Annotated in this window: 100 protein-coding genes and 2 pseudogenes (2 of these 102 only partly in view); 51 read left to right on the top strand and 51 right to left on the bottom strand. The window is 61.4% G+C overall.

Going from position 1 to position 115,343, the window contains the following annotated elements; translation table 11 throughout:
- Positions 1-884, bottom strand: partial view of a citrate synthase gene (gene gltA, locus FJ425_RS02260; RefSeq protein WP_140546402.1) — the 5' portion only. It extends 445 nt beyond the left edge of the window; only the first 884 of its 1,329 coding nucleotides appear in the window; the start codon lies at positions 882-884; its stop codon lies off the left edge, out of view.
- Between the two features lie 178 nt (positions 885-1,062).
- A complete protein-coding gene (gene gltX, locus FJ425_RS02255; protein WP_140721416.1) occupies positions 1,063-2,487 on the bottom strand; it encodes a glutamate--tRNA ligase in 1,425 nt (474 codons plus the stop codon).
- Positions 2,488-2,589: 102 nt separating this feature from the next.
- On the opposite strand from gltX, the gene FJ425_RS02250 reads away from it, so the two are divergent.
- Positions 2,590-5,055 carry a ComEC/Rec2 family competence protein gene (locus FJ425_RS02250; protein ID WP_140721413.1) on the top strand — a complete coding sequence of 822 codons (2,466 nt, stop codon included), beginning with the start codon at positions 2,590-2,592 and terminating at the stop codon, positions 5,053-5,055.
- A gap of 36 nt (positions 5,056-5,091) precedes the next feature.
- On the opposite strand, the gene lexA is transcribed toward FJ425_RS02250, so the two are convergent.
- Positions 5,092-5,826 carry a transcriptional repressor LexA gene (gene lexA, locus FJ425_RS02245; RefSeq protein ID WP_140721410.1) on the bottom strand — a complete coding sequence of 245 codons (735 nt, stop codon included), beginning with the start codon at positions 5,824-5,826 and terminating at the stop codon, positions 5,092-5,094.
- Between the two features lie 432 nt (positions 5,827-6,258).
- Here lexA and kynU point away from each other — a divergent pair, with 432 nt between their 5' ends.
- Both kynU and FJ425_RS02235 read left to right on the top strand, forming a co-directional pair.
- Entirely contained in the window at positions 6,259-7,506 is a 1,248-nt protein-coding gene (kynU, locus tag FJ425_RS02240) for a kynureninase (protein WP_140721408.1), read from the top strand.
- Positions 7,507-7,553: 47 nt separating this feature from the next.
- Entirely contained in the window at positions 7,554-8,384 is an 831-nt protein-coding gene (locus tag FJ425_RS02235; RefSeq protein ID WP_140628220.1) for an alpha/beta hydrolase, read from the top strand.
- A 48-nt stretch (positions 8,385-8,432) separates the two neighbouring features.
- Here the strand turns inward: FJ425_RS02235 and glp are convergent, their stop codons facing one another.
- From glp to FJ425_RS02210, 5 genes are read right to left on the bottom strand one after another with little or no spacing between them, the layout of a single operon-like run.
- Positions 8,433-9,638 (bottom strand): gephyrin-like molybdotransferase Glp, encoded by a 1,206-nt coding sequence (gene glp / locus FJ425_RS02230; protein WP_140627871.1) that lies wholly within the window; start codon positions 9,636-9,638, stop codon positions 8,433-8,435.
- Positions 9,638-10,117, bottom strand: a complete 480-nt coding sequence (gene moaC / locus FJ425_RS02225; RefSeq protein ID WP_140627874.1) for a cyclic pyranopterin monophosphate synthase MoaC — start codon at positions 10,115-10,117, stop codon at positions 9,638-9,640. Before moaC ends, glp begins: the two co-directional genes overlap by 1 nt.
- 2 nt (positions 10,118-10,119) lie before the next feature.
- The gene (trpC, locus tag FJ425_RS02220; protein WP_140627877.1) at positions 10,120-10,932 is read right to left on the bottom strand and encodes an indole-3-glycerol phosphate synthase TrpC; all 813 of its coding nucleotides are present in this window, start codon (positions 10,930-10,932) and stop codon (positions 10,120-10,122) included.
- A gap of 5 nt (positions 10,933-10,937) precedes the next feature.
- Entirely contained in the window at positions 10,938-11,948 is a 1,011-nt protein-coding gene (trpD, locus tag FJ425_RS02215) for an anthranilate phosphoribosyltransferase (protein ID WP_140627880.1), read from the bottom strand.
- On the bottom strand, positions 11,945-13,840 hold the full coding sequence (locus tag FJ425_RS02210) for a peptidylprolyl isomerase (protein WP_140627883.1): 1,896 nt from the start codon (positions 13,838-13,840) through the stop codon (positions 11,945-11,947). Before FJ425_RS02210 ends, trpD begins: the two co-directional genes overlap by 4 nt.
- 143 nt (positions 13,841-13,983) lie before the next feature.
- Between FJ425_RS02210 and tpiA the strand changes: the two genes are divergently transcribed.
- The 5 genes from tpiA to FJ425_RS02185 all read left to right on the top strand — a co-directional run bounded on the left by tpiA (position 13,984) and on the right by FJ425_RS02185 (position 19,277).
- On the top strand, positions 13,984-14,751 hold the full coding sequence (tpiA, locus tag FJ425_RS02205; RefSeq protein WP_140627886.1) for a triose-phosphate isomerase: 768 nt from the start codon (positions 13,984-13,986) through the stop codon (positions 14,749-14,751).
- A 336-nt stretch (positions 14,752-15,087) separates the two neighbouring features.
- On the top strand, positions 15,088-15,588 hold the full coding sequence (secG, locus tag FJ425_RS02200; RefSeq protein WP_140627890.1) for a preprotein translocase subunit SecG: 501 nt from the start codon (positions 15,088-15,090) through the stop codon (positions 15,586-15,588).
- Between the two features lie 210 nt (positions 15,589-15,798).
- Complete coding sequence (locus FJ425_RS02195) at positions 15,799-16,926, top strand: L,D-transpeptidase (RefSeq protein WP_140542387.1); 1,128 nt, start codon at positions 15,799-15,801, stop codon at positions 16,924-16,926.
- Positions 16,927-17,074: 148 nt separating this feature from the next.
- A complete protein-coding gene (locus FJ425_RS02190) occupies positions 17,075-18,712 on the top strand; it encodes a CTP synthase (RefSeq protein ID WP_140542386.1) in 1,638 nt (545 codons plus the stop codon).
- 19 nt (positions 18,713-18,731) lie between these two features.
- Positions 18,732-19,277: a DUF1697 domain-containing protein gene (locus tag FJ425_RS02185; RefSeq protein ID WP_140721405.1), complete on the top strand. Its 546-nt coding sequence runs from the start codon at positions 18,732-18,734 to the stop codon at positions 19,275-19,277.
- A gap of 141 nt (positions 19,278-19,418) precedes the next feature.
- Here FJ425_RS02185 and FJ425_RS31910 read toward each other — a convergent pair whose 3' ends face one another.
- From FJ425_RS31910 to FJ425_RS02140, 9 genes are all read right to left on the bottom strand, one after another.
- Positions 19,419-19,646: a GDCCVxC domain-containing (seleno)protein gene (locus FJ425_RS31910; RefSeq protein WP_140721402.1), complete on the bottom strand. Its 228-nt coding sequence runs from the start codon at positions 19,644-19,646 to the stop codon at positions 19,419-19,421.
- Entirely contained in the window at positions 19,643-19,924 is a 282-nt protein-coding gene (locus tag FJ425_RS02175; protein WP_140721400.1) for a cation transporter, read from the bottom strand. The genes FJ425_RS31910 and FJ425_RS02175 overlap by 4 nt, the downstream gene beginning before the upstream one ends.
- A gap of 11 nt (positions 19,925-19,935) precedes the next feature.
- On the bottom strand, positions 19,936-20,313 hold the full coding sequence (locus FJ425_RS02170) for a mercuric transporter MerT family protein (protein WP_140627902.1): 378 nt from the start codon (positions 20,311-20,313) through the stop codon (positions 19,936-19,938).
- A complete protein-coding gene (locus FJ425_RS02165; RefSeq protein ID WP_140721397.1) occupies positions 20,310-20,963 on the bottom strand; it encodes an NrsF family protein in 654 nt (217 codons plus the stop codon). The genes FJ425_RS02170 and FJ425_RS02165 overlap by 4 nt, the downstream gene beginning before the upstream one ends.
- Positions 20,960-21,565, bottom strand: coding sequence for a sigma-70 family RNA polymerase sigma factor (locus FJ425_RS02160; protein WP_140721394.1), 606 nt, complete (start codon positions 21,563-21,565; stop codon positions 20,960-20,962). Before FJ425_RS02160 ends, FJ425_RS02165 begins: the two co-directional genes overlap by 4 nt.
- A complete protein-coding gene (locus FJ425_RS02155) occupies positions 21,562-22,044 on the bottom strand; it encodes a DoxX family protein (RefSeq protein WP_140695992.1) in 483 nt (160 codons plus the stop codon). Before FJ425_RS02155 ends, FJ425_RS02160 begins: the two co-directional genes overlap by 4 nt.
- Positions 22,041-22,835, bottom strand: coding sequence for a DNA-binding domain-containing protein (locus FJ425_RS02150; protein ID WP_140721391.1), 795 nt, complete (start codon positions 22,833-22,835; stop codon positions 22,041-22,043). Before FJ425_RS02150 ends, FJ425_RS02155 begins: the two co-directional genes overlap by 4 nt.
- Positions 22,819-23,682, bottom strand: a complete 864-nt coding sequence (locus FJ425_RS02145) for a DUF692 domain-containing protein (RefSeq protein WP_140721388.1) — start codon at positions 23,680-23,682, stop codon at positions 22,819-22,821. Before FJ425_RS02145 ends, FJ425_RS02150 begins: the two co-directional genes overlap by 17 nt.
- Before the next feature lie 66 nt (positions 23,683-23,748).
- Entirely contained in the window at positions 23,749-24,081 is a 333-nt protein-coding gene (locus FJ425_RS02140) for a DUF2282 domain-containing protein (RefSeq protein WP_140542394.1), read from the bottom strand.
- A 186-nt stretch (positions 24,082-24,267) separates the two neighbouring features.
- On the opposite strand from FJ425_RS02140, the pseudogene FJ425_RS31905 reads away from it, so the two are divergent.
- Positions 24,268-24,448 (top strand): annotated as a pseudogene (locus tag FJ425_RS31905) (hypothetical protein); the annotation flags it as partial.
- A 110-nt stretch (positions 24,449-24,558) separates the two neighbouring features.
- Here the strand turns inward: FJ425_RS31905 and FJ425_RS02130 are convergent.
- On the bottom strand, positions 24,559-26,016 hold the full coding sequence (locus tag FJ425_RS02130) for an NCS1 family nucleobase:cation symporter-1 (RefSeq protein WP_140695978.1): 1,458 nt from the start codon (positions 26,014-26,016) through the stop codon (positions 24,559-24,561).
- A gap of 302 nt (positions 26,017-26,318) precedes the next feature.
- Between FJ425_RS02130 and FJ425_RS02125 the strand changes: the two genes are divergently transcribed.
- The gene (locus FJ425_RS02125; RefSeq protein ID WP_095765383.1) at positions 26,319-26,621 is read left to right on the top strand and encodes a DUF982 domain-containing protein; all 303 of its coding nucleotides are present in this window, start codon (positions 26,319-26,321) and stop codon (positions 26,619-26,621) included.
- Positions 26,622-26,704: 83 nt separating this feature from the next.
- Here FJ425_RS02125 and FJ425_RS02120 read toward each other — a convergent pair whose 3' ends face one another.
- From FJ425_RS02120 to FJ425_RS02100, 5 genes are all read right to left on the bottom strand, one after another.
- The gene (locus tag FJ425_RS02120) at positions 26,705-27,007 is read right to left on the bottom strand and encodes an HlyD family secretion protein (RefSeq protein ID WP_246677857.1); all 303 of its coding nucleotides are present in this window, start codon (positions 27,005-27,007) and stop codon (positions 26,705-26,707) included.
- Positions 27,008-27,657: 650 nt separating this feature from the next.
- Positions 27,658-28,695, bottom strand: a complete 1,038-nt coding sequence (locus FJ425_RS02115; protein ID WP_140542374.1) for a hypothetical protein — start codon at positions 28,693-28,695, stop codon at positions 27,658-27,660.
- 285 nt (positions 28,696-28,980) lie between these two features.
- Entirely contained in the window at positions 28,981-29,640 is a 660-nt protein-coding gene (locus FJ425_RS02110) for a PIG-L deacetylase family protein (protein ID WP_140627932.1), read from the bottom strand.
- On the bottom strand, positions 29,637-30,452 hold the full coding sequence (locus FJ425_RS02105) for a sugar phosphate nucleotidyltransferase (protein ID WP_140627935.1): 816 nt from the start codon (positions 30,450-30,452) through the stop codon (positions 29,637-29,639). Before FJ425_RS02105 ends, FJ425_RS02110 begins: the two co-directional genes overlap by 4 nt.
- The gene (locus FJ425_RS02100; RefSeq protein ID WP_140542371.1) at positions 30,449-31,744 is read right to left on the bottom strand and encodes a class I SAM-dependent methyltransferase; all 1,296 of its coding nucleotides are present in this window, start codon (positions 31,742-31,744) and stop codon (positions 30,449-30,451) included. Before FJ425_RS02100 ends, FJ425_RS02105 begins: the two co-directional genes overlap by 4 nt.
- Positions 31,745-31,998: 254 nt before the next feature.
- On the opposite strand from FJ425_RS02100, the gene rfbC reads away from it, so the two are divergent.
- On the top strand, positions 31,999-32,556 hold the full coding sequence (gene rfbC / locus FJ425_RS02095; RefSeq protein WP_140627938.1) for a dTDP-4-dehydrorhamnose 3,5-epimerase: 558 nt from the start codon (positions 31,999-32,001) through the stop codon (positions 32,554-32,556).
- Here the strand turns inward: rfbC and FJ425_RS02090 are convergent.
- Both FJ425_RS02090 and FJ425_RS02085 read right to left on the bottom strand, forming a co-directional pair.
- Entirely contained in the window at positions 32,545-33,858 is a 1,314-nt protein-coding gene (locus FJ425_RS02090) for a DUF4910 domain-containing protein (protein WP_140627941.1), read from the bottom strand. The genes rfbC and FJ425_RS02090 overlap by 12 nt on opposite strands.
- Before the next feature lie 10 nt (positions 33,859-33,868).
- Positions 33,869-34,936, bottom strand: a complete 1,068-nt coding sequence (locus FJ425_RS02085; protein ID WP_140627944.1) for an SDR family oxidoreductase — start codon at positions 34,934-34,936, stop codon at positions 33,869-33,871.
- Positions 34,937-35,370: 434 nt separating this feature from the next.
- Between FJ425_RS02085 and FJ425_RS02080 the strand changes: the two genes are divergently transcribed.
- From FJ425_RS02080 to FJ425_RS02065, 4 genes are all read left to right on the top strand, one after another.
- On the top strand, positions 35,371-36,891 hold the full coding sequence (locus FJ425_RS02080; RefSeq protein ID WP_348643148.1) for a lipopolysaccharide biosynthesis protein: 1,521 nt from the start codon (positions 35,371-35,373) through the stop codon (positions 36,889-36,891).
- A complete protein-coding gene (locus FJ425_RS02075; RefSeq protein ID WP_140627950.1) occupies positions 36,888-37,832 on the top strand; it encodes a glycosyltransferase family A protein in 945 nt (314 codons plus the stop codon). The genes FJ425_RS02080 and FJ425_RS02075 overlap by 4 nt, the downstream gene beginning before the upstream one ends.
- Before the next feature lie 43 nt (positions 37,833-37,875).
- Positions 37,876-38,841: an NAD-dependent epimerase/dehydratase family protein gene (locus FJ425_RS02070; RefSeq protein ID WP_140542365.1), complete on the top strand. Its 966-nt coding sequence runs from the start codon at positions 37,876-37,878 to the stop codon at positions 38,839-38,841.
- A 121-nt stretch (positions 38,842-38,962) separates the two neighbouring features.
- Entirely contained in the window at positions 38,963-40,396 is a 1,434-nt protein-coding gene (locus FJ425_RS02065) for an exopolysaccharide biosynthesis polyprenyl glycosylphosphotransferase (protein WP_140627953.1), read from the top strand.
- Between the two features lie 25 nt (positions 40,397-40,421).
- On the opposite strand, the gene FJ425_RS02060 is transcribed toward FJ425_RS02065, so the two are convergent.
- Positions 40,422-41,099 (bottom strand): polysaccharide deacetylase family protein, encoded by a 678-nt coding sequence (locus tag FJ425_RS02060; RefSeq protein WP_140542363.1) that lies wholly within the window; start codon positions 41,097-41,099, stop codon positions 40,422-40,424.
- 387 nt (positions 41,100-41,486) lie between these two features.
- Here FJ425_RS02060 and FJ425_RS02055 point away from each other — a divergent pair, with 387 nt between their 5' ends.
- Together FJ425_RS02055 and FJ425_RS02050 are read left to right on the top strand one after the other, a co-directional pair.
- Positions 41,487-42,851, top strand: a complete 1,365-nt coding sequence (locus FJ425_RS02055; RefSeq protein ID WP_140627956.1) for a nucleotide sugar dehydrogenase — start codon at positions 41,487-41,489, stop codon at positions 42,849-42,851.
- 9 nt (positions 42,852-42,860) lie between these two features.
- On the top strand, positions 42,861-44,111 hold the full coding sequence (locus FJ425_RS02050) for a glycosyltransferase family 4 protein (protein ID WP_246673188.1): 1,251 nt from the start codon (positions 42,861-42,863) through the stop codon (positions 44,109-44,111).
- Positions 44,112-44,129: 18 nt separating this feature from the next.
- Here the strand turns inward: FJ425_RS02050 and FJ425_RS02045 are convergent, their stop codons facing one another.
- Positions 44,130-45,032, bottom strand: a complete 903-nt coding sequence (locus FJ425_RS02045; RefSeq protein ID WP_140627959.1) for a glycosyltransferase family A protein — start codon at positions 45,030-45,032, stop codon at positions 44,130-44,132.
- A gap of 379 nt (positions 45,033-45,411) precedes the next feature.
- On the opposite strand from FJ425_RS02045, the gene FJ425_RS02040 reads away from it, so the two are divergent.
- Positions 45,412-46,572: a GNAT family N-acetyltransferase gene (locus FJ425_RS02040; RefSeq protein ID WP_140627962.1), complete on the top strand. Its 1,161-nt coding sequence runs from the start codon at positions 45,412-45,414 to the stop codon at positions 46,570-46,572.
- Between the two features lie 211 nt (positions 46,573-46,783).
- Here the strand turns inward: FJ425_RS02040 and FJ425_RS02035 are convergent, their stop codons facing one another.
- The gene (locus FJ425_RS02035) at positions 46,784-47,437 is read right to left on the bottom strand and encodes a class I SAM-dependent methyltransferase (protein WP_210239085.1); all 654 of its coding nucleotides are present in this window, start codon (positions 47,435-47,437) and stop codon (positions 46,784-46,786) included.
- 574 nt (positions 47,438-48,011) lie between these two features.
- On the opposite strand from FJ425_RS02035, the gene FJ425_RS02030 reads away from it, so the two are divergent.
- From FJ425_RS02030 to FJ425_RS02015, 4 genes are all read left to right on the top strand, one after another.
- A complete protein-coding gene (locus tag FJ425_RS02030) occupies positions 48,012-49,028 on the top strand; it encodes a hypothetical protein (RefSeq protein ID WP_140627965.1) in 1,017 nt (338 codons plus the stop codon).
- A gap of 272 nt (positions 49,029-49,300) precedes the next feature.
- Positions 49,301-50,446, top strand: a complete 1,146-nt coding sequence (locus tag FJ425_RS02025) for an acyltransferase (protein WP_140627968.1) — start codon at positions 49,301-49,303, stop codon at positions 50,444-50,446.
- Positions 50,447-50,457: 11 nt separating this feature from the next.
- Positions 50,458-51,954 (top strand): hypothetical protein, encoded by a 1,497-nt coding sequence (locus FJ425_RS02020; RefSeq protein ID WP_140627971.1) that lies wholly within the window; start codon positions 50,458-50,460, stop codon positions 51,952-51,954.
- The gene (locus tag FJ425_RS02015; protein WP_348639801.1) at positions 51,951-52,889 is read left to right on the top strand and encodes a glycosyltransferase family 2 protein; all 939 of its coding nucleotides are present in this window, start codon (positions 51,951-51,953) and stop codon (positions 52,887-52,889) included. Before FJ425_RS02020 ends, FJ425_RS02015 begins: the two co-directional genes overlap by 4 nt.
- Positions 52,890-52,918: 29 nt before the next feature.
- Here FJ425_RS02015 and FJ425_RS02010 read toward each other — a convergent pair whose 3' ends face one another.
- Positions 52,919-54,232, bottom strand: a complete 1,314-nt coding sequence (locus FJ425_RS02010) for a polysaccharide biosynthesis/export family protein (RefSeq protein ID WP_181164835.1) — start codon at positions 54,230-54,232, stop codon at positions 52,919-52,921.
- A 289-nt stretch (positions 54,233-54,521) separates the two neighbouring features.
- Here FJ425_RS02010 and FJ425_RS02005 point away from each other — a divergent pair, with 289 nt between their 5' ends.
- The 4 genes from FJ425_RS02005 to FJ425_RS01990 all read left to right on the top strand — a co-directional run bounded on the left by FJ425_RS02005 (position 54,522) and on the right by FJ425_RS01990 (position 58,591).
- Complete coding sequence (locus FJ425_RS02005) at positions 54,522-56,045, top strand: hypothetical protein (protein ID WP_140627979.1); 1,524 nt, start codon at positions 54,522-54,524, stop codon at positions 56,043-56,045.
- Between the two features lie 49 nt (positions 56,046-56,094).
- Positions 56,095-56,874, top strand: a complete 780-nt coding sequence (locus FJ425_RS02000; RefSeq protein WP_140627982.1) for a CpsD/CapB family tyrosine-protein kinase — start codon at positions 56,095-56,097, stop codon at positions 56,872-56,874.
- Between the two features lie 453 nt (positions 56,875-57,327).
- Entirely contained in the window at positions 57,328-58,131 is an 804-nt protein-coding gene (locus FJ425_RS01995; RefSeq protein ID WP_140627985.1) for a hypothetical protein, read from the top strand.
- On the top strand, positions 58,112-58,591 hold the full coding sequence (locus FJ425_RS01990) for a hypothetical protein (protein ID WP_140627988.1): 480 nt from the start codon (positions 58,112-58,114) through the stop codon (positions 58,589-58,591). The genes FJ425_RS01995 and FJ425_RS01990 overlap by 20 nt, the downstream gene beginning before the upstream one ends.
- Positions 58,592-59,124: 533 nt before the next feature.
- Here the strand turns inward: FJ425_RS01990 and FJ425_RS01985 are convergent.
- The 4 genes from FJ425_RS01985 to FJ425_RS01970 all read right to left on the bottom strand — a co-directional run bounded on the left by FJ425_RS01985 (position 59,125) and on the right by FJ425_RS01970 (position 65,229).
- Positions 59,125-59,874: a response regulator transcription factor gene (locus FJ425_RS01985; protein WP_140542350.1), complete on the bottom strand. Its 750-nt coding sequence runs from the start codon at positions 59,872-59,874 to the stop codon at positions 59,125-59,127.
- Positions 59,875-60,658: 784 nt separating this feature from the next.
- Entirely contained in the window at positions 60,659-61,594 is a 936-nt protein-coding gene (locus tag FJ425_RS01980) for a division plane positioning ATPase MipZ (protein WP_140542349.1), read from the bottom strand.
- Between the two features lie 108 nt (positions 61,595-61,702).
- A complete protein-coding gene (locus FJ425_RS01975) occupies positions 61,703-63,997 on the bottom strand; it encodes an AGE family epimerase/isomerase (protein WP_140627991.1) in 2,295 nt (764 codons plus the stop codon).
- A 554-nt stretch (positions 63,998-64,551) separates the two neighbouring features.
- Entirely contained in the window at positions 64,552-65,229 is a 678-nt protein-coding gene (locus FJ425_RS01970; protein WP_181164836.1) for a right-handed parallel beta-helix repeat-containing protein, read from the bottom strand.
- Between the two features lie 565 nt (positions 65,230-65,794).
- Between FJ425_RS01970 and FJ425_RS31465 the strand changes: the two genes are divergently transcribed.
- A complete protein-coding gene (locus FJ425_RS31465) occupies positions 65,795-66,136 on the top strand; it encodes a hypothetical protein (RefSeq protein WP_181164837.1) in 342 nt (113 codons plus the stop codon).
- Positions 66,137-67,291: 1,155 nt separating this feature from the next.
- Here the strand turns inward: FJ425_RS31465 and FJ425_RS01960 are convergent.
- From FJ425_RS01960 to FJ425_RS01940, 5 genes are read right to left on the bottom strand one after another with little or no spacing between them, the layout of a single operon-like run.
- Positions 67,292-68,596: an FAD-dependent oxidoreductase gene (locus FJ425_RS01960; RefSeq protein WP_140721385.1), complete on the bottom strand. Its 1,305-nt coding sequence runs from the start codon at positions 68,594-68,596 to the stop codon at positions 67,292-67,294.
- Complete coding sequence (locus tag FJ425_RS01955; RefSeq protein ID WP_181175765.1) at positions 68,593-69,576, bottom strand: branched-chain amino acid ABC transporter permease; 984 nt, start codon at positions 69,574-69,576, stop codon at positions 68,593-68,595. Before FJ425_RS01955 ends, FJ425_RS01960 begins: the two co-directional genes overlap by 4 nt.
- Complete coding sequence (locus FJ425_RS01950; RefSeq protein ID WP_140721382.1) at positions 69,573-70,481, bottom strand: branched-chain amino acid ABC transporter permease; 909 nt, start codon at positions 70,479-70,481, stop codon at positions 69,573-69,575. The genes FJ425_RS01955 and FJ425_RS01950 overlap by 4 nt, the downstream gene beginning before the upstream one ends.
- A complete protein-coding gene (locus FJ425_RS01945) occupies positions 70,478-71,224 on the bottom strand; it encodes an ABC transporter ATP-binding protein (protein WP_140721379.1) in 747 nt (248 codons plus the stop codon). The genes FJ425_RS01950 and FJ425_RS01945 overlap by 4 nt, the downstream gene beginning before the upstream one ends.
- Positions 71,221-72,021 (bottom strand): ABC transporter ATP-binding protein, encoded by an 801-nt coding sequence (locus FJ425_RS01940; RefSeq protein WP_140721376.1) that lies wholly within the window; start codon positions 72,019-72,021, stop codon positions 71,221-71,223. The genes FJ425_RS01945 and FJ425_RS01940 overlap by 4 nt, the downstream gene beginning before the upstream one ends.
- 126 nt (positions 72,022-72,147) lie before the next feature.
- Between FJ425_RS01940 and FJ425_RS01935 the strand changes: the two genes are divergently transcribed.
- Genes FJ425_RS01935 through FJ425_RS01910 form a run of 6 tightly spaced genes read left to right on the top strand, consistent with a single transcriptional unit; the run spans position 72,148 to position 76,503 of the window.
- Positions 72,148-72,882, top strand: a complete 735-nt coding sequence (locus FJ425_RS01935; RefSeq protein ID WP_140721373.1) for a GntR family transcriptional regulator — start codon at positions 72,148-72,150, stop codon at positions 72,880-72,882.
- Positions 72,879-73,361: a DUF3830 family protein gene (locus tag FJ425_RS01930; protein WP_140721371.1), complete on the top strand. Its 483-nt coding sequence runs from the start codon at positions 72,879-72,881 to the stop codon at positions 73,359-73,361. The genes FJ425_RS01935 and FJ425_RS01930 overlap by 4 nt, the downstream gene beginning before the upstream one ends.
- A gap of 1 nt (position 73,362) precedes the next feature.
- Positions 73,363-73,716 (top strand): TIGR04076 family protein, encoded by a 354-nt coding sequence (locus FJ425_RS01925; protein WP_140542327.1) that lies wholly within the window; start codon positions 73,363-73,365, stop codon positions 73,714-73,716.
- Positions 73,713-74,768, top strand: coding sequence for an aldo/keto reductase (locus tag FJ425_RS01920; RefSeq protein WP_140721368.1), 1,056 nt, complete (start codon positions 73,713-73,715; stop codon positions 74,766-74,768). Before FJ425_RS01925 ends, FJ425_RS01920 begins: the two co-directional genes overlap by 4 nt.
- A gap of 5 nt (positions 74,769-74,773) precedes the next feature.
- Entirely contained in the window at positions 74,774-75,196 is a 423-nt protein-coding gene (locus tag FJ425_RS01915) for a hypothetical protein (RefSeq protein ID WP_140721365.1), read from the top strand.
- A gap of 47 nt (positions 75,197-75,243) precedes the next feature.
- A complete protein-coding gene (locus FJ425_RS01910; RefSeq protein WP_140721362.1) occupies positions 75,244-76,503 on the top strand; it encodes an ABC transporter substrate-binding protein in 1,260 nt (419 codons plus the stop codon).
- Between the two features lie 1,237 nt (positions 76,504-77,740).
- Here FJ425_RS01910 and FJ425_RS01895 read toward each other — a convergent pair.
- Genes FJ425_RS01895 through FJ425_RS01880 form a run of 4 tightly spaced genes read right to left on the bottom strand, consistent with a single transcriptional unit; the run spans position 77,741 to position 81,377 of the window.
- On the bottom strand, positions 77,741-78,679 hold the full coding sequence (locus FJ425_RS01895; protein ID WP_140721359.1) for a dihydrodipicolinate synthase family protein: 939 nt from the start codon (positions 78,677-78,679) through the stop codon (positions 77,741-77,743).
- 7 nt (positions 78,680-78,686) lie between these two features.
- Positions 78,687-79,436: a hypothetical protein gene (locus tag FJ425_RS01890; RefSeq protein ID WP_140721356.1), complete on the bottom strand. Its 750-nt coding sequence runs from the start codon at positions 79,434-79,436 to the stop codon at positions 78,687-78,689.
- On the bottom strand, positions 79,426-80,421 hold the full coding sequence (locus tag FJ425_RS01885) for a Gfo/Idh/MocA family oxidoreductase (protein WP_140721353.1): 996 nt from the start codon (positions 80,419-80,421) through the stop codon (positions 79,426-79,428). Before FJ425_RS01885 ends, FJ425_RS01890 begins: the two co-directional genes overlap by 11 nt.
- Complete coding sequence (locus FJ425_RS01880) at positions 80,418-81,377, bottom strand: Gfo/Idh/MocA family oxidoreductase (protein WP_246677856.1); 960 nt, start codon at positions 81,375-81,377, stop codon at positions 80,418-80,420. Before FJ425_RS01880 ends, FJ425_RS01885 begins: the two co-directional genes overlap by 4 nt.
- Before the next feature lie 129 nt (positions 81,378-81,506).
- Here FJ425_RS01880 and FJ425_RS01875 point away from each other — a divergent pair, with 129 nt between their 5' ends.
- The 8 genes and pseudogenes from FJ425_RS01875 to FJ425_RS01840 form a co-directional block, all read left to right on the top strand.
- Positions 81,507-82,220 (top strand): FadR/GntR family transcriptional regulator, encoded by a 714-nt coding sequence (locus FJ425_RS01875; RefSeq protein WP_140542389.1) that lies wholly within the window; start codon positions 81,507-81,509, stop codon positions 82,218-82,220.
- Between the two features lie 21 nt (positions 82,221-82,241).
- Positions 82,242-83,816, top strand: a complete 1,575-nt coding sequence (locus tag FJ425_RS01870; RefSeq protein ID WP_140721350.1) for an ABC transporter substrate-binding protein — start codon at positions 82,242-82,244, stop codon at positions 83,814-83,816.
- Between the two features lie 78 nt (positions 83,817-83,894).
- A complete protein-coding gene (locus FJ425_RS01865; RefSeq protein WP_140721347.1) occupies positions 83,895-84,854 on the top strand; it encodes an ABC transporter permease in 960 nt (319 codons plus the stop codon).
- Complete coding sequence (locus tag FJ425_RS01860; RefSeq protein WP_246677855.1) at positions 84,854-85,741, top strand: ABC transporter permease; 888 nt, start codon at positions 84,854-84,856, stop codon at positions 85,739-85,741. The genes FJ425_RS01865 and FJ425_RS01860 overlap by 1 nt, the downstream gene beginning before the upstream one ends.
- 10 nt (positions 85,742-85,751) lie before the next feature.
- Positions 85,752-86,669, top strand: coding sequence for a dihydrodipicolinate synthase family protein (locus FJ425_RS01855; protein WP_140721344.1), 918 nt, complete (start codon positions 85,752-85,754; stop codon positions 86,667-86,669).
- Complete coding sequence (locus tag FJ425_RS01850) at positions 86,669-87,679, top strand: ABC transporter ATP-binding protein (protein ID WP_181175773.1); 1,011 nt, start codon at positions 86,669-86,671, stop codon at positions 87,677-87,679. The genes FJ425_RS01855 and FJ425_RS01850 overlap by 1 nt, the downstream gene beginning before the upstream one ends.
- Complete coding sequence (locus FJ425_RS01845) at positions 87,676-88,647, top strand: ABC transporter ATP-binding protein (RefSeq protein WP_140541223.1); 972 nt, start codon at positions 87,676-87,678, stop codon at positions 88,645-88,647. Before FJ425_RS01850 ends, FJ425_RS01845 begins: the two co-directional genes overlap by 4 nt.
- Before the next feature lie 234 nt (positions 88,648-88,881).
- Positions 88,882-89,043, top strand: a pseudogene (locus FJ425_RS01840) (transposase); the annotation flags it as partial.
- 419 nt (positions 89,044-89,462) lie between these two features.
- On the opposite strand, the gene FJ425_RS01835 reads toward FJ425_RS01840, so the two are convergent.
- Positions 89,463-90,503 carry an EscU/YscU/HrcU family type III secretion system export apparatus switch protein gene (locus tag FJ425_RS01835; RefSeq protein ID WP_140721338.1) on the bottom strand — a complete coding sequence of 347 codons (1,041 nt, stop codon included), beginning with the start codon at positions 90,501-90,503 and terminating at the stop codon, positions 89,463-89,465.
- A gap of 85 nt (positions 90,504-90,588) precedes the next feature.
- On the opposite strand from FJ425_RS01835, the gene FJ425_RS01830 reads away from it, so the two are divergent.
- On the top strand, positions 90,589-91,392 hold the full coding sequence (locus FJ425_RS01830) for a tetratricopeptide repeat protein (protein ID WP_140721335.1): 804 nt from the start codon (positions 90,589-90,591) through the stop codon (positions 91,390-91,392).
- 185 nt (positions 91,393-91,577) lie between these two features.
- On the opposite strand, the gene FJ425_RS01825 is transcribed toward FJ425_RS01830, so the two are convergent.
- The 6 genes from FJ425_RS01825 to FJ425_RS01795 form a co-directional block, all read right to left on the bottom strand.
- A complete protein-coding gene (locus tag FJ425_RS01825) occupies positions 91,578-92,030 on the bottom strand; it encodes a hypothetical protein (protein WP_140721333.1) in 453 nt (150 codons plus the stop codon).
- 12 nt (positions 92,031-92,042) lie between these two features.
- On the bottom strand, positions 92,043-93,398 hold the full coding sequence (locus FJ425_RS01820; protein WP_140721330.1) for a type II and III secretion system protein family protein: 1,356 nt from the start codon (positions 93,396-93,398) through the stop codon (positions 92,043-92,045).
- Positions 93,399-93,446: 48 nt separating this feature from the next.
- Positions 93,447-95,609 (bottom strand): type III secretion system export apparatus subunit SctV, encoded by a 2,163-nt coding sequence (gene sctV / locus FJ425_RS01815; RefSeq protein ID WP_140721327.1) that lies wholly within the window; start codon positions 95,607-95,609, stop codon positions 93,447-93,449.
- A gap of 325 nt (positions 95,610-95,934) precedes the next feature.
- Positions 95,935-96,375 (bottom strand): hypothetical protein, encoded by a 441-nt coding sequence (locus tag FJ425_RS01805; protein WP_246676275.1) that lies wholly within the window; start codon positions 96,373-96,375, stop codon positions 95,935-95,937.
- Positions 96,372-97,388 carry an EscD/YscD/HrpQ family type III secretion system periplasmic domain-containing protein gene (locus tag FJ425_RS01800; protein WP_140541217.1) on the bottom strand — a complete coding sequence of 339 codons (1,017 nt, stop codon included), beginning with the start codon at positions 97,386-97,388 and terminating at the stop codon, positions 96,372-96,374. Before FJ425_RS01800 ends, FJ425_RS01805 begins: the two co-directional genes overlap by 4 nt.
- Positions 97,389-97,495: 107 nt before the next feature.
- Positions 97,496-97,681, bottom strand: a complete 186-nt coding sequence (locus FJ425_RS01795; RefSeq protein WP_140541216.1) for a hypothetical protein — start codon at positions 97,679-97,681, stop codon at positions 97,496-97,498.
- Between the two features lie 221 nt (positions 97,682-97,902).
- On the opposite strand from FJ425_RS01795, the gene FJ425_RS01790 reads away from it, so the two are divergent.
- Together FJ425_RS01790 and FJ425_RS01785 are read left to right on the top strand one after the other, a co-directional pair.
- Complete coding sequence (locus FJ425_RS01790) at positions 97,903-98,751, top strand: MurR/RpiR family transcriptional regulator (RefSeq protein WP_246677854.1); 849 nt, start codon at positions 97,903-97,905, stop codon at positions 98,749-98,751.
- A 211-nt stretch (positions 98,752-98,962) separates the two neighbouring features.
- Complete coding sequence (locus tag FJ425_RS01785) at positions 98,963-108,451, top strand: LysM peptidoglycan-binding domain-containing protein (RefSeq protein ID WP_181175762.1); 9,489 nt, start codon at positions 98,963-98,965, stop codon at positions 108,449-108,451.
- Between the two features lie 12 nt (positions 108,452-108,463).
- On the opposite strand, the gene FJ425_RS01780 is transcribed toward FJ425_RS01785, so the two are convergent.
- Together FJ425_RS01780 and FJ425_RS01775 are read right to left on the bottom strand one after the other, a co-directional pair.
- The gene (locus FJ425_RS01780; RefSeq protein ID WP_140721318.1) at positions 108,464-109,390 is read right to left on the bottom strand and encodes a LysR family transcriptional regulator; all 927 of its coding nucleotides are present in this window, start codon (positions 109,388-109,390) and stop codon (positions 108,464-108,466) included.
- A 3-nt stretch (positions 109,391-109,393) separates the two neighbouring features.
- Entirely contained in the window at positions 109,394-110,116 is a 723-nt protein-coding gene (locus FJ425_RS01775; protein ID WP_246677853.1) for a L,D-transpeptidase, read from the bottom strand.
- A 292-nt stretch (positions 110,117-110,408) separates the two neighbouring features.
- Here FJ425_RS01775 and FJ425_RS01770 point away from each other — a divergent pair, with 292 nt between their 5' ends.
- The 7 genes in view from FJ425_RS01770 to FJ425_RS01740 are tightly spaced (at most 16 nt apart) and all read left to right on the top strand, a layout consistent with a single transcriptional unit that may run on beyond the window.
- Positions 110,409-110,996 (top strand): type III secretion protein, encoded by a 588-nt coding sequence (locus FJ425_RS01770; RefSeq protein WP_246677852.1) that lies wholly within the window; start codon positions 110,409-110,411, stop codon positions 110,994-110,996.
- Positions 110,997-111,007: 11 nt separating this feature from the next.
- Positions 111,008-111,628, top strand: a complete 621-nt coding sequence (locus FJ425_RS01765) for a hypothetical protein (RefSeq protein WP_140721315.1) — start codon at positions 111,008-111,010, stop codon at positions 111,626-111,628.
- 16 nt (positions 111,629-111,644) lie between these two features.
- The gene (gene sctJ / locus FJ425_RS01760) at positions 111,645-112,475 is read left to right on the top strand and encodes a type III secretion inner membrane ring lipoprotein SctJ (protein WP_246677851.1); all 831 of its coding nucleotides are present in this window, start codon (positions 111,645-111,647) and stop codon (positions 112,473-112,475) included.
- Positions 112,472-113,089, top strand: coding sequence for a SctK family type III secretion system sorting platform protein (locus FJ425_RS01755; RefSeq protein ID WP_140721312.1), 618 nt, complete (start codon positions 112,472-112,474; stop codon positions 113,087-113,089). The genes sctJ and FJ425_RS01755 overlap by 4 nt, the downstream gene beginning before the upstream one ends.
- A 4-nt stretch (positions 113,090-113,093) precedes the next feature.
- On the top strand, positions 113,094-113,714 hold the full coding sequence (gene sctL / locus FJ425_RS01750; RefSeq protein WP_140721309.1) for a type III secretion system stator protein SctL: 621 nt from the start codon (positions 113,094-113,096) through the stop codon (positions 113,712-113,714).
- A complete protein-coding gene (locus FJ425_RS01745) occupies positions 113,711-115,069 on the top strand; it encodes a FliI/YscN family ATPase (RefSeq protein WP_140721306.1) in 1,359 nt (452 codons plus the stop codon). Before sctL ends, FJ425_RS01745 begins: the two co-directional genes overlap by 4 nt.
- Positions 115,056-115,343, top strand: partial view of a hypothetical protein gene (locus tag FJ425_RS01740; RefSeq protein WP_140721303.1) — the 5' portion only. It continues 201 nt past the right edge of the window; the window shows 288 of its 489 coding nt (coding positions 1-288); its start codon is at positions 115,056-115,058; its stop codon lies off the right edge, out of view. The genes FJ425_RS01745 and FJ425_RS01740 overlap by 14 nt, the downstream gene beginning before the upstream one ends.

Below are 115,343 nucleotides of genomic sequence, written 5' to 3'. Positions count from 1 at the left end.
ACATGGCCGATCTCGCCCAGCATGTTGAGGGCCGCTTCGTTGGCGCCGCCATGCGCCGGACCCCACAGACAGGCTATGCCGGCGGCGATGCAGGCGAACGGGTTGGCGCCCGACGAGCCGGCCAGGCGCACGGTCGAGGTCGAAGCGTTCTGCTCGTGGTCGGCGTGCAGGATGAAGATGCGGTCCATGGCGCGCGCCAGCACCGGATTGATCTTGTATTCCTCGCACGGCACGGCAAAGCACATGTGCAGGAAGTTGGCCGCGAAGCCGAGATCGTTCTTTGGGTAAATGAAGGGCTGGCCGATATGGTACTTATAGGCCATCGCCGCGATCGTCGGCATCTTGGCAATCAGGCGCATCGAGGCGACCATGCGCTGATACGGGTCCGAGATGTCGGTCGAGTCGTGATAGAAGGCCGACAGCGCGCCGACCACGCCGCACATCACCGCCATCGGATGCGCGTCGCGGCGGAAGCCGGTGAAGAAGCGCGACATCTGCTCATGCACCATCGTGTGGCGCGTCACGCGATAATCGAAGTCGTCCTTCTGCGCCTTGGTCGGCAACTCGCCGTAGAGCAGCAGATAGCAGACCTCGAGGAAGTCGCCATGCTCGGCGAGCTGATCGATCGGGAAGCCGCGATGCAGCAGGATACCGGCATCGCCGTCGATGAAGGTGATCCCCGATTCGCAGCTCGCTGTGGAGGTGAAGCCGGGGTCGTAGGTGAAGGCGCCAGTGGTGCTGTAGAGCGAACCGATGTCGATGACGTCCGGCCCGACCGTCCCGCTTCGCACCTTCAATTCGTGCGTCTTGCCGGCGAGCTCGAGCCTGGCGGCCGACTCGCGCGTTTTGCTGCCCGGTTCCGGTTTTGTCGCAGCTTCGCTCATTCTCAACTCCTTTTGTTCCTCATGCCGGCAAGGCAATTCCTGCAAACGACACGTCGAAGTCACCGGAATGCGCGAACTCGCCACCGCATTTTAGGAGGTGCGTGCCAGATTGGGCCAAGCCCAATGTTGCACTGCGAAACGCACCTTTCAATGCCAATCTTCTTGGGCCAGCTCGCTCCTAATCGATTTGATCTCCAATGCGCGCCAGGCTTTCCTGACGGCCCAGCACGGCAAGCACGTCGAACACTCCGGGCGAGGTGCTGCGGCCAGTCAGCGCGGCTCTCAGGGGCTGCGCCACGGCGCCCAGCTTGTGCCCGCCGGCCTGCGCGAAGTCGCGGATCGAAGCCTCCGCCGAGGTCGCGTTCCAGTCGCCCTGCACAGAAGCCAATGCGCTATGCGCGCCGCGCAGAATCGCGCGCGCATCCGCGTTGAGCAAGCCCGCCGCCTTCTCGTCCAGCGGCAACGGCCGCTCGACGAACAGAAACGCCGCGCCGTCGACCAGTTCCACAAGAGTTTTCGCCCGCTCCTTTAGGCCGGGCATGGCGGCAAGCAGTTGCGCCTTGCGCCTGTCATCGAGCTTTGCCGCGAGCGCCGGGCCGCCTTCGAGATAAGGCAAGGTGGCGACGAAGATGTCGAACAGCGCCCGGTCGTCCATCTTGCGCATATGGACGCCGTTCAGTGCCTCGAGCTTGGCGAAGTCGAAGCGGGCCGCACCCTTGTTGACGTCGCCGATGTCGAACCAGGCGATCATGTCCTTAATCGACATCACCTCGTCGTCGCCATGGCTCCAGCCGAGCCTGGCCAGATAGTTGAGCAGAGCCTCGGGCAGGTAGCCCATGGCGCGATATGCCTCGACGCCGAGCGCGCCATGCCGCTTCGACAGCTTGGCGCCGTCGGCGCCGTGGATCAGCGGGATGTGCGACATCGACGGCACGTCCCAGCCCATGGCGTTGTAGATCACCGTCTGGCGCGCGGCATTGGTCAGGTGATCGTCGCCGCGGATGATGTGGGTGACGCCCATGTCGTGATCGTCGACGACGACGGCATGCATGTAGGTCGGGACGCCATCGGAGCGCAGGATGATGAAGTCGTCGAGATCCTTGTTGGGGAAGCGCACCTCGCCCTGCACGCGGTCGTTGACGATCGTCACGCCCTCGGTCGGCGCCTTGATGCGGATCGCGCCCTTGACGCCTGCCGGCGCCTCGGAGGGGCCGCGGTCGCGCCAATGGCCGTTGTAACGCGGCGGCAGGCCCTTGGCACGTGCGGCTTCGCGCATCGCCTCGAGCTCCGCCGGCGTCTCGTAGCTGTAATAGGCCTTGCCCATGCGCACGAGCTCCTCCGCCACCTCGCGATGACGCGGCACGCGCTCGAACTGCGAGACGGCGTCGCCATCCCAGGAGAGGCCAAGCCAGGTCAGCCCGTCGAGAATGGCAGCCGTGGCAGCTTCGGTGGAGCGCTCGCGATCGGTATCCTCGATGCGCAGCAGCATCGTGCCGCCAGTGTGCCTGGCATAGAGCCAGTTGAACAGCGCCGTGCGCGCCCCGCCGATATGCAGGTAGCCTGTAGGCGAGGGGGCAAAACGGGTGACGACCTTGTCGGACATGGAACTCTCGAGGAAGCGCTGAAAAATGCATGTTTCGCGCAGACTTCCACGCGACCGGCGTTCATGTAGCATAGGCGGTCTGGGGCGCAAGGGGCAGACCCGATGGCTGGACGTGGCCGGGGCGCGGAGGAGGGCGGGGGAACGACAGCAGGCGTCAGCGAACGCCTGATGTTTGCTCATGCCGTGCCCGCTGAGGAAGCGCCGCTTTCGCTTCGGGCGCCGCGTCCGCCAGCTGAGCTTCTGCCGCCTGGCGGCGGCACGTTACCGCCAGCATCGCCGACAGCCAATGTCGGCCGGATCCGCAGACAGCTTGGCCGCGTTTCGCTTCCTGCTCTGCGCCGAAGCGTTGCGGTCGCCGCCACCACCGAGCTCGACCGTGGCGTCGGCTTTCTGCTGGTGCCGGTGTTCCTGGCAGCCGGCGTGATCTGTTACTTCTCGCTGAGCGCCGAGCCGGATCTCTACAGGCCGCTTGCGGCGGTAGCCCTGATGGCGGTCTGCGCGGCGGTGTCGCGCTCCTGGCAGAGAACGCATCTTCTCTTCATGGTGACGCTTTTCTGCGCCTTGGGCTTTCTCGCAGCCAAGGTGGAGACCTGGCGGATGGCGACCCCGATGCTGGGTTCCGAAATCCAGACGCGGCTGACGGGCCGCCTCGTCACCGCCGAGGCGATGGCCAACGGCCGTGTCCGGCTCACCATAGATCTCATATCCACGGAGCGTCCGAAGCTGCGCTACGCGCCGGACCGCATCAGGCTGTCGGCGCGCAGGATCCCGTCCGGCATGACGGCCGGGTCGATGCTGACCGGCTATGCCAAGCTGCTGCCGCCGACAGGTCCGGTTCGGCCTGACAGCTACGACTTTTCCTTCGACAGCTATTTTGCCGGTATCGGCGCCAGTGGCTTTTTCCTGGGCGATCCGAAACTTGTCGCGTCGACCCCGAGCGCGCCAACGGAGGTGCCCTTCGGCGCGCGCATGGCATCGGCCATAGAAAATGCTCGCGAGGGGATTGCCGACCACATCAGGAGCAGCATCGGCGGTTCCGAGGGCGAGATCGCGGCGGCGCTGATCGTCGGCGTTCGTGCCGGCATTCCGGAAGCCATCAACGAGTCGATGCGGCGCACCGGCATCTACCACATCATTTCGATCTCCGGCCTGCATATGGCGCTGGTCGCCGGCACGATCATGGTCCTGCTGCGCGGCGCCTTCGCGCTGTTTCCGGATTTCTCGTCGCGCCGGCCGGTGAAGAAATATGCCGCTGGCATCGCGCTGGCGTCGATCGCCGCCTACCTCGTGATCTCCGGCATCGTGGTGGCGGCCGAGCGAAGCTTCATCATGCTTGGCGTTATGCTGGTCGCAGTGCTTTTCGACCGCGCGGCGCTGACCATGCGCAACCTGGCGATCTCTGCCATCGCCGTCATCCTGGTCTCGCCGCACGAAGTGGTCGGCCCGAGCTTCCAGATGTCCTTCGCTGCCACCGCCGCCCTGGTCGGCGCCTATGCCGGCTTTGCCGACTATCGTGCCGGCAAAACGACCGCGCCGCCGGCAAAGCGTTCGTTTCTCGAGTTCGTATCGCGAAAACTGGCGATTGGAGCGGGTGGCGCCGCTGTGACGTCGCTCATCGCGGGCAGCGCGACATTGCTGTTTGCCATCTGGCACTTCCAGCGGGTGTCGCCGCTCAGCCTGCTGGCCAATCTGGCGGTCATGCCGATCGTCTCACTGGTCGTCATGCCGTTCGCCGTGCTGAGTGCGCTGGCCATGCCCTTCGGCGTCGACGGTCCGCTCCTCTACGTGATGGGCAAGGGCCTGACGGCGATGATCGCCATCTCGGCATGGATTTCCGAGCGCTCGCCTGTCGATGCCGTGGGGCTGATCTCGATCCAGTCGGTGCTGCTGGCGACGGTCGCGCTGGTCGTCGCGACAATGGCCACCACCTGGCTGAGGCTTGCCGCCGTTCCCTTCGCGCTCGCCGCGCTGCTGGCCATTCCGCACGTCCGCACACCGGATGTGCTCATTTCCGAGGACGCGCATCTGGTGGCGATGCCGATCGGCGGCGACGAGCTTGCCGTCAATCGCGAACGCTCCAACGAGTTCACCACCGACAACTGGAAACGGGCGCTGAAATCCGAGGATATCGTGCCGCCGGAAAGGTTCGCCAAAGATACGCTGGACATTGCCGATCCCGTCGACCTGCCGCCCGGCTCGCCCTTCTACTGCAGCGGCGATCTCTGCATCGGCCGGCATCCTTCCGGCGCGATCGTCGCGCTCGCCGAGACCCGCGACGCCGCCCGGCCGGCCTGCGGTTTCGCCGACCTCATCGTCATCAACGACGCCACGGCCTATAACCCATGCCGCGATCCGCGTATGCTCGTCGTTACCAAGCGGCAGCTGGCGCGCGACGGCAGCGCCGCCGTTTTCTTCGATCCGCAATCGGCAACCGCGCGGCCCACCGTCCGCTACGCAGTCGTAGAACCATACCGGCCCTGGCACGAGCAGCGGAAATACACGCGCGAGGCGAGGGGACTGGCGCCCTATAAGCAGCCGGAAAAACCAGCCGCCGAACCGGCCCAATAGATTGTCGTCCGGGCGAAGAAGGCCGGGCAGTTCTGCTCAATAGCGGCGGATAAGTCCGACGAGCTTTCCCTGAACCTTGACCCGGTCCGGTCCGAATATCCGGGTCTCATAGGCCGGGTTTGCGGCCTCGAGCGCGATCGAGGCACCCTTGCGACGGAAACGCTTAAGCGTCGCCTCCTCATCGTCGACCAGCGCCACCACGATCTCGCCCGGGCTTGCCGTGTTGGCATTGCGGATGATGACGGTATCGCCGTCGAAGATGCCGGCCTCGATCATCGAGTCGCCCTTGACCTCCAACGCGTAATGCTCGCCGCCCATGATCATGTCCGGCGGCACCGAGATCGAATGCGTCTGGTGCTGGATGGCGTCAATCGGCACGCCGGCGGCGATGCGGCCCATCACCGGAATGGATACGGCCGCCGCGGCCTCGTCGTCATTGCTTGGCGTCGGGGTGCGCGATGGCGTCGTCGGCTTGACCTGGCGACTGAGATTGCCTTGGCCGCCCTGGATGACGCTCGGCGAAAACTTCTTCGCGGCATTCAAGCCAGGCGCGATCGAGTCGGGCAGGCGCAGCACTTCCAGCGCGCGCGCCCGGTTCGGCAGCCGGCGAATGAAGCCGCGTTCTTCCAGCGCCGTGATCAGCCGGTGGATGCCGGACTTGGAGGCAAGGTCGAGCGCCTCCTTCATCTCATCGAATGATGGAGGAATCCCGCTCTCCTTCAGGCGTTCATGGATGAACATCAGGAGTTCATGTTGTTTGCGCGTCAGCATCGGCGGCCCCCACGGGTTCTGAAACCAGAATCAGAAAAACAAACCCAGAACAAACACTATCTGTTCCAGTTGTGTTCCGCAACCGTTTAAAGTTTAGTGAATTTGTTAAGGCGGCCGAAACAATGTCGCATCCGGTGATGCCCTGGCCGCCCGGCTGGGGTAGCGGCGTTGATTCCGCTCGGATTTTGGAGCCTCCTTAAGCTGAATCAAGAGCCGACGCCATCACGAAGCCGCGCATGGGACCACGTCGGTTCCTGCGCAAGCGTGCCGCACCGTGAACGAAACGAACCCAAAATGCCAACCTTGGTGAAGTTCCGGTCCGCAGTCTTCGTCGTCTATGGACCAGCTAACATGGGACCAAAGGTTCTTGCCCTGCCGCCGACGGTGGTGAGACAACCCCCTTGGCCAGATCGAAATGGAGGCGGCAGCACAATGAGGGGAATTCCTGATTTCGCCGAAGTCGAGGCGATGGATGCCGCGGATCCGCTGCGCGCCACACGCGATCGCTTCGTCTTGCCGGAAGGCGTCCTATATCTCGACGGCAACTCGTTGGGCGCAGCTTCGATCGACGTCTTCAACGAGATCGAGACTGCCGCGAGGCAGGAATGGGCGCGGGATCTCATCCGCGCCTGGAACACCGCCGGCTGGTTCGATATGCCCATCGAGCTCGGCGACCAGCTGGGGCGCCTGATCGGCGCGAAACCCGGCCAGACGGTCGTTTGCGACACGACCTCGATCAACATCTACAAGGTCCTGCATGCGGCGCTCGCGATGCGACCCGAGCGTTCTGTGATCGTTGCCGAGGCCGACAGCTTTCCGACCGACCTCTACATGGCGGAAGGGGTCGCATCGACGCGGCCCGGCACGGTGCTGCGGCTCGAAGGCGCCGATGCCCCGACGATTGAGGAACTGGTCGACGATCGCGTCGCGGTCATCCTGGTCAACCACGTCAACTACAAATCCGGCCGGCTGCGCGACATGGCGGCGCTCACCCGCAAGGCCCACGATGCCGGGGCGCTGATCGTCTGGGACCTCTGCCACACGGCGGGTGCGCTGCCGGTGGATCTCGACGGCTCGAGTGCCGATTTCGCCATCGGCTGCACCTACAAGTATCTCAATGGCGGGCCGGGCTCGCCGGCCTTCATCTACGCCGCGAGCCGCCACCACGGCGACATTCGCCAGCCGCTCAGCGGCTGGTGGGGCCATGCCCGGCCTTTCGCGTTCGAGCAGGGCTATGCCGCGGGCACTGGCATCCGGCGGTTCCTGTGCGGAACGCAGCCGGTGCTGTCGATGCGCGCGCTGAAAGGCGCGCTGGATCTCTGGAACGACGTCGACATGAGGGCCGTGCGGAGAAAAAGCGTCGCGCTGACGGACCTGTTCATCCGGCTTGTCGAGGCCAGATGCGGCGGCATCGGTCTTGAGTTGGAGAGCCCGCGCTCAGGCGCAGAACGCGGCAGCCAGGTATCGTTCGCCCATCCAAATGGCTACCAGGTGATGCGCGCCCTGATCGAGCGCGGCGTGATCGGCGATTTCCGCGCGCCATCCACCATTCGTTTCGGCTTCACGCCGCTTTATGTCGGTTACCGCGATGTCTGGAATGCGGTCGAGGTGCTGGAGGACATCCTGCGCACTGGCATCTGGCAAGACGCGCGCTTTGCCGTCAAAACAACTGTTACCTGACTTTGAATCGGCGATGCCGAACAAATGACCTGATCGCGGAGACACCGTTGCTGGGACATCGTGTTGTCGACTGGGATGACGCCTACGCAAATGGCGCCAACATCGCGGGCGGCGACCGCTGGCCCGCGGCGTGGGATGGTCCGGCGCGGGCATTCCGCGAAAGGCTGCTGTCAGAGGGCAGGGCGCGGCTCGATATCGTGTATGGCGACGCGCCGCGCAATCGCTTCGACCTGTTTCTCCCGTCTGCGGCGCCAAAGGGGCTCGTCGTATTCATCCACGGCGGCTACTGGATGGAGTCGGACAAGGGCTCCTGGTCGCATCTGGCTGGAGGCGCGCTCGGGCGCGGCTTTGCCGTCGCCATGCCCTCCTACACGCTGTGCCCGCAGACCAGGATCAGCGGCATAGTCGGCGAGGTCGCTGCAGCGATCGAGAAGGCGGCAGCCATGGTCGATGGTCCGCTGATGCTGACCGGGCACTCGGCCGGCGGGCATCTGGCCAGCCGAATGGTGACCACGGCCTCACCGCTATCATCCGATGTGACATGGCGCATACGACAGGTGGTTTCGATTTCAGGCCTGCACGACCTTCGGCCGCTGATGTTCACCGCGCTGAACGAAACATTGAACATCGACGAGCCGGAAGCGCGGAGCGAAAGCCCGGCATTACTGCGGCCTCGACAGGGAGCCTGCATCACCTGCTGGGCCGGCGGCGGCGAGCGTGCGGAATTCCTGCGCCACAGCGCGTTGCTCGCCAACATCTGGACCGGGCTCGGCGCTGCCACCTGTTCAGTGGTCGAGCCGGACCGACATCATTTCAATATTGTCGATGGTCTCGCCGACCCGGATCATCCCCTGACCCGTACGTTGGTCGGCGAATAAGGGTTACGATCGACCTCGTCGACCTATCAGGATCGACTTCGTCGACGTCTAGCGCAGCATGAGCACGCTGCATTCAGCGCCGGCTTCCGCGGCCGGCGCAAAGGGCTCGCGCACGATCAGGCCGTTGGCGTCGGCGAGCATCCGCAGCATAGAGGAGTCCTGGATGCCGAAAGGCGTCGCGATCAAGGTGCCGGCGTCCTCGCGCACGACGGCGCGCACATAGTCCTGCCTGACGTCGTTGGCCCGCATCGCGGTGCCAAGCCGGGCCATTCGCATATCCTGCCGATGATCGCGGCCGCCGAGCCGGGCAAGCAGCGGCTTCAGGAAGAGTTGCGAGCAGACAATGCTTGCCACCGGATTGCCGGGCAGGCCGATGCAGCGGACATTGCCAAGCCGGCCAAACATCAGCGGTTTGCCGGGGCGCATGGCGATCTTCCAGAAATCGAGCTGCATGCCTTCGCCGGTCAGCACGCCATGGACGAGGTCGTGGTCGCCGACCGAGGCGCCGCCGAGCGTGACGATGATATCGGCGCCGGCCTCGACCGCTTTCCGGACCAGCGCGGCAATCGCCTCCTGGCGGTCGGCGGCGATGCCGAGATCGAGCGCGCGCGCGCCGACCGACTGGGCGGCGGCGGCAACGCCGTAAGCATTCGACGAAATGATCTGGTCGGGGCCGAGCGCGCTGCCTGGCGGCAGCAATTCGTCCCCGGTGGCGATGATCGCGACCAGCGGCCGGCGCACGACGCACAAGGCTGGGTGGTTGGCCGAGGCCGCCAGCGAAAGGGCCGCCGCATCGAGAACTCGGCCCTTTTCGAGCAGCACGTCGCCCTGACCGAAGTCGAGCCCGCGGCGGCGGACATTGCGTGCTTCTGCGGTTGGCTCCGTCAGCTCGATCCTGCCATTGCCGAGATCGCGGACGTTTTCCTGGATGACGACGGTGTCGGCGCCCTCCGGCAACGGCGCCCCGGTGAAGATGCGCACGGCCTGGCCTTCGCCGACGGTTCCGGAGAAACCGCGTCCGGCAGGCGCCATGCCGATGACCTCGAGTAGCGCCGGCGCCGAGGCGACATCGGAGAAGCGCGCGGCATAGCCGTCCATCGCGGAGGCATCGAAAGGTGGTTGCGTGCGCAACGCGACCACCGGCTCGGCCAGCACGCGGCCCGCCGCGTCAGCCAGCGGAACGCGCTCGCCCGGCAGAGCCGTCACGCCGTCCAGCAGGCGTTCGAGCGCCTCGGTGACCGGAAGCAAGGCCATTATGAACCCGCCTTGTAGTCGCCAGATTTGCCGCCGGTCTTCTCGACCAGCCGGACGCCGGAAATCACCATCCCGCGGTCCGCTGCCTTGGCCATGTCGTAGATGGTGAGGCAGGCGACTGAAGCGGCGGTCAGCGCCTCCATCTCCACACCCGTCTTGCCGGTGACGCGGGCGAGCGCGGTAACCTTGAGACCTGGCAAGGAACGGTCCGGCTCGATCTCGACGGCAACTTTGGTCAGAAGCAGCGGGTGGCAGAGCGGGATCAGCTCGTGCGTCTTCTTCGCGGCCATGATGCCGGCGATACGGGCAGTCCCCAATACGTCGCCTTTCTTGGCGTCGCCGGCCAAGATCATCTCCAGCGTTTGCGGCTGCATGGAGACAAACCCTTCGGCGACTGCCGTGCGCGTCGTCTCCGCCTTGTCGCCGACGTCGACCATGTTGGCTTCGCCCTTGGCACCAAGATGGGTAAGGGAGGCCATCCTCAAACGGCCTCGGCACGGGCCTTGCCGGTGAGCAGCCGTTGCGTGGCGGCGGCCACGTCGGCCTGCCGCATCAGGCTCTCGCCGACCAGGAACGTGCCGATCTTGCTCTTCTCCAGCCGGCGGCAATCCTGATGCGTGAAGATGCCGCTTTCGCTGACCAGCAGCCGATCCGCCGGCACCATGGCCGCCAGCCGCTCCGAAACGTCGAGGCTGGTTTCAAAGGTTCTGAGATCGCGGTTGTTGATGCCGATCAGCCGCGACGAGAGGCGGAGCGCGCGTTGCATTTCGTTTTCGTCGTGCACCTCGACCAGAGCGTCCATGCCGAGCTCGAAGGCGGTCGCCTCAAGGTCCTTGGCAAGCGCGTCGTCGACGCTTGCCATGATGATCAGGATGGCGTCGGCGCCCCAGGCGCGTGCTTCGTAGACCTGGTAGGGATCGAACAGAAAATCCTTGCGCAGAGCCGGCAGGCGCACCGCTGCCCGAGCGGCCGTCAGGAATTCGGGAGCGCCGTGGAAAGACGGGGCGTCCGTAAGCACCGAAAGGCAGGCGGCGCCGCCTTTCCGATAGGCGTCGGCGAGCGCCGGTGGATCGAAATCCGCGCGGATCAGGCCCCTGGAAGGGCTGGCCTTCTTGATTTCGGCGATCAAAGCGAAGCCGCCGTCTCGGCGCTTGGCCTCCAGCGCGGCAAGGAAGCCGCGCGGCGGCTCGGCGTCCCTGGCCTTCGTCCTGATCTCGGCGAACGACACGGCGAGCTTCGCCGCGGCGATCTCTTCACGCTTGTAGGCTTCGATCTTGCGCAGGATATCGGACAAGGGGTCTAACCGTTCGAAATCTCGATGAGCTTGTCGAGCACCGCAAGCGCGCGGCCGCTGTCGATCGCTTGCGCCGCCGCCGCGATGCCGTCGGCCAGCGTCGTCACCTTGCCGGCCACAACCAGCCCGGCGCCGGCATTCATCAGCACCGTATCGCGATATGCGCCGGCGGCTCCGCCAAGCATATCGCGCAATTCCTTGGCGTTGTAGGCCGCGTCGCCGCCGCGCAGCTCTTCCTTTGTGTGCCGCTTCAAGCCAACGGCTTCCGGCGTCAAGGTGAAGCTGCGAATCTCGCCGCCGGCGAGCTCCGCCACCTGGGTCTCGCCGGTGGTGGTGATCTCGTCATAGCCGTCGCCATGGACGACCCAGGCGTGATCAGCGCCCAGCGCCTTGAGCGTCTCGGCCACGGGCATGATCCACTCCGGCAGGAACACGCCAACCATCTGGCGGCTGACGCCGGCGGGGTTCGACAGCGGTCCGAGCAGGTTGAAGATGGTGCGCGTGCCGAGCTCGACGCGGGTCGGCCCGACATGCTTCATCGCCGGATGATGCGCCGGCGCGAACATGAAGCCGACACCCGCCTCATGGATGCAGCGGCCGATCGTCTCCGGCGGGATGTCTATTCTGACGCCCAGCGCCGTCAGCACATCGGCGGAGCCGGTCAGCGAGGACAGGCCGCGATTGCCATGCTTGGCCACCGGCACGCCGGCCGCGGCGATGACGAAGGCCGAAGCGGTCGAGATGTTGACCGAATGCGAATTGTCGCCGCCGGTGCCGACGATGTCGATGGCGCCTTGCGGCGCCTCGACGCGCAGCATCTTGGCGCGCATCGTAGCGACCGCGCCGGAAATCTCGCCCACCGTCTCGCCGCGCACGCGCAGCGCCATCAGGAAGCCGCCGATCTGGCCGGGTGTCGCGTCGCCCGACATGATGATGTCGAACGCCTCGCGCGCTTCCTCGAAGGAAAGCGCGGTGCCCGTGGCGACCTTGGCTATGTGTGTCTTGAGAGCGCTCATCGTGTCTGTGCTTGCGAAACCGCGTTCGGATCGATGCGAATGTCATATTGCGACTGCAACTGCGCCACCAGCTGGTCGAGCAGATCGTCGGACATGCCGGCGCCGAAGGATTTCTGCGCGTCGTCCGGCACCGCGCTGCCATCGGCGCCCGCCGGCTCGAAGACCTCGGCGACCTTGAACAGGATCTGGCCGTCGCCGGTGGGCGAGGGGATCAAACCAGTACCGCCTTCGCCGACGCCGAACATGGCCGCGGCGCCTTCCTTGCCGAAATCGGCATCGTCGGCTTCGCGCTTCAGGCCGCGTTTGGTCTGCTTGTCGAGCTTGAGCTCGCCGGCGATGACGTCGAGCGCGGTGCCTGCCTTGAGGCGCTTCTCCAGTTCCTGAGCCTTGGCGTCGAGACGCTTGTCGGTCTCGGCCTCTGTCCAGTCGGCGACGACCTTCTTGCGGACTTCATCCAACGTGCGGTCGCGCGCCGGCGTGACCGACTGCACTTCGTAGAAGACGAAACCGTTGCCGGCAGTCGTCAGGCCTTCGTTCTCGGTATTGGGCTCCGCCGCGAACACCGATTTGATCAGCTCGGCCGATTCCGGCAGGTCGTTGACGATCGTGCCGTCCGGCCGCTGGCCGGTACGGTCGATGGCGTCGATGGTGACGACCTTGAGCTTCAACTTCTCGGCGGCCTGGGCCAGCGAGGCGCCCGAGGCGCGGGTGTCCTCGTAGCTGTCATGCACATCGAGCAGGATGCGGCTTGCCTCGCCAAGCGCCAGGTCCTTGCGGATCTGGCCGGACACTTCCGACAGCGGCTTCACCACCTGCGGCTTGATCTCGGTGACGCGCAACAGCACGGGACCGAAGGCGCCCTGGACGACCTGGCTCACCTCGTTGGCATTGAGCGAGAAGGCGGCATCGGCCACCGCCTTGTCGGCGATCTTGTCCTTGGCAAGCGTGCCGAGCAGCGTGTCGGCCTGCGTCTTGCCTTCGGCGGTGACGAGCTTGTCGAAGGTAGCGCCAGCCTTCAGCGAATCCAAAGCGGCCTTGGCCGCATCCGGCGTCTTGAACACCAGCTGCTCGATGGTACGCATCTCGGGCGTCGTGTAGCGCGCGATGTTCTTGTTGTAGTCCTCGCTGATCTGCTGGTCTGTCACCGCGGACGGATCCATGATGTCCTGCGGCTCCAGCCGGACATAGGAGAACTTGCGGTATTCCGGCGCGGCATAGTTCTTCTTGTTGGCGTCGAAATAAGTTTTGAGGGCGCTGTCGGACGGCGCCTCGATCGGCTGCACCAGCGTCTTCGGCAGCACGACATAGTCGATCGTGCGATCCTCGCCGCGATAGAGAGAGACCGCTTTCAGGAAGGTCTGCGGAACCTTGAGGCCGTCGGAGATCGCCTCGACGATCTGCTGGCGCACGGCCACCTGCGAGCGGTTCCTGAGATAGTCCTCGGGCCGCATGCCGAGCTGGCGCAGCAGATACTCGAAGGTGCGGCGATCGAACTGGCCGCCGGGGCCCTTGAAGGCCGGATCCTCGCGCGTCAGTTCGGCCAGCCGATCCTTGGAGAGGCCGAGCCCGAGCTTGCGCGCCTGTTCGTCCAGCACGGCGCCCGAAACGAGCTGCGCCAGCACCTGATTGTCGACGCCCAGCAGCTTGGCCTGTTCGTGGGTGACGCGCTGGCCATATTGCTGCGACAGAAGGTTGAGCTGGCGGTCGTAAGCGAGGCGGTACTCGTTGATCGAGACCTCCGTGCCGCCGGCCGTGATCACCGCGTGATGGCCGCCCAGCACGCCACCCACCATGCGCGTGGTCGCGCCCCAGGCGAGGAAACTCACCACCAGCAAGGACAGCAACGCCTTCGCGACCCAGGTGCCTGCCGCGCTTCTCAATATACTAAGCATGCATACTTCCGATTTTTGCGCATTTTCGCGTGCGCCGAGTCTGAAACAAGCGCAATAGCGCCCTTCCGGCCCACTGTCGATTGCTTTGTGACCTGATTTTGGTAGTGAGGGCGCTGCTTAATGTCGCTCGGAGAACGCGCCCCATGACCCCTGGAATCCGCCCGCTTGTCGCCGGCAACTGGAAAATGAACGGCACCAGCGCCTCGCTCAACGAGCTGCGGTCGATAGGCAACGGGTTCATGAGCGGGCTCGACGCGGAGACCGAAGCGCTGGTGTGCGTGCCGGCGACCTTGCTGCAGCGCGCCGCCGAGATCCTGTCGCGCACGCCGGTGCGTGCCGGTGGAGAGGATTGCCATCCCAAGGAGAGCGGCGCCTTCACGGGCGAGATTTCGGCCGAGATGCTCAAGGATGCTGGCGCGAGCCACGTCATCGTCGGCCATTCCGAGCGCCGCGAGCTGTTCGGCGACGACGATGCAATAGTCCATGCCAAGGCGTCGGCGGCCTGGCGGGCGGGGCTGGTGGCCATCATCTGCATCGGCGAGACGCGCGCCGAGCGGGAGGCGGGCGCCACGCTTGATGTCCTGTCGCGCCAGCTTGACGGTTCCGTGCCGGCGAGCGCCACCGCCGCCAACACCATCATCGCCTACGAGCCGGTCTGGGCGATCGGCACCGGCCTGACGCCGACCGCGGCCGATGTCGCCGAGGCGCATGCGCATATCCGGGGCAAGCTGACCGCGCTGTTCGGCGATACCGCGGCCAGGACGCGCATTCTTTATGGCGGCTCGGTCAAGCCTTCCAACGCGGTGGAACTGCTCAGCGTCGACAATGTCGACGGCGCGCTGGTCGGCGGCGCCAGCCTGAAGGCAGCCGATTTCCTGGCCATAGCGGAAGCTTATATGAACATGGCTTAGCCTGCGTTGATATTCAGGTGATGCCGGCCTGCGAACGATGATTTCCTGCGCTTCCGGCCTCCGCCGGCCGAAGCCCTCATAGGTGTCTCAGCCCTATAAGGGCTACGGCCGGCGTAGGCCGGTTCTCGAAAACCAACGTTTCCGGCTCGGCCTGACCTGAATCTCAACACACCCCAGCCCGTCTCCCAGGCTCGCGCGGGCTAAATCGTTGTAAAGGCCGCATTGCTTCCCATATTCCCGGCCACGGGCTTGGAAATGCCGCCAAAGCATTGTAAGGAGCCGCCTCCAAATCATCGGTCGCATGCGCGCTCGCGCAAGGCCTCGCCAGGATAAATTATGGAAACCGTACTGATCGTCGTCCACCTCATGGTCGTGCTCGCCCTCGTCGGCGTGGTGCTGCTGCAGCGCTCCGAAGGCGGCGGCTTGGGCATCGGCGGCGGCTCCGGTTTCATGACCGCTCGTGGCGCCGCCAACGCGTTGACCCGCGCCACCGCGATCCTGGCGGCAGCCTTCTTCGTGACGTCGCTGGCGCTGTCGATCCTTGCCCGCTACGGCGAAAAGCCGATCGACATCCTCGACCGTCCGGCAACGTCCAGCCAGGGCAACGGCGTGCTCAACCAGCTGCCGGGTTCCAATGGGCCGGTGGGCACTTCCAAGCCCGCCGCTCCGGCTGGCGGCTCTGCTCCCGCGGCCCCGGCTGGCGGTGCGACGACCACCACGCCGCTTGCCAACGGCACCACCGCGCCGGCTCCGGCCACAACGCCCGCGAATCCGACCACCGCGCCGGCGACCAACGGCGTCACCTTGCCGGTCACCCCTCAGGTTCCGAACCAGTAGCCGGACAAGCACCGCCGCGATCTGTTGTTCTTTGAACACAGTCGCGGCAAATGCGCCCCCGATCACGAAGATTCAACCGGGCGTGTCGCCTGCCTCAGCTTGAGGCGATGACGGCTAATCGATTATAGATTGCGCGCGGCACTTTTGGCGTCCTTGGGGGACGCCGGGCGACGCCGTGGGCAACACGCATCGAACGATCGGATCTTCGCCATGCAGCTTCGCAGCTTCATCATTTTGGGAGTCTGTGCCGTCCTCGGCATGGGTTCCGCGGCCCTTGCCGGACCGGCAACCATGGTCTCCTCCCCGTCGGTAGAGAAAACCGACGCCATTCCCGCTGCCGCCGCCAAGAGCGACGCATCGCAGCTGAGGCTTCTCAAGAAGAAGAAAAATCCGACCTCGGACGATCTCGCGCAGATCGGCAGGCTCGAGGCCAAGATCGACGCCGACAAGCAGGCGGCAAAGGATAAGGCGCTCGAGGCTCGCAAGATGGCCATGCGCGAGGCCGCCAAGGCCAAGGCTGACGCGGCGCGCCAGGAATGGTTCGCCAAGAAGGGCACTGCCGCGCCGGCTGAGGTCGCCGACGCCAAGCCGGCCAAGAAGACCACCAAGATCATCGCGCCGCTGGATCCGGTCGCGCAGATCATTCCGGTCAAGGCCGAGGAGCCTATCCCGGCCGAGGCCATGAACATCACCGCTACCGGCAACAATGGCGAGTTGCGCAGTGAGCAGCCCGGCCAGAAGCAGACGAGCAGCGGCGGGCTATTTGCCGGCCTCTTCGGCGGCTCGTCGGTGAGCTCGATCAGTTACCTGCCCGAGACCCGCGCGCTTGATTCGGCGCTGGCCAAGAAGGCCGCCAAGCGGCCGTTCAAGGTGAAGCCGGAATTCGTGCCGCAGGACGTCACTTTCACCGGTTATGAGCCGGGCACCATCGTCATCGACACCAGTGCGCGCCGCCTCTATCTCGTCGAGTCGTTTTCCACGGCACGCCGCTATGCCATCGCGGTCGGCCGCGAAGGCCTGCAGTTCAAGGGCACGGTAGCCGTCGGCGACAAGCAGGAATGGCCGCGCTGGATACCGACGCTCGACATGCAGAAGCGCGAGCCGAAGCATTACGGCCAGTACAAGGACGGCATGCCCGGCGGCGGCGAGAACCCGCTCGGCGCGCGCGCCATCTATCTCTATGACGGCAAGAAGGACACGCATCTGCGCATCCACGGCACAATCGCGCCGCAGTCGATCGGAACCAGCGCCTCCAATGGCTGCTTCCGCATGATCAACGAGCACGTCATGGATCTCTACAGCCGCGTCAAGATCGGCACGAAGGTCGTTATTATCTAAGGCTTTCCATCAAACTGCCGAAAGGGCCGGCATCGCCGGCCCTTTTGTTTTGACTGAATCCAAGCCCGTGCGGGCCCCGGCGCCATTTTGGGAAAAAGCCTTCGCGGCGGTTTTTTCTCTGGCGGAATCAATCAGGCCGCGTTAAGCGATGACTCCCATGGCGCGATATGTATTCATCACAGGCGGCGTGGTTTCCTCACTCGGAAAAGGCATCGCCGCAGCAGCTCTTGGGGCTCTTCTGCAAGCGCGGGGCTATCGCGCGCGGATCAAAAAGCTCGATCCTTATCTCAATGTCGATCCCGGGACGATGTCGCCGTATCAGCACGGCGAAGTGTTCGTGACCGATGACGGCGCCGAGACCGACCTCGATCTCGGCCATTACGAGCGCTTCACCGGGCGCTCGGCGAACCAGCAGGACAACATCACCACCGGCCGTATCTACAAGAACATCATCGAGCGCGAGCGACGCGGCGACTATCTCGGCGCGACCGTGCAGGTGATCCCGCACGTCACCGACGAGATCAAGCATTTCGTGCTGGACGGCAATGACGACTACGACTTCGTGCTGTGCGAAATCGGCGGCACGGTCGGCGACATCGAGGCGATGCCGTTCCTGGAAGCGATCCGTCAGCTCGGCAACGACCTGCCGCGCAACAACGCCGTCTATGTGCATCTGACGCTGATGCCCTACATCCCGACGGCCGGCGAACTGAAGACCAAGCCGACGCAGCATTCGGTCAAGGAACTGCGCGGCATCGGCATCGCGCCCGACATTCTTTTGGTGCGCGCCGACCGGCCGATCCCGAAGGAGGAGCGCCGGAAACTTTCGCTGTTCTGCAACGTGCGCGAAAGCGCCGTCATCCAGGCGCTGGACGTGCCGCATATCTATGACGTGCCTCTGGCCTATCATCAGGAGGGCCTCGATTCGGAAGTGCTGGCGGCCTTCGGCATCGACCCGGCGCCGAAGCCGCGCATGGAGCCGTGGCAGAAGCTTTCCAACCACATCCACAATCCGGAAGGCGAGGTGACGATCGCCATCGTCGGCAAATACACCGGGCTCAAGGACGCCTATAAATCGCTGATCGAGGCGCTGTCGCATGGCGGCCTCGCCAATCGCGTCAAGGTCAAGCTCGACTGGATCGAAAGCGAGATCTTCGAGAAGGAAGACCCGGCGCCGTGGCTGGAGAAGGTGCACGGCATCCTCGTTCCCGGCGGCTTCGGCGAACGTGGCTCGGAAGGCAAGATCCTGGCGGCCAAGTTCGCCCGCGAGCGCAAGGTGCCTTACTTCGGCATCTGCTTCGGCATGCAGATGGCCTGCATCGAGGCGGCCCGCTCGCTGGCGGGTGTCGACCATGCGTCGTCGACCGAGTTCGGCCCGACCGACGAGCCCGTCGTCGGCCTTATGACCGAGTGGCTGAAGGGCAATATGCTTGAGAAGCGCAGGGCCGCAGGCGATCTCGGCGGCACGATGCGGCTTGGCGCCTACCAGGCCGAGCTCGCCAAGGGCTCGAAGATAGCGGATATCTACGGCGACACGCAGATTTCCGAGCGCCACCGGCATCGCTACGAAGTCAACATCGACTACAAGCAGCGTCTCGAGGATTGCGGCCTGGTGTTTGCCGGCATGTCGCCCGACGGCGTGCTGCCGGAGACGGTTGAATATCCCGACCACCCGTGGTTCATCGGCGTGCAGTATCACCCCGAACTGAAGAGCCGGCCGCTCGACCCGCATCCGCTGTTCGCGAGCTTTATCTCGGCCGCGGTGGATCAGTCGCGGCTGGTTTGAACCGACAGCGAACAAAGCCGTGCAGACCTATGTCGCGCTGCTCTACAGCATCATCCTGGGCGGGGGACGGCGGGTGGTCATGTCCGACCTGAAGGCCATGGCGGAAAGCCTCGGGCTGAAAAACGTCCGCACGCTGGTGGCGACGGGCAATCTGGTGTTCGAGGCGCGCACAGGCGAGCTTTCAAAGCTCGAGCGCCGGCTGGAAAAGGCGTTCGAGAAAAGCTTCGGCCGACATGTCGACATCATCGTGCGCGGTGCCGAGGACTGGCTGAAGCTTGCCGCCGCCAATCCGTTTCCGGACGAATCAGCGGACACGGCCGATCAGGTTGCGGTGCGCGTGATGCGCGAGCCGCTGCCCGCGGACACCGTCGAAGCACTCCAGGCCTATGCCGCCGCCGATGAGAAAGTATTCCTGGTGGACGGCGATATCTGGCTTGTCTTCTCGCGCGAGCGGCCGAGCTCGCGGCTGCTTGCCGCCGCTAATCACAAGCGCCTCGGCATCGGCACGTCGCGCAACTGGAACACGGTGCGCCGTCTGGCGGAGATGGTAGGCAGTAGGCAGTAGGCAGTAGGCAGTAGGCAGTAGGCAGTAGGCAGTAGGCAGTAGGCAGTAGGCAGTAGGGTGGCACCTTCTATTGCCTAATCCCTACTGCCTACTGCCCTTGTTTCAGACCTTGGCGATCCTTGCCCCGGCACCGCCGATGCCTCAGCAGCAATTATGGTGGCCGGCAGCACCGGACTGTCGCTCTTCCTGTTTCGGCGGACAGGGGTGATCGCCGTATGAGCAGAATACGCAGCAATCGCCCGGTAGGGGCTTGAGGATGATCTTGCAGCTTTCGCATTCGTAGAAATGCAGGCAGGCATTGGCAGGCATTGTCTCGCTTCTACGGTGGCCGCAGCCGGGACAGGTGATGGTGCTTGTAACCTCGATCATTGCTCGTTCACCAATGCTGCTGGATAGCCCGCATTGGCGGAAGCATCGGCGATCGACGCGGTGCTCGTCTTGCGGTCGTCGAAGACGACAGTTGCAGTCTTGGCGCCGACATCGGTCGAAACCGAGACAATGCCGTCGAGGTGCCTGATTGCGGTCGTAACGGTGATCGGGCAGAGCGGACAGGTCATGTCGGGCACCGAGAATGTGGCGGTGTGTTGTGCTGCGACGGCGGGCACCGTGGCCAGGAGCGGGACAACAATTGCAATGGCGACGCGCATGGCGGGATCTCCTACAAATTGAGCCGTCCGAAGACATCGACTGCCGCCGCCGCCACTGCAATGAGGCTCGCGGCCAACAGGACGAATTGGGTGGAACGGCGATAGACCGGACTGGCGCAAAGTGAACCGGCAAGGCAGGCCGCCTCATTGCGGCGATAGCGCCAGAATCCAACACCGATCGAGACGGCCGCGAGGGTGAGGAAGTATGGCTGGTAAGGCGCCAGCGCGGTGAGGCGCGCGATCCAGGCGCCACTGATTCCGACGAGAGCGAAGGCGAGAGGGAGCACGCAGCAGGCGGAGGCGAGGAGACCTGCCGAGAGGCCGCCAAGAGCGAGCGACAGGGCAGCCCGCGATTTCGCCAGGTTGCTGACGGGCAATGGTCCGCTCATTGTGGCTTCTCCGAGGCGTTCGATACAAACAGGCTGATGGCGCCGCCCGACAACACGATCAACGATCCGGTGCCGAGATTGAACATCAGAATCTCGATGCTGGCGTCGAGCGGATGGAAAAGGGTCAGCGCAGCCGCGGTGATCCCAGCAACGGAAAGACTTGCAGCCAAGATCACTGGCGCCGGGTCGAAAAGAGCGGCATGGCGAAGCATGAGCGCCAAGGCGAGCGATAAAGGCAGGCTGGTCAGCACCAACGTCGCAATGCAAGAAGCCATCTCACCGGGAGGTGCGCCGGGAACCAGCGGTGTCCAGAAGTTCAGACATTGATAGCCGATCGAGAAAAGCCACAGGGCAAGTGACGGAAGGGGCAGCCACAGCCAGTGACGTGAACGCCCAGGAAGGCTGACGACGAATGCCGCGAATGCGGCAAGGATGCCGGTGAAGACGGCCCCCGTGAGGCTTAAAGCGAAGCGGATCTCGGCCAGACGAACGAGCAGGCCTGGCCGCCAGCCGTGGGCTGTGGCGATCATGGTGAGGATCAATGCGGCGAGAAGCAAGAAACCGGTGGCCCGCAACAGCGGCGGACGGAGCCGCCTCACCGGCCTCAGATTGGCGGCAAGCGCGGAGATGAGATCATCCGTGGGAATCATGTTTCACTCCCGCCAGAGAAGAAGCTCCGAAGACGCCGGATGGCGCGGTGGGTGGCGACCTTGAGCGCTGCCACGCTCATACCGCTCGCCGCCGAGGCCTCCTTCAGCGACAGTCCCTCGATCTTGGTAAGCCGCAAGGCTTCACGCTGTCCGGGGGGAAGGCGGTCGAGGGCCGCGGCAATGTCATGGATATGTGTCATGTGCTCAAGGTTCGCGGACCGATCGGCAAAGGTTTCGTGGATGGGGTCCGATTCCGTTTCCAAGGCCCTGCGGCGACCCTGGCGGCGCAGACGGTCGATCAGCCTGCGTTTGGCAATGGCCGTGAGCCAGGGACCGAACGGCCGCGCCGGATCATAGGTCGCACGCACGGCGTGCAGCGTCAGCAGTATATCCTGCACCGCATCCTCGACATCGCTGGGATTGCGGTGACAGCGCACCGCGTGAGCGCGCAGGTATGGCGCAATGCTCTCGAGGAGCCGCCGATAGGCATTGGCATCGCCGTCCTGGGCCCTCGCCATGAGGATCGACCAATCCAGCTCCTGCACCTGCGGAGGAAGAGCGGCTTCGCCCCGCACAAGTTTCAGTGCAGGAGGGGTGGTCATTGCCGATACGCCTCCGAAGCAAATCGTCGCGCGACAAGCCGGTCAACGGAAATGGGCCCTGCGCCAAGGGCAATGATGGAGATCGCCATGGCGGCCCAGGGCAGATGGAAGTTGGCCCAACCGTCGGGCACGACAAGTTGGATGATACCGGTCATGACAAGCATCGCCAGCGCGGCAAAGCGGGTGGCGAGGCCCAGAACCAGCAGCACCGGCAAAGTGATTTCGGCGGTCGCGACCAGATAGGCAACGGCGTCGGGCATTGGGAAACCATACTCGGCACCGAAGATGTGCAACTTGAACTCCTCTTCGAACAGATAAATGGTGCTGTCCGAGAGCTGTAGGAAGCCGTCCCAGCGCGTGAGCCCGGAGCGGAAAAACGGCACCGCGAGTGCTGCTCGCAGAAATAGCGGCGCTACGGCCATGGCGACCGAGGAAAGCCACGCCGTCAGCGTACGGATCAGGTTCGGAGCTGACATCATGACGGCTCGTCTCCGGTATCCGGTTCAAGGCTCCAACCGATGAAAGCGCCGGCTTCAAGCAGTCCGGCCAACATCGTCCTGAGATCGAAGTGCTGGGTGGCTTCGAGTACGGCTATCGTCGCGGCCACCACTGACTTGCCGGCGCCTAAGGTCCTGATGAGGGCCGCAGCTCCCACCGGCAGCTGGCGCACGACGACTTCTGCGCCCGGGCGGATGATGAGAGCATCCTCACCACCTGCCTCGAGATCGACAGCAGCGGGCTCGCCGCCGGCAATGTTCATGCGCCAGATGGTGAGGGCGGGAAACTGCGATTGCGTCACCCGGAGCGAAGGATGGAGCGCCAGCCGGACCTCGCCCAGGCGGCCCTGATCGACGGCGAGGAGATCATTCGCCGAAAGCGGCTCCGCATCGGCCGCATGATAGGCCTCGATCCAGGCGCGCTCGATCCTCGCTACGTCAGCGAGGTAGGGAAGTGTCGCCGCGGGCTCGAACCCAGCGATGAATTCGGGGAGGCCTGCACCGTAGTCCAACATGACAGGGCGCCGCGGTGGATGGGCGGTTGCGAATTGCCCCGTCATGGCGCGGAAGAATTCATCCCCGACGATGCGATGAACGGCCGGGTAATTTTCCTTCAGTGTCTCGATGAGGCCGGCCACGACATTGTTGCGATAGACCGCGAAGCGACGCGGACTTGGCAAGCCGTCGGGTCCTACGAGGCCTTGCGGCGTGGCACGAGCGGCGTCAAGCAAGGCCAGCGCGAAATCCCGTTGCTGCTCAGCCAGCCCTTGCAAGGCGCACCTCCTGTCCTGGCGCGTGAGACTTCATATACGCTTCGGCCCGCATGGCTTCGGCATGCAGCTCACTCCATGATGGTAAATCGGCGTCCCATTCGATCAGCGTCGGCGTCGGACCGAGCTTGCCGATCGCGTAGGCGTAGAGTTCCCAAACCGACGGGTCGACCGGCCGGCTGTGGGTATCGATGAGCAGCGGCCTCTGTTTCTCGTCGGTTTCCGGCGTGAAGCCGGCAAGATGTATCTCCTGCACGGCGCCGAGCGGATAGGCGTCGATATAGGCGAAGGAGTCCCACTGCTGATTGGTCGAAGCGACGTAGACGTTGCTCACATCGAGCAGCAGTCCGCAGCCGGTGCGCCGCTGCACCTCGGCGATGAAATCAGGCTCGGCATAGGTGCTTTCTGCAAAGGCGACGTAGGTGGAAGTATTTTCCAGCAGCATCTGACGGCCAAGTGTTTCCTGCACTTCGTCGATGTGTGAGGCGATGCGCTGGAGCGTTTCCATCGTGTAGGGCATCGGCAGGAGATCGTTCAGAAACGCATCGCCGTGGCTCGACCATGCAAGGTGCTCGGAGAAAAGGCCCGGCTGATAGCGGGCGATCAGGTCTTTCAGGCGCCTCAAATGGTCTTGGTCGAGGGGCCCTGCCGCGCCGATCGACAGACCGACACCGTGCAACGAAAGAGGATATTGCTCGCGCACCGCAGCAAGGTACCGGTGCGGTGGTCCGCCCGCTCCCATGTAGTTTTCGGCATGGACCTCGAAAAAGCCGATGTCCGGCCCGGTTTCCAGGATCTCGCGGTAGTGCTGCGGCTTAAGTCCTACTCCGGCGCGCGGAGGAATGTTCATGGTCGACCTCCCGGAAGGCAGTGGAAGGGGCGGATGGCGATGCCACCCGCCGCGGTCTCCTCGGAATCAGCCGATCGGCTTTAGCGAGCCGTGGCCATTTGGCGTGGTCATGGCAGTACAGGTTCCCTTCGCCACCAGCTTGAAGGCATTGCCCTGGTAATCCTTGGTGGCCGTGCCCGCACATGTGGTTCCAGCACCCGCGTAGCAGTCGTTGTGGCCCTTCAGCGCTACGCCGAAACACTTCTCCATCTTGCCGGAAGCGACCTCTTTCTTGGTCTTCTCCTGCATCTTCATCATTTCCGCCTCGCTCATCGCGGCTGATGCGGAACCAATGGCGGCGGCGCCAATGGCTGCGGCGAAGGCACTGGCGACGGCGGCGGATATGAGGCGGTTTGACATGCTTTCCTCCAATGGGTGTTGTTGCGTGAACCCTTCTCCCCCGGCGATGCCGGAAGCCGCAGGTTCTACTGGAAGTTCGCGGCAGCGCTGGCGGAGGTTACGGCGGTTCACACCATCACCGTTCACGAATCTGTGTAGTGCCGCAGTCGGGCTCGTTATGTGGGATGGTTCGAGGTGGCGGCGGGGGTGATGCGCGAGCCAGTGCCGGGAGGCCGTTGCGGCGCTCCAGGCCTATGCAGTCGCCGACGAGTTGGTGCAGTTGGTAGACGGCGATATCTGGCTTGTCTTTTCGCGTGAGCGGCCGAGCTCGCGGCTGCTTGCCGCCGCTAATCACAAGCGCCTCGGCATCGGCACGTCGCGCAACTGAAACACGGAGATGGTAGGCAGTAGGCAGTAGGCAGTAGGCAGTAGGCAGTAGGCAGTAGGCAGTAGGGTGGCGTCTTCTATTGCCTAAGCCCTACTGCCTGCCGCCTTGTTTCAGGCCTTCGCCACCTTCGCGCCTGCACCGAGCGCCATTGTGCGCAGCACATAGTAGACGACGCCGGCGATCGCCACGCCGAAGAACCAGCCATAGACGCCCCACCAGGACGGCAGCCAGTTGGTGAAGTTGGGCAGGATCGAGGAGAAAATGGCGCCGATGCCGGCAGCGATGAAGGCGTTGACGTGCCACCCGCTCTGGAAACGGAACTCGCCATCTTCGCGATAGAGCGCTTCGACGTCGACCTCGCTTTTGCGGATCAGATAGTAGTCGACCATCATCACGCCGAAGATCGGTCCCATCGTCGCGCCGATGACGTTGACGAAGGAAGCCGCACTGCCTTCCCATGGCGCGAAGGGATAGAGCACCAGGGCGATCAGCGCCGCGATGTAGCCGCCCTTCTTGAAGTCGATCTGGCGCGGGAAGACGTTGGAGAAGTCGAAAGCCGGCGAGACGAAATTCGCCACGACGTTGATGCCCAGCGTCGCCACCGCGAAGGTCAGCGCGGCAAGCGCGGCAAGGAACCAGCTGTCGAACTTGGCCGAGATCTGGTCTGGATGCAGCAGCACCTCATGGTAGACGTCATAGGCGGCGATCGTCGTGACGCCGGCCACCAGCGAGAACAGGATGAGGTTGACCGGCAGGCCCCAGATGTTGCCCTTGCGCAGCGCCGCCTTGTCCGGCGCATAGCGGGCGAAATCGCAGAAGTTGAGGTAGAGCGCCGAGAAATAGGTCACCCAGATCGCCGCCACCGCGAACAGCGCGGTCCAGGATCCAGGCTCGCCCGGAACGCCTGCGTCCTTGGTCTTGTCCAGCAGCACATCCATCGGGATGTCGCTGGTGAAGGCGAAAGTGCCCGACTTCACACAGAGATAGATCGCCAGGATCAGCATCATGACCCACACGGCCGGGCCGGCCCAATCCTGGAAGCGACGGACGGTCTCCATACCCTTCTGGATGATCAGCAACTGCAGCGCCCAGATGATGACGAAGCAGATCACCTCGAGGGTCGAGTGTCCCAGAAGGTGCGAGCTCTTGTTGAACTCGTCGAACCATTGCAGGCGTGTCAGCAGCGCCACGATCGCGCCCGAAGCCGCGGCCGTCTGGGCGCCGTACCAGAAGCAGGCGACGATCGCCCGCACCAGCGCCGGGACGTTGGCGCCCCAGATGCCGAAGGAGGCGCGGGCAAGCACGGGGTAGGGCACGCCGGTCTTCACGCCGGCATAGCCGACCATATTCATCAGCGCATAGATGATCAGCGAGCCGATGCCGATGGCGATGATGAAGTTGACGAAGCCGCCGCAGAATAGAAACAGGCTTGCCGCCAGGTAGTAGCCCCAGAGGCTGTGGACGTCGGAGGTCCAGACGTTGAAGATCGAAAACGGTCCCCAGTTCCTGACCGTTGCGGGAGCCAGATCCTCATTGTAGAGGTCAGGCGATGCGCCTTGAATGGTCATTGCAAGTGTTCCCCTTTTTGCAAAACGCGCCCTCACGCGTTGACGCGGAGGTTAAGCCTGACGCAGGGTAACCGGCAAGCAACCCATTTGCCGGCTTTCGCCTTAAAGATATTCAATGAGAATCGCCGTTATCCGACGGCTCCAGGCCTGCATTGGCCGAGTCGCCAAGTGATTTCGCGCATGTCAGCGCGGGCCCGCGGTTTCGAACTTTTTCCATCGGCAACCAAATTTGTTTGGAACCAATTCGCGGGACGTGCGTTTAGTGCGGTTCGACTGCGCTGCGGTCGACCGGGAGGATAATTATGGATCGCTTGCATTTCTTTACCCCAGTGCGAATTGCGCGTGGGCAGGGATACCCTGTGGAGGAAGTCGATAGCGTCTCCGAGGCGATGGTATTCCTGCGGAAGTGGCCAACGGGACGACGCGGCCCGGTTTATCAATGCGCCCTGAATTGCTGCGCGGCGGCACTGTCGGGCAAGATGTCGGCCGAGGAAGCGCGCAAAGCCTTTGTCGGCTTTGCCCGCATCACCCGGCTGCTCGACGACGACATGGCGCTGCCGCTGGGCGGCGCATCGATGGACAATGTCCACGCCCTGAGGCGCTAGCGCCGTCACGCCCCTGCGGCTGCGCTGACAGATGCGACGATGAGGCGTCGGCTTATGGCCGGCGGCGGTGTGCTGTCGTCGGCTCAGTTTTCCTTGAAAGAGCGTGTGAGCGAAGCCTGCACCGGGGCCAGCATATAGTCGAGCAAAGTGTGCTCTCCCGTCAGGATCATGACCTCCGCCGGCATGCCGGGCGACAAATGCACGTCATGCAGCTCTGCGAGATCGGCTGTGCCGACTTTGACCTTGGCGAGGAAATAAGGCTCGCCGGTCTTTTCGTCCGTCAGCCGGTCGGCCGACACTGATGTGAGCAAGCCATGGATTTGCGGCAGATGCCGGCTCGGATAGACCGACAACACCACGCGGGCCGGCATGTCAGGATGTACCACATCGATATCCGCCGGCTTGATGCGTGAATCTATGACCAGATTGGCAGTTTGAGTCGGAAAGAGGCCGCGCGCTTCACCCGATCGGGTGAGGGACGCAATCACTGCGAGGTCGGCGTTCGGGTTAAGGCGATTTGCCTTCTCTATCGAGGCGGCTCGACATGTAAGGGCCGGTTTCGAGCCGGAAAGGATCGGGGTGGCGTGCCGGCTGGTCCGTCACTGCAAATTAAATATTCCGAATATTCAGCCCACCATCCGGTTCGCTACCGCGATCCTAGAAGTGCTTCCCGCGACGGATCTCGCCACGAAAAGCTCGGGATTCCCGGAATCGCTATTTCTCGCGAGAGTATTTTAGCTATCATTAATGTACGGTGGACTGAGTCCGCCGGGCGGCGTTCTGAAGCCACTTACCCCAAGAAGGACGCCGGCCGCTTTGCGTCTTTTGAAGCTAGACCCGTTGTCGCACTGGTGCGGCGGCGACAACGGGGCTGCTCTGTTACTTCGCTTGGCCAAGTTGGTGGCACATAGCCTTGCAGTGGAGCATTCTGCGACATTGGCTCCGATGGCGCCGCAACAAAAAGGTCCGTGTCTCAAGCGCATTGGTCTGAACGCGGGCCAGGAGCGCGAGAAGCGCGGCGCTTGCTGACCTCGAGTCAGTTGGGCGAGGGGCCGACTATTGAACCGATGCCGTCGCGACGGAGATCTGCTCCACGCCGCGCCATCTCGGCTGCCTTGAGACCGCCGACTAGCCTGCGGATCGTGGGATGCCAACCGAGAATCTCAGACGATACGCCGAGCTGGCCGCGCGCCGGCTTTCGCGGCGGCCAGACGCGAAGACCAAAGTACCGAGCAGCCAGGCGGTCGATCTCGCCGCTGAATTGAATGAGCAGGCTCCCATGAGCAGCTTCGAATACCCGGGCAAGGCCATTGATATCCATCGACGGTTTTTCCGCCGGCCGCAATGCCACCACGACAGCGTCCCACATTTCCGGCAGCAGCATCTGCGGGTGAGCAAACACTGTCACTCTCGCGCCTTGCTCGATCAGGGCATCTTCTATGTAGCGCCTGCAGGGGGTGTCGCACAGGAGAGCGATTCTCGTATCGCGGGGGTTTATGCCTGCATCGTGCAACAGTCGACAGCACAGCCGGGCTAAATCGGGATGCAGGTTTATGCTGGGATGCTCTAGATTTGGAGCGGCGACTTTGACCTGCATCTCGCTGCAGGCGTTTAGGTCCACCATCTCGGGAGAGAGTTCCCATGGCTCGGCCATTAGAGCTACGACTGAATTTGGTCGGAGGTACTCGACGGTCGACCGTGATATCGGCAGTGTCCGGGGACAACTCACAAGAATGTCGACGTCATTCCAGTGATGAGGATGCATTCGTCGCAATATCTCCAGCCTGGCCGAATGTCCGGCATCGGTGGCCAGGTCCAAGGCGTCCCAGGAGGTGGCTGGACTTCTGGCATGCTTTTTTCGCTCGGCTGTAAGCGCAAATACGCGTCGGGCGCCGGCGAGCGCTGCCGCGGTTGCCGTGATCGCCTCCGAGCCAAACCCAGCTCCAGTAACCACAACCTGTCCGTCGAGATCAAGTTGCAACGTTCCAATGCACTCGCGGATGGCATCGATGACCGACGCGACCTCGGTACCATGACCAGGATCTTCGCCCTCCGACTGCGAAGTGCTGTTCACAGAGTCCCCCCACGTGTCGTCATGGGGGTGGGTTCGCTCGCAGCGTGCATTCTCCATGCGGTTTGACCGATGATGTAGAGGCAACGTGCCGACTAGGGGTTGTTTGTAATTGTTTGCGCAACCGTCGTTCTATTGTAATCTTAGCAGTTGTTGCGACGGGTTTGCTGTAGGCAAAATCGCCTGATTTTGGCGAAAACGTGCACCACATTCTCGACCGACCTACCTCGTTTGGAGAGGGTCTGGCGCTCCTGCCTATCGCAATCCGTCGCATACGATCGTCCCGCTTCAGCCGAGGGACCAGGCGGCCTTTCGAACCACGAACCCCTCCGCAAATCCGTCCTTAGCGCGGCACTCCATGCCGCGCAGCCGTGCCAGACCACGAAACGTTTCGGCGTCAAACCAATCTTTGGACCGCTGACTGCCGAAGTGGGCAAGAAGCAATTCGATTTTGCGCTGCATTTGGGCTTCGGTCAGCGGCGTGTAGAAGTTTGGCTGACCCAGGTCGCCGTCCCATTTCGGGATCTCATATTCAAGAATAAGGTGATCCCGAAAAAGGTTCCAGGTGATCCTGTTGACCTCGCGATGATCCTGATGCGCATCATCCCGGCGGTGGGTGAAGATCAGGTCAGGCTTGGCTTTTTTGGCCTGGGACGCAAGCCATTCCTTGATCTCCCGCCCTTGGGTCGGAAAGTAGCTATCATCGAAGTCTGCAATCATCACGGTGGGATCTGTGACCCCTTCGAGGAAGCTATGCGCCGACGCGCGAGCCTCCTCGCCCCGGGCTCCGCGCCCGCTTAACACAATCCAGTGCACGTCAAGCTTCGCGCCGCTGGCAACAAGGGACAGAAGGGTCCCTCCCGCGCCGATCTCGATATCGTCGGAATGGGCGCCAAGACAAAGCACGCACAGACTCTCCTGCATGCCTGCGAGCGACAGGGCCCTCATGATCTGGCGACTGCGAGTCCAGTATGACCGGACCGCTCGCGCATCTGCCGGTTCCAGGGCATGTTGCCTTTTTCGACCATGTCCTCGAGCACCTGCCAGTCGCGCAATGTGTCCATGGCGCGCCAGAAGCCATTGTGTTTGTAGGCCATCAGCATATTGGCCTCAATCAGCCTCCGGAAAGGCTCAAGCACGAGTTCTTCGCCTTCGCGCATGAAATCGAAGATTTCTGGCCTGAACATAAAATACCCGCCATTGATCCAGATATCTGAGCTCGTGGAACTGCGGAACTCACGGACGTGGCCGTCCTCGGCGATATCCGCAAAATGATAGGTGACCGGCGGGGGCACCGCGAGGAAGCAGGCGACCTTTCCGCTCGCGCGGAACTTGCGCTCCATGTCGTCGAGGTCGACGTCCGTGAGCCCGTCGCTGTAGTTGGCAAGGAACATGTCCTCGTCCCGAACCAAATCACGAGCGGCCCAGAGCCGTTCGCCGATGTTGCGCCAGATGCCAGTGTCAATGAGAGTGACTTGCCAACCCTTGTGACTGTCATCCAAGAGCCTGACATCTCGACCGTCGCCGGTTACCACGCAATCAGCGAACATCTGCGGCCGGCTGTTGAGAAAGAAATCCTTGACGACGTTTGCCTTGTAGCCAAGGCAAAGGATGAAGTCTTCATGCCCGTAGTCGCTATAGTATTGCATCACATGGCGCATGATTGGCTGCGGGCCGAGCGGGATCATCGGCTTGGGCACCGCTTCGGAATAATCGCGAATGCGGGTACCAAGCCCGCCGCAGAAAAGAACTACTTTCATGGCCGGTACTCCGCGGGATCGATCACCTTGACGAAGGGGATTGGCACGACGAATTTCGCGCCCCATGCCGCCACGTGCGACATCTGTCTCACGATCTCGTCCTTCAGGTTCCATGGCAGGATCAGGATGTAGTCCGGCTTAGCCTCCTGGATGGCTTCGACGGGCTTGATCGGAATGTGCATGCCGGGCGTGAAGCGTCCGTGCTTGTAGGGATTCCGGTCGACCGTGAAATCCAAAAAGTCGGTGCCGATCGCGCAATAGTTAAGAAGGGTGTTGCCCTTGCCGGGCGCTCCATAGCCGCAGATCGTCTTGCCTTCGTTCTTCGCCGAGATCAGGAAGCTGAGTAGGGCGCGCTTGGCGCCATAGGCGCGATCGGCGAATGACGTGTAGGTCTGCATCTGCCTGAGGCCGGCGGTTGCCTCTCGCTCGATCAGTCCAGCCACCGCCGGCGACGGGCGATAGACGCTATCTGCCCGCGCCAAATAGACTCGCAGCGAGCCTCCATGCGTGGGCAGTTCCTCTACGTCGAAGATCTTGAGGCCGTGCCTTGCGGCCACCACGTCGATCGTCGTGAGCGAGAAATAGGAGAAATGCTCGTGATAGATCGTGTCGAATTGGTTTTCGTCGATGAGCCGCTCAATGTGCGGGAATTCAAGGGTGACCACACCCTGCGGCTTGAGCAGTAGCACGATGCCTGCCACGAAGTCGTTGAGGTCTGGAACTTGCGCGAGAACATTGTTGCCGATGATGAGATCGGCCTGCTTGCCTTCGTTGATGAGTTCGCGCGCCAGGCGTACACCGAAGAAGGCGACACGCGTCGGCACGCCCTTGGCGATTGCAGCTTGCGCGACGTTCGCCGCAGGCTCGATGCCAAGTGTCGGAACCCCCAGCGGCTGAAAATGCTGCAGCAGATAACCGTCATTGCTGGCCAGTTCGACTACCAGGCTGTCTTGTCGGAGCCCGAAGCGCGCCGCAGCGTAATCGCAATAGCGTTTCGCATGCGCGACCCAACTTGCGGAATAAGATGAAAAATATGCGTACTCGGTGAATATCTCTTGCGGAGTAATATGCTCCGGCAGTTGCACTAGGAAGCATCCCTCGCAAGCCATCACGTGAAGCGGATAGTAGGCCTCGACGTTGCCCAGGCGGTCCGGCGATATGAAGCTTTCGCAGGGCGGCGACATTCCCAGATCGACAAATGTATGACGAAGAGGCGCTGCACAGAGCCGGCAACGTCGCTCGTGTTCGACGTCCACCTGTTGGCCGCGCGCGTCGGCTGAATGAAAATTCATCAGACCCAACCCCGGATTTATCTGCAGTGACCTTGAACCAGTCGGCGAGAGCCGCTGACTTGGTATTCTGAGAGATAGGTTAGTCAAATCGAATGAGGCTCAGCCTAGGTTGATCCAGAAGAGGTACGCGGACGCCCTTTTTTTGATCATGTATTCTTGAGTGGACAGCAGTTTGTGTATGACAACAGCAAGATAGCTTTGCTGCGATGCATCGCCGGCAGTTTAGGCTGAGGCTCGTCAAAAGGAGCTTTCGAGTGCGTTTTCATCCGTCTTCGCTCAGCGGACCAATGTTGGTCGAGCCGGAACCCATCTGGGATCAACGCGGGTTTTTTACCCGTACCTTCTGCGTTTCCGAGTTTGCCGGCCACGGTCTGACGACCAGCTTCGTCCAGCACAGCATGTCATATTCGCAGCATACGCACACGTTGCGCGGTATGCACTTTCAGAATTCGCCTCATGCGGAGGTAAAACTGGTAAGTTGTATTGCGGGCTCTATTTATGACGTCATTGTCGACCTGCGCCCACAATCGCCAAGCTACCTGAAATGGGAGGGATTTGAGCTGACGGCCAGCAACCGCCGCATGCTCTACATCCCCAGTGGCTTTGCCCATGGCTTCCAGACACTCAAGCCCGACTCGACGGTGAGTTACATGATTTCCGAGTTTTATACGCCGGGGGCGGCGAGCGGCTTACGATTCGACGATCCATGCCTGGCGATCGACTGGCCTGCTCCACCCAGCATATTGTCGGATCGCGACAGGCATTGGCCGCTGCTCACGGCCGAAGCGCGTCGCACGGAGCTACTGAGCTGACAACAGCCCATGTTCGCGTAAAAGTCGGGCGGCGGCAGCGATCTCGGCGAACGGAAGTCCGGATCGCTCGGCTATCGCGAGCAACGAATTGCTGCCGTCCGCTAGGTTGAGAACCCATAGGATTGGCATCGCCCCATGGCTGGAAGCGTGAAGGCCTCCAAGCGCTGCGTATAAGCCGCGCCTGCCAAGCTGAGGTTCGCCCTTGGGGCTGAGGTTGAGAGGAACCCAGTCTTCCTCGACGACGTCGATTACGCCCGCAAGCATGTCGTATGAATGGGCCAGATGCTCCGGACGAATGAAATCGAGATCGTCGGCGGAGGTGTGGTATTGCGGAAAGGTGCCGTGGGCACCGCGTTGGAATAGGCCGACTGGCATGTTGAAGCCGGGCGAGCAGAACTGGCGCTCGTCGTAGCCGTACGGACTAAAGTCGATCACCTTTGCGGATTGGCCCGGGAGATGGGAAAGGACATGTTCCATGGCTCGGTCGATGAAGGCATCACCGCGCCGGCTGCGTTTGTAGGTAGGGCCCTGGCCATCGCCGACGCACGAGACCACAAGGCCGTGGTCGATCCGGGGGATTCTGTCCTCATTGGCCGCGAGCCATGCCAGGGAACCGATAGTTCCGGGAATGAAAAGGAAGCGATAGCTATAGCGTGTCTGACGCGCGCGGAGCTTTCCTGCCAATACCGTCAGCAAAGCCAGGCCCGAGCAATTGTCGTTCGCCATTGAGGGATGGCAGATGTGGGTGGTCAGCAGGAACTCCCGGTCGCTCGTTCCGCCATGGACATATTCACCATATGTCAGCGCGCCTTGCCTGAGTTCGCTGTCGATATGAACGCGATAGCGACCCTCCGGAAGGGACGTCAGGAGATTGTGCGACATGCAGAATCCCCACCGTTCCGCATAGTATGAGGTACGGTAGGGGATAAGGTCGGGTTGCTCCGGTATCGTGAAAACATGCTCCTTCAGCTCGGCGAGGCTCACCACCTTGTCGACCGGAACGCTGTAATTCAGGACATGGAGATTGGAGTGCCGGAAATCGACTATCCGGTTACCTTTTTCGTCGTCGATATAGGCCTCACGGATGATCCATTCTTTTGGTATCACCCAATCGAAGACGGGCGTTCCCGTTGCAACCTCGTGCACCTCGATCGGCAGGTGCCGTGACAAAACGCGCAGCGTCTCGCGAACACCGGGACCAGTGATGCTGCGGGCGATCGGGAAAAGTTCTCTGGCAAGTTCGTAAATCTTCTCGCCTAGTCGGGCAGAAGTATTCACCAGTTGTTGAGCGCCATCATCCATATCGCCGTCGTTATTGTAGCATCGCTGCCGGAATTTTTGCCTGGCTGTGCGTCAGGCGACGAAGATCATGAGCGATCACGCCAGTCGCCATCAGGTGCTTGATATGGGCGATCCGCTGATAGCGCGGACCTTCGAATTCACCGGGCGTCAGTCGCGATGACTTGAGAACGCTGAGAAGTTGCTCAGCCCCGCTTCGAGCGTTGTGGCGCGGCAAAGCGTCAGGCAGGACGCGGGCAAGCTTGCTGAAATTGACACGATACGAGCGCTTGTCCGGTCCCGCGTCGCTGGCGAAGGTGAGTTGGCAGCCGGGGACGACTTCGGTGACGATCTCCGCGATGTCGCGGATCCGGTAGTTGTGCTCCGTTGACCCGACGTTGAACGCCTGGTTCCAGACCGCTTCGGTCGGTGCGGCAAGACCTGCGACGAAGGCTCGGGATATGTCCTCGACATGCACGAGCGGTCGCCAGGGCGTTCCGTCCGATTTGAGATAGAGCAGCTTTTCCGAAACGGCCCATGCCATCAGGTTGTTGAGCACGACGTCGAAGCGCAGGCGAGGCGAGACGCCATAGGCAGTCGCCGGCCGGAAATAGACGGGGCAGAAATCACCGTCTGCCAGTGCTGATATGTCCCGTTCCGCCAGAACTTTGGATTTTCCATATGCCGTGACGGGATTGAGGTCACCGGTCTCATCGATCAGGTCGCTCTCGGATACCCCGTAGTTGCTGCAGGAGGAGGCGAACAGGAAACGTCGCACGCCGGCTTCCTTGGCAACCTGGGCTATCCGGACGCTTCCGCGGTGATTGATCGCGAAGGTGATGTCGGGGTTCAGGTTGCCGAGCGGGTCGTTGGAAAGCGCTGCAAGGTGGATGACGGCCTCGACGTTGACGAAGTCGTCGTGGCTCGCATCGCGCACGTCCTTGCAAATGCTTGGAATGTTGGTGAGCTTGCCTGCGGGGGCAAAGGTGCACCGCTCGTACAGATTGGCATCGTAACCTATGACGTCGTGCCCCGCAGCGATCAGCATGGGCACCATCACAGAGCCGATATAGCCTTGATGGCCCGTGACCAGAACTCGCATTGTTCCTCCTGCGGAATGCATGGCGCTGTTCGACCTTCGCACGATTTTGTCCCGAGGCTACTGACCCAATCGGATGAGGGGTTTAGGTCTGTCGGCCATGCGCGCAAATTTCCGGGCTTGATAGCGTCTCTACGTCCTGTGCTCGCCGTTCTGGCCAGCTGCGGGATTTTACGGGCAAAGAAGCCGGACGCGCCCCGCACTTCACCGGGCCGGAGAAGCGCCCGGATACATCGCCCACCCCGGGCCGCATTGCTGGCTCTTCGGAACTAATTCAAACGGGCATCGACTAATCACAATTGATATCGGCACACGCGCTGTGGAGGGGTGCCCGGCACGAAGCGCGAGCCATAAGCTGGCGTCGTCGTCTTGGTGGGCTATCTCACGCCCTCCTGTGATTTGGCTATGGCACCGTTACGAGTCTCGGACCGTACGGCATCTTCTTTCTGGCGGGGAGTTCGAAGCTGGACGAACTGAAAGGAAAATCGCTGCGGGGTGCGTTTGCGAAGCTTTGCGGACAAGGGATTTCCTTTGTTCTGCGGCTCGGCTTTGTCGCCGCAATCGCACGCCTCCTGGAACCGGCGGATTTCGGGCTGGTCGCCATGGTAACGGTGGTTACCAGCTTCTTCGACCTGTTCTCCACCGCCGGACTCTCGGCAGCGACGGTTCAAAAGGCCGACATCAGCGATCAATATGTATCGACCCTTTTTTGGGTCAATGTGGCCGTCGGCAGCATCCTTGGCGTGCTCTGCCTCATCGCCGCGCCTTTCCTCGTCGCTTTCTACCAGGAGCCTCGCCTGCTTCCGGTGACCGCCGCGCTGGCGGCCGGCTTCCTGTTCAATGCCGCCGGGGTGCAGCACCTTGCGCTTCTGCAACGCTCGCTGCGCTATGGGGCCCTGGCTGTCATAGAGACAATTGCCCAACTGGCCAGCATTGCGACCGGGCTTGGAATGGCGTTCTATAGCTTTGGCTATTGGGCGCTGGTTGGCGCTGCACTCGTTCAGCCTGCGACGACGACCCTTCTTATGTGGCTTTCGATTTCCTGGCGTCCGGGAAAGCCCGGTAGGCTCTCCGATGTTCGGTCCATGCTAAGGTTCGGGGCCACGATCACGTTCAACAATCTGGTCGTCCATCTGGCCTATAATTTCGACAAGCTGATGATCGGGCGCTATCTGGGGGCAGACGCCCTGGGCATTTATGGGCGAGGCTATCAGCTCATCAATATACCGAACACGACCTTGCTGTCAGCGGTCGGTGGAGTGGCCTTTTCCGGCTTGTCCAGGCTGCAGGGTGATGCGGTTCGCTGCAGAGCGTATTTCCTCAAGGGATATACGCTCGTCAACAGTCTTACACTCCCAACGACAATGTTCTGTGCAATCTTCGCGGACGAGATCATCACCGTCGTCCTTGGGCACAAGTGGCATGCTGTAGCGCCGATCTTCCGTTTGCTCGCCCCCACGATCCTGGTTTTCGGGATCATCAACCCAACCGGATGGTTCCTCCAGTCGACGGGTCTCCAGGGACGCAGTCTCAAGATGGCATACGCCATCGCTGTGCTGGTCTGCCTGGCCATCATCATAGGTCTACCTTACGGAGCCAACGGCGTGGCTCTGGGCGTTTCTGCGGCCATGACCGTGTGGGTGGTGCCGCATATTGTCTGGTGCGCGAAGGGCACGCTTCTGTCGCCTTTCGATCTCTTTGCCGCGATCTGGCGGCCATTGCTGGCCAGTATCGTCGCAAGCGGTGCGGGACTGGAGGCAGCGTTCTACCTGGGGCCGTCGTCCACGCCGCTCCTTCGGCTTCTGATGGGCGGGATGGTCATGGGCGCGGTCTACGCCTGTCTGCTCCTGTTCGTCCTCGGCCAAAGGAAATTTTATGTGGATGTCCTGGCGGCGTTGAGACCCGCTTCGCCGGCTCGAATTGCCGACACATCCGCCAATCTCGGAGCAAGCAGATGAGCGAAAATGTTCCACGGCTGAGTATCGGCCTTGCCGTCCGCAACGGAAAAGGGTGGGTGGAAAATTGCATAGATTCCATCCTCGGCCAGGACTTCGAGGGCCTCGAGCTGGTTGTTTCCGACAATGCATCTGACGACGGAGTGACAGAAACACTTGCAAACTACGCGCGGGCCGATGGGCGCATCCGATTGAATGTCAATCCTTCGAATATTGGGATCCATCAAAACATGAACCGTGTGCTGCGCCTGGCGCGTGGCACATTCTTCCGCTGGATCAGCGCCGATGATTGGCTCGAGCCGGGCTATCTCTCGAAATGCGTGAAGATGCTTGAAGACCGGACTGACGCAATTGGCCTGACCACCGGCTTCACCGTTTACTCGCCCGAGGGGGCGGCGAGATGGGAGGACTACCGGGGGGAATTTCCAAGCTCCGGCGACGCAGCCCAGCGGTTTGAAAGGATGTTGTGGTTCTACCATGCCGGCGACGCCAAGTATGACCCGATCTACGGCATGTACCGACGCTCCCGGCTCTTGGAAACGCGCATGCTTCGCCGCTCCGAGCAGGCGGACTGGCTCATATGCGCCGAACTGGCGCTGACAGGGCCAATCATTCACATCCCCGATCGGCTCGCCAACCGTACGCAGAAGCCGCGTCGCGGCCTCGACCGCGTTGCATTCCGCCGACGTCTTGATCCCATCAGCAGCGAAGAACTCAGAACCTGGCCGTCCCGCACCTATCGCGACCTCCGCGATATCGTTCTGGAAGCAAAGCTTACCGAGGATCAGTTGCGTCGATGCGAAATGGCGCTTCGCCGCTTCTGGGCGAAGGAAACAATCAGGGCCGGACGGGCGCAATTCTCAGATTCAAGGCTTTTGCTGCTCAGGCGCTTGCGTGGAAATCAGGGACGCTTCCTGTCATCGACACCTGTGAGTCAAGACTAGGAATGGGCGATGGTGCAGTCCGCGGACATGGAGGCCGGCCGAGATGGTCCACCAAAATTCCGAGATCACTGACCTCAAGGTTCTGATCACGGGCGGGGGTGGCTTCCTTGGTTCCCATCTTTGCCAACGGCTGCTCGGACTTGGCTGCGAGGTCCACGCGACGTCACGTTTCGAACGAGAGAGAGACGATCGCGGACCGATCTGGTGGCAAGCCGACATGGCCGATCTCTCGACGGTTCGTAGCGTTGTCGCCACGGTGAAGCCCGACATCGTCTATCATCTGTCCGGCTCGGTTGGCGCGAGCCCAGACCTTGAATTGGTGGTGCCGACTTACCAAAGCCTGTTGACCAGCACACTCAACGTTCTGCTGGCCGGAACGGAGGCCGGCAGCAGCCGCATTATCCTGAGCGGCTCGTTTACCGAGCCCCAGCCGGGTCTTGCGCGTCCCACTCCACATTCGCCGTATGCAGCGGCGAAATGGGCGGCGTCCGGCTACGGACGCATGTTTAACACTCTCTTCCAGGCGCCGGTGGTCATTCTGCAGCCATTCATGGTCTACGGACCGCGTCAGGCGCCCGCCAAGCTCATACCGACAGTAATCGAGTCGCTGCTTGTCGAGACCCCACCCAAAGTGACCAGCGGCAAGCGACGGGCTGACTGGATTTATGTGAACGATGTGATCGACGGGTTTGTTTTGGCGGCGACGACAAAGGGGATCGAGGGGGCCACGATCGATCTCGGATCTGGCCGCCTCGTCTCTATTCGCGAAATCGTCGAGAGGATTGTTGCAATCGTCGGCTCCGCACCCCCTCCCATCTTCGGCGCGGTGCCCGACCGGCCGGCTGAAAACGAAGTGATCGCCGATACCGGGTATGCGTGCGCGCGGCTCGGCTGGATAGCGAAAACCTCCCTCGACGAGGGTCTCCGGCGAACGGTGCGCTGGTACCGCAAAAGGCGCAATAACGGCCGTGATCGCGCAAGCCCTCAACCAACTACTCCTTCTGAATAACTGGGATGAGCTCAGCGCACTTTTGTAGGCGTTTTGCGCGGCGTCGGACCGGCCAAATAATGTGTGCAAGCGGGCGTTACGGCCTGCCTGTCTATCGTCAACACGGTCCGGTGTATTTGCAATGGATATGTCGCCGATCGCCAGTTTGGAGACAGCAAGGGAGTTTGCAGCCAGTCCTTCCGGACGTTCCCTCGTTTCGTACCGGTCAGTAGCCCCGCTGGCCATCACGGCGGATACATTGACCATTACCGCGGCGTGCGCCATCTGGAGCGTGCAATCGGGCGCAGATGGAGGCGGGGTGGCGATGCTAACATTGGCCATTGCACCCATCGCCTGCGCGCTGTTCGTGTGCTCGGCGAAGCTGGCCGGCCTCTACCAGCCTTCGACAATTCTTTCCGAAAACATGCGCCTCCATGTCGTTACGTCGCTATGGCTATGCACGGTGGCGCTCCTTGGCGTAAGCACCTTTGCTCTGGGCAAGCAGGTTGATCCGGAAACCGGCGTTGCCTTGGCGCTCGATGGACTGATCTCGCTTTTCGCTCATCGAGTTTGCTGGCGGCTGTTTGTCCGCAGAGATTCAGCAAAAGGAACCACGGCAGGACGCAAAGCGGTTTTGATCCACCAGGGAGCCTCACTCGATGCCAACGCAGCCCCTGAGCTGCAGCAGCATGGAATTCACATCGAGTATCGATTGAACCTTGGGACGCCGGATAACGAAGTGCTGATACGGCAGCGGATCGAACTTGCAGTCGCGATCGCGCAGAACTCAGATGTCGATGAGATACTCATAGCGGCCGATGTTCGGGATTGGCAGCGGCTCAAACCTCATCTAGCGCTTCTGCGCCAACTTCCGTTGCCAGTCTCGCTCATTGCCCGCGACTGGCTGGTCGATTTTGTAAGGCAGCCGGCTCAGATAGTGGGATCGTCGGCTCTCGTCGAACTGCAGCATCCGCCGCTCTCTATTATGCAGCGGGCAGCGAAGAGGCTCATGGACGTCGCCATCTCAATGGCCGCTTTGGCGCTGCTTTGGCCGTTCATGACACTTATTGCCGTGATGATCCAGCTCGACTCGCGCGGACCGGTCCTGTTCAGGCAAACCCGCATAGGTTTCAACGGTAAAGCCTTCAAGATATACAAATTCAGGACCATGAACGTCCTGGAGGACGGCCCAGGAATCCAGCAAGCCACTTCCGAGGACAAACGCACCACAACGTTTGGCCGTTGGCTTCGTCGAACCAGCATAGACGAACTGCCGCAATTGCTGAACGTCCTCATGGGTGACATGTCGGTCGTTGGACCGAGGCCGCATGCCGCTTCGCATGACAGCGAATTCGGTCGAGCGATCGCCAACTACGCTTTTCGCCGTCAAATGAAGCCGGGCATCACAGGCTGGGCCCAGGTAAGCGGACTTCGCGGCGCAACGCCGGGGGTCGACCTGATGACGAACCGGATCCAGATGGACATGCTCTACATAGAGAGGTGGAGTATCTGGCTGGACATCCGCATAATCCTGCAAACACCGTTTGCCGTCTTACGCGGGCTAAACGCGTACTAGACGCGACGATGGCAGGGCACAGCAGTTACCAAACAGACTTGCGAGCGTGCGAGAGACTGGAGCGCAGCCGCTTGAGATAAGAGTCCTGGAGGACTAGATCCTTTGGGATGTCTTTCCATTGCCATGAGCGGTCCAGCGTGTTGCGCGGTTTCAACCATGCTTCCTTGGTGGCGATGCCGCGACCCGACGTGTAGACACGGCTGTAGCCTTCAGTTTTCAGTTTTCTCAAAACGCGGCGATCATAACGGCCGAAAGGAATACTGGCCTCATCGATCTCGCAACCGCAGATGTCTTCCAGCTTGTGCTTGGCATCCACTGTTTCGGTCTGCAGACCGGCATCATCGAGCTTGCTCCAGTCAAGGTGGTGCATGCCGTGGCTCCCGATCCGCATACCCTTCTGAAGAAGTTGCCTGATCCCCGATGCACTCAGATATCCGCGGCTTCCCACTCTCCCTGCGCAAACAAAAAAAGACGCACTGAGATTTCTTTCCAGAAGTGCGGGCAACGCAATGTCGAGATCGCTTTCATTGCCGTCGTCAAAGGTGATGAGGAGGGGGTAATTGCTCGCAGCTGCAGATACTTTGTCTAGGGCGGCGAGAAATGGATCCGCATCCCACCAGAAATCCAGTTCGGCTTTGTCGATACCGGGTGGGGCTATGCCTATGCCGTGGAAGTTGATGAAGCGCTCTTTCGATCCAACCACACCTAATTTCCTATGGTCGCTTTATTCCTTATGATCCTTTGCGCGCAGGAACCGATATCCGGCGCAAGGGAAGTACAAATCGACGTCTGCGAAAAACCCTCCCACCATGAGCTTGTGGTGTTCATTCTTCAACCCGGCCTATCGCCTTTCTCGCATCGCATGATCCGTCCAAGCTCATCAGCGCGGCGGGCTTCGCAGAGTTGGGTGCGATCTGAATGCAGAGAACATCCCCCTTTTTGACCATGCCTAAGGGGCATTCTACCCATAAGTGTGCGGTCGCTTCGCTCAACGGACAGCTCCTCAATTCGCCCGGAGTTGGAACAATGCCATTGTTTGTCTGAGGCGATCTCTGCCCGGCTCAAACATGATGCGGAGTTAGGGGCGTCCATGAAAATAGCTGTATTCGGGCTGGGCTATGTCGGATTTACCACCCTGTGCTGCCTTGCACACCAAGGCCATGAAGTGGTTGGGTTTGACGTCAACGGCCGCAAGGTCGCGGGCGTCAACTCCGGAATTGCACCGATCATCGAGCCGGGACTTGGCGAAATGCTGCTCCATGGGCTGGCGGAGCATCGCATCTCGGCGTTCGTGGAAGTCGAAGACAAGCTCGAAGACTGTGACGCCGCAATAGTATGCGTCGGCACGCCAAGCGGAGCGGACGGCGCCCACGACATGAGATTCGTGACTGAAGTCTCAAAGGAAATAGCGCTGCACGTGGGGCACAGCCTCGCGAAGCCGTTGACCGTCATCTACCGCTCGACCGTAAGGCCCGGAACAATGGAGGGTCTGATCGCACCGATCTTCGCAGGGTTGCTGGGAGACGCGGCGGACCGCGTTGAACTCGCCTACTGCCCCGAATTTCTGAGGGAATCTTCGGCCGTCAATGACTACTTCCTGCCTCCGAAGGTGATCATAGGAACGCAGGACGGCGAGCCAAAGACAGCGTTAGACGAGCTTTTTGCCGGCTTCGAAGCGCCGCGCTTCGTGACGCGATTTGCGGAAGCCGAGATGACAAAATTTGTCGACAACAGCTGGCATGCGATGAAGGTGGCGTTCGCCAACGAAATCGGCCGGATCGGCCTTCAACTCGGTGTCGATCCGGCGAAAGTGCACGAGATCTTTGTTTCCGACACAAAACTCAACATTTCTCCATACTACCTGCGCCCCGGCGGAGCATTCGGTGGCTCGTGTCTGCCAAAGGACGTCCGTGCATTGCAGAACATCGTGGCGGACTGCGGGATAAATGCGCCTTTGATCGACTCGCTCCTGCGCTCCAATGACGCCCATAAATACTGCCTGTTCCAACTCGCCACAAAGGGTCTGAAGCCGGGAGCATCAGTGCTTCTCGCGGGCCTGGCTTTCAAGGCCGGAACGGACGACCTGAGAGAGAGCCCCAATATCGACCTTGCGCGCAGCCTGCTGAGGGAACGCTACAGGCTCTCGATTTTTGATCCGGCCATCGACGCCGGCAAGTTGGTCGGCGCCAATCTGGGCTATGCGTGGTCGTGGCTTCCGCAGTTTGCCACCCTGCTGGTGAGCAAGAAGCAGGCCGAAGCTCGACGTTATGATCGGGTGATATTCGCAAACCGCACTGCGGGCATGCTTTCCTTCTCGAGGGCGCAGAGCGTGATCGACCTCAACGCGCTGTCGGACAGCGCAAACTGGCTGCCAGCCCCTCCCGCATCCCTGGAAGAGTCTGCTCAGCCTGGTGATGCCGCCCTGCCGTTCGATGTCAGGCGCGCTGTGGCTTAGGGGAGAGACATGTCCGCCATCTCAATGTTTGGGGCCGAACAAACTCAATCCGGCAGCCTTTCTGCCCGCAAGGTCCTGATGATTGTCGAAAACCTGCCCGTGCCGTTCGACCGGCGCGTTTGGCAGGAGGCGCGTGCATTGCGTGACGCTGGCGCGGAGGTTTCCATCATTTGCCCTGTCGGAGTAGGGGCGGAAGAGCATGAAGAGACGTTGGAGGGCATTCACGTATACAGGCATGACTTGCCGGTCGAAGCCAAAGGCGCATCGGAGTTCCTCCTCGAATACGGCGCGGCGCTCTGGCACGAGACCCGGCTGGCATGGAAAATCCTGTTTAGGCATGGGTTCGAGACCATCCATGCTTGCAACCCGCCGGATCTGATCTTTCTCGTCGCTCTGCCGTTCAAGTTGCTCGGCAAGCGTTTCATTTTCGACCACCACGACATCAATCCCGAGCTTTACGAGGCGAAGTTCGGCAAGCGTGGGCGGCTGTGGCGGCTTTTGTGCCTATTCGAATGGATAACATTCAAATGCGCCGACGTCGTCATTTCGACCAATGAGAGCTACCGAAGGATCGCGCTCACCCGTGGCAGGAAGCGCGAGAGCGATGTCTTCGTGGTGCGGTCCGGTCCGGACCTGACACGCTTGAGGATCGACTGCCCCGACCCCGGCCTGAAGAAAGGACGCAAGTTTCTCGTGGGCTATGTCGGCGTGATGGGGGAACAGGAGGGAATCGACCTACTTTTGCGTAGCGTCAAACATCTCGTTCATGAGCGCGGTCGGCAGGACATTCAGTTCGTTCTTGTCGGCAGTGGCCCGCAAGTTGGAAATCTCAAGGAACACTGCCAAAGTTTGGGGCTGAACGACTATGTCACGTTCACCGGTCGGGTTCCCGACGAAATGCTCTTCACCGTGCTTTCAACAGCCGACGTGTGTGTCAATCCGGATCGCGTCAATCCGATGAACGACAAGTCCACCATGAACAAGATTCTCGAGTACATGGCTTTCGGCAAACCAATTGTGCAATTCGACGTCACCGAGGGGCGTTTCTCGGCGGATACAGCCTCTCTCTACGCCCGCCCGGATGATCCGATCGACTTTGCTGACAAGGTTGAATGGCTGCTTGGCAACCCCGAACAGCGCAAGGTTATGGGTGATTACGGCCGCGATCGTTTGCAGCGGGAACTTGCCTGGAGCTATCAAGTGCCGAACCTTATCGCCGCCTATCAACGAGCCAGGGCCACCGCTCCGAGGAAGCCGTGAGCCGGGTCTTCCCTGCGCTCAGACGCGGTTCCATTTGTCGAGGATGCGCGAGGCGTCTGCTCCGAATCCAAGAGCCAGCATCACCTTGCATCGGTAAAGGCGAACCAGGACGACGCCGTACATGGCAAGCATGCGCGCCCTTGGGCCTTCGATGCGATCGGAAAAGCCCACCCGGAGCAACTCTGCCGCGGGCGAGAGCGCGACCGCGAAACTGCGCAAGATCCAGCGCGGCCGCCACCCTCGCTCAGAGCGTGCCCGATTGAAATCGTGAGCAACATGCCGTTCCCATTTTGCAGCGATCTCAGTGAGATTCCGGCGGGCGGGATGAAACACTATCATCCCCTTGCGGTAGTGGGTGCGGAAGCCCTTGCGGAGCGCCCGCTGTCCCCAGTCCCTATCTTCCGCAATTTCAATCCCACCGAACGGTCCAACCGCAGACAGAATTTGTTTGCGCATCGCCAGATTGCCGGTCCCGGTATATCCCTGCTTGGTGATGTATTCGCGCATTCGGTAGGCAAAGACGCTTTCGTAAGCTTCAAGTAGGGTAAGTCGGTGTGCGTCCTGACGCGCAATCCTGACGTCGCCGCCTATGATGCCGATATCTTCTCTTTCTGCAAAGCAGCTTTCTATTTCGTAAAGCCAATCGGGATGGGCGATGCAGTCGGCGTCGATGAAAGCTAGCGTTTCGCCGCTCGCGTGGGCTGCGCCGCGGTTGCGCGCTGGCCCGGGGCCGGGTGTGCGCTCGAGAAGGAGCGTGACAGTGGGAAAGGAGGCGCAAAGGTCGCTCGGTATCTGTCTCGATCCGTTGTCGACGACAATGATCTCGACTTTTTGCTGCGGCGGCCGCTGCGCCTGCAAGGATGCGAGACAGCGCCTGAGCATTTCTTGCTGGTCGAGATGTGGGATGATGACAGTGATCATTTCGCGGTCCTCGTGGACTGCCCCAGGTCTGCTGCGGTAATTCATTCCTCGAGCACTTGAGGTGAACACTCGACCAGCGCGATGCAGAAGAGCCATGAAGATCATAAATCGCGGGACGTATGCATCCAGTCGGCCAACGGGTTAGCAATGTGCGTCTTTTGTTCAGATATGCTCCGAACCGGTCTGGACAGATGATGACCCATTGGTGAGACGGAGCCCGAAGCGGGTTGCGGGTGGTTACTGGGGTCCAAAACGTGTTGGCGAGCTGTTCAGGGGCGGAAAATCTTTCATGGGAATGGAGGTTTGGCGTCTCCACCAGCGGCATTTTCGTCGCGCCCAATGCTGGCGCAGTCCATCTCTTGATCAATGATTGCCTCAAATGATCCGCAGCACCCCGATCGAGGGGTCTTCCCTGGTTGTCTCGGCAAGTGATTCATGGCGGGATTTTGCGGCCATGTGGCCGACCATGGCCAATCGGGGCTCGGCTCGCGCCTTCGTTTTCCAGACGGCCGATTTCTTAAACGTTTGGTGCGACACAATCGGGCCGGCGCGCGGCACTCGGCCATTGTTTATTGCGGTGGTAGACGAGCGCGGTGCTCCTCACGCGCTTTTGCCGCTTGGCATCGAGAAGCGCAAATTCGGCTTGAAGGTCTTGTCGTTCTTGGACGGTGGCGTCAGCGACTACAATGCGCCAGTCCTGTTTCCGCACGTCAAAGACTGGCGCCCTTCATTCGTAGGCAAGTTGTGGGATGCAATAGCAAGGATTGCACCCCCTTTCGACATCGCAGTTGTCGAAAAGATGCCCGAGCGCGTGTTCGACATCGACAATCCGCTGACGCCCTTGATCACGGCTCGTTATCCCCACAGCGGGTATGTCATGCGCCTGCCCAGCAGCGTGGACGAGTTTGTCTCCGAGCGCCTCCCGCGAGCCCAGGACACGCGGCGCAAGCTTCGCAAGCTTGGTGAGCGCGGCACAGTCGCCTTCAGGATCGCGAGCACGTCCGCCGAACGCGACGAGATGCTCGAAGCGATGATGAGACAGAAGTCGCGACGCTATATCGAAACGACTGGGGTCGATGGAATGGAGCGACCCGGCTATCGTGCCTTTCTTCGGCAGGCCGCGCTCGAGCTTGCCCCACGAGGCTACGTCCATATTTCGTCGCTAAATTTGGACGGCACGGTCCTGGCGGTGCACTGGGGATACAAGGACGATAGCAGATTTTACTACATGATGCCGAGTTTCGAAGCGGGCGAATGGGTTCGTTTCTCGCCCGGTCGCCACTTGCTCAACCATCTGATTGAGTGGGCGATAGACGCTGGCATGAAGGAGTTCGATCAAGGTCTTGGCAACGAGGATTACAAGACGGAGTATTGCGACGCTGCGATACCACTCCACCAGATCGAGATCCCGAGAACGATGCGGGGTCAGGCCGATCTGCTGGTGCGCAGGTTGAAGATGTCCCTCCGCGACACTCTCGTGTGGCATTCGCTCAAGGGCCTGCGAACCGCGTGGCGGATGCGCAAAATTCCGAGAAGGTAAGGACTGCGCACAGTGACGAACCATCTGCAATTGTTGGGGCTTTGCTGCCAGTCGTTAGACTATGATATCCGATCGCTGGCGTGCTGGAGGCAGACGGCCGCCGCGCGCCTGTTTGTGCCAGCTTGGCCTGTTAGCACTAACGCGACTACCCCACCGCGAGCGCTATCGCAATCGCTATGGTTGTCATTCCAGCGTGAATGCAGCTGCCTCATTAATTGACGGCGACAATCGATTTGGTCATCCCCAGCACCCGCTCCTTGAAGAGGTCAGAGCGAGGAAAGTGATACCTCATCTCGGTCTGTGACAGGAGCTCAATCTCCAGCACATCCTTGACGGCCTGTCCCTGGTCTGGCCGCGACGGTGACAACGGCCAGCGTCGGATCAACTTGGCGCGGGCTGCCTGGGGCAGGAATTGCAGGCCCGGGAAGAGGTAATGCGGCTCAATCGGGAAATACCGATAAGGGGTTTGCACCCAATGATGCGGCGCCAAACCGTGGATGATCGAAGCGAGGTCGGCACGGCGCGCGTGCCCACCCACATGTTCAATCAAGGAATTCGAATACACAATGTCGAATTCCATGGCTCGGATTTCTGCGGGCGGATCGCAGGCGTCGCCCTGCACGACTCTGATCCAGGCAGCCCTGCTCGTCTGGGGTAGGAGATTGACTACCGTCACCCATTTGGGGCGAACCGGACTTCTCTCCCAATGAACCACCGTTCCGCCGAGATCGACCACGCGCATTCGTCCGATGTCGGGGAAGCGCCGCTGGAATTCCGCCCACCGTCTTCTTCGCAAGGTCGTCGCTATCGATCGCTGCTCTCGCGGATCGGTGATGAATTGGCGCAGCTGCAGCATTTCACTCATCAGACTGCCTACCCTCTATAGCGCCCCCTTTTCCACCCGCGGGAAGGGAGGGCGCCCGGTCGAAATCGACACCATCTTAGCTGACGTGGCGATGAGTGGAGCAACTTCGGAAGTCGCTCTCATTATTCATTGTGCTGAACTAGCCATCCACGAAAGAATAAGCCGGCGCTCCGGCCACCTGAATGCGACCGGATGCCCTTCGCGCCCCACATCAGCCAAGGAAGGTGATTTCAGTCCTTGGCGAGCTGCGACCCGGACGCCGCAAAAGCTATTGATCCGTTGCCAGGCATTCGTCGCAGCGAGCCAGATTCCAGACCTGGCATCCACGCGTCCCTGCCCACGGGCGGCTGGCAACGGCATCACCGGGTAGGTTCCTCATCAGTGACGAGCGCCTCGCGGCTATGGCTTTACCACTATCGGCGCTCCGGCTCTCTCGCTTTTGGGTAGCAATCGCCCACCGTCTCTTTGTGTACGATGCTCTCTCGGCGCCTTTGGACCGGCAAGTTGGAACTGGCTCCAAGCGGCTGCGGCTTCGAATCGATGGCGACGCCACTAAACTTGAGGAGCAAAAACCATGGAAAAACCAGCGAACGGAGGTCCCTTACGCCCTGGCGATGTCGTCGAGGTGCGCTCCGCGGCTGAGATTGTCGCGACACTCGACAGGGATAGCGCCCTGCACGGGACAGTGTTCATGCCGGAGATGATAGCATATGTCGGCCAACGCTTTACGGTGTCGCGGCGCGTCGACAAAGTCTGCAACATGGTTGACGAAAGTGGCTCTCGTCGAATGCGCGGGACGGTCTATCTTGAGGATCTGCGCTGCGACGGGTCGAGCCACGGCGGATGTCAGGCAGGTTGCCGTATTTACTGGAAAGAGGAATGGCTGAGCAAAGTCGGTGACAACCACGCCGCGCGTTCTGGGGTCGCCAGCATGGCAGCTTCCGCAGAGCTCGAGCGGACTGCCGGCGCCGCTACGCACCCGGCCACCCCGGTGGATGAAAGCGGGGCGCAGGTCTGGCGATGTCAATCGACTGACGCTCTCAAGGCATCCGAGCCCGTGAGGCGACGGGATTTTGGGCAATATTGGCGCGAATTGACGAACGGCAACTTCAAGCCGATCCCGTTCGTAGCCCTTCTGGTCCGGGCCATAATAATGGACGCGCTCCATCATTTCGGGCTGATAAGGACGCTCCCCCTGCAAGGTCCGAGTAAGGTTGGCTCCAAGCGCGAGATGCTCGGCCTGCAGCCTGGCGAGCTGGTCCGGGTACGGTCCGCGGAGGAAATCGCAGCCACGCTCGACCATCGCGGCGAAAGTAGCGGCCTCTCCTTCGACCGCGAGATGCTTCCCCATTGCGGCGGCACGTTCCGTGTAAAGACTGCCGTGCGGCGGATCGTGGATGAGAAAACGGGCCGCATGCTGAAGATCCCCAAAGACTGCATAATCTTGGACGGTGTCGCCTGCTCAGGCGAACTCAGCGTCAACGGTCGATGGTTTTGTCCCCGCGCGATTTATCCGTTCTGGCGGGAGTCCTGGCTCACCAGGGTCGGCGACGCCGGCGATCAGCCTACCGAACAGTCGTGCCACCGTTAGAATAGCGTGGGGTCTTTTCGAAACAGACTCAAAAAGCACTGGTGGACCTCTCTTCAAGGAGGAGGGGATATGGGTGAGTTCCGGGATAAAATGTCTCACCACTCGCGGGGGAATTGCGACGTCACACCGACAGTCGCCCGTTCCCGCTACGTTCGTACTCCTTTCGTTTCTGGCTGCCATCACAGGCCGCTCTGTTGGCTCGATTAGGTAGTTGCGCGCGCCATGTGTCCCACCCAAACTTCTGCTGCGACCGATCTCACCGGGCCGTCCAAATGATGCCAAATGTTGTCGATTGGAACATGTGCGGCCGAACCCTAGAAAGTCGCCTGGCCGAAACGGGCTTGGTGGGACCGAGCTTCGATGAAGTGAGATTGGCCGCGGCAATCACAGTCCTTCTGCATCATGCCCACGGTTCGATTCACGATGCGAAGGCAGATCTCCTCTTCGCGTTCAGCGGGGGATTTCTGCATTTCGGTCTTCTCGCGGTTCTTGTTTTCTTTGCAATCAGCGGCTTTCTGGTGGCCCCAGGCTTGGTCCGGTCGGGCAAGGTAATCGATTATGCGACAAGCCGGGTGCTCAGGATTTTTCCAGCCCTCATTGTCGTAGTGATCTTATCCATGATCGTGCTTGGTCCGATCCTGACAATGCTGCCGCTGCAGCGGTATTTCTCTGACGATTTCGGCTTGCCACTCTATGCGAAGAACATTCTCACGCTCACTTATGATTTCCTCCCCGGGGTGCAGTTACCGGACGGCCATCCCGCAATTGTCAATGGCGCGCTCTGGACGCTGCATTTCGAAGTTTTGTCCTATATTGCGCTAGCAGTGATGAGTATGGTCGGTATCCTAGGTCGACCACGGCTTCTATTGGCCGTGTTGTTTGTAGCCTATGTCCTTTATGTAGCGAACGGAATCTTTCCTGCCGTCGCCGAACGGCTGCCTGGTCGTTTTGTTACCTTCATCAGCCTCTTCGTCTATTTTGCTTTTGGCGTCGCTCTATCCACTTTCCGTCGGACAATACCCTACTCGGCTGCTTTGGCGGGTCTAGCGTTCCTCATCTTGATAGTTTCGCTTGCGTATGGAGCAGGTATCGTCGCGGCGCCGCTCTGCCTGCCATATCTCGTTGTCTTCGCAGGGCTGTCGAACCTGCCAGGGCGCTCGTTCGTCAGGCGCGATCTGTCTTACGGAGTCTATCTCATCCACGCGCCGGTTCTTTGCTGCTTCAGCATCATGTATCCTGGGATACATTCGTGGCAATTTGTGGCGCTGGTGGCGATGATGGTGACGCTGCCCTTGTCGTATCTCTCTTCCATCCTTGTCGAACAGCCAGCTCTGACCAGGAAAAAGATCATTGCCGGGTGGATTGGCGGCCGGCTTCACTTAATCCAGTCGACCATGGTTCGACTGGTTCGCGTGTAGGAAATCGGCACGTGAGCAGTGTTGCTGGCCAACCGGGGTATTGGAGCCCCAAAGTTAAAAGTCCCGACCGCCGCGCCGGCTTTGGCGAGCGCTTCCAATCCACCAACCAGTTCGCGCGAAGCGGTCCGGCCGCGCTGTCCGGGAAGAGAACCTCCTGGCCGGTATGGGTGTTTCTTATCTCGCTTGAAATACCTTGGGTTTTCTACATCGGGCCGCTTCGGCTCTCGATCTATCGCCTTGTGCTTTTAGCATTGATAGTGCCCTGCGCCGTCCGATTATTCTCAGGCAAGGCCGGCCGGATAAGGCTTGCGGATATCTCGATCCTGATGCTTGCCGTCTGGTCGCTGATCGGTCTCATTGCAAATCACGGGTTGGTCGCCGGGGCCCAATCTGCTGGGATCCTCTTTATAGAAACTGTAGGGCCATACATGCTTGCGCGGTGTTGGATCCGTGACGCGGCCGACTTTCACAACGCCGTTCGCCTGTTTTTTTGGATCATCGTGATTTTGATGCCGTTTGCCGTAGTCGAGTGCCTTGGCGGTGGCAACATCCTGCTCAAGGTGTTCAGTGTCGTCTTGCCTGTCAATGATTATCCGGTCGTTCAACGACTAGGTCGCACGAGAGTTATTTCAATATTCGACCATCCAATTCTATTCGGATTGAACGTAGGAAGCGCTGTGGCCCTCACTTACCTTGTTCTTGGCTACAAGAAAACTGCAGCTCACCGGAATTTCAAGGTCGCACTGGTCGTTGTGACAGCGGCAACCTCTCTATCGAGCGGGCCAATCGCAGGCATGGCCGTGCAAATCTTTCTGATTTTTTGGAACACTTTGCTCCGAGGAAATAGACATCGTTGGAAATTGCTTATCGGAGCGGCGCTCTTGCTGATCGTCGCGGCTGAGATTGTCTCCAATCGATCGGCAATCACGATCGTGACACAAATGATTGTGCTCGACTCCCAAACATATTGGTATCGACGTTTGATCTGGGAATATGGGTCCGCGACCGCGCTGAGCCACCCCATTTTCGGGATCGGAATGAACGATTGGGATCGCCCAGGATGGATGCCGAACGGCACCATAGACAATTTCTGGCTTCTTGAGGCAATGCGTTTTGGCTTCGCTGCCCCGATCTTCTTGCTGCTGGCAGGATTCTCGACCGCCATCGCCACGGCTCTCAGAAGAAATATTGACGAGAGGCTCGATCGTTTTCGAACAGCCTACCTCATCACACTGGGGTTCCTGTTCCTCATCGGATGGACGGTTCATTTCTGGAACAGCACTTATGTTCTAGCTCTATTTCTTCTGGGAAGTGGCGTTTGGATCCTTGATGCGAAACCCGCCCAAAGCGAGTCGGCGGAGACGGATGCCTATTCCGCGGTATCGTCCCCGGCGTGGCTCGAGATGGGCTCCAGGAGACGTGACATATTCGCCACGTTTCCACCGGGCGGGACGGATGAACAATCATTGCGTCAAGCGACGCGATTTTTGATGGAATCGAAGACGTGAAAGAGATCGGGAACGAAGCCGTGGCGGGAACCGGTCGCGACGAAGAAATGTCGCAGCCAGGAGGTGCGCGCGTGTCCGTGGTAACGGTGACGTACAACAGTCGCCGGCATCTGAAAGCATTCCTCGATTCGCTTCAGACAGGACTCGACGGAATCCAGGATTTTGAAGTCGTCATTGCGGACAATGCGTCCAGCGACGATAGCGTTGCCATAGCACTCTCTCATCCCGTCCGACCGAGAGTTATAAACGTTGGGTGGAATTCGGGTTACGCCGGCGGCATCAACGCGGCTGTCGCGACGGTTGGAAAAGACTCAACCCTGCTCGTGTTGAACCCTGATGTGCGGCTGCTGCCCGGTGCGGCCCGATTGCTTATGAATCGGCTGCTGGATCCCACCGTAGGCGTGGCCGTGCCAAAGATCCTTGATGAGGACGGCAGGCTCACGCTTTCTCTTCGACGCGAGCCGTCACTGAAGACGGCATGGACGGATGCGGTTGTGGGAGGGAAACTTGGGACTTGGATCGGAACAGGCGAGAAGATCAGCGATCCAACGCGATACACGGCCGATGGATTCGCTGATTGGGCTGAAGGCTCGGCAATGGCAATCTCGGCGCGCGTGCGCAAGCTCGTGGGAGACTGGGACGAGTCATTCTTTCTTTACAGCGAGGAAGTCGACTATATGCGAAGAGTCCGCGCCGTTGGGTTGTCAATCGCATATGTCTCGGGAGCAGAAGTGATCCACATCGGTGGAGAATCTGGAACCAACCCATCCCTGTCTGCGCTGTTGACGCGCAACCGAGTCCAGTACTACCGGCGCCATCACGGCTTTCTCTTGTCAGCGATGTTCCAAACGGCTGTGGTTTTGGGGGAGGGAGTCCGCGTGGGCACGGGGCCGACACATCGGGCAGCTCTTTGGGCGGCGCTAACCGCCCAGTAGTCTCGCAGCCAATCTACCGATTCATACTGCTATTGTGTTTCTCCGCCAGGCCGCGTGGTGGTTCTCTGCTGGGACGTAGCCGGGTCGACGATGTCCTGCATCGAGGTGGCCACATACACCTTGACCACGTCGCCGGGCACAAGCGACGTGGTTTCTGACGCGTTCATCTCTTTTGGCCCCTGCCGATCTTGCCGGATGATGACCAGTTTCAGGTCGGAACTGCCCTCGGACGTGGCCCCCGGTACGACGGTGCTGGCTGCCAACAGGAGTTGGCGAATCGTATATTCCCGCGATCTCACTTCCGCGAGCTCGCTCAGCGCGTCTCGCAATTGTGTCGCAACCTCCGTCTGGCGTTGGTCGCTAACGCTGAATTCCTGGCGCGTCGTCTCGCTCAGACCTTGCCGCGCGCGCATCGCGTCGATGTCTCCTTGTGCATGATCGGCCCGCATCTGTCCGAGCACACGCCTCAGTTCTGACCATCGAGATGACAGTACTATGCCCTGCTCGACAAGCTTGGTGATCTTGGCGACCTCTGTCTCGGTCTGGGTGATTTCCTCACCGGTGTCCTTGCTCTTGGTCGCCAACATATCCAGTTCGCGCGTATACATGTCACGTAGGTCGGAGAGTTTGTCCACCTGCCGCGTCTTCTCATTGGCACGTGCCGTGAAGAGGGTACCTTCCAGTGCCATTATCTGGTCGACAAGGTCGCGAGCACCGGCGCCCGTCAATTCGGCCGGAAAGTGGATTTCGGCGTCTCCGCCCAGTTCGGCTTGCAGCCTGGCGATACGGCCGAGCAGCCGCAACTGTTTGGTGTGGATCGTGGTCAGTTCGCCAAGCAGGCTGATATCGCTCTGTCCTGCCTTTTCCGGCGGAGGTCGATAGCGCCCGCCGGCCAAGGCCACTGCCTGCAATACGGTCAAATCCGGCCTGAATTGATACGCGCCAGGCGTGGTGACCGCTCCGACGACGTAGATCGATGGATACTGGGCTATTTCGATCGATACATCTGGGGGGGAGATCAGGCCCATCTTGTCGTGGAGCGCCGCCGATATCTGGGCGGCAACCTCGGCGCTCGTTTTGCCGCTCACATCGAGCGAACCGACGACGGGTACCCCTATCGTGCCCTGGCTGGACACAAGAAAATCGCCGCTGAGAGCTTCCCAGCGCTGGTACTCACCCTTCGAGGGGTTCCACTGGATGATCGAGATGTGGATCTTCGTTTGCGCGGCGAGCCGATAGTCGTCGGCCTGAGCGCCAGCAGCAAAGAACATGGGCGCGGCGCCGGCGAGCAGGGCCGCCGCAAACCTTCCATGGCGAAGGCGGGCAATTGGGTTTGAAGACACTCTTCCTCCTCGACGCGTGCGCTCTCGAGCGGATCGTTGCACTGGCATTCCTAGCAGCCAAGAATAGGTCCCGAGCGAAACCGAGTGAACGCAAGAATAGGACCGAGGCGACGGCCAAAAGGAGAAGGTCCATCGTCGAAAGAAGGATACTTCATAGCTTAACTCGACCTTAGGAAGTGCTTCCACCGATGGGATCGCTACGCGAATCTGGCTGGCACGCAACGAGTGTGCCGGCGCTGTTGTTTCGCCGTCGACATATGCAAAGGATCTTTGACGGCGAGTCGATTTGATGAACAGCCAAGATTTCCGTTTTTACGCCTCGCTCTATGTCCAGCGGCTGCGCTACCTGATCATCCCGATCGTGATGGCGACGGTTGCCGGATTCGCGGCCGCGCTCTTGCTTCAACCGATATACCGGTCGGTGGCCAAAATTCTGGTCGACTCGCCTCGTATATCAACAGAACTTGCCCGTTCATCGGTCACAGCGGATCCCATTCAGCGGCTGCAAGTTCTTGAGCAGCAACTCACGACAAGGGCCAGTTTGCTCGGTCTGGCCGAGAAGTTTGCGATCTTTCCCAAGGCTGATGTCTCCGACGACGATGTCGTTGCACAAATGCTTGCAAGAACCAAGATCGAGCCGGTTGTCCTGAATAATCTGGGTAGCGGCAGCGGCGGGGCTATTGCCTTTACGATTTCATTCGACGCAGCCGACCCCATTCTCGCCGCTGATGTCGCCAATGCTTACGCAAACGCCATGCTCGAAGCGAACGGGCGCGAGCGCAAGGCTGTGGCCGACGACACGCACGAATTCTTCAAGCGCGAGGTGGAACGCCTGGACGCCGCGCTGAAGGACGCCCAAGAAGCGATCCTGAGCTTCAAACTGGAGCATAGGGAGGCTCTGCCTGACAGCCTCGAGTTTCGCCGCATGCAGCAGAGAGCCTACGAAGAGAGGCTGGGTCAAATTCAACGCGAGATCATATCCCTTCAGCAAAAGCGTTCGATGATTCAACAGATATCGGCTTCGGGGGGGCAGGGAGCAGCGGCTGACGATCAGCAACTGACCGAGTTGCGGCGTTCGCTTGCGGAGCAGGAGACGATCTTCAAGGATGGCAGTGCGAACCTTGTGGCGTTGCGGACACGGGTCGCCGATCTCGAGAAACGCATCTCCGAAAAGGGCAAGACCGCAATGGATGCCCCACGCGCCGCCGGGATGTCCCCCGAGCTTCGCCTGCAGTTGGCCGACACTGAGGGTCAGCTCTCCTTGATTGCGCAGGAGAAGGAATCCATTGGACCGCTGCTTGACGACCTGACGCGATCGATCGCTGACACAGAAATGAACACTACCAAACTGCGCGCGCTCGAGCAGAATTACGAGGCCGTGCAGACGCACTACAACGAGGCAGTCGCCAGGTTGGCGGACGCATCGACCGGACAGCGTATCGAAAAGGAAGCAGTTGGCCAAAAGCTGTCGCTTATCGAGCCGGCGACCCCACCGGACAAACGTGTCTGGCCCAAACGGCAGGCGATCGTCCTTGGAAGTTTCGGGGCAGGCATCGGATTGAGCTTCGGCATCTTCGCGCTCACGGAAATCTTCTTCCCAACCATTCGCCGTCCTGCCGATCTTGCAGCCGTGTTCCGGGGGCAGCCTTTTGTCACCATCCCCTATATTGCGGCCGATAGCCTGAAACCTGCGCGTAGGATGCGTCTGGGCGTAGCCGCCCTTATACTGCTTGTGGGCAGTAGTCCGATCTTCCTGCTTGTAGATTTTCACCCGCCCGCAAGTTTCGGGGCAAACAGTGCGACCTCGAAGTAGCCAACGGCCCCACATCAAGGAACGGATACGTGCCGCAGGAGACCAGAACATGCCGGCAAAGGTGAAACTCCAGCCCGCGGCGCATGCGGCCTTGGAAGTCGTCGCACGGCAATCCATGGTATCGGTTGACGAGCATTGGGCGGGACTGGAACGTGTGGAACTCGATGGCGATAGGGCCCGCGAGGCCCGGCTCGTCACATTCGCGCCCGGGGAACCTGCTCAAGCCAGCTTTGATGTATTGCGTACCAAGGTCCTCAGGTGTCTCAATGTCAACAACTGGACCACTGTAGCGATAACCTCACCGGAGCCCGAAACCGGAAAGTCAATCGTGGCCGCCAACTTGGCGTTCAGCCTCGCGAATCTGCAGAGTTGCAGGGTCGTTCTTCTAGATCTGAATCTTCGGCAGCCTCAGATCAGTTCGATATTGGGTCTCGGCATGGCCCGAGCTACTGAGAGTTTTTTGCAAGGGCGATCTTCGATCAAAAGCACCTTCGTGCGCTATGGTGAAAATCTTGCCGTGAGCGCCAGTTCGCACGGGGTGACCCGTTCGGCCGAGCTACTTCAAAGCCAATCCGCTCGCACGGCAATGATACAACTCCATGACAAGCTTTGCCCCGCGGTGGTTATCGTCGACCTGCCTGCAGTTCTTGGCAGCGACGACGTTCTGGCGTTCCTGCCCAACATTGACTGTACGTTGCTTGTAGTAGGCGCCGGAACGACCACTATGGCAAAGATCCGCTGTTGTGAACAGGAACTGGTAGGCGAGACAAACCTCCTGGGGATTGTCCTGAACAAATGCCGATATGGACACGATGGCGGCTATTACTGAGCGATTGGCGGGTTCGTATTTCTCGAGCACGTTCACGGCAGGGCCATTTTGCGCCCTCTCGCGGTCGCTGACGCGATGAGCGTGCGAAATCAAATTTATTACGTCGCTCTACCTCTTTCGTTCGGGAGCCTACGAGTTTTCTCGGATGACAATGATCCTTGTTAAAATATGCTTGCGATTACGGGAATGGGGGAAAGCAATGACAAGGTTTATCGCACCTGCCGCAATAGCATTATTTTTTACGTTCTGGGACACGCTTCCAGGTCATGCGCTGGCATCATGGTACCCGTCAGGCGATCGGGGTGGAGATACGAGCCGATCCGCTCCCGGTCCTGTGATCGGCATTGGCTTTCCGGCGCTGGCTGCCTTTGGCGGCTATGTGTGGTATCGCCGTTGGCAGCGTGGCAAATGATCGGCACGGCCCCGACTGATGGCCGCTGAGCCACAGCCCACATGAATGTCTTACGCAGGCAAATCTACTGCGGGGTGGTTGCCACGGGATTTGCAAACGGAGCAAGCGATCGCGTCGCGGAGGCGCTTGCCCGTGACGGTCCGATTTCGGCGCTGCTGGAAATGTTCGGCGTCAGCCTCGTGGTTTGGCTGGCGCTGGTCGTAACCTTCTGGCTATTTTTGGATTCCGAGCCTGAGCGTGCTCACCGATCGGATTTCTACATCGCCGGCTTGGCGGGCTTTGCATTCCTGGTTCCCTTGCCTCAACTGAGCTGGTTGGCACTGGCTGGCGTGGCCGCCTATCTGGCGCTGACGTCGCGCGAGGGGCCGATGCGCAGGGCCGCGGTCGTGTTGGGAGCCATAACGGTTCCGATGTTTTGGGCCCGGATGGCCTTTGCGGTATTCGGAGGCCCCATCCTTGCAATCGATGCAAGAATGGTGGGCTGGATCGTTGGCACGGGCGCAGCGGGCAATACAGTGCCGTTCGCGGACGGTTCCGGCGTAGTTTTCCTCCTGCCGGCCTGCTCGTCGCTCACGAACCTCTCGCTGGCTCTTCTTTGCGGCGTGATGATCGTGAAGTTTTATGGTCTGAATTGGTCGAGGCCGGTCGTTCGCGCCGTAGTCGCCGCGTGTCTTACGACAGTGGCTATCAACCTGGCCCGGATTAGCCTCATAGGTCTTATGCCGGCTTACTATGACATCATCCACGGAAGGGTAGGCATCTTGCTGGCGGAATGGACGACGAACCTCGCGGTGATGGCGATCTATGCCGGAGCTTTGCGGCCCGATGAACAGATTCACGCTTAGCTTTGCCTTCGGCCTTTTGCTGGCCCTGAGCGTCAGCCTCAAGGTGCTTGGCGGTGGTATTGGTCAAAGCGTCACAGCGGACCATCCGGCGAACGAAGACATCGCTGCGCTGCTCCGCGCCAACGGATTTGCCTTCACTTTATCGGAGCCGAACACCGACCCTCAATGGTTCTACGCGACTAAGGAGACATGTCAGCTGAAGATCGCCGACGTCTCACTTCAGGGTTGGCACCGATCGATGCTGGATCGGCAGGCGAAGAATCGAGTGCTGCTTTATTCAGTCGAAGGGAAACTCTACGAGCATCAGCCGATTCTGATGCCGATGGTTCATCACTACATCGGGAGAGCCCTACGGTATGCTGGCATTAAAACACGCCCAGTGGTGGCAAGGGCTATTATCATCGGCCCCCGATGTTCACTCCCACCAATCGCCATAGCTGATCTCGAGCGGCTTTCATAGATCGGCCAAAGTCAGTCTCGGGCTGAGTTTGACCCATCCAACCAACTTTTGAGGTAAGACAGTTCCCAATCCCATACAATGGACAGGTTCCTAACTGCGAACCAAATTGCGAGAATGACATTCGTCTCAGCTTCATGGCTCATGGCTCAGGACAGATGCAATGCAGGTCATGTTGTATATCTTGGCTGTATGGTTCGGACTTGGAGCGTTAGCGGGATTGACCCTGCTTGGAACATCCATCGTCTTTCGGCGGTCTGAATTGCCACTCGCGATGCAGATCGCCGATACGCAGCACCGCCAGCTTCCAGTTAGCGCCTTGCCGCAAACCGTCCGCCCGGCGATAACAGGGCAAACGCAGCTTTAGGCACGATAGCGATTTCCGAAACGTCAGATGAATTTCGGCCGATCGCGTATTGCGCGGGGTCCGCATCGGGGCACGTGATCTGGCGGTATCTTTGAGCGCTGAGCTGACCAGCCGATATTGCTCGGCTGGGTCAGCGTTCAGGCACTTGACGCAGATTTGCGGAAAACTGCTACATCAGATCTCTGAGTTTGTAAGCGACCTCGGTTCGGTTCGTCGCCTTGAGTTTCTTCATGATATTACGGATATGAACCTTGACGGTGCTCTCGCAGAGATTGAGCTCGTACGCGATGATCTTGTTCGCCTTGCCTTTGCGCAAAGCTTCGACGACCGCAGCTTCTTTGCTCGTAAACACGCCAGTTAGTGGTTTAGGCGAACTCTCTGTTGCACGGATTGTTTCTCGAAGAGCAAGTACGGCGTTGGCCGGCACGAAGATACCGCCCGCCCGAGCGAGGCTGATCGCCTCTGCCGCCACCTTCACCGAAACGTTAGTCGGAATGTAACCGCGGGCGCCGCTTTCCAGCGCCGTCAAAATGTCGGCCGGAGCCTCTGAATCCGCCACGATAATGACTGGGACGCCGCCGACCAATGCTATGAACTCTTGCAGTTCGGATCGCACGATCGGGTCGGTTATTTTTTTACCGTTAAGGATGGCTAGGATCGCCGAGGCCTCGACCTGCAAGTCCTGCAATTCCAAGAAAGACCCAACCGCTCTCACCTGTACGACCGGATCAAGAGAGAGAAGGCTACTGGCCAGACACTCCCGTTCGAGGATTCGCTGATCAACGATGACGACCAGGCTGTCGCCGCGATGATCTTCTTCAGTTTCTGCCCGACTAGTCCCGCCAAGACACAGCGCGGGATCGTTCTGGTCCACCTCTATAGACTTACCCCAATGCCCGCCAGGTAGAGGTCGATTCATCGTACCTACTCCATTTTACTTGTTCGGCTGTTGTTGTCTCCATACGTTATCCGGGCCCTACGACCCACCGCACCAACTGCTCGGCTAGAAGTGCCAGGAAGACAGATCTTTAATCCATATCATCCCGCAGGATGATCCCCACCACGGCTTCCGTCCACAAACCCCAACCTGCAGCTGTATCTTACGAAGTTGTGGATAACTCCGCATTAAGAATCTGCACCATTAGAGTTAGTTAAAAAGCGGTAGAGTTAGCCGACCCCGGGGCTACCAAATTGCCCCGCCTCTGGCTTTAGCGCGCCGATAATTCAATGACTTCATGAATGGCGGCACCGATGCTTAACTCGTGTCGGCGTGCCGGAAAGCCGACCGCTTGGTCAATTGGACCGGAAGCCCGGCGGTTGCAATTGGTCGATGCGACCGATGCAGGGCGGTCCGTCTCCGCCGCGACGTGCCTCCGTAGAACAGGCGCTCGGGGCGCGAAATTTCATTCCACTGTATTTGCTCACAACATTGCAGACCCGTAGCGATAATGACTGAAGATTCCTTTGGTCAGCAAATCGGTTTCAAGGCTGACCCTTTGTTGAAGGTCTGCTTTCGAAGGTGATAGCCGACGCGACGATCAGCCGGAGCGGGCAAGGGACGTTTGTGCCGGGTGGCGCAAGGCAAGCGGCGCTCGTAGGATGGCGGGAGCTTGCTCGCCTAGCGCAGGGCTGGCGCGACCTGCTGGAGTGATCTGACCGGCATAAATGGGCAAAGCGACGTTATCATGGCTGGATCGCGCAGCCTAACACTTGGCAAAGACATCGGGCAGTGCGATCGGGCGGCTCACGCTCGCGGCTTGCCTGCGCCGAGCATCTGCCTTCATCCGATTCGACTCGTCCAGTGGGAAGTGGAGGGCCTTGAGGAGTCCCCGGATTTCCTGCCGTGCCATCAGGTGCGACATCGTCGGCTCGGTTCGAAGCACCTGGTTCTCGAAATCGTCCAGCGCGGTAACCCCGATGGTAAAGAACTCGCGAAAGGCGACGCGCTCGGAAATGCCGGCAGTGACCCGAAAGCCTAGATCTACTGCAAGTTGGCGCAGGGAACTGTCAATTTTGCGCTCGTTGCGAGACGCAAGCATGGACATACGGTTGCGGACCACGACCCAATCAAGGCTTGCGTCCTCTGAATGCAGGCGGCTCCTCCGGGCATCTAGCACCACCAAGGCGTACTGCGAGTATCCCAGGATCTCATGGGAGAGCGGGTCAACCCTGGCGAGCACGTCGAAATCGACGAACGAATCGTTCATCGGTGAAATCAGCGTGTCTGCCATACGGTGGGCCAGTCGACTGAGGAACGTGTTCGCGCCGGGCGTGTCGATGACAACGAAATCGTGGCTGGCCGCAATTGAGGCGATACCTTCCTTGAGCTCTCTCACCAGAACGCTGTTGACATCTGCGGCTGCTGCCCGTGCGGCAGGCGACACATGAAAATGATGTGGCACAGGCAGGGTGATTCCCTTAAACCGGGCCCAGCGACGACGGTTGTCGACGTAGCGTGTTAGCGAAAGCTGGCGTTCGTCAAGATCAACCGTCGCAACGCTGTGACCTGAATCGATCAAGGCGATTGCAATGTGCATCGCGGTCGTGGTCTTGCCGGAGCCGCCCTTTTCATTCCCGCAGACGATAACACGCCCATTAGCGCGCCGCCGACCGTTCGATGTCCAGGCACCCGCGCTCATCTCACATCCCTCAGTGCCAACTTATCACACCAACGATGCCGCTTCTGACGGACGGCATCCGAATTTGCGCAGCGTCGACCGGCGCATCGCTATGACGATCACGTAAGGTCAGGCGTAAACCCGTGCGAGACCGGTGTTGTCGGTTTCCGGCTTCGCGAATGCCTCGACTAGCCCCTCCGTCTTGTCGAGATACTGGATCAACGCAGTTACCAGGTGGTAGAAGATACTTGCCGGGACCTCGGTCGCAGCCGCTCGCCCCCTTTCATCAATCCTGTCGATCCACAGGCCTACTGGCGCGGGATCGATATGCCACCTGAACAGGCGGGCAACGCGGGCTTCTATCTCAGGCTTTAAGTCTGGTCCGCCGACGCCGTCGAGCGCGCAGGCCGCTTTCACCGCCTCGCATTGTGGCCAACTGCGCGAAATGCGATCAAGAGGATTTCCATTTCGCGACACAGCCGCATAAGCCAGACCAGTAGCCCGGTTCAATCCACTTGATATTGCCGAGGAGTAGAGTTTTCTCGCGAGCGGCACTAAGTCTTTCTGACCGCTTAACAGCGAAAACTCCACCAGCAGGGATGCCCATTCGAAATGATGTCCGGGCTCCGTCCACTGGCCGTCGTTGCCCGGTAAAGGTTGCCAGTCGAGGTCGAAACGCTCCCCGAGAGTCCAACTCTCCGCGTCGAAGAAATGACAGCGGCAGAGATCGATGATGCGTGCGGCTCTGCGCAAATGCGACCGCTCTCCCGTGACGTTGTACCAAGCGAGAAAAGCTTCCAGCATGTGCATATGAGGATTCGAGTACCGCACAGTTTTCGAGCCCGGGGTCTCGAGGAAGCCGTTTAAGCTGGCGTCTTCCAGGTGAGTGTCAACGAAATGAAGTGTCTCTTCGGCGAGCCGCAAGGCCTCCGGGTGGCTGCATCGATGCGCGTGGGCAAGCGCTAGCAACACGCACGAATGGTCGTAGGTGTCCTCTTCCGGGTCGCTCACACTTCCGTCGGGCTGAAGGGCGCGAACCCATCCACCGCGGTTGGTGCGACCGTGTCTGGCTATGAAGTTGATGCCGTGATCAATAAGTTTGTCGGCAGGTCCCATCCAACCGCGTTCCTTGGCCACTGCGAAAGCGTAGATTTGGCGCGCCATGGTCCGCATTCGCTTAGGCTTACCAAGCGGCCTGCCATCGAAACTCAGTGCCTCATGGAAGCCGCCGTGCACATAGTCGACCCCCGTCGTGGACCACAGCGGGAGGGTTTCATCAAATAGCCAGTGCTTGACGCGCTTGCGCCATGATCCGCTGATGATGACGCGATCTTCCGAGGGTGTGAGCTTCGTCTCGAGGCGTCCGCTCTTCTCCAACTGCTCGACAACCTTCCTGACGTTCTGGCTATGACTGACGGGGGCAACAAACACTGCGTCGGCAGTTGCCACCACCGCCGCATCTTTCATCCCGATGACAGTCAGCAGCCTGCCTTGGCTTCTCAGATAACAACTGTCGCAATCCATCGCGACGACATCGCCCACCATGACATTGCCATCGCGGTCGGTTGGGCTCGCATCGAGCAGTGATTGCCATGACCCAAGATCGCTCCAGCCGAAAGTAGCCGCGACCATGGTGATCTCGCGCGTCTTCTCCACCACTGCGTAGTCGATCGAGACAGAAGGAATGGCTTCATACAAGCTCCGGGGCATATAGGTTCCCGACACATCGGTCCGCGCGCCTCGAAAAGCTCTCTCGGCCGTCTCCCAGATATCCGGCCGAAATTCGAGGAGCGCCCGCCGCATGGTTTCGGCACGAAAAAGGAAAATACCGGCATTCCAATAAAATCGCCCCGACGACAGGTAATGTTGAGCCGTTTCGGCGTCAGGCTTTTCCACGAAACGCGACGCCGCAGCCACTACGCCACCTTCTGCCGCCACCTCGATGTACCCGTATCCGGTTTCGGGGTGTGTCGGCTTGATCCCGAATACGACGATGTCGCCGCGCTCGGCAGCGAATCTGCCTGACTCGACAGTTTCCCAGAATTTGAGTTCGGTCGATATCTCGTGATCCGAGGGGACCACAAGCAGAAGCGTGTCGTGGTCGTAGTCGAAAATAGTTATCAGCGTGGCCAGGGCAACCGCCGCAGCGGTGTTGCGGCCGACGGGCTCGAAAACCGGTCTGCCGCCATTCAAACCCAGTGGAACAATGTCGGAAAGAATTCGATCGGCGTGTCTCTCCGATGCGATCAGATGGATCGGAGTATCGCCACTCGGTCGCGCCTTCAGGCGTCGCACAGTTTTCACAAGCATCGACCCGTCGCCGGAAAGATCATGAAATTGCTTGGGGTTATCCTCCCGCGAAAGAGGCCACAGCCTGGAACCCACGCCTCCGCTCATGACGAAACTTACGATCCGGTCCGGCATGACGCAGCCCTCTCCATAATTCGGTCGCAAGCTCCACGGTGGGCACTGATCTCGAAAATAATGGATGCCCGCGGCAAAGATGTCTCGCCGGCCCGCATGACGCGTATTCTAGTAGCCTGTCGGCACCGAGCCCTTAGTGAATTCGGATAATTGTGTTGCCTGCTTCAGAGGCGATCACCGGATAAGACAGCCAAAAGGATGTGTTAGCCTTCAGCCTAGGCTGTCATACCCTCCCATTCGTCGACCTTAACTCAGGAGCAAATGGGCTTGGCCATTGGCCGAACGGCGACGACCCCTCAGAGCTTGCAAGCCTTGCGCACCAAAGCCAGCCACTGTCATGTCACTAGGCGCCCTGGACGATCATTGGGATTGGGCAAGAGATTTCCTGGCCCCCCGCGATCCTTGTGCTGGATGTCGCAAATCGGCCTCACGATTATTTGCGGCGCTGGGTGGAACGCTCACCGAAACCGTCGGCCGGCGAGGTGCGGGGTTTCGCAACCGAAACAATCGGCGAAACACCGTCAAGAAGATTGTGGTCGCGCAGTCAGATGCAATCAGATAGGGCTGTCAAACGGGTCTACGTTACCGGATCCTGTGACATTGCTGGCGCTGTCAATGTCAATAAAGCCATAAACGCCGCGCTGGATAACGTTGTTTGTGATTGTTATCCCAGATATTGTGCCGTTTGGCTTCGCCCCGTCGACATAAACCGTGAACACGGGCAGCGAGACGTTGGGGCCAGTTCCCGACGCTTTGCCTAATAGTTGATTGTGGTTGACCTTGATTCCATTTATCGAGCCGAAGTCGTTGGTGATCCACACGTCGGCATTGTCACGTCCGATGATCGTGTTGTTCTCAATCAGAACATTGGCTTGCACCTTTGGATGCCCGCCCAGTTGGATGCCGTCATAGTGCGGGTCAGCGCCGCCTGCTTGCAGGTCATGGATATAATTACCCTTTATGACCGCATTTGATCCCGGCGTGATACCGTTCTCGTAGCCAGCGATGTTGTTCCCGATCAGCGTCGAGCCAGATATGTCACTGGTGTCGATGCCGTAGGAGCCGCCGGTCTTACCCTGACCTGTAATCGTGCAGCGTTCGACCGTTAGGCCATCGGCACCCTCGTAGGCATAGATCGGATGCCACCCGTCGAAATCTATTCGGCTGTTACGGATCGTGACGCTCTTGGCCCTCACCTCAATGTAGGTATTGATGATCTTGTTCTCGATCACTGTCCCGGCGACGGTAATGACGTTCGGTCCTGTGTAGATAGTCGGGACAGTTCCTGCGGGCATACCCGTGTTTGTGGCGTCGGGCCAATCATTCCCGTCTGACACGGGGAGAAGGGTCCGCGCCGATACGATCCCCGTTCCTCTCCAATGCGAAGCGACGCCAGCTTGGAAGACAATGACTGCCGATAAGGCGACAACCGGAACGAATCTCGAGAAGTGCATTCGGCTTCGATTCCTTTTTTAGACGTCCCATCGGCCGAACGTAAGGATACGACGGCAGCGGCGGCGGCCCGGCCGGCGGGGGGTATACCCAGGCCGGGCCTAACCGGCGGAGGCGTGGGTGGCATAAAAGACGCCGGCTACGGGCATCATACGCCCGTCCGAAATCCAATGCGCCCGCAGAAGGAGGTATGCCGGACATATCATGCGTGTATCAGTACACCCAAAAAGGTACGCTGGGATGAACTGAGCACCGTTGGCCCGTCTTGCATGTCTCGTTTCGGATCAGCAGTGCCGGCACCGGTTTTGCAGGGAAGGTTTGGCCGCTCGATAGTCGGAGCGCAAGTTGAACAGGGCAGCCGGGATGATAAAAAAAGGGGCGGCGGACTGCACTCATGTCACCTTTTTGACAAATGTTGTGATCGATTTCTGCGCGAAGCATGAGATCGTTCGCATCGATCATCGCGAACAAGTGGCGGGTAGAGTGATGAGCCTTTTCGATCGGGGCGTCACCGACCCCGATCAGATTTCAATTGCCCTCGAAAAGGATAGGGCTATGTCTCGCCTTCGCCGGTTGGCGTATCGGTTACCGCACTCTGACGATCGGCAGGATTCGCAACTCAGTCGCCAGGAACATAGCACCGCGGCGCAAGTTCGGTCGGCAGGAGCGGCGCATCGCGATGAATGAACGTCATTCGTCAATCTCTCCTTTGATCGAATTCGAAAGACGTTGGGCAGCCGGTTCCGCGCGTCGGTGTCCCGAGGCCGGCAACCGCCTGCGATTGGACAAACAGGCGGGAAGATAGCCCAAGAGGGGCCGCTGCAACGTGGATGAAGACGGCAACTGAAAGGCGGCTTCGAAAGATTTGTCTGGAAGCCGCCGATCCGGTCACGCCCAAGACGAATGAGTCGTTCGCGATCGAGAGCCGCGATGTTGCACTTCCCCAGGTGTCGTTGGAGCATAGCAAGGGCCGCGGCCTTAGAGCGGCGAGGAGACTTGCCTACATCGCACATGTGGTCGATATGGAGGTCGTCAATGAGCTCGCCGAAGGTCTTAAGCCGCGCAATGCGGGACTTGGTCGGCGTCTCTCCGCGATCTATTTGGCGTTCGGTTTCGGTCGCCCAGCGGCATGCGTCGTCACGGCGCAGGAAGGTCTCGCTGACATAGCTGCGGCGGACCTGCACGCGCCAGGAACCGGACGAGAGCTTGGTGTAGGTGGCCATTTTTTCGTGTGCGCTCCGTGTGCACTGAGAGATCGAAACGTGGCGAAAAGGGTCGTATCCTGGCGTAAATTCGGGTGGGTCCGCTACGAGCTAAGAATTTGATGTGTTAAAGAAAAAAATGCTGAAAAATCAAGAGCATAGAGTTGCCATAGCACCAATGATGGACTGGGAAGATAGGTAAGTAATATCAGATAGTTGCGGGAGACCGTGTGCAAAAATCGCACACGAAAGTTCTGCTTCTCTTCTTTTTTCGTTCTCACGACGGAGCCGCCGACAGCCCTATTAGGACACCCTTCTGCTGACGATGTTGGCCGCACTATCGCGGACGTTCGCTGCGGTATCCGTGGGCTTTAGTGTCCGATGCGGCGTCCAATTTTCCTGGGTTCTTGGAAGCTTTTCGAGCTTTCTGGGTCGCGCCTCGGCCCGAATTGCGGGTGCTTAGGGACAGTATGGGATAATAGACACGGCTTTTGGATAATTTATGAGGCATCAAACTTTTGGCGCGTTCGCCTTCCTTCGACCGCGCAGCTGTCGCCAGCGGCGGTCGCGGCCAAGGGGCGTGCCGGCGCAACACACGACCGCGGCAAGCGCATTGGTCCCGCGGCAGGCACGGTTCGGTCTAGGCCTTCTCGTCCATCCGGTCGCGCAGCATGCTCCAGCCGAGCAGCATTTTGGGCGCATGCCGCAGCAGGGCGTGGAACGGGATCCGCGCCGGCGGCGCGAACGGCAGCGGCAGGTCGCGGGCGTCGGTTCCAGCGCCCCAATCGGCCAGTACCTTGCCCATCGCCGTCGTCATGGCGATGCCGCGTCCATTGCAGGCACGGCCGGCGATCAGGCCGGGGCCGAGGTCCAGGAGGTGCGGCAGGAAATCCGGTTCGACGGCAGCTATCCCCGACCAGCCATAGGCGAGCGGGGGCAGATCGGGCAGATCCAGATGCGTAGAAAGCCGCCGCCAGATCGTTTGCGGCACACGCGTATCGGCGCCGGCGCCCAGAATATGCATTCCGCCGCTGATCAGCCGGTTGTCGGCATCGAAGCGGAAGGTGAAGAGATTGCGTCTGGTGTCGCCGACGCCTTGCCCACCGGGAAGCAGACGCGCGCGGATGTCGCGCGGCAGGGGCCGCGTCGCGATCTGGAAAACTTTCAGCGGGAAATAAGTCCGCTCAAGCAACGGATTGAGCGATCCGCCATAGGCATTGGTGGCGATCAGCACCCTGGCCGCGCGCACCGTGCCGGTTGGCGTTTTAAGCGCCCAGCCATCGGCCCTTCGATCAACCGACGTGACACGCGTCCGTTCGAAAATCCGCGCGCCGGCGCTTCCCGCCGCGTCGGCCAATCCGCGTGCATAGGCGACTGGATTGAGCACACCGCCTGAACGATCCATCCATCCACCGACATAGCCGCGCGCGCCGGTCAGCGCTTCGACTTCCCGCCGGTCCAGGGTGACGGCGGGTCGGCCGCGCCGCGCCCATTGTCCGGCACGGGATTTAACCTTCTCCAGGGCGGCCGGCGAATGCGCCGGCTGGATCCATCCGTTCTGCACCGCGTCGCAGTCGATACGATGCTGTCGGATCAGGCCGAACACGAGGTCGGCACTGCTGGCGGCGAAATCGATCAGCCTCTCGCCCCGTTTGGGGCCGAGATATGCAAGGATGCTGTCCGGATCCAGTTTGGCGAAGTTCGGCACGACGAAACCGGCATTCCGGCCGGTCGCGCCCCAGGCAATGATTTCGGCTTCGAGAACGGCCACGGAAAGTCCTTTCCCGGCGGCGTGCAGCGCAGTCGAAAGGCCGGAGAAACCACCGCCGACAATGGCGAGGTCGGTATCGATCTCGCCATGCAGGGGAGTCCGCTCGCGATGACTGCGGCTGACGGCATGCCAGAGCGAAGTGCCATGTGCGTCCTGCCGGATCGCGGCATTCATGAGCCAGAGCCGCTCTTGGCAGCGGCCAGCTTCGCCCGTTTGCCGAAGCGCGGCCGCTTTGGCCTGTCGCCGAACAGTCCGTTCGGCCGGACCAGCAAGATGACGCAGAGCATGACGCCGATGGCGACGATCTGCAGCGAGGCGGCGCGAGCCTGCTGCTCCGGCGGGAAGAGAAAGCTGGTCAGCGTGCCTGATCCAGCCCAGATCGCCCAGACCAAGATGCTGCCGACGACGCCACCGAGATTGCTGCCCGAGCCGCCGACGATCAGCATCACCCAGACCTGGAAGGTCAGGATCGGCAGATAATTGTCCGGCGCGATGAAGCCGGTGAAATGCGCCTGAAGTGCGCCGGCCAGCGCCATGATAGCGCCGCCGACGGCGAAGGCCTGGACGCGGTAGAAGCTAGCGCTCTTGCCGAGCGAAATCGCCGCTCTTTCGTCCTCCCGCAGCGCCTTGAGCACACGGCCCCATGGGCTGCGTGACAGATGCTCCAAGGCCAGATAGGCGATCAGCGTGACAGCCGAGACGACAGCAAGGTTCGACAGATTGAACAGCAGCGGAGTTTCGGCGAGGCTGCCGAAGGGACGCGGGATGAAACCGATGCCGAACGGCCCGCCGGTCAGCTTCTGCGCGTTGAGTGCGACCAGTTGCACGACCACCGCGACACCGAACGTGGTGATCGCTAGATAGTCGGACCGCAGACGCAGCGTCGCTATGCCGGTAAGGGCTGCGGCAACGCCGCCCACCACCATGGCGCCGGCCCAGCCGACAAGGATCGGCAGGCCGAAACCGCCGAGGCGCGCGGGGTCGTCCGGTGTCGTCAGCAGCGCCGATGTGTAGGCGCCGATGGCGACGAAACCGGCGAGGCCGACGTTGAATAGGCCCGTCAGCCCCCATTGCAAATTGAGGCCCAGCGTGACCAGCGAGAAGATCAGCGCCGTGCTCAGGAAGAAGGCGCCATAGCCGATGAGATCGATCATCTTTCCCCAACTCCGAAAAGGCCGATCGGCCGCACGAACAGCACCGCCATCAGGATGATGAAGGATACGGCGGCGCGCCATTCGGCACCGATCAACTGCACCGCGCCGGCTTCGGCGAGCCCGATAATCAGGCCGCCGAGTACCGCGCCCGGGATGCTGCCGATGCCGCCAAGAATGGCGGCGGCGAACATCGGCAGCAGCATGTCGAAGCCCATGAACGGTCGGATCTGCACCAGAATGCCAATCATCACGCCGGCCACGCAGGCAAGCGAGCCGCCGACGATCCAGGTGACGCGCACCACCTTGGCGACGTTGATGCCGACAATGCGGGCCAGCGCCGCGTTCTGGCTTAGCGCCTGCATCGAGCGGCCGGTCTGCGTGCGCGTCATCAGCAGATGCACGCCGAGCACGAGCACGGCGGTCAGCAGCAGCAAGGCGATCTGGTCAGGCGTGATGCGGATGCCGAAGCCGATCGGCATGGCGATCTGGATCGCGCGGCTGAAATAGGTCGGCCGTGAGGTGAAGGTGAACTCCAACAGGCTGCGCAGCGCCATGGAGGCGCCGAAGCTCGCCATCACGACGATGATTGCCTGGCCTTGCGAGCGCAGCCGCGAGAACAGCACCTTGTCGAGCAGGAGCGCCAGCAGGGCAGTGAACGCCATGCCGACGACCAGGGCGACAAGCAGCGACCAGCCGAAGGACAGTGGCCCGATCGGCGCCATCTTGCCGAAGGTCGCGCCGATGGCGCTGACCACGGCCAGCGTCGCATAGGTTCCCCAGGCCATGAAGTCGCCATGGGCGAAGTTGGAGAAACGCAGGATAGAATAGGTGAGCGTCACGCCGATGGCGCCGAGGCCGATCATGGAGCCGGTCAGCAATCCGTCGACGATGAATTGCAGGCTCATGCCGCGCCTCCCTTGTGATGCTGGGGGCGCTGGCCGAGATAGAGTTCGGCGACGACCGGATCGCTCCACAATTCGGAGGCGACGCCCTCATGCCGGTCCTTGCCCTCGACTAGGACATAAGCGCGGTCGCCGATGGCAAGCGCTGCCTTGGCGTTCTGCTCGACCAACAGAACGGTGACGTCGGATCTGCGGATCCCGGCCAGCATCTCGAACACGACCGACACGAATTTTGGCGACAAGCCGGCCGACGGCTCGTCCAGTACCAGTACCTTGGGGTGGACGATCAGCGCCCTCGCGACGGCGAGCATCTGCCGTTGCCCGCCGGACAGATTGCCGGCGGCGGTGCGGCGCTGGCGGACGAGGTCGGGGAAGGCGGCATACATCTCCTCGATGCGGGCGGGGATTTCCCGGCGCTCGAGGATGCCGCAGGCTACTTTGAGATTGTCCTCGACCGACATCAGCGGAAAGATGTTTTCGGTCTGCGGCACGAAGGCAAGGCCAAGCCGCACCATGGTGTGGGCGGGTGCTGCGGTGATGTCCTTCCCGTCCAGGAAAACCGTGCCGCCGGTAATCGGGACGAGGCCGGCGATCGCCTTGATGAACGTGGACTTGCCGGCGCCGTTGGGGCCGAGGACGACGACGATCTCACCCTTGCCGACCGTGATCGAAGCGCCGCGCACGATCGGCATGCCGGGTTCATAGCCGGCTTCGAGATTGCGGACATCGAGGACGGTCTCGCTCATGCGGCGCCTCCCAGATAGGCTTCGATGACGCGCGGATCGCGGGCGACTGCTTCCGCCGTGCCCTCGCTGAGCAACTGACCGCTCGCCATTACCAGAACGCGGTGGCAGAGCCGCGCCACCATGTCGATATTGTGTTCGATCAGCAGGAAGGTGATGCCTCGCGCATTGATGTCGTGGATCCGATCGATGATGACCTCCAGGAGCGTCGCGTTGACGCCAGCCGCCGGTTCATCGAGCAGGATGATCGCCGGGTCGGCCATCATGACACGGGCGAGTTCGAGCAGCTTGCGCTGGCCGCCGGACAGCACACGCGCCGGCTCATACGCGAGGTGGGTGAGGGCGACGAGCTCCAGCAGTTCGAGTGCCTTTGTCCGGGCGGCTCTTTCCTGCGCCGCCACTCGCCAAGGCGTGACGAAGTTGGCGAGCAGCCTTTCACCGGTCTGCCCCTGCGCTGCCAGCATGATGTTTTCGATCAGCGTCAGGTTGGGCAGCGGTCGTGGAATCTGAAAAGTGCGGCCGAGCCCTCGACCGATGCGCAGGTGAGCGGCTTCACCGGAGATGCGCGTGCCGTTGAGAAAGATATCGCCGCTGTTCGGCAATATGCTGCCGGCCAGCAGATCGAACATGGTCGTCTTGCCGGCACCGTTCGGTCCAATCAGGCCAAGGATTTCTCCGGCTTTGACATCGAAGGAGACATCGTTGACGGCGACGAGACCGCCGAACCGCCTGACGACGTTCCTTGCCGTCAGGACCGGCGCACGGCTCTCCCGCCCCTGCCGTCTGGTTGCCTCGCTCATCAAACCCTCTGGCCGAAGACGCGCGTTGTCGCCTTCCGATTTTGATTTGTGATCACACTTGCTTTGATCACGCTATTCGGCTTTAATTTCCTCCGCAAGCCGAAAACCGGCCCAGAGCGGAATTCCATGCAGAAGACTGCCATCGAAAGGAACAACGAGGTGATCGCGGCCCAGCTTGCGCCGGTGGGCCGCGAAACGGTGCAGGATCGCGTCTATTCCGAACTGCGACGGGCCTTGATTGGCGGCCTGTTCGAACCAAGCCAGGTGCTGACCATCCGCGGTCTGGCCGATGCGCTGGTCACCTCGACGATGCCGGTGCGCGAGGCGCTCGGGCGGCTGATCACGGAAAAGGCGCTGGAGGCGTTGCCCAACCGTTCGGTGCGCGTGCCGCCGATCACGCTGGATCGCCTCGACGATCTCTTGCGAGCCCGCATCCTGATCGAAGGCGAGGCGATCGCGCTTGCCGCCACTCGCATGGGACCGCGCCAGATCTCCACAATCGAAACCATTCTCGGCGAATGGGATGAGATGCGGGCGCTGAAGCACAAGAAAGATGTCGACCGCGAAGTGACGCTCAACCAGAGCTTTCATTTCGAGATTTACCGCTCCTGTGGCTCGGCCGTACTGATCCCGATGATCGAGAGCCTGTGGCTGCAATCGGGGCCATGCATCCGCGTCGCCATCTACGCCTTTTCGGAAGCCGGTGAGGTCGACACCGCCCAGTATCACCGCCGCATTGTCGAGGCGCTGGCCACGCAGGACGCACGGGCGGCGCGCGACGCGCTGGTCGCCGACATCAGCCGGCCCTTCACCTTCCTGCGCAGCAAGCTGCAATCCGCGGCTGGGAAAGATCAGACATGACCTCTATCCGGATCACCGAGCCACGCTCGAAGCTTGCCGTCACGGCGCTGTTACTGTCCGAGAAGGCGCCGGAAAACGCCGCTTTTCTCACGGCGTATCTCGCCACGCCACGCGTCGTCCCAGGCATCCACGCCATGTGGACTGGACCTGAAATTTCCTGTCCGGTTCCCTCAGCCGACCTCGAAGGCCAAGCCTATGCCCGGCCGCTGCCGGCGGAGAACGCGACGCTGACGCCGCAGCCCGGCGATATCGTCTTGTCCTACGTGCCGCCGCACATGTGGGGTGGCAACCCCAATGCCATCTTCGACATCGGCCTGTTCTACGGGCAAGGGGCGCGGCTTCTGTTCCCGATCGGCTGGCTGGCCGGCAGCGTGGTGGCGCAGGTGCGCGCCAAAGAGAGCGATCAGTTCGCCGCCGCATGCGGGGCGATCCGCCGCAACGGCGCCTGCGATATCACCTTCATCGTGGTGGAGGCCTGACATGACCGACGACAGCTTCGAGCTCTTCGATCTTCGCGTCGAGGCGATCGTCCCCGAAGGCAAGCCGATCTATTGCGGCGCCAAGGCCGGCGACTATTTCGAGCTCAAGGGCGAAACGCTGTCGATGCCGGCAGGGCAAGGCTTTTCGATCTATTCGCTTGCCGCCGTGCTGCCGCTGCTTGCGGCAAAGCAGCGCCCGACCCAGAAGAATGACTGGATGACCTCGGACGCCGAGATCGCTTGTCCCGACCCCAATTGCTCCAGTCGGCTCAGGATCGTCAGGCTGGCCAAGCGGCGATTCAGCCATGCCGAAACCACGGCCGAGCCGCTGCCGAAGGAGAATAACGAGGGATGAGTGCTAAGACCTTCGAGCTCGGCCCAGGCTACAAGATCTCGCGCGTCATTCGCGGTGGCTGGCAACTCGCCGGCGGCCATGGCGCCATCGACGGCAACCAGGCGGTGGCCGACCTCATCGCCACCTTCGATGCCGGCATCTGGACCTATGACTGCGCCGACATCTACACCGGCGTCGAGGAACTGATCGGCGCCGCCCGCCTGCGGCTGGCCGATGAGCGCGGCCTGGATGCAGCGGCCAGGATGAAGGTGCACACCAAGCTGGTGCCCGATCTCGAACGGCTGGCCACCATCAGCCGCAACTATATCAGGGGCATCGTCGACCAGTCGCTGCTCAGGCTGAAGACCGAGCGGCTTGATCTCGTGCAGTTCCACTGGTGGGACTATGCGCAGCCTCGTTACGTCGAAGCGATGGGTTGGCTGGACGAGCTTCGGTGCGAGGGCAAGGTGCACAATCTCGGCACCACCAATTTCGACACGCCCCGGCTCGCTGAAATCCTGGCCGCCGGCATCCCGGTGGTCAGCCAGCAGCTGCAATATTCGGTGCTCGACCAGCGGCCTGCGCACAGCCTCGCCGCAGTTGCGAAGACAAACGGCGTCAGCTTCCTCTGCTACGGCTCGGTGGCCGGCGGCTTTCTCAGTGAGAAATGGCTTGGCGTGGCCGAACCCACCACGCCGCTCGAAAACCGCTCGCTGGTCAAATACAAGCTGATCATCGATGATTTCGGCGGCTGGGATCTGTTCCAGCAAATGCTGCGGGCGCTCAAGTCCGTCGGTGATCGCCATCGGGCCGACATTGCCACCATCGCCAGCGCATGGGTGCTGGAGCAGCCGCGAGTTGCCGCCGTGATCGTCGGTGCCCGCAACCAGGCGCATGCATTGGCAAATGCGAACATCATGGACATCGAGCTCGATGCCGACGACCGCGCACGGATCGCTGCCGTCATCGCGCAAGGCGCCGGCATCGAGGGCGATGTCTATGCGCTGGAGCGTGACCGCCACGGCCGCCACGGCTCGATCATGCACTACAATCTCAACGCGGGCCGGGTTTGAAAACGATGGACGGCAAGCTGTTTTCGCGGGCCAGTGCCGAAGTCATCGACCTGCATCGCTTCTTCGCCGACTGGTTCGTTGCTGCGCGCGCCGATAGAGTGCATTTCGGCCGCTTCGAAGCCGCCATGGGGGAAGGCTTGACGATGATCGCACCAACCGGCCAGGTCCTCGACCGTAAGGCCGTCGTTGACCATGTCCGCTCCAGCCGCGCCACGTGCGACGATAGCTTCGCCATCTCGATCGAGGACATCAAGCCCGGCTGGCAGGACGGCGACACGATCGTCATCCTCTATGTCGAGGCGCAGTTGCGTGGCGGCAAGCACAGCCGCCGCCAGTCGAGTGCCGTCTTCACCACTAGTTCATCGGCGCCCAATGGCGTCCAATGGCGGCATCTGCATGAAACCTGGCTGCAGGTGCCGGAACACTGACACTTTCGAGACGTCAAACCAGTTCGTGTAACTCAAGGGGAACAACAATGAGAAAGACGATACTCCAACTCACCACCGCGCTCGCTCTCGTCACGATTGCCAGCGCCGCGCAGGCCGCCGATTGCAAGATCACCATCGGCCTCGTCATGGAACTGACCGGTCCCGCCGGCGAATACGGCCAGGCCGGCGCCAAGTCTGTCGAAATGGCCTTCCGCGACATCAACGACGCCGGTGGCGTGCGCGGCTGCGATCTCGTCACCGACACGCGCGACAGCCAGAGTCAGGGCAACATCGCGGTCGATGCCGCGACCCAGCTGGTTCAGGTCAAGAAGGTGCCGGTCATCATCGGCGGCATCATCTCCTCGGTGTCGATCCCGATCCTGACCTCGGTCGCCGCGCCGGCCAAGATCGTCCAGGTCTCGCCGGCTTCGTCCTCGCCGACGCTGACGGCACTCGGCCGCGAGGGCAAGACCAACGGCATCTTCTTCCGCACCATCACCTCGGACGCGCTGCAGGGCGTGGCCGCGGCCAAATACGCCCTCGACAGGGGCTTCAAAAAGCTGGCGATCATTCACGTCAACAACGATTTCGGCGTCAACATGGTGGCCGAATTCTCGCGCGCCTATAAAGCGCTCGGCGGCACCATCGTTTCCGACACGCCCTACAATGAGAAGCAGTCGAGCTATGCCTCGGAAGTGACGGCAGCGATGGGAGGCGAGCCGGACGGACTTTATCTCGTCAGCACACCGGTCGATGGCGCCACCATCGCCCGCACCTGGATATCGCAAGGGGGCGTGCAGAAATTTCTGCTCAATGACGGCATGAACAGCCCTGACTTCATTGAGTCGGTCGGTGCCGACTATTTGAAGGATGCCTATGGCACATCGTCCGGCACCAGCCCGACCGCATCGACCGAGTATTTCACCAAGAACTACAAGGCGTTCTCCGGTATCGAGCCCTCGAATCCGGCGGCCGACCGCTCCTATGATGCCGGCGCCATCGTTGGCCTTGCCATTGCCATAGCCGGCTCAGAGGATCCGGCCAAGATCAGGGATGCCATATACAAGGCGGTCGACCCGGCCGGCACGCCGATCTTTGCCGGGAAGGAGGAGTTCGCCAAGGCACTCGGCCTGATCAAGGACGGCAAACCGATCCGCTATGAAGGCGTCATCGGTCCGGTCGCCTTCGACAAATTCGGCGACATCACCGGTCCGTTCCGGTTGTGGAAGATTGTCGACGGCAAAGTGACCACCGATGGTGAAATGACCACCGACGATGTCAATGCCCTGCAGGCCAAGCTGCAGTAAGCTGGACAGTGCTACCGGCATCGCAGCATTTCATCGCGATTGCTGCCGGTATCGCTTGAGGCGGGCCGATATCGCTTGCACGGCATGCGATCGCGAATAGGATCGGCCGGCTGCAATTGAAGGATTCCTGGCGAAGGCTATGCCTCGATCGCTGCGACGCCCGAAGGCTAAAGCCTGGGCGGCAAGGTAAGCTTCGGGGCGACGACGGGCTGGCTGCTGACGCTGCCTCTTCACAAGAGGCTCAGACCCAGCTTGTGCGCGATGGCCTGGCGTGGAGAAAGCGGACCCTGCTAACGACAACTATCACGGTCTTTTTCTCCGCCATACGGGTATCGACAAACCGTTCGTGCGCCGGTTGCGCAAGGATCTCTTGGCACATGGCGTGCCACGGGTATGGTTGGACGAGGCTGAAATCCACATCGGCGCATATCCAGGGCTGCGGCCTTGGAGCGGCGAGGGGACTTGCCTACATCGCACATGTCGTCGATATGAAGGTCGATGAGTTCGCCGAACATTTTCAGGCGAGCTATGCGGGACTTGGTCGGGATCTCACCGCGATCGACCTGGCGCTCGGTTTCGGTCGCCCAGCATCCTGTGCAAAAGTCGCACGTGAAAGTTCTGCTTCTATTTTTTTTCGTTTCCCACGACGGAGCCGCCGACAGTGCAATTCGGACGCTCTTTTGCCGGCGATATTGGCCGCTCCATCGCGGACGTTCGCGGCGATAGCCATGAACTCAATGTCCGAGGCGGCATCCATTTGCCTGGGGTTCTTGGAAGCTTTCGAACTTTCTGGGTCGCGCCTCAGCCCGAATTGAGGGTGCTCATGGACAAAATGGGACACTGGTCAGCTGACGCAATTCCAACGAGACCATGGCCTGATGAGCCGATGCAAGTGGCCGCTCCGCATAACTAGCGGCTACGCGGGCCATGGCAGCGCCGCGCTCAGCGTTGTCGCGCGCGATTCCTCCGTCGGCATTCCATGGTGAGTTCTCGAACCCCGAACATGACCGCTCAGCCCGATGGACGCCGCCAGGCGGCGGTTTCACCGCGACTGAAAGCCGAGCCGACCAAAACCGTGTCGGCGCAGAGTCGGTGGCGTTGAAGGCCGGCAAGGAAAACATCGAGATTGTCACGCCGACTTTCCTGATCGCGCATAGCGCCCGAGCACGAAAACCAGCCGCAGCTGCCCCATATCGCCAAAGTCTCCCCGTCAGTACCATTCGGCAAGCGCGCCATGCTAGAACCATCCAGGGAAGGCAACGCGTGCCGCCGTCGCCAGCGGTGGGACGTCCTCGTCGGGGACCGAAGAATAGGGCCACAATAGCTGGGCTCTGATCGAACTCCAACTGCCGGCTGCCGCCATTGCCTTGTCGAGGGCGGCGTCGCTGACGGCGTAGCGTGCCCGAAATGGTAGGACGTGGTCCGCGAGAAAGGCCTGTACGCGTGCTTGCATCTCGAAGGCCGCTTGTTCCCCGGCTCGTATCTGCGCCCACCACTGCAGTGCGCCTTTCGGGCTAAGGCAGGCGATGTTCGAATAACTGCCATGCGCACCGTTCGCGTAACCGGTTGCCAGCGTGTGGCCTGGCACGAACACCGAAAGGCCTGACAGTTCGCGCCGCATGCCGGCGTACCAGCTGGCGTCGCCGCCGGGGAGTTTTGCCCCGACAAGCGAGGGTACCGCGGTGCCCAATGCGGCAATACTTTCTAGAGTCAGCCGCCGCTTAGCGTGGGGCGGGTTATAGAGCACCAGAGGAGTGCTCGGCGCTGCCTCGGCCAAGCCCGAGACGAAACGCAGCACTTCTTCGTCGCTTGGTGGCCACCAGTCCGGCAAGGTGAATTGCGCTCCCGAGAGTCCCAATCCCGCAACCCGCTTCAATCGCTCGCATGCAATTCGCGGATTGGACTGGCTGATGCCGATCTGGAATGGGATTCTCGCGGCACCGGCGACTGCCGCCACTATCTCGCTCAGCCGGTCGAATTCTGCTTCGGTCTGGCAATGGAATTCACATGCCGTGCCGTTGGAATAGACGCCGTGAACGCCGGATGCGCAGAGCCGCGCGACGGTTTCTTGCGTGGCGCTCCAGTCGATATTGCCATCCAGGCCCACGGCCAGCATCACGGCGCCCCAGATGCCGCGCGGCGCGTGTTCGGGGAGGGCGGAGAGATGATCACTCATGGTCCGACTAGCGCAGCGTGAAGGAGAGCGGCATGAAGTCTCCAAGATTGACCTCTATGCGACCCCTCCTTGGAACGATCAGCAGCGGCGACAACGATCCGGTGGTGATTACCATGCCTTTTTTGAAGCTGCCGAAATGATCGTCGGCCATTCCGGCGAAAGCGATGATGGGAGAAAGGGCGTCGCCAAACGGGTATTTGGCGGTCTCGCGCTGGCTGATCGCTCCGTCGCTGGAAAGCGTGATCGCCATCCCGTCGACCTTCGGCGCTTGCGCCAGTGTCTGCCTGCCGATGACGTAACCGCCTGTGACCATATTGTCGGCCAGCGGCCCGAACGGGCCGGCTTTGGTCCGGTCGTCGATGCGAGAGCCGATGAGCTCGATGCCGAGAATGAAATGCTGGATGGTCTGCAACACGGCCGAGCGGCCAGCTTTGGCGATCTCAGGCGTCAGGTCGGCGCCGAGCCTGACAGCCACTTCGATCTCGAGCCCGGCGAGGTCGCGTTCGCCAAGTTCGATCGTTCCGCCATCGTCGATAACCATTCCGGCGGGGATCGGCGCAGCCATCGCGATACCATCGGGCGGCATGGCCACCTTGGCGACGGGCACGCGCTCTCGGAGCTGCTTCAACACCGCGCCTTGAACGGCCATCGCATCGCCGCGCGTCAGGTCGACCAAACGCGACCCCGGTACGCGTCGACGCGGGTTTCTGTGAGCCTCGGCGATGGCCTCGGCAATCGTATCTATGTCAGCCGGCATCAGCGATTGTTTCCTCGCGGCGGGATTTGTCCGAGGCGTGTGCTGCCTCGATGATGCCGATGAGGTTGCGCCCATAGGCGCCCGTCACCGGTACTGGCTTGTCGTCGACGATGGCGTCGCGCAACGCTGCCCATTCGCGTTTCACCGCATTGTGCATCCAGGCGGGCTCGAACGAATCCGGCAGGTCGGTCCACACGGTATCCCGACCAATCATCGTGCCGCGATCCATGTCGATGCGTAGCGTGCCGCGCTCGCAGACGAGATCCATCGCAAAGCCGACCGCACCGTTGCGATAGCCAATACTCTGCACCTGGCCCAGGCCGCCACGTTTGAAACGCAGCGCCAGCATCGACGTGTCATCCGCTTCCTGTTGATGGAATTTTGCGCCGAGCATGGCGCTCACCGAGATGACTTCGTCATCCATCAGCCAGACGAGACGGTCGAGCGCGTGAATGCCGGCCGTCATCAGCATGCCGCCACCGGTAGCGTTGCGCAGGTGCCAGTCGCGCCGGTTGTGCTCCATCCAGAGCTTGATCATCCAGCTCGACGCGATCAGCGGCCGCCCGATCTCGCCTGCCTCGATGACCTTCTTGGCTGCCATGCAAGGTTTCGAGAAATGCAGGAGGTGGGCGACCATCAGCTTGACGCCGCTCTGCGCCACAGCCGCAGTGATTGCATCGCATTCGGCTACAGTTCGCGCCATCGGCTTTTCGAGCAGAATGTGCTTGCCGGCCTTGGCCGCGCCGATCGCCATTTCGGCATGCAGCGCGTGCGGGGCAGCGATAACGACGGCATCGACGCCGCTGTCTTCGAGAAGTTCGCGCCAGTCGGTGTAGCCCTTGCCGCCATACTCGGCCGTGAAAGCCGCCAGCGCCGTCGCGTTTCCACGGCAGGCAGCAACGAGGCGGATGCCGTCGACCTCCTTGATTGCGCGTGCATGCGCGGCGCCAAAATCGCCCGCGCCGATAATGCCTAATGCAATCATCGTCCTGCCTTCTGATATGCGGCGTCGATCAGCGACATCGCCGCAACATAGTCGTCTATGGAGATTGCCGGCGCAGCGTTTCGCCGCAACCGTTCGAATGTGTCGCGCATGCTGAGGCGGTAGCGAGTAGCCGGCAGTTCGACCGGCAGGTCCACAACCGCAGCGTCGTCGAGAGTTGCGCAGATCGCCTTGTCGCCACGGTCGATGAGCGTGGCGTTGGCGGCGACGATGCGCCATTCGAAATCCCCGCCAGGGAGCATTGAAGCGAAGGTATAGCCCGCCTCAATGGTGAACACCGCGCCGGCATTATCCTCGAGCACCAGCAGCGCGTAGTCCTCAACCGGAGCCCTGTGGATGCGGTTGCCCATCGATACAGCTTTGAGATGAAGCTCTCCACTGGCCAGGCTCAGCGCTGCATCGACACCGTGGATGCCCAGATTGCGCAATGCGCCGCCCCCGCCAATCGCGGGATCGACCACCCAGCCGACACCATCGGCAGCATAACGCTCGGGCGGCCCGTTGACGACGCGGAAATGGCCGTGCGCGACTTGGCCGGCGCGGCCTTCCCTTCGCAGTCTCTCAAAGGCGATCACCGCCGGGCCAAAGCGATTGGGCAAAGGCACGCCGACGAAGGCTTTTCGTTGATGGGCTAGGTCTCTCAGTTGCATCAGCGGCGCCGTGCCGGTCGCTGCCGGCTTCTCGAGGATAAGCGGGACTCCGGCTTCGATTATCCTGCGCGCCCTGGCCGGCACGTTCGAAGGATGTCCCATCAGCAAGATCAGATCCGCAGGTGTTGCAAGAACGTCTTTGAATGCAGCAATCGCGCTCAGCGAGTTGCGCGCTGCGAAGCCCCTTGCATGCGCCTCGTCCTCATCCCACACGCCGATGATTTCAGCGCCGGCATCGCGCGCCGCATCGAGATGCAAGTCGGCGTGCCAATGGCTAATGCCGGCCAAAACGACTTTCATCTCCTGATATTTCCTCCTGCACTTGCAGGATATCCTACAAGTCGTTATAGGACAAGTCGTCAGCCTCTCAAGCGAAGTGGTTGTCGGCGTCGGACAACAGTGGAAACAGCAAACAAGATGCCGGTATTGAAGTCGATCGAACCGCTTAGCCGACCACCGCTTTTGCATGTGACCGTCCAGGAGAGCCTGCGGAATTATATCGAGGCGAACAGGCTCAAGGCAGGCGACCCGTTGCCCCCGGAGACCTTCCTGGCGCAGCGGCTCGGCGTTGGCCGCAATTCGGTCCGCGAAGCGATCAAGGCGCTGGAATCGATCGGCATCCTGGAGACGCGTCGTGGCATCGGCGTGTTCGTCAAGGAATTCTCCTTCAAGCCACTACTCGACAATCTGGCTTATGGCCTGCAGGACTCGCTGCGCGACGTCGAGGAACTGCGCGAGATTCGGCGTGTGCTCGAGACCGGGCTGATCTCCAAGACCATCGAGATGATCAGCGCCGAAGACATCGACGAGCTTCGCCGGTTGACCGAAAGCATGCGCCAGCGCGCGGAGCGCAGCGAGAGCTTTGCCGAAGAGGACCAGCAATTCCATCAGATGCTGTTCCGCTGCCAGAACAACCACATGCTCAGCGCATTGATCGATATCTTTTGGGTGGCGTTCAACAAGGCCTCGGATTTCACCAATCTCGACAATCCGACGCCGCTCGCCACTTGGCGCGATCATCATGAAATCGTCGAGGCGGTCGCCGCCAAGGATGTCGACAGGGCACGTAGCCGGCTCGACGATCACTACAGAGGCATCCAGCAAGTTATCGCCAAAAACCGCACAACCTGAAAAATGCCAAGGGAGGAAACCATGCGCATCAAGACGATAGCCATCGCTGCCGCGCTGCTGTTCGGCACCGGCCTGCCGACCATTGTGCAGGCGCAAAGTCCAAAGACCATTGCGGGTGGTTTTGACGTCGGCCCCGGCGGTTTCCCCAAGAACTTCAACCCGCTCGTCGCGACTGGCGGCTTCACCTGGCTCAGCACCTATTTTGAACCGCTGGTTATCTGGAATGCAGGGCTGACCCAACTCGAAGGCGACCTGGCCAAGAACTACACGGTGAGCGCCGACCAGCTGACCTATACGTTCAACCTGGTCAAGGAGACCTGGCACGACGGCAAGCCGTTCACGTCGAAGGACGTGAAATTCACCATCGACCTTGCCAAGAACAAAGCTTCCGGCAGCCTGTTCGCGGCACGCCTGGGCGATATCGCTTGGGTCGAGGCGCCCGACGACAGCACCGTAATCGTCAAGCTGTCGAAGCCGAACGCCTCCTTCCTGTCCATTCTTTCGCAGGTGCTGATCCTGCCGGAACATGCTCTTGCCGGAATGCCCCCGGAGTCGCTGGCAACCAGCACCTGGTGGTCGACCAACCCGGTCGGCACAGGTCCGTTCAAGTTCAAGAAATACGTCACCGACCAATATGTCGAACTGGCCGCGGATGACGATTATCGTGGCGGCAAGCCGAAAGTCGACGTGCTGATTAACCGCTATTTCGAGAGCCCGGCCGCGGCGGTCGCGGCGCTGCGTGCTGGTGAGATCCAATTCACCTATGTCGAGCCTGACGACGCGGCGTCGTTCAAGACCGATTCCAACTTCAAGGTGATCGAAGGCGGCTCCTACGTGGTCAACTATATCGGTCTCAACCAGCAGGTCGACGTGTTCAAGGATCTCAAGGTTCGTCAGGCGATCATGTACGCCATCGACCGTAACGCGATCATAGAGAGCCTCTATGGCGGCGCAGCCAAACCGGCCAACTGCGGCTTTGTGGCGCCGCAACTGGTCCCCGAAGGGCTGGAAACCTACGCCTACGATCCGGCCAAGGCCAAGTCGCTGCTAGCAGAGGTGGGCTGGGACAAGATCAACGGCGACAAGCCCATCACGTTGCTGACCTATTACGGCTCTCCGCAGGCTGCCAATGTCATGGCAGCCATCCAGTCCATGCTGTCACAGGTCGGCATTAACGTCGTGCCGCGTGTCGTCGATACGCCGACCTACAATGGCATCGTCTACAAGGGAGGTACGCCGGACTGGAACGCATTTCCCATGGTCTATGCCGGCCTGCAGAATGGCCCGAACCCGGCTGGCATCAATCCGGGCCTGAACAAGTCGCAGATTCCGCCCGCCGGCTTCAACACCATGCGCATCAAGTTCGACGACCTGAGCGCGGCTTTAGACAAGGCGCTCGGTGAAACCGATGCATCGAAGCTCGATGCCGCTTGGCAGGACGTTTGCAAGGTGATGAACAAGGACCTTCCGTGGGCAACGCTGTGGGTGGCCAATCGCTACGGCGTTGCCTCCAATAAGCTGAAGGATTTCGTCTGGACGCCTGCGCCCGCCGGCGGTCCTTACGCCGCTCATCCCGAGGCCTGGGACATTCAGTGAGCAGGTGGGTCTCCCGGCCCGCCACAAGGGCCGGTTTCCTCTGCGATCCCGCCCACACCATTCACTTGCGGAAAGCCGATGCTGAGCTTCATAGCCCGCCGCTGCGCCACAGGACTGTTGATGCTGGTTGCCTTGAGCCTCCTCATCTTCATCTTGTTGCGCCTGTCGCCTGGCGATCCGATCGACGCATATATCAATCCTTCCGTGCCGATGTCGGCTTCCGATCTCGAGACCCTACGCGACCGCCTCGGTCTCGATCGGCCGCTGCCGCTTCAGTATTTCGGCTGGGTGCGTGCGGCTCTGTCGGGGGATTTCGGCTATTCGATCCAGCGCAACGGCGTGCGGGTGTTGCCGCTGGTGATGGAGCGCATCGGACCCACGGCTCTCCTGATGGGCGCGGGGCTGGCGATCGCCATTGTCGTCGGTATTACGACCGGTATCTACAGCGCCGTGCGCCGCAACGCCTGGCCCGACATTGCGATGTCCGTGCTGTCGTTCATCGGAATATCGAGTCCGGCCTTCCTGACCGCGCTGCTTGGCCTCTATTTTTTCTCGGTTCTGCTGCGCTGGGCGCCGTCAGGCGGCATGCAGACCGCGGGCGCGCCATTCTCGATCTCCGATGTGCTTGCCCATCTAATTCTGCCGGCATGCCTGCTGTCGATCGGCCACGCGGCGCTGATCATGCGTTATATGCGCGCTTCGCTGCTCGAAGTGCTCAACCAGGATTTTGTCCGAACCGCCCGGGCCAAAGGCGTGCGAGAGTTCTGGGTGATCATCAAGCACGCCACCCGCAACGCGCTCTTGCCGGTCATCACGCTGATCGGGTCGACCGTTGGCATCGCGATCGGCGGCGCGATCTTCCTGGAGAGCGTCTTCAACTGGCCAGGCATGGGCTTGCTGCTGGTCAACGCCGTCGGCACGCGTGACTATCCCGTCATCATGGGTGCCACGCTGGTGATCGGTGTCTGCGTCATTCTGGTCAACATTCTCACCGATGTTGTCTACGCCTTTGTCGACCCGCGCATCCAGGTGGGGTGATGACGATTGCCGAGATCGAACCACCCATGCAGCGCACCAAGGGTCCATTGCGCCGCGCACTCGGTCGCTTCACCGAGAACCGCGCCGCACGGGCCGGTCTGGTCATCGTGATCCCCGTGCTGATAGCGGTCATGACCTACCACTGGTGGTGGCCATACGCTCCCAACGCCATCGACCTGAAGATCATGAACAAGGGACCGTCCGCCACCCATTGGCTCGGCAGCGACGGTGTCGGCCGCGACGTTTTCGCGCGGCTTCTGCAGGGTGGTCGCATCTCGCTGCTGGTTGCCGTCTGCTCGGTCGCGATCTCCACCGTCATTGGCTTCCTCATCGGTGCTATCGCGAGCTTCGGCGGCCGCGTCGTCGATGCAACCGCGATGCGCTTCGTCGATCTCGCCATGACTTTGCCGCCAGTCATCTTCTTGCTGGTTCTTGCCTCGATCGCCGGCACCGGCATCGAGCCGACAATCCTCGTCATCTCGCTGCTATCGTGGCCAGTTCTGTCGCGCATGGTCAGGGCCCGCCTCCTCGAACTGCGCGAACGCGATTTCGTCGTTGCCGCCCGCGGCATGGGGGCAGGGCTGCCGCATCTCCTGTTTCGCCACGGCCTGCCCAATTGCATGGATATCCTCGTCGTCTACGCAACTTTGCAGATCGCCAACGCGATCCTGTTGGAAGCTGGCCTCTCTTTCCTCGGCCTCGGCATCGCACCACCCGAAGCGAGCTGGGGCAATATGCTCAATCTTGCCCGCTCCACTGTCGTCCTCGAACAATACCCTTGGCAGTGGATGTTCCCCGGTGCCGCCCTCGTACTCACGGTCCTCGCCATCAATTTCATTGGCGATGGCCTGCGTGACGCTTTCGATCCCCGATCCAATCTCAACTGAAGGTTTCAAAATGCCACTTTTTACCGGCGTCGTGCCGCCTGTCGTTACCCCCCTCAACGATGACTACAGCATAGACTTTCCGTCACTCACCCGGACGCTGGAGAACCTGCTCGACGGCGGCGTCCACGGACTGTTCGTGCTTGGCTCGACCAGCGAGGTGGTTTTCTACGACCAAGCCGGGCGCAAGGCGATCATCGAGCACGCGGTGAAGGTCAACAACGGCCGCGTTCCGATCTTCGCCGGCGTCATCGATCCGACCACCGAACGTGTCATCAACCATTCGAAGATCGCCAGGTCGGCCGGAGCCGACGCAATCGTCGTCACCGCGCCCTTTTACACGCGCACGAGCCAGCCGGAGATCATCGATCATTTCCGCTACATCAAGGATGCGATCGACATCCCGATCATAGCCTATGACATCCCGGTCTGCGTCCATATCAAGCTCGATCGCAAGACGACGGTGACGCTTGCCAAGGAAGGCACCGTTGCCGGCCTGAAAGATTCCAGCGGCGACGATGGCAATCTGCGTTATGTGCTGAAAGACATGGCCGGCGACGCCGGCTTCTTCGGCATGACCGGCTCCGAGATCATGGTCGATACTGCTCTCGCCATGGGCGCGCATGGTGTTGTGCCGGGCATCGCCAATGTCGACCCGCACGGCTACGTCAAGATGTGGAACCTGATGCAGGCCGGCAAGCATGCCGAGGCCCGCGTCGAGCAGGAACGCCTGCTGAAGCTGTTCGAGATCGTCTGGATCGCGCTCGGGCGCACCAGTGCCGGTTCAGCCGGCGTCGGCTCCTTCAAGACCGCCATGCGCAGCCTCGGCATCATCGCCACCAACAGGATGGCCCGCCCGCAGCGCGATCTCAATGCCGAGGAAACCGCCAAGGTCGACGCGATCCTGCGCGACGTCGGCCTGCTTGGCTGATCATGGAAGCGCCAATCCTCCAGATTGCCGGATTGCGTGCGGTGTTTCGCATTGCGGGGCGCGACATTGCGGCCGTACAGGACATTGATCTCGAGATCGGCTCCGGCGAGACCGTGGCGCTGGTCGGCGAGTCCGGTTCGGGCAAGTCAGTCACCAGCCTCTCCATCATGGGGCTCCTGGCGCCGAAGATCGGCCATATCGCTCACGGCCATATCTCGATCAGACGACGCGACGGTTCCGTCACCGAGCTGACCGGGCTGGACGCGGAGCAACTGCGCCGCGTGCGCGGCAACGACATCGGCATGGTGTTTCAGGAGCCGATGACCAGCCTGAACCCGGTTTACACTATCGGCGAGCAGATCGCCGAGCCGATGCGCATCCATCTTGGCAAATCGCATCGCGAGGCGGCAGCCGAAGCGGTGCGCTTGCTGATGCAGGTCGGCATCCCGGACCCCGCGCGGCGCGCGAAACAATACCCGCACGAACTCTCGGGCGGCATGCGTCAGCGGGCCACCATTGCCATGGCGCTCGCATGCAACCCGACATTGCTGATTGCCGACGAACCGACGACGGCGCTTGACGTGACGATCCAGGCGCAGATCCTCGATCTGCTTGCCACTCTTCAGGCCGAACGCGGCATGGGCATCCTCTTCGTCACCCACAATCTTGGCGTTGTTGCGGAAATCGCCGACCGCGTGGCCGTCATGTATGCCGGCCGCATCGTCGAGACCGGCTCGGTTGGCGAAGTCTTTGCCCGTCCGCGCCATCCTTACACGACAGGCCTGATGCGATCGGCACCGCGACTTGGCCAAGCAACGGTGCTGAAGGCGGCCGGCACACCGCTGCCGACGATTGCCGGCAATGTCCCCTCGCTGGCCATGCTGCCCGGAGGCTGTTCTTTTGCTCCAAGGTGCCCGATGGCGATCGACTCCTGCCGCGCCGCCGTGCCGCCGCTGTTGCAGGTATCGCCGACACAGACGAGCCGCTGCATCCGCTGGGAGGAGCTATGAGCGCGCCGGCTCCTTATCTGTCCGTTCGCAACCTGACCAAGCATTTCCCGCCGACAGCGTTCTCGCGCGGACCTGTGGTCAAGGCGCTGCAGGATATTTCATTCGACATTCCACGTGGTCAGGTGGTCGGGCTGGTCGGCGAATCCGGTTCCGGCAAGACGACAATTGGCCGCTCCGTGTTGCGGCTGATCGAGCCGACCTCAGGCGAGATACGCTTCGACGGCAAGGACATCGTCAAGCTCGGGGCAAGGGAGCTTCGACGTCAACGTCGCAACATGCAGTATATCTTCCAGGACCCCTTCGCCAGTCTGTCGCCGCGCATGACTATCGGCCAGATCCTCACCGAGGGCCTGGATATCCAGGGCATCGGTAATCGGCCCGAGCGCCGCGCCCGCGCCGAAAAGGCGCTCGCCACCGTCGAACTGCCGGTCGATGCCTATGACCGCTACGCGCATGAATTCTCGGGCGGCCAGCGCCAGCGCATCGGCATCGCGCGAGCCCTCATGCTGGAGCCCGAGTTTATCGTCGCAGACGAACCGGTCTCGGCACTCGACGTGTCGATTCAGGCCCAGGTGATCAATCTTCTTCGCGATCTCCAGGTCCGGCTTGGCCTCACCATGCTGTTCATTTCGCATGACCTCGCCGTTGTCGAATATATCTGCGACACGGTCATCGTTCTCTATCTCGGACGCATCATGGAAGTCGCGCCCGCGACCGATCTCTATGTCCGGCCGGGGCATCCCTACACACGGGCATTGCTGTCGGCCGTCCCATCGCCAGATGCGTTCGCCAGGAAGCAACGGCAGATACTGAAAGGCGACATCCCAAGTCCCGCCAATCCGCCGTCGGGATGTGTTTTCAGAACGCGCTGTCCCGCAGCGATGGATGCCTGTGCCGGCGCCGTGCCACGGCTACGGGAGATAGCTCCTGGACGTATGAAGGCATGCATTCGCGACGACATAGGCTGAACATGGCAGCCTAGAAATTGGAGTAGTTCTGATACGTTTTTGGCCCTCAAAGGGTCGGGATCTTATCCCGCCTTTTTAGCGCTCAAGCCATCCAAGCGCGCCTCATCGATCGGAAGCCGCTCGTGGTGCGGCTTTCGTGCCAGAGGCGCCATTCGGCCTGCCTTTTTTCTCCTCATCTGACCCAGCCCGCAAGCCTGCGATGCGCTACACCAAAATCTCCGCCAGCGTCGCCGTCGACGATGTGCCTCGCGCTCTTTTCCAAACTCACAGAGCTGCCTGCGCCTGGTCAGGGCGCTGGCCGTCGAAACCAACGAAAACTGGATGGAGGCCAACCGCTACATCAAGATGGTCGGCCTGCGCGAGCACAAGAAGCTCGCTCTGCGCCAAGCCGCATGACCAGCAACATGGCCGCCGCTTTTTGCTTGACGCACACAACCTTCACGCGGGCCTTCAGCAACCGTTTGATCTACTTGCGGAAACGGTCGCATCCGGAGCCACAATACGCCACCGCTGACAGCATTATCAACAGGGAGTCCAGTTTGGCTGGGGTTCTTGGAAGCTTTTCGAACTTTCTGGGTCGCGCCTCAGCCCGAATTGCGGGTGCTTATGGACAAAGTGGGACACTAGATTCGGGTTGGATAATTTGGCAGGCATCGACTTTCTCGCACAGATGGCTTGCGCGTCCCCGTTAGTCCGTAGCGAGTGGACCCCAGGCGGTCGGCAGAGGCGCCTGCTCAGCGGCGCTGCGTGGCGCGCTGGCTCCGTAGTCAGGTTAAGACTAAAGTTGACGGTGTGTTTTGCAGGCGATCTCGGCCTCAAGTGAGGCCATGCCGAACGAGATGGCGAACGACCGGCGGAAACATCTGCTGGCCGATATATGATCCCATGTTCGTGTTCTCGAAGAGTGCTTCGGCAAGGGCGTTATCCTCGACCGCCGGAATACCGGCCTGGCGCGCTTGAGCTGTTATCTCGTTGGCAACGCGCCCCTGACCTTTGGCGACAACCGTTGGCACGGGCGTTTCGCCCCTGATGTAACGCAACGCCACGACCCGGTCGCCGGATACGAAGACGATAACCGCATTTTTCACGCCCAGCTTCGCCGGTCGTATCACCGCTTCGCGCCGCTGCCGCTGCTGTTCATGGCGGATCAATGGGTCGCCTTCGAGGTCCTTGTGTTCGCGCTTGTACTCGGTTGTTGTCATGCGCATGTCGCGAAGAAACAGCCAGCGTTGAATAGGGACATCGATCACGCCGATGACGACGAAAGCCAGGCCGGCGGCGATTCCCAGCGGCGTCAGGACTGCTTGGATCACCGGTCCCAGGCATGACGGACCGCAACCCGGCGCATCGAATAGCGGCTGCAGCCATATGATCAGCACGAAGACGAAGAGGCATGCCAGCAGCACCAGTTTGATCAGGCCCTTGGCAAACTCAATGACGTTGCGGAGCGACAGGATCTTCTGCAGGCCCTTGGCCGGATTTATGTGGTCGAACTGCGGTTTGAGCGGCTCGAACGAGAGGACCGGGCCGAACGTCCCCAGCATGCCGAAGACCGCGGCGAGAACGACAACGATGCTGACCAGCGGCAGAGTGGCAAGCATCAGCAGCGAGAAGAAATGATGGATGGCGCGCAGACTGACGTCGCCGAACGATTCGCCGGTCCCGGTCACGGTTTGCACGAGTTCCGAAAGGTGCCTGAAGAGCATCGGCCAGGAAAAATAAAGATATGCGAGCGCCGCGAAGAAAGTGAAGCCGGAGATCAGGTCGCGGCTCTGGGGAACCTGGCCTTTGCGGCGCGCGTCGCGCAGCTTCTTGTCGGATGCCGGTAGTTTCTTTTCCTCAGCTTCTTCGGCCATGTTGCAATCTTACCGCACTGTTGTGGTTCCAGTCGGCCCATGCGCTGTGTAAGGTGGCGCCGGGCTTGAATACGGAGAGGTGGATATGCGGTTGCATGTCGTATTCTTGCCTGCGGCCATGGCCCTGGCGCTGTCCGCTTGCCAGACGGCCAAAACAGGCTCGATCGACGCGAGGACCCAAGGCCCGTTCTCGCAGTCGGATCGGTTGATCAAGCTTGCCGACGATATCGATGCGCGAGGGGAAAGCGATACCGCAATAGCGCTCTATCAGCGTGCGGCTACGATGCCGGACGCCAACGCGGGCGCGTTCGTCAAGGCTGGCGACGCCTATATGCGGGCCGGGTATTCGGCCGATGCTGCCAAGGCCTATCAGGCTGCGCTCGCAAAAGCTCCCAACGAGGGGAAAGCGATGCTCGGCCTTGGCTCGGCGATGATAGAGGCGGGCGACATCGATGCCGGCATGCGCGCGCTCGCGCAGGCAGCGCCTCTGGTCAACACCAGCGCCGCCTATAACCGTCTGGGCGTGGCGCAGACATTCGCCGGCCAGACCACCGAAGCGCAGGCCACTTTCGCCCAGGCGTTGAAACTCGCGCCCGGCGATCTCGACGTCGAGACCAACATGGCATTGGCGGCAGCCCTCGAAGACAATTCCGCGGCGGCATTGCCGCTGGTGCAGAAGATTGCCGCCGCACCCAATGCGCAGTTGCACCAGAAGCGCAATGTCGTGATGGTCTACGGACTTCTTGGGCAGGCCGATCAGGTCAAGGCCTCGCCGCCTATCGGTCTGACGACCAAGGAGGTGGCCATCTTGCTGGCGCGTGCCAGGACCATCCGTTCGAAGGGCAGCACGCAGGCCAAAGCCAAAGCGCTCGGCTCCATCCTGGGCTAAAGCAGTTCCAGGAAAAGTGCGGAGCGGTTTTCCGTCCGGAATTGCGTTGAAACAACGAGATGAGGTGGCTCGCCGTTTCCGTGAAACTGTGACCTGTTCCAGCGCCTCGGAGCGCAAGACCTGCGCCGATCTCGCACCAAGCTTGACGCATGGCGCGGTGCTACGGGCGCGCAGTCGGCATAGACTCACTCGACTGACTGCGTCGTTTGCGGCGTCGCCGGCGCAGTTGTGTTGGCTCCGCCTGTCGGAGCCTCCTCGCCATCGAGGTAACGACGGGCCGCTCGCGCCGTCGGCGCCGCCGGCGCCGCTCCCATGCGCTGGCCTTCGATCAGGTCGCGCTGGCTTTCGGACATGCGCTGCAGATTGTAGGCATTGGCGCAGCCGGACGGCAGATGGGAGCCGACGCCGGACACGATCGTCAGATCGGTTCTGGCGGCCGGATTGTCATCATCGGCCGGTTCGGCCAGGCATGCGTTGGGAGCCAGAACGGAGCCGCTGACGCGTTTCTGGGAGCCGCCGGTATCGGTCGAAACATAGCTGTAGCCGGGCGAGTAATCCTGCCGCTGTTGCGGGCTGTTCATGCAGCCGGCCAGAAACAACGTCAGAAAAACGGAGCAGAAAGCGATGCGCAATATCATGGTCGTTTCCCGCTATTTGATGATCAGACCGGTCGATGACGCGTCGTTGGCGTGCTTGCGACTGAGGCGCTTGGCAGCCGGACGGTCGAGCGGCGTGGCGAGACTGTCACGCACCGGCGCGACCAGATAGGGCGTGATCAGGATGACCAGTTCGGTCTCTTCGTGCTGGAACCGCTGCGACTGAAAAAGCGGCCCAAGCACTGGCACATCGCCGAGGACCGGAAATTTCTCCAGGTTGCGTGAGGTCCGCTGCTGGAAGAGGCCGGCAATCGCAAAGGTCTGACCGCTTGCCACCTCCACCGTGGTGTCGGCTCGTCGCACCACAAAGCTTGGCATGGCAAAGCCGTTGGCGCTTACGGAGCCGGAATCCGATAAAGAGCTGACCTCCGGCTGGACGTGCAGCGCGATGCGATTGCGGCCGATGAGCGTTGGGGTGAAACCGAGGGACACGCCGAAAGGCTTGTATTGAATGGTGGTGACGTCGGACCCCTGCGCGATAGGCACGGGGATCTCGCCACCAGCCAGAAAGTTCGCCGTCTGTCCGGTCACCGCGGTCAGGTTCGGCTCGGCTAGTATCTTGACGACGCCATTGCGTTGCAGAGCTTCGATGAGGACATCGAAATTGAGGCCGTGCGCCTGGTTGAGGCTCAGACCAAAGTTCCCACCGCTGCCCGAAGGCACGCCATTGTCCTGGAACATGTTGAATTCGAAGCCGCCGCTCTTGTAACCGACGGACCAGTCGACGCCGTATGACTGCAACTCCGTGCGCGAGACTTCGGCAAAGCGGACCCGGATGTTGACCTGCTGCGAGCCCTGCACGGTCATGTTGTTCAGCGGCGGCTGTTCCGGCGGCGAGAAGGTTCTTGCGACATTGTCCAGATCCTTTGCCTCGTCGACACCTCGTGCTTCGCCCGTGATGGCGATGCGGGTTCCGAAAATGTGCAGATTTGTCGCCGAATTCGGCTGCATTGCGTGCTTGGCCTCGTTGGCGGGCGTGATGTCGGGCGTGACGCGGAATTGAGCGGTTGCCTCGATGCGCTCATCGGCCGTGACCGCAATGAGATTGGTCAGGCCGGGTTTGAGGCCAAAGACATAGACCAAACTTGGCGATACGATCTGCAGGTCCGCGATCGTGGTATCCGCGACCAGCACGGATTCGACCGGCTCATTGAACCGCAGCAAGCGTCCTTGCCCGACCGGAAGATCGAGACTTGGCCTGCTCGGCAGCGGCGAAGCGTTCTGCGCCGCCGCGCCTGCGATCGTGAACAGCAAAGCCAGCAAAACGCCAGTCGTCGCGATCGCGAGCCAGCGCATATCCGTCCGCCCAGCGGCGCATCGGACGCCTGCCGCGGTATCGTGGATCGTCATGCCGTTCCTCTCCTGATTCCCCAGATGTCCCCATTCGTCCGGCCGCCGTCAGGAGACTGTCTCCCGCGAGGCTTTCGCCGGAGCCGAGGGCAGCGCCTGGGCGCGCCCGCCGGCTCTTCCGCTGCGGCCGGTGATCGTGGCCAGCGGCTGGACGTTGAATTCCTGCGCAAGTTCCTGGAAGGACAGGACCGGAAGCTCGATCGCATTGTGCGAGAGCAGGCTGCGCATGTGACGGCGCACGTCCATCGCTGCAAGGACGACCGGCGAGGCGTCGGTGGCGTTGTGCGACAGGGCTCGCTCGATTTCGCTTACCAAGGCCTGCGCATCGTCGTCCGAGAGGTTCAGGAACGTGCCTGACGATGTGCTTTGCAGAGCGTTTCGCAGGATATCCTCGGCGGAGCGTTGCAGCACGTAGGCTGCGATGATGTTGTTGCGGCCGGCGGAACGGAAGCTGATCTGGCGCTTCAGGGACGTGCGGACATACTCGGTCAACAGGAAAACGTCCTGTTCGCGTTGACCCCATTCGATCAGCGCTTCGAGGATAAGGCGCAGATTGCGGATCGGCACGTTTTCGCCGACAAGCCGGCGAAGCACTTCCGCGATTTTCTGCAGCGGTACGATCTCCTGCGCCTGTCGGACAAGATCCGCATAGTCCGGCTCCATGTCCGACAGAAGCCTGCGCGTCTCCTGGATCCCGACGAAATGTCCCGCATACAGCCGAAGTGCGTTTGCGGTCCATCTGGCCGCCGTCTCGGCCGGCGTGGCGAAGGCGAAGCCGCCGTCTTTCAGTATCGATATTTGGCTCTCATCGACCCACGCGAATCTGCGCTGGCCGGCGATTGAAGAAGCTTTCTCGTAAGTCAGCTCGAGCAGATCGAGATGCGTCGGGTCAGCTTCGACGAGAACACGGCCGTCAGGGATTTCGGCGTCCAGGATGGGCGCGCCTTCCAGATCGATGCGGATGGTTCGCGGCGAGAGCGTCTCGTCGGCCTGCATGCCGATGGCCGGCACGTCGACACCGAGATCGCCGAAGAGTTCGCGGCGAACGCCGTCGGCAAGCGCAGCGAATTCGGGCTCCGGAATTGCCGCCGCGAGTTCGACTCCGAAGCGCACGACGATGCGGTAGGAAGCAGCCAGCGTTCCGGTGGAGATTGCAGAATGCGAAGCCGAACCACCGCGTTGTTCCTGCGCCGCGATCTGGCCGATGTCCCGGGCTTCGGAGTCCCCGGCATCGCGGCGATTGATTGCATAGGCGCCCGCGCCGAAGCAGGCGCCAAGGGCCAGGAACACGACAAAGGGGAAGCCTGGCACCATGGCAAGGCCAACCATGATCACCGCCGCGAGGGCGAGTGCTCGCGAGTCCCTGAAGAGCTGGCTGGTTATCTGCCGGCCAAGGTCGCCCGTTCCGTCCGCGCTGCCGACGCGCGTCACCATCGTGCCGGCGGCGATCGCGACCAGCAGCGCCGGGATCTGGGCCACCAGCCCGTCGCCCACGGTGAGCAACGAATAGGTCGCGGCCGCGTCCCCCAGCGACATGTCGTGCTGCAGCGTGCCGACGGCGAAACCCCCGATCAGATTGACCAGGATGATGACGATGCCGGCGATGACATCGCCCTTGACGAATTTCATGGCGCCATCCATCGCGCCGAACAGTTGGCTCTCGCGCTCCAACTGCTGGCGCAGGCGGCGTGCTTCAGCCTGATCGATATCGCCGTTGCGCAGCTCGGCATCGATGCTCATCTGCTTGCCCGGCAGCGCATCAAGCGTGAAGCGCGCGGCCACCTCGGCGACGCGTTCCGCGCCTCGTGCGACCACGATGAACTGCGCGACGGTAATGATGAGGAAGATGACCAGGCCGACCGCGATGCTGCCGCCGACAACGAAGGTGCCGAAGGCGGTGATGATCTCGCCGGCGTCGGCCTGCAGCAGGATCAGCCGCGTGGTCGTGATCGTGATCGCCAGCCGGAACAAGGTGGCGATGAGGATGACCGACGGCAGCGACGAAAACTGAAGCGGGTGAGAAACGTAGAACGACGCCAGCAGGATGAGCACGCTTATGGCGATATTTGCGGTGATGAGGAAGTCGACGAGAAAGGTCGGCAGGGGAATGAGCATCATCACCACTGCAACCAGCATCAGGACGGCGATGACCAGGTCGCTGCGGCGTGACAGCCTGGCCAGGAGTTGCAGAAGTCGCTCCGACGCGGTCATCAGGCAGCCCGACGCGACAGGAAGCTGAGCAACGCGCTGTGCGCCTCGCTTTTGCGCCCGGCGACGAGCAGGGCCCGACTCTTCAGCAATGCAAGCACCGGGTGGTCCATTCCTTCCAAAGTCTCCAGCCTGGCAATCGTCGCAAGCGCCTTTTCGGCCTCGCCATCCAGTATGAGCAGGTGCGCCAGCGTCCTGAGAACGCCGGCATTTTCCGGTGAGAGCTGCGCGGCGATAAGCAGGTACGCCGCGCCCCGCTTTGCCTGCCCATGACAACCGTAGAGATAGCCCAGGACATGCAGCAGATGGACGGTGTCATGCGGGTCGGTCAGATTTCGATTCCTTCCTGCAGGCGGCCAAGCAGATCGCGATGACGTTCGATTTCATCCTCGATCAGCGTTCTGGCGAGCGTTTTGAGTTGCTCGCCGCCCTCAAGGTCCGGGACCAGGTTCGCTATGAAATGCTGCAAAATAGGCACCGAACGGCGCAGGATGGCCGGCTCCGGAATGGCGGGCATGACGAAGTTGCTGAGTATTTCATCCAGCGATTCGCCGGCGGCCTCTCCAGAGGCTTGGAATTCCGCCCTCTCGGGCCTCTCCGCGGCAGCGGCCGATTTCGTCCCCGCAGCACCCTTCGCGGCTTTGTCGGCGCCATTCATCCGTCGCCGGCTGATCGTTTGACCACGCACGCCTTCGGCCTGATGCACGTCGCGGCCGGCAGTCTCCATCCTCGCCGAATCGAGGCGCGGCCCTTCGAGCCGGCGGCTCACGGATATTTCAGCGCGACCGTGGCGCCGCCCTTGGTCAGCAGAAGTTCCGTCTCACCGATATGCTTGATAGTCCAGCCGTCATCGGTGAATGCGCCTTCGTGATAGCGTGCGCCGTCGGCTGCGATGACGTAGGGCCGGTCGCCATACCAGATCGCCTGCAGCATCAGGCGCGGCGCCTGCTGTGCGTTGCCGGTCATGACGTTGGATACGAGGGTAACTTGACCGCCGAAGGTCTGGTCGAACCAGGATTGCGTCTCGGTCCAGACGCCGCTCTTGTCATCGGGAATCACGCCGGAAACCACCAGGCGCCCGGGCGATCGCTGGACGGCTACGGAGCTTATGCCGGACTGATCAAGACGCTGTTTGAGCTGGCTTTCCGCATCGGCGACGGTTTGAATCTGCGCCGGCGATGAATCGTCCAGCACTTCCTGCCCGCGCTCGCCGGCGAATGCCATTTTGACCGGTTGATCGTCTCGAGACGATGCCTGCGAGCCAATATCTGACTTGGCGAGATCTGATTTGGCGAGCGAGAACCCGTTGGCAGCGACAGAAACGGCAAAAACGGCAAGAAGAACGCTGCCGGCAACCAACATGGAGCGGTTGCCGAGCGACCACTGGCTCGATGGGCGTTGCGGATTGACCAGCCGGATTCGGGCGTCACCGATAGCGATGACAAACGGCAACCTGCAGCGGCTGCCCTGTCCTTGACGGATGATTTCGCCTGTGGGGAGCGCAACATCGCCGCCGACGGCTTCGATTTCAAACTGGTTGCCCCTGCGCCGCAGCCTGGCGTGGATCGGGGCGATGCCTGCATCCCTGAGGACGATGTCCGATTCGGTGCTGGAGCCGATCGTATACAGGGCCTCAACCAGGCTGAGTTCGGCGCCGGCATGAAAACCGTGGGTTACGCTGAGCGCGATGGACTGTGCGGATGACGGCGACGGGGCGATAATCGATCGCAGCCGACGCGCCGGCACAGCGTCCAAATATCTGCCGACAGGACTACCGGTCATGCCACTTCATCTCCCGCCAATGGCGATTTCAAATGCAGCCGGACTTCCGTCAGGCAAGTGCGCCGCCGGTCGCTGTCGGCGGCGCATAGATTTGAGCATGCTTCGCGTCAGGCCTTCTCAGCCGACTCGCCGAGCGTCTTGGCGGTGCTCATCAGCATGTCATGCTGTGATTTCGCGATATCTTTCGTGATCTCCAGGTTAAACATGCGTTCCTGTTGCTTGATCATCTTGTCCAGGTTTTGTTCCGGTGACCCTGCAGAACCGGACGTAATGGGAGGGGTGGCAGCCATCATTGTCTCCTTGAGGGGCTGTTCAGGTTGCAAGCCCAGGCTCGTGCACGCGGTCCAGGACCTTGCAGTCGCAATCTAGGGCAGGGCGATCGAAAATGAAAGTCCACTTGGAATATATGAGCGAGTTTTGTTCCAACTGTTGCGTTCCGGGCGTTCGCGGAGTAACCTGAGCGACGGGGTGAATGGGGTGATTGGGAATGGAAAAAGGTCCTTTGGCGGAGCTGTTGGCCGAACGGTTTGAGACGATGCCGCCGCAACTGCGGATCGCAGCGCGTTTTGTGCTGGATCATCCTAAGGATGTGGCGCTGATGTCGATGCGCGAGCAGGCCCAGCAGGCCGGCGTTTCGCACAGCACGATGATGCGATTGGCGCGGTGGCTCGGCCTTGAAGGCTATGAGGACATGCGCAGCCTTTATGCGCGCGCGCTGCGCGAGACGACAGGAGGATTGCCGGCACGGCAGGGCATCGAACGGGACGGCGATTTGGGATTCTCGACGGTCGGCGTCGTTGCCGACGCTCTCGCCGCGCAGATCTCAAGTCTTGGCGAATACGGTAGCGCCATGCAATTCAACGCAGCCGCCGACCTCGTTGCCGGATCGCGCAATCTTTTCGGCCTCGGCCTACGCTCGGCTTATCCGGTCGCGAGCCATTTCGTTGACATCATGTCGTTGGCGGCCAGCGGCGACCGCAAGGTGATGCTGGTCGGCGAGATGACCGGTCAAGGTCTGGAGGCCCTTCAGCACGCGGGACGCGGCGACGTGCTCCTTGCCGTCGGCATGTCGCCGTACGAGCGCACGACGATAGAGGTGGCGCGCCAGTCGGCCCGGCAGGGCGTCGGCGTGGTGGCGATTACCGACAGCAGCGTGTCCCCGCTGACCCGGATCGCGCGGGAAGCGATCATCGTTACCTCGAATTCGCAATCGTTCTTCCGAAGCATGGCGCCCGCATTCGCCGCCGTCGAAATCCTGGCGGCGCTGACGGCGGCGCGGTCCGGAACGGATGCCGCGGAACGCGTGAAACAGTCGGAAGAACAGCTTGCTGCTTTCGGCATCTATTGGAAGCCCCCTCGATAACCGCGGAAGGCTGCGATCGGGGCGGGTGTGACGGCGGCCGGGCCGCCGGCAACAGTGATTTCCGGAGGTCGTCCAGATGGTTCGCCCGATAACGCTCACCAAGCCGCCCCTCCAGACGCAGAAGGTCAACGCCAACGCGGATGCAGCCCAGGTCGCACGGCTGGAGGCGCAGGCGGCGGCACTGCGGGATCAGATCAGGCTCGCCAACAGAATGGGCGAACGCGATTGGGCGGCCCAGGCCCGCCAGGAGTTGGCGCATGTAAACACGCAATTGAGTTCCCTTCAGCCGACGCCGGCACCGGCGACACCGGGCGTCAATGTTGCGAACGCCGGCAATGGCACGACGGTGACGCCGGCACTCTACGTGAACACCAATCTCGCGACGCCTGCCGTGACGCTGGTGGACCTCGATGGCAGTCCGGCCAAGGACAACCCCGCAGCAGGCAACACCGCCCGCGACATCGTCAACGACGTTACCGGCGGCAAAAGCATCGACCAGATTGCGTCCGACCGCCACATGACGCGCGAACAGGTTATCACAGCGCTCAGGTCCGGCGGGATGACAGTGTCGGACAACAGTGCGCCGAACGGCGACACGCAGACGACGAAAATCACCGATGCCAGCGGCCGCACCGTCACGCAGTTTTATGACTACCAGCACGACAGCTACTATGCGACCGTCCAGGAGCAGCCCGGCGGCGCCACGACCACCTCGCCGATCCGGGATGGGCTCGGACGCAAGGAAACCACCACCTACAATTCAGGCACCGGCGCTATAACGACGCGCTACGAGGACGACCTCGGGACCGGAACCGTTACCGAACGGACGTCATTGACCGACGGCGTGTCGGTGGAAACGGTGAGGCCGGGCGCTGGTCCTTCCCTGCCGGTGACCACCGTCACCGGCCCGGACGGCCGCAAAACCATACTGGCGCCCTCCCAGGATCCAGGTGGGTCCACCACGCAGGACATCAAACACGATCTTGCCGACGGAAAAAGCGTCGACCAGATCGCCAAGGAAAATGGTCTCACCGACGAGCAGGTGATCGCCGAATTGCAGGCCGCAGGCTATCAGGTCAAGAGCACCAGCAGCAGCGACGCGCAGTCGGTAGAGCTCGTCGACCCGCGCAGCGGCGGCAAGACCGTCTACTCTCACGACTACCAGCACGACGTGCGCACCGTCACCACCACGGCGGACGGCAAGAAAACGTCGCTGTCCGTCGATGGCAACGGAACCGAGACCAAGACCGTCACCGACAAGGACGGCCGGGTAACGACGACCATCACCGAGAAGGTCAATGGCGGCAAGCCTGTCGAGCACGAGGTTGAGCCGGGCGACAACCTGACCCTCATCGCGCAGCAATATGGCGTGACGCTGGATGATCTCAGGCGCACGAATCCGGAGCTATTCAGCTCGTCCCGCGATCCGGACATCATCGACACCGGAGAAAAGGTCACCATCGAAAACGGTACGCGCACGACCGTGAAGGTCACCTTCAACGGCTATACCCTGACCACCAAGCCCGATGGCAGCTCGACGTTGCACAACACCACCACCGGCACCGACCTTCAGATCGAGGCAGGAAGCACGCAGGAGGCGCTGGCCAAGACACTGCTGGCGGTAAACCCCAACAGCAGCGACCCCAAGGAGGCGAAGGAAGGCGAGGTCGTGAAGACCTTCGTCGAAGGGGTCTTGGCGGGAGAGGCCTTGCCAGGTCTTATCGACGCCGCGGAAAAGGCCGGACAGGACAAACAGGCCCTGATTGACAAATACCACCTGGGTACGCCCGCCAAGCCCAAGCTTGACGGGCAGAACAGGGTTGTCGATCCTTTCGGCGATCCGCCGCAGGGCAACGCGCCCTCCGGGGGAAAGTGGATGCCGATGAAGATCGACGGCGTCTGGACCTGGGCCGATCCCCAGGTCGCTCAGGCCATCATCGACGAGAACATCGCGCTGTCGCGCGTCACCGAGACGCGGGCTCTGGCGGGCCAGGGGCAGGAGCAGCTCAACGTCGATATGCTCGATCCCGCCTACAAGGATGCCGTCGGTGGCGCGCAGACCATCCTGAACAAGGCGTTGGCGCCGCACGGCCTGCAATGGAACGCTCAGAAACCGAAAGGCACGCTTGCCGATGCGCACGAGCGGACGACCAAGGCCAACATCTTGCTGCAGAACGCGCGGGATGCCCGCGGCGAATACGAGAACGCCGGGCACGTCCTCAAGGACGCCATCGCCGGGCAGGGTCCGCTAGCCCCGCTGGGCGATCCGAATGCGCCGGCCGTCAGCGCTCGGGGCACTCCCGACCTTCATCCGCAACGCGATCAAAGCGTCGCCGACCACTCTGCCGTCGACAAGCTGTTTTCCGAGGTCGGTCTGCATCTGAGCAAGGGCGACAAGCTCACCGTCGATTTCCTGGTCGGGCAGGCCGAACTCAACGGCGTTCCCAAGGACTCGAAGGAATACAAGGAACTCACGAGCTTGCAGACGACGGCAGGTAGCCAACTCGAACTGGCTCAGGGCTACCAGAACTATTTCGATGCCCATGCCGATGCCACGCAGGTCAATGCGCGGCAGACGGATCTCGAGCAGAAGCTGTCCAACGAGTATCTTGGCGAGCAGAAGTTTAATTTTGACGAGAAGTACAATCGCATCAACGGCGATTACCTCGGGCACTACAAGAACTCGACGCTGGAGATCCGTGACGGCCAGCTCTGGGTGGTCAACCATTTCGACAAGGGAACCACCGAACAGCAGCTGACCTACAGTCTCACCGACAAGAATGTCAGGGACGAATATCGCGATCGCCAACTCAACAAGGACTGGCAGTCGCTTCTGGCCGGCTACGATGCCAACGCAAAAGCCTGCACGGCAAATGGTCTGCAATCGGTAAAGGCCAGCGAAGAGCAGGCGGCCATGAACCTGAACGACGTTCTCGACAAGCAGCTCGGCAACAGCATTGCCGACCTCAAGACCCAACTGCCGGCGCTGCAGACCAATTTCGACAATGCGCTGACGAACCACAAACCAGGAATGATCGAGGCTCCTGCGGGCACGCTGCCCGATGGCGCGCAGCCGGTCGAGATCGATGTCGGCGGGCAGAAGATCAAGGTGGCGCCGGACGTTGCCCAAAACTACGACAAGACGGGGATCGATGCGCTGACCAAGGGCGGGAAGGCGGTTTGGATCGATCTTGACACGGAAGATGACGATACCAGCGGCCGTTGGGTCGATCCCGAAGTCGCGGTCGCCAAGCTCAAGCTGGGTGCCGTCAGGCTTCAGATATCGCAGGCCGAGGATCTGCGCAGGGTGGTGCAAGGCTTCAGCGACTATCATGAGCTTCGGCTAAGCGAGCCTTCGCTGCTGGCGGATGACAACACCACGGTCGACAAAACCTATCTGGATAAACATGAGCCGCAGGCGCTCGACGGCATGTATCAGCCGAGGTTCCAGCAGCTGCTCGCCAACGGCTACGACAACGAGTTCAGGCAACAGTCGGGCGCGACCCTTGATGAAGCGGTCGGCAAGAAGCTCGGCCTGGACAGTTCGACCGATGATGGGCGCGACGCGATAGATAATGTGACGGACGAGATCCGCGATATCGGCGGGGACAATCCGTATGTGCGCAGCGTGCCGATCTTCTATGTCGACGACCAAGTCGGAACACAGCAGGTTACCCTCTTTGCGGTGCGCGACGGGGACGGCAACACCCGCTATGTCGATGCCACCGGCAAGAAGTTCGATGACCTTGGTGATTTCCAGGACAACAACAGCCAGTTTGGCGAGAACGGCAAGCTTGTCGTTCCCAAAAACCTGGAGATGAAGGCGGGCGCCGACGGCAAGATCGCGCTTGAGGTGGTGAAAGCGCGAAACGTCTCGGTCTGGGATAAGGTTGTCGATCCGCTGGTTGGCATCGGTACCGGCATTGCCACCATCCTGTCATTCACGCCGGCGGCGCCGGTCGCCGCGCCGCTGGCCTATACGGGCGCGGCCTATCTCGGAGCCAGAGCCGTTATAAACGAGGCCAACCATCTGGATCACGGTGGCGAGTGGTACGACACCGAATCGCTGACGAATATCGCAAGCGCGGCGACAACAGTCCTGCCCGTGGCCTCCAGCGGCCTGCGCACCATCGGCATGGCGGCGAAGAGCGAGTCATTCCTGGCAGGCCTTGCCGCCAGTCCCCGTGCCTTCGCCGGAAGCATAGGCGCGACACGGTCGAACTGGGCGTTGGCGTCAGAAACCCGCACCTACATGCAATCGAGCGCCAAACTGAACAAGGCGGCGTGGGGGCTGGACGTCGGCTCGGTGATTGTCGGCACACCTTTGCTGGCGACATCCGCGTACGATCTCGCCGCCAACGGAGACCAGATGAACGGTGTCCAACTTGCCAACGCGCTGACGGGTCTTGGCACAGGCGTCACCGGCACGGGGCTCGGCATTCACGGTCTGCGCACCATGCGGCCAGGAACGGGAACACACGCAACCCCCAACGCTCCCGGAGGCAATTCGCCGCCAGGCAACGGCGGTCCGTTTCAGCAGCCGCCCGGCGGCAAGGGACCTCGGCAGTCGCGGCCGGCGCTTGGTCCCGGTCCCTCCGGGCACCCGATGAATGTTTACGAAATTGGCGCCGATGGCGTTTACCGGTCGACGGGCGAGCAGGTCTTCCATGATCCCAGCCACCCGGTGATCCTGGGAGAAGTAGTCAAGACCGATGGCGCCGGCGGCAATGATCCAACGGCACTGACGGGCCGCGATCCTGATGGCTCGACTGCCCACGACACAACGCATCCCGCCGATGGCGACCCCATCGTCTTGCCGGGTGAGCCGACAGGAACGGAGGCACCGGTACGCCTGGTGTGGGATCCGCAGACGCTCAGCTTTACCGGCATGCCGGATCGCGACACGAGCGGCTACGTCTACACCAGCGGCAAGGATCCGAAGACGCCATCGGCTTATCTCGACGGCCTCAGCGCCGAGCAGCTCGTGACCCGCTATGAACAGGAGAAAGGCTACTATTCCAGCCGCGAGATGGCTGAGCGTTATGGTCCGGACGGCGTTCAGATACCGCGCACGCCGCTTCGCGAGACCTTGCCCGACTTCCGCGTCGGCGTCACCTTCCGGGTGAGGCTGAATACGGGCCAGGCGTTCGGCATCGGGTCGCCAACCGTTGCCGCAGTTGGCTTCGGCGTCGGCACCAAAACCGATTTCGGCATGATCGGATGGTCGATCCTCGACAGCGTCGGCCAACGCAGCCTGGCGCCGGTCAAGGACGCGCTTGGCACCCAGGGCGTGGTGTCTTTCCGGGCACGGGAATACAGGAACATCACCAGCCTTCAGGCTGGGGTCTGGCCGGTATCCAATCAGACGGCCTTCCCGGTTCGCAGCAGCGACCTGTCCGCAGCGGCGAGCAAGGCGATATTCCACGATGCCAGCGGCTACGAGGCCAAGCCGGTCGATGCCGCTGTCGTCGGCATGACGCCCGACGGCCAGGGCACCGTGATCGAGATGATCTACACGCCTTCGCTGAGTGGCAAGGAGGTTAGCCTCGCGCCAGGCCAGCATGACTTCTTTGGCGTGCCGGCGGAAAACAGCTCCGGCCATGTCGCACTGCAGGGAACACTTCCATTCGATCGCGTCATGACCGAGACCAAGGCCGGCATACGCCTGCCGATCGTGGCCAACCATGTCGCGGCTGTCGATCAGATGCCGCGCATCGGCTTCGAGAAGCGTCCCGAACTGCCTGTCACGGACACGCTGCAACCGGGCGACGTTGTATCGGCACAGGCGTTCGACCAGATCCAGTCGGCCCTTGGCTCGACAAAACTGAAGATACAGTTCGCCGTCAAGGACCCGGCCAAGGCGTCCGAACTCATCACGGCCATCGGGCAGGGCGATGGCATCCGGTCGATCCGCGACCTCGTCGAATCCGGCCAGATCGACCCGACGAACACCGTTCCCCTGGTCGATGAGCCGACGCTGAGCGGACTGCGACTTTCAGCCATACCGGGCAAATCGCCTACGGCGGACATTGTCTTGCTGACCGGCGAAAAGGCTCGCGTCGTCAATCCCGAGGCAATGCTGGTCGACGTCATCTTCAATGACGGCAACAAGCTGCCGGGCGTGTTGGGTTTCAATCCGGACCGGATGGTCACGTCCGCGACCTACAAGGTGAAGTCTGCGCTACAGTCCTGGCTTCCGGCGGGTTCCCGACCCGAAGGGGCGCCACAGTCCCGCTACATGCCAAGCGCCGGCAACATCTACAGGAATCTCTACGGTTCCGACGGGACTCCGGCGACACGCTATACGGTTTCGTTCTCCACGCCTCCGCTGCCGGCAGGCGCGGTGGCTTACAGTGCCGAAGTGAGGTTCCAGTACAAGTCGAAGGCGGCCAAGAGCGCTCCTTCGATCGCCAAGGGCGAGAATGCGACACTGACTTTCGATCGGCCCAACGGACAATCGGATCGGTTGACGGTCCCTGCCTGGCTCGCTCGCGCGGTGGAATACTCGCGCGACGGCGCCGCGACCGGCATCCCAAAGGGCGGCAAGACGTCCTTGGATAAGTTCCTGAACGGACTTGAGCAACGGGCCGAGCCTGACCAGCTCGCCGCGATCGAGCAGTTCAAGAGCGATTTCGGCCCGTCGATCGTCGATGGCGGGTTCATGCGCCAGGACGTCGCCGACGGCGTGCTGACGTTCCTTTCCTCGCAAGCAAGGCCACCCGAGGCCGGTGGGGACGGCATTCGGGCTGCGCCCAGGCCAGCGCCGAAAGGACCAGGATTTGCGGCGGATGGGTCAAAAGATCCATCATCCACCAAGCCGCTTGCGCAGGACGAAATCGCGGCCAACCGCCAAGAGGCGGCAAGCCTGCTCGATGACATGCTCCCTCAGAGCCTCGGCATGCCGGAGGTCACCAAAACCAATCTCATCGATCAGATCAGCCGGTCTCCGACATTGATGGAGCTCTTGCGCGACGCTCACGCGAAAGAGGTGCGCATCGTAAATCCCGCGCGGCACGATCTCAGGATTTCCGACGCCCAGTCAGGCGACGACCTGACCGCGACCGGGTCGCAGTATGTCGGCGACGTGGAGGTCGTTTTTGTCGACGCCGAGACATTCCGCTCTGACGACGCGGACGGCGACACCGTTCTTGCGGAGTTCGTCGACCTGCTCGGCCACGAATTGTCGCACGTCGGTGACGCTCCAATCGATCTCCATCCTGGGGATTTCCCGGATCGGCAGGCCTACAGGGATGCGGTTGTCTCCGCCTATCTGAACGTCGAGGGCGAAGCAGGATTTGTTCAGTACGCTGTTGCCGACGAGCTTGCAGCCAACGGCGGCAAGCCGGCAGCCATCCTCGGCGCCGACTGGAATTCCGCCCAAGCCGATGTCTTCGCTCGTTACAAGGTTGGCGAGATTGATCGAACACAAGCCGTTGACGAGATGGGGGCGCTATTCGGTGACAAGGAGCCAAGCACTGCGGACGGAACCTACGTGGATTTTTACAGCCGGTACGCCGACGGCGTGTACGACGATTATACCTCTTCTGGTTCCGGTCCCGCCGGCGAAACTGGCCGTCCTGCGCCGGCAAACAAGGCTTCGAACAATGGACCGCTCACGCGAGATGACGTCAGGGCGACCCCGCTCGATCAGGTGCCGGATCTCGTCATGGCCGATTTCCAGCCGAACCAGGTTCCGTGGCTTAAGCGCGAGCAGGCGGCCGAGCTGACCGAGCAGCAGTTCCGCGATATGGATCGGGCCGGCCTGCTGCCCTATCTGACCAAGGGCCAACTGCGCGGTATCCCCAAGGCAAAGATTGGCTTTGTCGACATAGCGGGCCTCGGCGAGAAGCAGATTCCCTGGCTCACCGAGGGCCATATCCGCAACCTGACCGACCAGCAGTTCTCCGAATTCGGCAAAGCCGGTCTGACGCGCCACCTGACGAAACCGCAGGTACAGGCGGTGAAAGGAGACAAAATAGGGCTCCTCGACGCGTCGACATTGGAAGCGCGCCAGGTTCCGTGGCTCAAGCCCGGCCAGGTCTCCAAATTCACGTCGCAGCAGTTCAAGGACCTGGGCGAGACCGGCTTGCTGACCAACTTCACCGAGCGCCAGATTCCAGCTATCCCCGAAACCATGATCGGCTCCGTGGACATGGCGAAGCTCGATCCCAGGCAGGTGCCGTGGCTGACCGAGAGGCAGATCCCCCAGTTGACCCGCGATCAGTGGGGCGCCTTCACGATCCACCACACCGAGGCTCTGACCCAGCCGCAGATCGAAGCGGTGACGCCAAAACAGTTCGAGGAATCGAGCCCCGGCCAGTTCCGAAAATTCACGCCCGAGCAGTTCGGGTGGATGAGCGGGGATCAAACGAATGGCCTCTCCGTGCTACAACTGACCACCTTCCGGGCGACCCACAAAAAAACGGTGACGCCGGACCAGGCCGCCGGCGTCGATCTGGCGCTGAGTAATGCAAGGATGCGCGAAAACGCGCAGGCTCTCGCCACCTTTGGCGGCATGTCGACCACATCCTACGTGCTGTGGAGTTCGTTGCCACCGACCTGGACCGCCACCGCCGGAGCGGTTGCGTTTGGCGTGCGGGGCTTCGTGTTCGGCACGCAGGCGATTTTTCCCAATGCGACGGCAAGCCATAAGCCGTTCGGGCGGTTCCTCAATGCGCTCGGCGGCGCCACGTTCATCGCCGCGGCGCCAGGCGCGGCGACCGGAATGATCCAGGGCAAGGACCTTCTCGTCAACAGCACGTTCTCGCTCGGCAATGTCGTCTATGGCACGAAGTCGATGCTGCAATCGTTCACCGGCAGGCCGGTGATCCGGAACCTGGCCGAGCATCTGGCTGGCCCTGGTTATGTGCTCGGCTGCGCCGTCTACACGCTGCATTCCTGGCCGGCGCCGATCGCCACGGTCGCCGGCTCTATGTTCACGTTCGGCTGCGCGGAGTTCTGGGCGTCGGCGATAAGGACGGACCGGATGAACCGCCGTTCGGTGCCGCGAACCGATGGCGATATCGCGGCCGCTGCGAAATCCGAGAAGAAATGGGCTGCATGGGATCGCTGGACCCTGGGCGTCACTTTCGGCATCGGAATGCTTCTCTTCTCACTGGACTCGCTGCTCGCCCAACCTTGGAACCCCAAGACGGTCGCCCCGCCCGATCCGAATAAGCCGGATGGCGATGCGTCCTCCCAGCAGCCCGACGATCACCCGGATGTTCCAGACGGACCGAAGACCCCGCCCGAACATTTCCCGCAACTCGTGGTGTCGGCGGACGATGGCCTGAATTTGCGAAGCCAGCCCGAGGACGACGCCGCCGTGGTGACGGTTCTGCGACCCGGCTCATTCGTCGAACAGACCGCGAAGCCTTCGACCGACCCGTCGGGAAAGGCCTGGATACCCGTCGAAGGTTTCGGACCGGATGGCAAAACGCACAGCGGCTGGGCTTCCGGCGACTATGTCGAGGTTCATCCCGAAGGCAGCAGCAATCCGCAGGGCCGCACGAACCCGACACTGGAGAAGGACGGCTATCAGTGGGTCGAGGTCAGGAACGGCGACAGCATCCGCTTGATCGCCAGGGCGCATTCAGCCGATGTTGCCGATACGGTGGTGCTGAACATGGATCATATTCTAAGCCCGGATTTGATTTTCTCCGGCGACCGCATCTACCTGCCGATTGCGGCGGTCGGCTGAGACGGCGCGGGTCTAATCGTCAGGTTGCGCCTTGCCGATTCTTGCGGCGAACGCATGTGCGATGCAGCCGGCCAGCTTTGCCGCCCGCTCCGCTATCGGATTGGACGGTTCGGAGGAGTACGAGGCGGTGAACCGCAGGTCGGAGGGATGCCATTCGCAATCGACGATGCGTAGCGAGCCGCTGGCAGTATGATCCTGAACGACTTCCCTGGGGAGGGAGGCGATACCGATCCCGTTCAGCGTCATCGTGACGGAGGCGGCCAGCGAATTGGCCGGAAAGATACGCGGCGTCGCTTCAAGCTCGCCGGTCAGCTTGCGGTAAAGTTCACTGTAGGGTCTCGTCGTGCGCGCATAGCTGATGATCGGAAATCGCATCAGGTCGCTCAGCGTCAGCTTGCCTCGATTGGGCAATTTCAACGACGGTGAACAAACCCATACGAGCGGAAAGGAGGGCAGTTCCATATTCTCGATGCTGTATTCCTGAATGGGGCCCATCAGCACTGCAAGATCAAGCCGGTGGGACATGAGCTCATTGCGAAGCGTCGTCGTCGTGTCAACGACGATATCAGTGTCGACAAGCGGATAGTTGGCCTGCAATTCCTTGAGGAAATCGGGAAGCCAGGTGTGCACGATGGTCTCCGCAACCCCGAGCCTGAGCACTCCCGCGGTCTCTGAAAGGGAGTTTGCCGCCAATTGCAGCTGTTCGGCGACACGCAAGACCCGCTGCGCCGGCGGCAGCAGCCGCTGGCCCTCGGCGGTCAGCCTCACGGTGCTGCTCTGCCTTTCGAACAGCTTGGCGCCGAGCGCTTCTTCCAGACTGGCAATGCGCGTCGATACCGCCGGCTGCGTCGTGTTCAAGCGTTCCGCGGCCTTTCGGAAGCTTCCGAAAGTCGCCACCAGGAGGAAGGTTTCGAGCTGCTTGATGTTGAAAGGGATCACGGTTCAATGCCGGACAATAATCTGGGCGCCGATCTTCACTCGGTCATATAGGTCAATAACGTCTTCATTGGTCATTCGAATGCAACCGGAGGAGTTGGCGTGGCCGACAGTCCATGGCTGATTTGTGCCATGAACACGATAAAGCGTGTTGCCGATATAGAGCGCGCGTGCGCCCAGCGGGTTGTTCGGCCCTCCCGCGACGTGTGCCGGCAGCAAGCGGCCCTTCGATGCTTCCCTGGACCGCATTTCGGCCGGCGGCCGCCAATCCGGCCAGTCCTTCTTGTTCGAAATCGTGTCGCGACCGGACCATTCCAGACCCTCCTTGCCGACACCGACCGCATATCGCAGCGCCTTGCCGTCTCCTAGTATGTAATAGAGGCGCCGCTCCCTGGTGTTGATCACGATTGATCCCTTCGGTTGCGTCTCACCGAAATCGACGATCTCCCTCGCGATTGGCGACCACGCCGGCCGCGTTTCGCCATCCGCGACCTGGCCGGGAGCGGATGGCGAGACCAGCACATTTCGGGCTTGATCGTAGCTCCAGCTTCGCGGGTCGTAGCCGCTGTTCGATTGACCATGCGCTGGCGCCATCGTGGCAGTCAACGTGGCAGCGACCAGAACCGATTCACCCAAGCCCTTGCCGAGCCTCGACCCGGTCAGGGGCCATTGCCAAGCAATGCCGGCCGGAGCATTCAAGCTCAAGAGCAGGTTCTTGCATGCCGCCACCGGGGCTGATCCCTTCAAATTCGAGCAACAAAACCGGCGACCGCGAGCCTTCGCTGCCCGATTCCAGCCGCACCATATCGCTTTGCTCGCTGATCGCAACATTTGGAACCAAATACGCGAGTTCAATCCAATTGGACTTCCATTTGAGCGACGCACGCGCTAGGGTGAGCTTGGCGGGTAACCATGAGACGGGCGATGCGGGCTTGCGTTCCGTGCGTCCGCGATAGGACCAATTTTGACGGGACGCGGTACCTGCCTCGTGGACCGATTGTCGGGAGCCAACGCTGCCTTCATGGCTGGTGTGATCCTGCTGTTCACGCTTGCTGCTTCGCAGGCGAATGCCGCCGAGCCACGCTGGCCCGCGGGTCCCTACAAATACATCACCATCGACCAGTCGGTGACGGATGCGCTCGCCGAGCTTGGCCGCAACATGCGGGTGCCGATGCGCGTCAGCAAGCTCGTTAAAGGACGGTTGAGCGCCGGTATGCCAGTTGGAACGGCGCGCGAATTTCTGGAAGAGATTTGCAATCGATACGGTCTGGTCTGGCATTTCGACGGTATCGTCATGAATGTCGCCACCGAAGCTGAGGTCCAGACCGAGCTGATTCCGCTCGATGCCAACACGGCCGCCGGCGCGCAAGATCGACTTTCGCGGCTGGGCGTCATCGATCCGAAGTTTCCGATCAAGGTGTCCAGGCAGGACGACGTCGTCTCGGTATCGGGGCCGCCGTCTTACATCGAACTCATCAGGAAGACACTCGGAGTTCCGGCCGCGCAGGGCAACAAACAGGAGCCCGGCAACGTCGTCTCGGTCCGCGTTTTTCGCGGAAGGCAGGCGGAGGCGCAAAGCGTTCCCTCCGGAAAACCGACGAAGGAATAGGAGGCAGGTTCATGCAGATCGCGCCGATTGGAGCCTTGGAGGCCTCGCTGGCAAGCTTGACCACCGGCATAGGCTCGCAACAGCAGATCACCGTCGGCGCGGCCGCGCAGCCGGGCAGCCCGATGGTGGACGCCAAGCACGAAAAGCACGATGCGGCAAAACCCAACGCGCCCGAGCGCGGCGATGTCGCCACCGGCGCAGGCCGACAGGTGGCCCAGCCATCGTCCGGAGCCAATCCGGCAATGGCGGGTCAATCTTCGAGATCGGAGCGGGCGGAGCCGATCGTCGAGCGCAAACTCTTCGACTATCTGGCCGAGGTGGAGAAGACCGGAGGGGGCGCGGCCACGGACCCCTCGGCCCTGTTCGGTTCCGCTGTCCAGTCGCTGGAAGGAACCATGCAGCAGGTCCAAAAGGCCCTTGGCAAGGCAAACACCCCGGCGCCGGCGGAAACAGCCGCCACCCAGGATGCCGCCCCGTTAGGCAAGGAAGCCGAAAATGCGCCGGCAAAGAATGCCCAGCAACTGCTCGAGCGATCCATTTCAGTGATGTGGGCAGCAGCCAATCTGGAAGTCGTGACCAGCAGCGTGAAGGCCGTGACGTCGTCCACCAGCACGCTGATCAAGCAACAGTAGGCGCCGCGGAGTGCTCGTGCCCGAATTGTTCCAGTTGCGGCGGTCGGCGCTGTTCAATCAATGTGCCGCAGGGTGCCGCGTGGCGCTTGTCATCGCCGGGATGCTGATGCTCCAGGCCTGTTCGGTGGAGCTCTATTCCAATCTCGATCAGCGGCAGGCCAACGAAATCGTGGCCACGCTGATGCGTCATGGGATTCCGGCCCAGCGCGAGGCCGGCAAGGACGGCAAGATGACTGTTTCGGTGCAGAAGGGCCGCTTTGCCGAGGCGATGGCCCTTCTCGACGAAAGCGGCCTGCCCAAACAGGAATTCCAGACCCTCGGCGACGTCTTCAAGAGAGGCGGGCTCGTATCCTCGCCGGTGGAAGAGCGGGCAACGATGATCTATGGCCTGAGCCAGGAACTCTCGCAGACAATCTCCGAAATCGATGGCGTGCTTTCCGCGCGGGTTCACCTTGTCCTGCCCGAGAATGATCCGCTGAGGCAGCAGTTGGTGCCGTCGTCCGCGTCGGTATTCATCAGGCATCGCGCATCCGTGCCGATGAACGAGCTGATCCCGCAGGTCAAGATGCTGGTGGCCAAGGGAATCGCCGGACTGACCTACGACAATGTCTCCGTCACGCTCATTCCGGTCGCCGCGACCACCCCGGAGCAGGAATCCGAGCCAGGGTTCATAACCTTCCTTGGTCTGTGGCTGCACCCAGACAGCGTGGCGGCGGCGATGTGGCTGTTCTACGGCATGGCGGCCGCGATACTCGCGCTGGCCGCGCGGCTGGCGTACCTGCAGTGGTACCGACGGCCTAATGTCTACGCCCTCGAAGCTTCCGCAATCCCCGCGAGGAAGGTATGACCGGGGCCGGCTCGGAGCAAGCCGCCAGCCCGGAATGGCAGGAATTCATCTCCAGCCTCGCATCCTATGCGGACGCGGCCCGACTCGCCGAGTGCTTTGACGGTGCGATCAGCGAATCTGCGTGCCAGCGCATGCTGCAGTCGCACCGCCTGCATGAGCGGCTGTCGAAGCTTCTGCTCGAGCACTTCCGGCTCTCTTGCGCGGCCGATGAACCGTCGGACGACGTGGATCGGGCGATTGCCTTGTCGTCGGGCGAGGAATTGGAGGACCTCGCTCTTCGCTCGGGCGCCATCTACTGGTCCGGCAATCTTGCCGCCGTCATTGACGGGCGCGAAGCCGATGCCCTGCAGGCGGCACTGGGCGCGGACCTCTGCACCTTTGCGGTTGCCAATCGCGATCTGGCCGGCCCAACACGGCCGCTGCAGCCGCTTGAGGATATCCGCGGTCGTGTCTATGCCGATGGTTTGAGCTGCCTTGGCGGATGGTGCCAGGCGATGCCTGGCGAGACAGGTGCACGCGTCCGCATCAAGCTCATGCCGCACGAATTCGTCGACCGGACGGCCAAGCCGTTCATCGAGGTCGGTCCGGCAATTGTGCGGCGAGCGATGGGTTAGGGTGATGGCCGAAGTGGACACCGCGACCGTTGAAGTGCCAAGGCGCCCCCATGCGCGCATCCTGCGCGGCGCTGAGGCGCGGGCCTGGCAGGATGGATATGCATTTCTCGATGCCGCAAGGCGTGATGCCCAGCAAATGCGCGAAGCCGCCCGGCGCGCCTACGCGGCGGAATACGCGCAGGGTTATGAGGACGGCAAGGCGCAAGGCGACGCGGATGCCAGCCGGCTGATAAGCGAAACGGCAGTCAAGGTGGATCGCTATCTCCGCGGGCTCGAAGCCGAAGTCACTGGGCTCGCCCTCGAGATCGTCAGGCGAATTCTGGGGGAGTTCGACGTCGCAATGCTTGTCGCCAGGGCCGCCGGACAGGCCGTGAGCGAAATTCGCCGTGCCAGATATCTGAAAATCCGTGTCCATCCCGCTTCCGTGGAGCGGGTCCGCGAGGAACTGGACGCGGTCTTGCGCCACAGCGATCTGGGCATGATGGTTGAAATCGATGCGGATGATGCGCTGGCGCCGTCAGCCTGCATCCTCTCGACCGACATCGCCGTCATTGACGCCAGCATCGACGCGCAGCTCGATGCCGTCGCCGCCGCAATCCGATCGAGGGCCGGAGCGCCGGCATGACAGGTCCCGCCATCGATATCGAAAGCCGTCTGGCGTCCATCATTCCAAATATCCGTTCTGGCCTTCGCGACGATTCGAGCCGCCCCCGCAAAGGACGTGTGCGGCGGGTCACCGGAACGGTCATTCATGCGACCGTCGAAGAAGCCAGGATCGGTGAGATATGCGAGCTGGTCGACCCCAGAACGGGCAGAACGACCAAGGCTGAAGTCGTGGGCCTCATGGATGAGATGGCGGTCCTTGTTCCGCTTGGCGATCTGACCGGTCTTTCGAGCCTGACGGAAGTCGTTGCGACCGGCAAGGACCAGCTGGTGCCGATCGGACCCGGCCTTCTGGGCCGGGTGATCAGCGCGTTCGGCGAGCCTTTGGATGGCAAGCCGCTTTCGCCGGACAGCATTGTCGGCAGCTATCCGGTCAATGCCTACCCGCCATCCCCGCTGGAGCGCAGTCTGATTTCCGAGCCGATCCAGCTCGGAATCCGCGCTCTCGACGGGCTGCTCACCTGCGCACGCGGGCAGCGCGTCGGTATTTTCGGCGAGCCAGGCGTCGGCAAGTCCATCTTGCTTTCCGATATCGTCAGCGGCACCGACGCCGATGTCGCGGTGGTCGCCCTGGTTGGCGAGCGCGGGCGCGAGGTGCGCGAATTCCTCGAACACCAGCTTGGATCGGAAGGGCGCGAGCGAACGATCGTGGTCGTCGCGACTTCCGACCGGCCCGCCATCGAACGCGTCAAGGCCGCCTATGTGGCGACAAGCATAGCCGAGTTTTTTCGGGATCAGGGCAAGCATGTGCTGCTTGCGATGGACAATATAACGCGGTTTGCGCGTGCGCAGCGCGAGATCGGTCTGGCCTCGGGCGAGCCGCCGACGCGTCGTGGTTTCCCGTCTTCGCTGTTTGCGGTCCTGCCGCGTCTGCTCGAGCGCTCGGGACCCGGTCGAGTCGGGTCCATCACCGGCCTCTACAGCGTTCTGGTGGAAGGCGACGGCACGCTGGATCCGGTCGCCGAGGAAATCCAGGCGCTGCTCGACGGCCACGTCTTCCTGTCGAACGAGCTTGCGCAACGCAACCATTTTCCCGCCATCGACATCCTGCGCAGCCGAAGCCGGCTGATGGATGCCGTCGTGCCGCCGGCACATCGGGCTGACGCTGGCCGCTTGCGCGAACTGCTCGCCCGCTATGCCGACATCGAACTGCTCCTGCGCGTCGGCGACTACGAAAACGGCAGCGATGCCGTGGCGGACGAGGCGGTAGCGAAGATCGATGCCATCAACGCCTTCCTGCGCCAGCCATCCGCAACATACGAGAGCATCGACCGGACACGCCAGCGCATGCGGGAGATCGTCAATGAAGGAGCGTGACATGATCGCTCGACTGCGCGACCTCAGACGCCGCCGCGAGGAGCGCGCACAGGAAGAGGTGACCGTAAGGCGCGCCGCCGCCAACCAGGCCGCGAGGGAAGTTCAGCAGGCGGCTGCCGCCGTCACCGAACACCTCCAGCGCACGGTCAACGCCGAGGATGCGGCGTTCAATGCGCTGGTCGGGCAGCCGGTGAATGCCGCCAGCCTCCACCGGCTGCAGGGACGGTTCGAGGCCGCCGCCAGGAAAACCGGGCAGTTGCGGGAAGGCGAGAAA

This window comes from Mesorhizobium sp. B2-7-2 (assembly GCF_006440775.1).
GTDB lineage: Bacteria > Pseudomonadota > Alphaproteobacteria > Rhizobiales > Rhizobiaceae > Mesorhizobium.
This window is presented reverse-complemented; position numbering and strand designations above follow the sequence as displayed.

Coding starts and splice junctions, on each gene's coding strand:
- gltX (WP_140721416.1), bottom strand. CDS start 2,487: ATGTCCGACAAGGTCGTCACCCGTTTTGCCCCCTCGCCTACAGGCTAC.
- FJ425_RS02250 (WP_140721413.1), top strand. CDS start 2,590: ATGGCTGGACGTGGCCGGGGCGCGGAGGAGGGCGGGGGAACGACAGCA.
- lexA (WP_140721410.1), bottom strand. CDS start 5,826: ATGCTGACGCGCAAACAACATGAACTCCTGATGTTCATCCATGAACGC.
- kynU (WP_140721408.1), top strand. CDS start 6,259: ATGAGGGGAATTCCTGATTTCGCCGAAGTCGAGGCGATGGATGCCGCG.
- glp (WP_140627871.1), bottom strand. CDS start 9,638: ATGGCCTTGCTTCCGGTCACCGAGGCGCTCGAACGCCTGCTGGACGGC.
- moaC (WP_140627874.1), bottom strand. CDS start 10,117: ATGGCCTCCCTTACCCATCTTGGTGCCAAGGGCGAAGCCAACATGGTC.
- trpD (WP_140627880.1), bottom strand. CDS start 11,948: ATGAGCGCTCTCAAGACACACATAGCCAAGGTCGCCACGGGCACCGCG.
- FJ425_RS02210 (WP_140627883.1), bottom strand. CDS start 13,840: ATGCTTAGTATATTGAGAAGCGCGGCAGGCACCTGGGTCGCGAAGGCG.
- tpiA (WP_140627886.1), top strand. CDS start 13,984: ATGACCCCTGGAATCCGCCCGCTTGTCGCCGGCAACTGGAAAATGAAC.
- secG (WP_140627890.1), top strand. CDS start 15,088: ATGGAAACCGTACTGATCGTCGTCCACCTCATGGTCGTGCTCGCCCTC.
- FJ425_RS02195 (WP_140542387.1), top strand. CDS start 15,799: ATGCAGCTTCGCAGCTTCATCATTTTGGGAGTCTGTGCCGTCCTCGGC.
- FJ425_RS02190 (WP_140542386.1), top strand. CDS start 17,075: ATGACTCCCATGGCGCGATATGTATTCATCACAGGCGGCGTGGTTTCC.
- FJ425_RS31910 (WP_140721402.1), bottom strand. CDS start 19,646: ATGATCGAGGTTACAAGCACCATCACCTGTCCCGGCTGCGGCCACCGT.
- FJ425_RS02175 (WP_140721400.1), bottom strand. CDS start 19,924: ATGCGCGTCGCCATTGCAATTGTTGTCCCGCTCCTGGCCACGGTGCCC.
- FJ425_RS02170 (WP_140627902.1), bottom strand. CDS start 20,313: ATGAGCGGACCATTGCCCGTCAGCAACCTGGCGAAATCGCGGGCTGCC.
- FJ425_RS02165 (WP_140721397.1), bottom strand. CDS start 20,963: ATGATTCCCACGGATGATCTCATCTCCGCGCTTGCCGCCAATCTGAGG.
- FJ425_RS02160 (WP_140721394.1), bottom strand. CDS start 21,565: ATGACCACCCCTCCTGCACTGAAACTTGTGCGGGGCGAAGCCGCTCTT.
- FJ425_RS02155 (WP_140695992.1), bottom strand. CDS start 22,044: ATGATGTCAGCTCCGAACCTGATCCGTACGCTGACGGCGTGGCTTTCC.
- FJ425_RS02145 (WP_140721388.1), bottom strand. CDS start 23,682: ATGAACATTCCTCCGCGCGCCGGAGTAGGACTTAAGCCGCAGCACTAC.
- FJ425_RS02140 (WP_140542394.1), bottom strand. CDS start 24,081: ATGTCAAACCGCCTCATATCCGCCGCCGTCGCCAGTGCCTTCGCCGCA.
- FJ425_RS02130 (WP_140695978.1), bottom strand. CDS start 26,016: ATGACCATTCAAGGCGCATCGCCTGACCTCTACAATGAGGATCTGGCT.
- FJ425_RS02125 (WP_095765383.1), top strand. CDS start 26,319: ATGGATCGCTTGCATTTCTTTACCCCAGTGCGAATTGCGCGTGGGCAG.
- FJ425_RS02110 (WP_140627932.1), bottom strand. CDS start 29,640: ATGAGGGCCCTGTCGCTCGCAGGCATGCAGGAGAGTCTGTGCGTGCTT.
- FJ425_RS02105 (WP_140627935.1), bottom strand. CDS start 30,452: ATGAAAGTAGTTCTTTTCTGCGGCGGGCTTGGTACCCGCATTCGCGAT.
- FJ425_RS02100 (WP_140542371.1), bottom strand. CDS start 31,744: ATGAATTTTCATTCAGCCGACGCGCGCGGCCAACAGGTGGACGTCGAA.
- FJ425_RS02090 (WP_140627941.1), bottom strand. CDS start 33,858: ATGGATGATGGCGCTCAACAACTGGTGAATACTTCTGCCCGACTAGGC.
- FJ425_RS02085 (WP_140627944.1), bottom strand. CDS start 34,936: ATGCGAGTTCTGGTCACGGGCCATCAAGGCTATATCGGCTCTGTGATG.
- FJ425_RS02075 (WP_140627950.1), top strand. CDS start 36,888: ATGAGCGAAAATGTTCCACGGCTGAGTATCGGCCTTGCCGTCCGCAAC.
- FJ425_RS02070 (WP_140542365.1), top strand. CDS start 37,876: ATGGTCCACCAAAATTCCGAGATCACTGACCTCAAGGTTCTGATCACG.
- FJ425_RS02065 (WP_140627953.1), top strand. CDS start 38,963: ATGGATATGTCGCCGATCGCCAGTTTGGAGACAGCAAGGGAGTTTGCA.
- FJ425_RS02055 (WP_140627956.1), top strand. CDS start 41,487: ATGAAAATAGCTGTATTCGGGCTGGGCTATGTCGGATTTACCACCCTG.
- FJ425_RS02050 (WP_246673188.1), top strand. CDS start 42,861: ATGTCCGCCATCTCAATGTTTGGGGCCGAACAAACTCAATCCGGCAGC.
- FJ425_RS02045 (WP_140627959.1), bottom strand. CDS start 45,032: ATGATCACTGTCATCATCCCACATCTCGACCAGCAAGAAATGCTCAGG.
- FJ425_RS02040 (WP_140627962.1), top strand. CDS start 45,412: ATGATCCGCAGCACCCCGATCGAGGGGTCTTCCCTGGTTGTCTCGGCA.
- FJ425_RS02035 (WP_210239085.1), bottom strand. CDS start 47,437: ATGAGTGAAATGCTGCAGCTGCGCCAATTCATCACCGATCCGCGAGAG.
- FJ425_RS02030 (WP_140627965.1), top strand. CDS start 48,012: ATGGAAAAACCAGCGAACGGAGGTCCCTTACGCCCTGGCGATGTCGTC.
- FJ425_RS02025 (WP_140627968.1), top strand. CDS start 49,301: ATGATGCCAAATGTTGTCGATTGGAACATGTGCGGCCGAACCCTAGAA.
- FJ425_RS02005 (WP_140627979.1), top strand. CDS start 54,522: ATGAACAGCCAAGATTTCCGTTTTTACGCCTCGCTCTATGTCCAGCGG.
- FJ425_RS02000 (WP_140627982.1), top strand. CDS start 56,095: ATGCCGGCAAAGGTGAAACTCCAGCCCGCGGCGCATGCGGCCTTGGAA.
- FJ425_RS01995 (WP_140627985.1), top strand. CDS start 57,328: ATGAATGTCTTACGCAGGCAAATCTACTGCGGGGTGGTTGCCACGGGA.
- FJ425_RS01990 (WP_140627988.1), top strand. CDS start 58,112: ATGAACAGATTCACGCTTAGCTTTGCCTTCGGCCTTTTGCTGGCCCTG.
- FJ425_RS01985 (WP_140542350.1), bottom strand. CDS start 59,874: ATGAATCGACCTCTACCTGGCGGGCATTGGGGTAAGTCTATAGAGGTG.
- FJ425_RS01980 (WP_140542349.1), bottom strand. CDS start 61,594: ATGAGCGCGGGTGCCTGGACATCGAACGGTCGGCGGCGCGCTAATGGG.
- FJ425_RS01975 (WP_140627991.1), bottom strand. CDS start 63,997: ATGCCGGACCGGATCGTAAGTTTCGTCATGAGCGGAGGCGTGGGTTCC.
- FJ425_RS01960 (WP_140721385.1), bottom strand. CDS start 68,596: ATGAATGCCGCGATCCGGCAGGACGCACATGGCACTTCGCTCTGGCAT.
- FJ425_RS01955 (WP_181175765.1), bottom strand. CDS start 69,576: ATGATCGATCTCATCGGCTATGGCGCCTTCTTCCTGAGCACGGCGCTG.
- FJ425_RS01950 (WP_140721382.1), bottom strand. CDS start 70,481: ATGAGCCTGCAATTCATCGTCGACGGATTGCTGACCGGCTCCATGATC.
- FJ425_RS01945 (WP_140721379.1), bottom strand. CDS start 71,224: ATGAGCGAGACCGTCCTCGATGTCCGCAATCTCGAAGCCGGCTATGAA.
- FJ425_RS01940 (WP_140721376.1), bottom strand. CDS start 72,021: ATGAGCGAGGCAACCAGACGGCAGGGGCGGGAGAGCCGTGCGCCGGTC.
- FJ425_RS01935 (WP_140721373.1), top strand. CDS start 72,148: ATGCAGAAGACTGCCATCGAAAGGAACAACGAGGTGATCGCGGCCCAG.
- FJ425_RS01930 (WP_140721371.1), top strand. CDS start 72,879: ATGACCTCTATCCGGATCACCGAGCCACGCTCGAAGCTTGCCGTCACG.
- FJ425_RS01925 (WP_140542327.1), top strand. CDS start 73,363: ATGACCGACGACAGCTTCGAGCTCTTCGATCTTCGCGTCGAGGCGATC.
- FJ425_RS01920 (WP_140721368.1), top strand. CDS start 73,713: ATGAGTGCTAAGACCTTCGAGCTCGGCCCAGGCTACAAGATCTCGCGC.
- FJ425_RS01915 (WP_140721365.1), top strand. CDS start 74,774: ATGGACGGCAAGCTGTTTTCGCGGGCCAGTGCCGAAGTCATCGACCTG.
- FJ425_RS01910 (WP_140721362.1), top strand. CDS start 75,244: ATGAGAAAGACGATACTCCAACTCACCACCGCGCTCGCTCTCGTCACG.
- FJ425_RS01895 (WP_140721359.1), bottom strand. CDS start 78,679: ATGAGTGATCATCTCTCCGCCCTCCCCGAACACGCGCCGCGCGGCATC.
- FJ425_RS01890 (WP_140721356.1), bottom strand. CDS start 79,436: ATGCCGGCTGACATAGATACGATTGCCGAGGCCATCGCCGAGGCTCAC.
- FJ425_RS01885 (WP_140721353.1), bottom strand. CDS start 80,421: ATGATTGCATTAGGCATTATCGGCGCGGGCGATTTTGGCGCCGCGCAT.
- FJ425_RS01875 (WP_140542389.1), top strand. CDS start 81,507: ATGCCGGTATTGAAGTCGATCGAACCGCTTAGCCGACCACCGCTTTTG.
- FJ425_RS01870 (WP_140721350.1), top strand. CDS start 82,242: ATGCGCATCAAGACGATAGCCATCGCTGCCGCGCTGCTGTTCGGCACC.
- FJ425_RS01865 (WP_140721347.1), top strand. CDS start 83,895: ATGCTGAGCTTCATAGCCCGCCGCTGCGCCACAGGACTGTTGATGCTG.
- FJ425_RS01860 (WP_246677855.1), top strand. CDS start 84,854: ATGACGATTGCCGAGATCGAACCACCCATGCAGCGCACCAAGGGTCCA.
- FJ425_RS01855 (WP_140721344.1), top strand. CDS start 85,752: ATGCCACTTTTTACCGGCGTCGTGCCGCCTGTCGTTACCCCCCTCAAC.
- FJ425_RS01845 (WP_140541223.1), top strand. CDS start 87,676: ATGAGCGCGCCGGCTCCTTATCTGTCCGTTCGCAACCTGACCAAGCAT.
- FJ425_RS01835 (WP_140721338.1), bottom strand. CDS start 90,503: ATGGCCGAAGAAGCTGAGGAAAAGAAACTACCGGCATCCGACAAGAAG.
- FJ425_RS01830 (WP_140721335.1), top strand. CDS start 90,589: ATGCGGTTGCATGTCGTATTCTTGCCTGCGGCCATGGCCCTGGCGCTG.
- FJ425_RS01825 (WP_140721333.1), bottom strand. CDS start 92,030: ATGATATTGCGCATCGCTTTCTGCTCCGTTTTTCTGACGTTGTTTCTG.
- FJ425_RS01820 (WP_140721330.1), bottom strand. CDS start 93,398: ATGACGATCCACGATACCGCGGCAGGCGTCCGATGCGCCGCTGGGCGG.
- sctV (WP_140721327.1), bottom strand. CDS start 95,609: ATGACCGCGTCGGAGCGACTTCTGCAACTCCTGGCCAGGCTGTCACGC.
- FJ425_RS01800 (WP_140541217.1), bottom strand. CDS start 97,388: ATGACCGGTAGTCCTGTCGGCAGATATTTGGACGCTGTGCCGGCGCGT.
- FJ425_RS01795 (WP_140541216.1), bottom strand. CDS start 97,681: ATGATGGCTGCCACCCCTCCCATTACGTCCGGTTCTGCAGGGTCACCG.
- FJ425_RS01785 (WP_181175762.1), top strand. CDS start 98,963: ATGGGCGAACGCGATTGGGCGGCCCAGGCCCGCCAGGAGTTGGCGCAT.
- FJ425_RS01770 (WP_246677852.1), top strand. CDS start 110,409: ATGGCTGGTGTGATCCTGCTGTTCACGCTTGCTGCTTCGCAGGCGAAT.
- FJ425_RS01765 (WP_140721315.1), top strand. CDS start 111,008: ATGCAGATCGCGCCGATTGGAGCCTTGGAGGCCTCGCTGGCAAGCTTG.
- FJ425_RS01755 (WP_140721312.1), top strand. CDS start 112,472: ATGACCGGGGCCGGCTCGGAGCAAGCCGCCAGCCCGGAATGGCAGGAA.
- sctL (WP_140721309.1), top strand. CDS start 113,094: ATGGCCGAAGTGGACACCGCGACCGTTGAAGTGCCAAGGCGCCCCCAT.
- FJ425_RS01745 (WP_140721306.1), top strand. CDS start 113,711: ATGACAGGTCCCGCCATCGATATCGAAAGCCGTCTGGCGTCCATCATT.